Raw genomic sequence first — 114,615 nt, 5'->3', positions numbered from 1 at the left:
AGACCACGACGGTGGAGATCCTGGAGGGCTTCCGCGCCCGTGGCGGAGGCTCCGTCCGCGTGCTCGGCGAGGACCCGGGCCGTGCGGGCCGGTCCTGGCGCTCGCGGATCGGGATCGTGTGGCAGAAGGAGACCATGATCCCCAAGCTGCCGGTGCGCGAGGTCGTCCGGCACTTCGCGGGCTACTACCCCAGCGCCGTGGGCGCCGACGAACTCCTGGAGAGGGTCGGTCTCGCGGAGAAGGCGAGGGCCCTGCCGGACTCGCTTTCGGGGGGCCAACGCCGCCGTCTCGACGTCGCGCTGGGCATCGTGGGCCGTCCTGAGCTGCTCTTCCTCGACGAGCCCACCACCGGGTTCGACCCCCGGGCGCGCCGCGAGTTCTGGGACCTCATCCTCGACCTGGCCCGGCAGGGCACCACCATCGTGCTCACCACGCACTACCTGGAGGAGGCCGAGTTCCTGGCCGACCGGGTGTGCGTGATCGCGGGCGGCCGCGTCCGCGCCCTGGACGCCCCCGCCCGGTTGGGCGGCCGCGCCACCGCCCAGGCCACCGTCTCCTGGCTGGAGGACGGGCACCGCCGCGAGAAGCGCACCACAGCGCCCACCCGCCTGGTGTCGGAGCTGGCCGCGCGCTTCTCCGGGGAGGTCCCCGAGCTGAGCGTGCACCGTCCCACGCTGGAGGACGTCTACCTCGACATGATCAGGGACGACCAGGCCGCCGAGGAGGTCACCGCATGAGCACCGACACCCTGGGAACGACGACCACTCCCTCTCCCGGCGAGTCTTCGCGGCGCCCGCCGGGCGCCCTGCGCGTGGGCCTGTCGCGGGGGTGGCTGGAGATCCGCACCTTCTCCCGGGAGTGGGAGAGCCTGGTCTTCACGTTCACGCTTCCCGCGCTCATCCTCACCATGTTCGCGTCGATCTTCGACGGCATGTTCGACATGGAGATGGCGGCGGTCGACTACTACCTGCCGGGGCTCATCGCGATGGGTCTGATGTCGGTGAGCTTCCAGACCCTGGGCATCGCGATCGCCGTCGAACGCGACCACGGAACGCTGCGCCGACTGCGGGGCACGCCCATGCCGCCCAGCGCCTACTTCGTCGGCAAGACGATCCTCGTGCTCTTCCTCGCGGTGGGCCAGGTGGCGCTCCTGCTCGGTGTGGCGGGACTGTTCTTCGGCGGGACCATGCCCTCCACCCTGGCAGCGTGGTCCACCATCGCCTGGGTGTTCGTGCTGGGGACGGTCGGCTGCTCGCTACTGGGTATCGCGATGAGCTCGCTGGCCCGCACCGCGCAGACCGCGTCAGCGGTGGTCGTCGTCCCGTTCCTGCTGCTCCAGTTCACCTCCGGGATCTTCGTCCCGGTGCACTTCATGCCGGACTGGATTCTGGCCGGCGCCTCCCTCTTCCCCCTGCTGTGGATGGCGCAGGGCATGCGGGCCGCGTTCTTCCCCGACGAGATGGCCGTCATGGAGGCGACCGGGGCGTGGGACCTGCCCATGGTGGCCCTGGTCCTGGGCGGCTGGTGTGTGGTGGGCTTGGTGCTGACCCTCGTGACGTTCCGCTGGAAGACCCGCAAGGACGGATGACCATGACGACGGACCGGGCCCCGGGGCCGGACTCGACGGCGCCCGGGGCCGCCGACCCCGGCCGCCCCGCCGATCCCGGCGACCCCGGCGACCCCGGCGGTCCGACGACGTCGACGGCCTCCCCCGAACGGGACGAGCGGCACGCGTGGAGCATGGGCTCCCGGTGGCACGTGGCCTTCTCGGTCGCCATGGCGGCGATGGTCGCGCTGGCGCTGGTCACCGGCCCCGAGGAGTGGCGCTGGCTCACCGCCGCGTTGATGTGCGCGGTGGTGGCCGTGTACCTGTTCGGCGCCCGGCCGTTGATCAGCCCGGAGAAGGGCTTCCTCGACACCACCCGGGCGCTCGTCCTGATGGCCCTGTTCCTGCTGCCCACGGTGCCCGCCGTCATCCTCAACCCGGTTCTCGTGTTCGCGCTGATCGCGATCGCCCCGGTCTGCTTCATGACCGTCGGCAGCGTGCTGGCCGTGTCCACGGTGGGTGTGATCCTGGTCGTGCCCACGCTGTGGGGCGGCCTGGTCGGCGAGCAGGACTGGCCGTCGGTCGGCGTGCACCTGCTCGTCAACGGAGCCGTCCTGGGCTACGCCCTGTGGTTCGGGACCTGGGTCGAACGGATCGTGGTGCAGAGCGCGGAACGCTACCAGCTCATCGAGGCGCTGCGGCGCAGCCGCGAGGAGGTGGCCCTGCTGTCCGAGGAGGCCGGAGCGCTGGCCGAGCGCGAACACCTGGCCCGCGAGATGCACGACACGCTCGCCCAGGGGTTCACCAGCATCATCACCCTGACCCAGGCGGTGGAGTCGGAGCTGGACAGCGACCCGGTGACCGCCCGCCGTCACCTGGCGCTCATGCGGGAGACGGCGGCGGAGAACCTGGCGGAGACCCGTGCCATGGTGGCCGCCCGGCAGTCGTTCCGGCTGGACGACGAGGGCCTGGACTCCTCCGTCCGGCGGATCGGCGAGCGGCTCGGCCGCGAACTGGGCATCAGCGTGGACGCCGAGGTGACCGGGGTACCGGAGGACCTCCCCAACGACCTCCAGATCTGTCTGCTGCGCACCGCCCAGGAGGCGCTGGCCAACGTCCGCAAGCACGCCGGAGCCCGCAACGCCAGGGTCGTCCTCGCCTACACCGACGTCGGCGTGCGCCTGACCGTGGCCGACGACGGGCTCGGCTTCGACCCCGCGCGGCCCGCCCACGGCAACGGACTGGCCAACATGCGCCACCGGGCCGCGTCGGTGGGCGGGCTGCTGGACATGGAGAGCTCCCCGGGCGGGGGCACCACCGTCCGCCTGTTCATCCCGCACGACGACGCGGACGAGTGAACCGTCCCGGAGAGGAAGACCGCCCCATGATCCGTGTCCTGCTGGTCGACGACCACCCCGTGGTCCGCGAGGGCATCCGCGGCATGCTCAGCGCCGAGCACGACCTGGACATCGTCGGAGACGCAGGCTCGGGTCCGGAGGCGGTGGCCAGGGTCGCGGCCCTGCTCCCCGACGTGGTCCTGATGGACCTGCGCATGCCCGGCGGCGACGGGGCCGAGGCGACCGAGCGCATCCGCGCCGACCACCCGGGCGTGCACGTCCTGGTGCTCACCACCTACGACACCGACACCGACATTCTGCGCGCGGTCGAGGCGGGCGCCACCGGCTACCTGCTCAAGGACACGCCGCGCTCCGAGCTGGCCGAGGCCGTGCGCTCGGCGGCCCGGGGCGAGACGGTACTCAGCGGCCGCCTGGTGGGCAAGCTGCTCACCGGGGTGCGGCAGCGGACCGAACCGGAGGGGCCCGCGCTCTCCCCGCGCGAGGTGGAGGTGCTGCGGCTCGCGTCGGACGGGCTCACCAACGCCGCCATCGGCCGGGCCCTGCACATCAGCGCCACGACGGTGAAGACCCACCTGATGCGGGTCTACGAGAAGCTGGGCGTGGGCGACCGCACCTCGGCGGTCTCCCAGGCGATGCGCAGGGGTCTGCTTCCCGAGCGGTAGGCACCTCGCAGCCCCGATCTCAGGGTCGTCTCCGGGGCCTCCCCCGATACGCGGGGACTCCGTGTCGGACAGAATCGGCATATGGTGGAACAGATGAGCCAACTCACCCCCCGCGAGGACGGCGACGGTCGTATGCGCGCCTCCGACGCCGACCGCGACGCCGTCGCGCACCTGCTCCGGGAGGCCCTCGCGGAGGGCCGTCTGGACCCCGACGAACACAGCGACCGGCTGGACGCGGTGTACCGCGCCAAGACCGTCGGAGAACTCGTCCCCCTCACCGAGGACCTGCCGGCCACCGGCGCCTCGGCCCGGCTCCCCGCACCGTCGGACTTTCGCTCCCCGCGCCCGGTGTACGGCGCGACGCGGGTCGTCGACCAGCCCGCCACCAGCCACAGCGCGATCGCCCTGCTGGGCGGCGCGGACCGTTCGGGCAACTGGGTGGTCCCGCGCCGTTTCGTGACCGTCGCGGCCATGGGCGGCGTCGAGCTCGACCTGCGCGAGGCCCGGTTCACGCACCGCGAGACCACCGTGTGGATCGGCACGGTCATGGGCGGTGTCGGCATCATCGTGCCCGACGACATCCAGGTGCGCGTGCACGGGCTGCCGATCATGGGCGGGTTCGGGGTCGAGGGCGACACACCCAGCGTGGTGGAGCCCGACGCCCCGATCGTGCACATCCGGGGCATCGCCCTGATGGGCGGGGTCGGGGTCAGCTACCGGGCGCGCAAGCACCAGGAGGACGAGGACTGACCGCGGCGCGCCCGCGCCCTCCGCCCCCGGCCTCTGCCCGGGCCGCCGTGCGTCCAGGACGGTCCGGACGTCGCGGACCGTCCATCCAACCACAGGGCACACCCGCTCGTAAGGTCTGTGGCTGATTGTGGCAATGTCTCGCGCCATGTCTTGCCGTGACCGGAACCTCCTGCGAGGCTTCTTCGGTACCTCGTCCACCCCAGGCGTCCATCCCCCACCCCGAGGCACGATGGACCCCCGTGAACCGGAGGAAATCCGTGCATCCGACCACCCCCGGGAAGCCGCGCGGCAGAGCGTCCGCGCCCTCCGCCCCCGGACGGCGCACCGCCACCACCGCCGGACTGGCCGCCCTCGTGATGACCGCGGGCGCCCTGGCGGGCACACCGGCCCACGCCGACCAGGCCGCGCTCCCCGACCTCGTGACCACCGAGGCGATCGAGGCCCACCTGAACAACCTCGACACCATCGCCCGCTACAACGGCGGTAACCGCGCCAGCGGCACCCCGGGCTACGACGTGGCCGCGCTGTACGTCGAGGACCAGCTGAAGCGGGCCGGGTACCAGCCCTACCGCCACGAGTACGAGTACGAGGCCTGGCGCGAGAACTCGCCCGCCGTACTGGCGCAGACGGCGCCGAAGCACCACCCGTACGAGCTCGACCAGGACTTCGTCACCATGAGCTACTCCGGCCCGGGTGACGTCACCGCCCCGGCCGTCGCGGTCGCCCCCGACAGCGCGGCCAGTGGCTGCTCGGCGGACGACTTCGCCGACTTCCCGGAAGGCGCCGTCGCCATCACCGTGCGCGGCAGCTGCTCGTTCGAGGAGAAGGTGACCAACTCCGCCGAAGCGGGGGCCTCGGCCGCACTGGTGGTCAACAACGAGGACGAGGTCTTCCTCGGCACCGTGGGCGAGCAGTCCGCCATCCCCGCCGTCGGCGTGTCCGGCCTGGCCGGGGCCGACCTGCTGTCGATCCCCGACCTGGAACTCCAGGTCGCGGTGGACTCCGAGGTCTCACAGGAGCGGTCCTTCAGCGTGCTCGCCGAGACCTCCGGCGGCCGTGACGACAACGTGGTGGTCGTGGGCGCGCACCTGGACGGTGTCGAGGAGGGTCCGGCCGTCAACGACAACGGCAGCGGGGTGGCCTTCCTGCTGGAGACCGCCATCCGGTTGGCCGAGCAGCCCGACCCGAACAACCAGGTGCGCTTCGCGTTCTGGGGCACCGAGGAGTCCGGCCTGGTCGGCTCCAACGAGTACGTGGCGGGCCTGGACGAGCAGGAGCTCGACGACGTCGCGCTGTACCTGAACTTCGACATGATCGGCTCGCACAACTACGGCCGGTTCGTGCTCGACGGCCGGATGGAGCTGCCGGAGTCCGGCGGCGCCCCCTCCGGCTCGGGCGCGATCGCCAAGGTCTTCGAGGACTACTTCGAGGAGCAGGGCCAGGTCAGTGAGCCGGGCGTGCTCAGCGGCCGCAGCGACTACCTCGCGTTCATGCAGGCGGGCGTGCCCTCCGGCGGGCTGTTCAGCGGCGCGGACGGCGTGAAGTCGCCGGAGCAGGCCGAATGGTACGGAGGCACCGCGGGCGACACGTTCGACCCGTACTACCACACGGCCGACGACACCCTGGAGAACATCAACTGGGACTCGGTGGCCGAGCTGTCGGCCGCGGGGGCGCACGGTGTGGAGTTCTTCGCGGAGAGCACCCTGCCGGTCAACGGTGTGCTGTCGATGTCCGCGGTGACCGTCGACCTGCCCCGCGTGGGCGACGCCTGGGTTCGCTAGGGCCCTGAGTCCCGTCGGTGACGTCGGTGAGGGCGGGTGGCGTGAACCCCCCGGTTCCACGCCGCCCGCCCCTCGCGATGCCTCCCCCTCGCGCGGCGGTCCGGGCGACCCCCCTCAGTCCCGCCCGGGTGTCCGCGCGCGGACATCGCCGGAAACTACGGTGAGTAGCTCCCTCGTGCCTCAAGGTATCAGTGAGCCAGGTCACCTTCACCCCCCGAGACTGAACAGTTATCCTCAGTGACCCTGCCGTGCCCGGCTGCCTCGACCCCGCGTGCCGCACCGCCCTCCCCTAGGCTGAGGGCCATGAGCACAAGGGACACGGACACACCGGTCGTACTGTCGAAGATCTACACGCGTACCGGCGACACCGGCACGACGGCCCTCGGCGACATGAGCAGGACCTCCAAGAACGACACCCGCCTGGTCGGCTACGCCGACACCGAGGAGGCCAACGCCGCCATCGGCGTGGCCCTGGCCCTGGGAGAGCTCCCCGACGACGTGCGCACCCTGCTGATGCGCGTCCAGAACGAGCTCTTCGACCTCGGAGCGGACCTGGCCACCCCGATCGTGCCCGACCCCGAGTACCCGCCCCTGCGCGTGCTCCCGGAGTACGTCACCCGGCTGGAGGAGGCCTGCGACACCTACAACGCGGACCTGCCGACCCTGCGGAGCTTCATCCTGCCCGGCGGCTCCCCCACCGTCGCACTGGTCCACACCGCACGCATCGTCGTGCGGCGCGCCGAGCGCTCCGTGTGGGCCGCCATCGACGAACACGGTGACAGCGTCAACCCGCTCACCGCGCGGTACCTGAACCGTCTCTCGGACCTGTTGTTCATCCTGGGCCGCCACGTCGCCGGGGACGGCGACGAGGTCCTGTGGAAGCCCGGCGGCGAACGCTAGGGACCGGCCCCGGCGCCCGCCGACGAGCGCACCGAGTTCAGGCGGGGTCGCCGAGTTCGCGCTCGACGGCCTCCACCTTGCTGTGCAGGCCGTCGGTCACACCCTCGCGGATGTCCGCCTTCAGGGTCAGGCTCACCCGCCCGGCCCCCTCGCCGGCCGCCGCGACAGCGCGCTTGACGACGTCCATGACCTCGTCCCACTCCCCCTCCACGGAGGTGAACATGGCCGAGGTCTCGTTGGGCAACCCGCTCTCGCGCACGACCCTGACCGCACGGGCCACGGCCGGGGCGACGGACTCGCCCTCACCGAGCGGGGACACTGAGAAAGCCACGATGGTACTCATGGGCCCATGCAAACACACGGGCACCGCCCCTGTGAACCACGAGGCGGCACCGGGAGGGGCGTGGCGTCAGGCCTGCCACTGCGTCCCGGGCGGCATCGACTCGATCCACGACAGGAACCCGGTGAGCGCGCTCTCCCCCATCGCGACCTCCAGGGTCGCCTCGCTCGGGTCGCCGCCGTCCGGACCCGCCCAACCGATCTCCAGGACCGTCACGTCGGCGGGCAGCGGCGCGTCGCCCTCTCCGGGGGCACGACGCCCCACAACGACGAGACCGCGGCGCGACAGTCGCACTGTCGGCCGCGGTCTGAGGGAGAGGACGGGGAACCACCCGAGGTCGCCCGAGCCGTACCGGCCGAAGCCGATCCGCCAGGAACCCCGGCGCCCCTTCTCCCCGCGCGCGCGCAGGTAACACTCGACGGCCCCGCCGCTGCGCAGCAGCACGAACCGTCGCATCCAGCCGGTGCCGAGCACCAGCGCGACCACCAGGACGACGGCGAGGGCCGCCCACCCCAAGGACTCCAACCACGGTGTTCCCTGAAGCGGTGCCACACCCACGTCTCGTCGCCTCCCGGCTTCGCTAGGCGACTTCCTCGCCAGCAGCGCGCAGACGGCTGCGGGCACGGGCGGCGGCCAGGTTGTCACCCGACTCGCCCGCGTCCTTCAGCGCCTGGCGCGCACGGTCCACATCGATGTCCTCGGCGAGCTCGGCGGTCTCGGCGAGGATCGAGATACGGCCCTCACCCGAAACCGAGACGAACCCACCGTGCGCGGCGGCCCGGATCTCACCGGTCTCACGCGCGCCCAGAACGCGAACGACCGCGTCCTCGGCCAGAAGCGACAGCACCGGGACGTGCCCGGGCTGGACGCCGATCTCGCCCTCGACGGTCTTCGCGATGACCATGTCGCCCTCGCCCGCCCAGACCTCGCGGTCCGGAGAGACGATCTCGACGAAAAGCTTCTTCGACACTGCCACAAACTCCTCGGCTAGCGGGTGGGTTCGGCGGGGCCGAGTTCGCATCGATACTCGGCCCCGCCTCGGGTCTAGCCCCGCCCGTCGCCCTCCGCCACGAAGGCGGGGGGACACTGACGCGCAGTACTAGCCTTCCTGCAGCTTCTTCGCCTTCTCCACGACCATGTCGATGTTGCCGACGTCGAGGAAGGCCTGCTCGGGAAGGTGGTCGTACTCGCCGTCACACAGACCCTTGAAGGACGCGATGGTCTCCTCAAGCGGCACGAACACACCCGGGGTGCCGGTGAACTTCTCCGCCACGAACATGTTCTGCGACAGGAAGCGCTCCAGGCGACGGGCCCGGTTCACGATGATCTTGTCCTCTTCGGACAGCTCGTCCATACCGAGGATGGCGATCTGGTCCTGGAGGTCGTTGTTGCGCTGGAGGATCTCCTTGACGCGCTGGGCCACCTGGTAGTGCTCCTCGCCCACGTACTGCGGGTCCAGGATGCGGGAGGTGGAGGCCAGCGGGTCGACCGCCGGGTAGATGCCCTTCTGCGAGATCGGGCGGGAGAGCTCGGTCGTCGCGTCCAGGTGGGCGAAGGTGGTCGCCGGCGCCGGGTCGGTGTAGTCGTCCGCGGGGACGTAGATCGCCTGCATCGAGGTGATCGAGTGACCGCGCGTCGAGGTGATCCGCTCCTGGAGCTGACCCATCTCGTCCGCCAGGTTGGGCTGGTAACCCACGGCCGAGGGCATACGGCCCAGCAGCGTGGAGACCTCCATACCCGCCTGGGTGAAACGGAAGATGTTGTCGATGAAGAGCAGCACGTCCTGGTTCTGGACGTCACGGAAGTACTCCGCCATCGTCAGAGCCGAGAGCGCCACGCGCAGACGGGTGCCCGGGGGCTCGTCCATCTGGCCGAAGACGAGCGCGGTGTCCGGGAGGACGCCCATCTCGTCCATCTCCAGGAAGAGGTCCGTACCCTCACGGGTGCGCTCACCGACACCGGCGAACACGGACACACCACCGAAGTTACGGGCGATACGGGTGATCATCTCCTGGATGAGCACCGTCTTGCCCACACCCGCGCCACCGAAGAGGCCGATCTTCCCACCGCGCACGTACGGGGTGAGGAGGTCGATCACCTTGATGCCCGTGACCATCATCTCGGTCTTGGACTCGAGCTGGTCGAACGAGGGGGCCTTGCGGTGGATCGGCCAGCGCTCGGTCACGCCGAGCTCGGCGGTGGGCACGTCCATGGACTCGCCCAGGGTGTTGAACACGTGGCCCTTGACGACGTCGCCGACGGGCACGCTGATGGGCGCGCCGGTGTCGCGCACCTCGGCGCCACGGACCATGCCGTCCTGCGGGGCGAGGGAGATCGCGCGGACCAGGTTGTCACCCAGGTGCTGGGCGACCTCCAGGGTGACGACCTTCTCCTTGCCACCGATGCTCACATCGGTGTGCAGGGCGTTGTAGATGCCGGGCAGGGAGCCGACGGGGAACTCCACGTCGACGACCGGGCCGGTGACCCGGGCGATGCGGCCGGTGGCGGTGCCAGCGCCGGCCGTACCTTCAACTGTCGCAGTCACTTCTGTTACTCACTTCCCGCGCTGGACCCAGAGAGCGCATCGGCACCGCCGACAATCTCACTGATCTCATTGGTGATCTCGGCCTGACGAGCCTGGTTGGCCAGGCTGGTCAGGTTCTTGACGAGTTCTTCCGCGTTGTCGGTCGCGGCCTTCATGGCCGCCCGACGGGACGCCTGCTGGGAGGCGGCCGACTCCAGGAGGGACGCGTAGATCCGGTTGACCACGTACTGCGGAAGCAGCTGGTCCAGGACCTCCTCCGCGGAGGGCTCGAACTCGTAGAGCGGCAGCGCCTGGCCACCGATGCTCTCCTCGAGCTCCTCGGCCTCGACCTCTTCCACCTCCAGCGGAAGGGCGCGGACCGCCCCGGCCCGCTGGGTCAGCATCGACACGAACTCCGTGGAGACCACGTGGATCTCGTCGACACCACCCTCGGCGGTGTCCTGGGAGAACCTCTCCATGAGAGTGGAGCCGATCTCCTGGGCGTGCGCGTAGGTCACCCGCTCGGTGAAGCCTTCCCAGGACTCCTCGACCTCACGGCCGCGGAACTTGTAGAAGGCGGCACCCTTGCGGCCCACCATGTACGTGAGGACCTCCTTGCCCTGCTCCTTGAGGAGCTGGGTGAGGGACTCGGCCTCCTTGATGACGTTGCTCGAGAAGGCGCCGGCCAGACCCTTGTCGCTGGTGACGACCAGGACGGCAGCACGGGTGGGGTTCTCGGCCTCGGTCAGCAGCGGGTGATCCGTCACCCGGCTGGCGAGAGCCGACACCGCCCGCGTGATCTCCCGTGCGTAGGGTCCGGCAGCCTCGGCCGCGCGCTGCGCCTTGGTGATGCGCGTGGCGGCGATGAGCTCCATCGCGCGGGTGATCTTCGCCATCGACTTCGTCGAGCGAATCCTCCGGCGATAGACGCGAAGCTGTGCACCCATGGGTTACTTCCCGCCCTTGGCGACCTTGATGGTCTCCTGGCCGACCTTCTCCTCGGCGAGCGCCTCGGCCTCGGCCTCGGTGCCCAGGAGGGTACCGGCGGAGGTCTGGAAGCTCTGCTTGAACTTCTCGATCGCGGCCTGGAGGGTCTTCTGGCTGTCGTCCTCGAACTTGCCGGTGTCCCGGATGGTGTCCAGGACGTCCTTGTGCTCGCGGTCCAGGAAGGACAGCAGGTCCTCCTCGAAGCGGCGCACGTCCTCGACCGGAACCTCGTCGATCAGGCCGGTGTTACCCATCCAGATCGAGACGACCGTCTTCTCCATGGAGAAGGGCGAGTACTGCCCCTGCTTGAGGAGCTCCATCATCCGGGCACCGCGCGCGAGCTGCTGCTTGGAGACGGCGTCCAGGTCGGAACCGAAGGCGGAGAACGCCTCGAGCTCGCGGTACTGGGCCAGGCCCAGACGCAGCGTGCCGGAGACCTTCTTGGTGGCCTTGGTCTGGGCGGCGCCACCGACTCGGGAGACGGAGACACCGACGTCGATCGCCGGACGCTGGCCCTGGTTGAACAGGTCCGAGTCCAGGAACACCTGACCGTCGGTGATCGAGATGACGTTGGTGGGGATGTACGCCGAGACGTCGCCCGCCTTGGTCTCGATGATCGGCAGGGCCGTCATCGAACCGGCGCCCAGCTCGTCGGAGAGCTTGGCGCAGCGCTCCAGGAGACGGGAGTGGAGGTAGAAGACGTCACCCGGGTAGGCCTCACGGCCCGGCGGGCGGCGCAGCAGGAGGGACACGGCGCGGTAGGCCTCGGCCTGCTTCGTCAGGTCGTCGAAGACGATCAGGACGTGCTTGCCCTCGTACATCCAGTGCTGGCCCAGGGCCGAACCGGTGTACGGGGAGAGGTACTTGAAGCCGGCCGGGTCGGACGCCGGGGAGGCCACGATGGTGGTGTACTCCATCGCGCCGGCCTCTTCGAGGGCGCCGCGCACGCTGGCGATGGTCGAGCCCTTCTGACCCACCGCGACGTAGATGCAGCGCACCTGCTTCGTGGGGTCGCCGGTCTCCCAGTTCGCCTTCTGGTTGATGATCGCGTCGATACCGATCGCGGTCTTACCGGTCTGCCGGTCGCCGATGACCAGCTGGCGCTGGCCGCGACCGACGGGGGTCATGGTGTCGATCGACTTGATGCCGGTCTGCAGCGGCTCGCCGACCGGCTGGCGCTCCATGACCGTCGCGGCCTGGAGCTCCAGCTCGCGCGTCTCGCTCGACTCGATCTCACCCTTGCCGTCGATGGGGTTACCCAGGGGGTCCACCACGCGGCCGAGGAAGTCGTCACCCACCGGGACCGAGAGGAGCTTGCCGGTGCGACGCACCCTCTGCCCCTCCTCGATGCCGGTGAAGTCACCCAGCACCACGACACCGATCTCGCCGATCTCAAGGTTCTGGGCCATGCCCAGTGTGCCGTCCTCGAACTCCAGCAGCTCGTTCGCCATCGCCGAGGGAAGGCCACCGACGCGGGCGATGCCGTCACCGGAGTAGGTGACGGTACCGACCTCTTCAGCGCGGGTGGCGTCAGGCTCGTACGACTGGACGAAGCGCTGTAGCGCGTCCCGGATCTCATCCGGCCGGATCGTCAGCTCCGCCATCTCTACGTTGTCCTTGCTCTCAAATGGCGCCGGGCCGGCGCCGTGCGTGCTTGCTTGTCTTCGCGTCAGCCGGCCAGGCGGCGCTGGACCTCAGCGATGCGCCCGGCGATCGTGCCGTCGATGACCTCGTCGCCCACCTGGATGGAGAGTCCACCCAGGATGTCCGGGGCGACCTCGATGTTCAGGTGGATCTCGCGGCCGTGCTTGCGGCTCAGCAGGGTGCGCAGGCGCGTCTGCTGGGTCTCGCTCAGCGCGTGGGCGGTACGGACCACGGCGATGTAGCGCTGCGCGCGCTCGGCCACCAGTTGTCCGAAGTTGTCGAGGGCCTGCTCCAGGGTACGACCCCGGGGGTGGGTGACCGCCTGGCCGACCAGGGCCAGCGTCGCGGAGCTCACCTTGCCCGAGAGCAGGTTCTCGACCAGCGCGCGCAGGTGCTCGTCGGCCACGCCCTCACGGGTGAGGGCCGAACGCAGTTCCGGCTCGGCGACGACGATCCGCTGGAAGCGGAACAGCTCGTCCTCGAGCTCGTCCAGGCGGGTGCCCTTGACGGAGGCGACGGTCGCGTAGACCGCCGTCCGCTCCAGGGCGTCCAGCATGTCGCGCCCGGTGGACCACGGCTGGGAGACCACGTCGCTGACCACGATGACCGTGGACGGCGAGACCTTGCCCTCGAGGATCTGACCGATCAGGGCGGTCTTCTTCTCGGGGTCGTTGGCCGGGTCCGCCAGCCAGCGGCGGAGCGAGTGCTCGCCGCTGATCAGGGCGACGACCTCGAAGAGCTCGCCACCCAGCGAGACCGCCTGCTCGGCGCTGGCCGACGCCAGGACGTTCTCGTCCAGGCGCCGGATCGCCTCAGCCAGGGAGCTACGGCTGATACCACGCATCAGCGCACCCCGGCTTGCTTCGCGCTCTCGTCCTGGTCCAGCTCCTCCAGGAACCGGTCCACCACACGGGTCTGAGCGGCGCTGTCACTGAGCGTCTCACCGACGATGCGGCTCGCGAGCTCCGTGGACAGGGTGCCGATCTCGCCGCGCAGCTGGACGAAGGCCTGCTGCCGGTCCGCCTCGATCTGCGCCTTGGCGGCGTCGATGATGCGCTGGGCCTCGACCTGGGCCTCCTCGCGAGCCTCGGCGATGATCGCCGCACGCTGCTCCTTGGCCTTCTCGAGCTCCTGCGCGTACTCGCGGTGCGACTCTTCGAGCTTCTCGCGGTACTGCTGACGGATCTCCTCGGCCTCGGCCTCGGCTCGCTTGGCGCGCTCGATGCCGCCCTCGATGGCGTCGTGACGCTCATCGAGGACCTTCATCACCTTCGGGACCGACTTGCGGACCACAAAGATGTAGACCACGGCGAGCGCGATCGCGCCGAAGGTGAACTTCACCCAGTCGATCCGCAGAATGTTTGGTTCGGCTGCCAACTCCAACAGCATGGTCAGCCCTCCTTCGCGTCAGTTGCCATCAGGAAACGGTTGACGGTTCCGACTTACGGGGCCGCGAAGGCGAGGACGAAGCCGAGGATGGCCAGGGCCTCGATGAGGGCGAAGCCGAGGTAGATGTTGGTCTGGAGCGGGCCGCGGGCCTCGGGCTGGCGGGCGATGGCCTGCATGCCGAGACCGAAGACGATACCGACACCGATACCGGCGCCGATGACGCTGATGCCGTAACCGATGGTGTTGATGTTGCCGGTGATCGCAGCGATGTCCATGGTGTTTCCCTTTACTCGACGTCCGGCGTCGCGTTCCGCGATTGGTCAGTTCGCCGGTGTGGACGGGTCAGAAGCTCTCCGCGCCCTGGTCCGATCACGGGATCGGGGGAACGTGGAGGGGGTCTTTTAGTGAGCCGCTTCGAGCGACTGGTTGAGGTACAGGCTCGCGAGCAGCGTGAACACGAAGGCCTGGATCAGCATGATCGCGATCTCGAAGACGAAGAAGGCGACGTAGCCGATCAGGGCGGCTCCGGAGTAGAGCACGGAGACCGCGGCGAGCATCGGCTCGGCCGTCAGGTTGAGCATGTACCAGCCGCCGTAGGCGAACACGGCCAGCAGCAGGCTGCCCGCGAACATGGTCGCGAACAGACGCAGGGCGTGCGTTACCGGGCGGATGAGGAAGACCGAGAGGATCTCGATCGGGGTGACCAGGACGTAGATCCACTTGGGCATGCCCGGGGGGAAGATCTGGTTCCGGAAGTAACCCCAGCCACCCTGGTGCCTGATGCCGATCACGATCGTCATCACGTAGATGGTGAGCGCGAACATCACCGTGAAGGCGAGGTTGCTGTTGACCGGGAGCATGCCGGGGATGAGTCCGGTGAAGTTCATCGCCAGGATGAGGGTGAAGACACCCGTCATGAACGGGATGAACTTGTCACCCTTCTCACCCATGGTCGGCCGGGTGATGTTGTCCCGGATGAACAGGATGAGCATTTCGCCGACGCTCTGCCTGCGGCCGGGGACGAGGCTCAGCTTCTTGCTGAACCACGACCACAGGAGCAGGACCGCGCCGAGCGCGACGAGCAACAGAACCAGGTACAGGTCGATGCCCGCGCTGCCGGGGATGTTGGCGACCCACGGCTCCGGGAAGAACATCTTGATGGTGGGAGCCTCGAACGCGCAACCGCTGTCGCCGAGATGGCAACCCGGGTCGGCCGCGAGAATGCGCACGTCAGCACTCACGGCGAATCCTTTCGTCGTGACGCAAGAAAGCCTCGTTGATGGTTGTGACTGCTAGCGTCGTCGCGAGATGGGCGACGCGGAACTGCGGGGAGCTCAGAGGTGGCGTGTCTTGGCGACGATCAGATAGATCGCACCGACCATGCCGAGAACGGCCCCGATGGGCAGGAAGAGAGCCTGGAATCCCAGGAGCCTGTCCGCTCCCCAGCCGATCGCGCTCCACACGAGCACACCCGCGAGCAGAGTGGAGAAGAGCGCCCAGCCGTCGGACTCGCGTGGCGCCGGGGGCGCGCTGGGGTCCTTCTTCCTGGCTGGTTCGCTGCTCATCTCGCTCCGGAATATAGCATGTGGGGCTTGACTGGACCGTGGCCGTCCGCCCGCCGTGGAACAGGGTATTACGCCCGTTTCGACGGCTCGCGGCGGGGCACCCCATCACGTGTTCTCCGAGCTCTCGCTCGGGTCCACGTGAAGGATCTTCGCCCGGGAGGTGGCCCAGGTCTGCCCGCCCAGCCAGGCCAGTACGACGGCCAGCGCGCTGTAGACGAAGGCGTTGCTACTGAGGTCCGTGACGAGGGGGCTCCGGCCCAGGGTCACCAACAGAATGCCCAGCAGCGCCATCTTGACGACGAAACCGAGCAGGTTCGCGGCGAGGAACAGGTCCTTGTTCCTCCGGGTGACCATCATGACCGCCCACTGCCCCAGGCCGAAACAGGCGAGGATGATACCGACCGCCAAGGCCGAACTGAGAGCTCCGGCCGTTCCCGCGAGAAGGGCCGAGACCGCGATGGCCAGGACCCCGCACGCGGCGCTCGGAAGCGCGGCGCCGCGGAGAATCCGGGCGTCGTGTTCCTGCATGACGAAGCTCCGTGGGGTTCAGTGAGTACCTGCTCGTGAAAGCTATCACAAGGTTTTTGGTGCCAAATCCAGGGTGCCCTTAACGCGGCCTTAACGCCTCGCGAAAGCCCCGATCCACGGCCACTTCGGGCCTTGTGTCACCTTGACCACACTCGCCGCGAGCTTCACACCAGCGCACATTCGGCACACCCTGTGGGACCTCCGTCCCGAACGTGACGCGGCGTTTATCCATCGGTTGAACGATGGTGATCTGCCTTCTCCGCGACCCGGTTTCCCCGGTTCCACGGCAGCAGCCCACGCCGCCGCAGCCGGGGCAGGGCGATGAGACCGACCGCACAGGTGGCCACCAGCACCGTGACCGTCAGGACGATGAGGGCGGAGTCGAAGATGGACAGCGACACGGCGGCGAAGGCGACGATCCCCGCCCACAGGTACATGAGCAGTACCGCCCGGGTGTGCGTGTGCCCCATGTCGAGGAGCCGGTGGTGCAGGTGACCTCGGTCCGGGGCGAACGGCGACTTGCCCGCGAGGGTCCGGCGCAGCACCGCCAGCACCAGGTCCGCCAGGGGCAGCGCGATGACCAGCAGCGGCAGCGCGATCGGCAGGAAGACGACCAGTCCGGAGGAGTTGAACTCCTCCCGGGCGGTGTTGGCGTCGAACTGCCCGGTGACCGTGATCGTGATGGAGGTCAACAGCAGACCCAGCAGCATCGAACCGGTGTCGCCCATGAACACCCGCGCCGGGTGGAAGTTGTGGAAGAGGAAGCCCACACAGGTTCCGGCCAGGATGATCGCGATCATCGCCGGATAGGACTGGCGGACGAACCCCTGCTCCACCGCGACCACGTAGTAGTACGCGAAGAACGCCAACGACGAGATACCGACGATGCCCGCCGCGAGGCCGTCCAGGCCGTCGGCGAAGTTGACCGCGTTGATGGTCACCACGATGAGCAGGATGGAGATCATCGCCCCCAGCCAGGGCCCCAGTGACAGTTGGGTCCCGGGCAGCGGCAGCCACAGCAGCTGCACGCCCTGCCACACGAGGATGCCCGCGGCCGCCACCTGACCGGCCAGCTTGCTGAGCGCGTCCATCCCCCAGCGGTCGTCGACGACGCCGATGACCGTGATGAGTCCGCCCGCCAGCAACAGGCCGATCCACGTCTTGGCGACGAACACGTTCTGGAGGTGCGGCAGCTGCGCCGAGATGAGCAGCGCCGCCGCGAACCCCCCGTAGATCGCCAGCCCGCCCAGGCGCGGGATGGGCTCGGTGTGCACGTCGCGGTCGCGGACCGGCGGAGCCGCCCCGAAGGCGATCGCCAACCGGCGCACCAGCGGGACGAGCAGGTAGGTCACCGCGGCGGCGATGACGAAGGTGAGCGCGTACTCCCGCACTGCCTGATCCCTCTAGCTCTCGGAGCGGTCGGTGTCCCGGGACCCGTCGGTCTCCGGCCCCGCGGCCCCGGGCGCGGACGCCTCCGGTGTCCCGGGCTCCCCGGAGGCCGTCCCGGTGTCGGGTTCGTCCTCCTCCTGCGCCTTCTTCGGCTTGGTCCGGCCCTTGCGCAGCTCGCCGATCACCGTGCCGCACACCGAGCGCAACTGCTCGATGGAGATCGCCCCGGAACGCAGCACCCGGGGCACCGCGTACGTGAGGTCCACGATGGTGGAGGCGACCGGGCTCTCGGCCGTACCGCCGTCCAGGTAGACCGCGACGTCGTCACCGAGCTGTTCGATGGCCTCCCCCGCGGTGGTCGCGGCGGGCTGACCGGACTTGTTGGCACTGCTCACCGCCATCGGACCGGTCTCCTTGAGCAGTTCCAGGGCGACCGGGTCCATCGGCATGCGCACGGCCACGGTGCCCTTGGTGTCGCCCAGGTCCCAGGACAGGCTGGGGGTGGCGGTGCACACCAGGGTGAGCGGTCCGGGCCAGAACTCCTCCATGAGGTCCCGGCCGTGGTTGCCCAGGTCCTCGATGAGCGCGGTCGCGGCACGCATGGAACCCACCAGCACCGGCGGCGGCATGTCCCGGCCACGGCCCTTGGCCTCCAGAAGGCTGGCCACCGCCTTCGGGCTGAAGGCGTCGGTGCCGATGCCGTACACGGTGTCCGTGGGCAGCACCACGAGGTCACCTCGGCGTACCGCCGACGCGGCGTCGGCGACGCCGTCCCTGCGGGCGCTCTCGTCCGCGCAGTCGTAGATGCGGCTCACCTGCGTTCACCTCAATCTCGGTCGACCGGGCTCGGTTGCCGGTCCTGCGGTGGGGATGGGGGTGCGGCTCGGCGGGCACGGGCCCCTAACCGTCGCCGTCGGCGCGGCGCATGACCACGAAACGGTCGCGCCGGGCCATGTCCTTGCGGTTGAGGACGTCGCGCCAACCCCGGTCCTCGGGGAACAACCGGGGGATGTCGATGCCCTGGCCGTCGTGGTGTTCGATCGCCATGGCCCCGCCGGGGCGGAGCAGCCTGCGGCCGACCGCCTCCAGCGCGCGGATCATGTCCAGCCCGTCCTCACCGGACCACAGGGCGGGCGCGGGGTCGTAGTCGCGCACCTCGGGCGGGATGACCGCGGCCTCCCGGGTCGGCACGTAGGGGGGGTTGCTGATCAGCAGGTCGACGCGGCCGTTGAGCTCGGGCAGGGCGGTACGCATGTCGCCCTCGTGGGAGGTGACGCGGTCGGCGTGTCCGGTGAACGCGATGTTGCGGCGGGTCCACTCCAGCGCTCCGGGGTCGACCTCGACCGTGTGCACCCGGGAGCGGGGGACCTCCTGGGCGATGGAGATCGCGATGGCTCCGGAGCCGGAACCCAGGTCGACCACGAGCGGGTCGGCCACGTCCATGGCGCGCAGGGTCTCGATCGCCCAGTCCACCATGATCTCGGTCTCCGGCCGGGGCACGAAGACGCCCGGCCCGACCTGGAGTTCCAGATACCGGAAGTAGGCGCGGCCGGTGATGTGCTGGAGCGGTTCGCGTGCCTCACGGCGGGAGACGCACTCCCAGTAGCGTGCGTCGAAGTCGGCGTCGGCGACGGCGTGGAGTTCCCCTCGACGGACACCGTGCACGAACGCCGCGAGCTCCTCGGCGTCCGTACGGGGTGAGGCCACGCCCGCCTCAGCGAGCCTGAGTGTGGCGCGGGCGACCTCGTCGAGCAGGAAGTTCATGACTGGGCGGCTTCGAGCCTCTCCTTGGTGTCCGCGTCCACGAGGGCCTTGACGACGCCGTCCAGCTCCCCGTCGAGGACCTGGTCCAGGTTGTAGGCCTTGTAGCCGACCCGGTGGTCGGAGATGCGGTTCTCCGGGAAATTGTAGGTGCGCACGCGCTCGGAGCGGTCCACGGTGCGGACCTGGCTCTTGCGCTCCGCGGAGGCCTCGGCGTCGGCGCTCGCCTGGGCCTCGGCGTAGATGCGGGCACGCAGGATGCGCATGGCCTGCTCCTTGTTCTGGAGCTGGCTCTTCTCGTTCTGGCAGGAGGCCACGATGCCGGTGGGCAGGTGGGTGATCCGGACGGCGGAGTCGGTCGTGTTGACGCTCTGCCCGCCGGGCCCGGAGGAGCGGTAGACGTCGACGCGCAGATCCTTCTCGTGGATCTCGATCTCGATCTCCTCGGCCTCGGGGACCACGAGGACACCGGCGGCGGAGGTGTGGATGCGCCCCTGCGACTCGGTGACCGGGACGCGCTGGACCCGGTGGACACCGCCCTCGAACTTGAGCATGGGCCACACGCCGGAACCGGGCTCGGGGGTGCCCCGGTTCTTGAAGGCGATGGTGATGTCCTTGTACCCGCCGAGGTCGGAGTGGGTGGCGTCGATGACCTCGGTCTTCCAGCCCTGGCGCTCCGCGTAGCGCAGGTACATGCGGACCAGGTCGCCCGCGAACAGTGCGGACTCCTCGCCGCCCTCGCCGGCCTTGACCTCCATGATGAGGTTCTTGTCGTCGGCGGGGTCGCGCGGGACGAGCAGGACGCGCAGGCGCTCGGTGAGCTGCTCCGCCTCCTCGGTCAGGCGGTCGGCCTCCTCGGCGAAGGAGGCGTCCTCGGCGGCCAGCTCACGGGCGGCGTCGATGTCGTTCTCGACCTCCTTGAGCTGACGGTAGGCCTCGATGATCGGGGTGAGCTGTGAGTAGCGCTTGCCCAGCGTGCGCGCCTTGGTCTGGTTGGCGTGCACCTCGGGGTCGGCGAGCTGCTGTTCCAGCTCGTAGTACTCCCCAAGAAGGTCGTCCAGCTTCACTTTCCCACGTTCCCGTCTTGTCGCTCGCCCTGTCCGTCTCCCCCGTGCGGGGGACCGCCTGGATGCCCGGTGGTGCCGCCCGCTCTCGCGGGGGGCGGCGCCACCGGACGACGGGCAGCGCTACTTGCGCTTGCCGAAGCGCTTCTCGAAGCGGGCGACCCGGCCACCGGTGTCCAGGATCTTCTGCTTGCCGGTGTAGAAGGGGTGGCACGCGGAGCACACGTCGGCGCGGATCTTGCCCTCGGGCACCGTGCTGCGCGTCACGAACTGCGCCCCGCAGGTGCAGGTCACCTCGGTCGGGACGTACTCGGGGTGGATGTCGGCCTGCATGTGTGTCTCCTTGCTAGTGCGCGACCGCCGGACGCATGACGACCGCACCACCGTGGGAGGTGGGGCGGTGTTCGTTGACCATGCGCGAACCGGTGTCGCGGCGATCCAGGTAAGAGGGCGGCGTGCTCTCCCCCGGGGAGGAGGGCCGTTCCCTGATACCAGTTTGCCAGACCATCAACCATGCCGGGACCAGTACCTATTCCCCGCCTCCCCTCGGCCCTCCCGGGCGGTGCGCCGTCGCGGCCGGGGACGTGCGCCGGTCCCGGTGCCGCAGCCACGCCAGGGTGGCGGCGGCGGCCCCGAGGGTGAGGCAGAGCATGAGGAGCCCGGCGTTGGCGCCCGGACCGTGGATGAACAGGTACGCCAGCGAACCGGCCGTGAGCAGGTAGTAGGTCAGCGGGAAGACCGTCTGGCGGAGGATGTCGCCCTCCCGGCCCGCGAGGCCGACCACGGCGGAGGCCGCGACCACGTTGTGCACGGTGATCATGTTGCCCGCAGCGCCACCGGCGGCCTGGGCCGCCACGACCTTCTCGGGCGGGACCCCGATGCGTTCGGCGGTGGAGTGCTGGAACAGGGAGAACATCAGGTTGGAGACGGTGTTGGACCCGGCCACGAAAGCGCCGAGCGCCCCGATCCAGGGCGCCAGCAGGGGCCACTGGTGGCCACCGAGTTCGGCGGCCCCGGTGGCCAGGGTGAGCGGCATGCTCTCCAGGGAGGTCGCCCCGAACTCCCCGCCGGTGTTGATGAAGACCCGCACCAGCGGGACGGCGAAGAGCAGGGCCACGGCGGCCCCGGCCAGCTGGGACCCGGCCATCCGCCAGGAGTCGAGGATCTCCCTGGGCCGCATGCGGTGCAGCCCGTAGGTGACGAGGCAGATCAGGATGAAGGTGGCCCCGGGCGAGTAGAGCGGGGCCACGGAGTCCCCGATCGACGTGCCGAGGATGTCGGTGGCGCCCACGGTGACACCGGAGAGCCAGTCCTTGACCGGCTCGGCGGTACGGGTGGCCACGAGCAGGGCGGCGACCAGGAGGTAGGGGGCCCACGCGTTGAGGAAGCCGACGCGGCGGCCGGTGTCGGCCGTCTGGTCCGCGCTGCCGGACTCGATCCGGCCGGTCCAGCGGGACAGCCAGTCCTCGCGCGGGGGGAAGTCCCAGACCCGCTTCGGCATGAGGAAGCCCCGTCTGGCGGCGAGGACGACGATGACCAGACCGGTGAGTCCGCCGAGGAGGCTGGTGAACTCGACGCCGAGGAAGTAGTTGTACAGGAGCGAGGGAACCGTCAGTGCCAGCCCGCTGAAGAGCGCGAACCGCCACACTTCGAGGCCCTCGGAGAAGCGCCTTCGCCCACCGTAGAAGCCGCAGAGCAGGCAGCAGATCAGCAGGGGGACGAGCGTCCCGGTGATCGAGTGCAGCAGGACGGTCTGGAAGCCGATCTCGGTGACGTACTCGGGGAAGCTCATCCCGAGTTCGGAGGCGCGCGCCGCCACCCCTCCCCCGCCGTCCAGTCCGCCGCCGACGCCGACGAGGATCGGGGTGCCGACCGCGCCGAAGCTGACCGAGGTGCTCTGGATGACCATCCCGACCATGACGGCGGCCATGGCGGGGAAGCCGAGGGCGAGCATGAGGGGCGCGACGACGGCGGCGGGGGTGCCGAACCCCGAGGCGCCCTCGATGAAGCTGCCGAACAACCAACCGATGATGATCGCCTGGACGCGGCGGTCCGGGCTGATATCGGTGAACGTGCGGCGGATGGTGGCGACGGCCCCGCTCCTGGTGAGGGTGGAGAGCAGGAGCAGCGCGCCGAAGATGATGTAGAGCAGGCCCGCGGCGAGGATCAGGCCCTGGAGGGTGGAGGCGACGACGGTCGTCGGGTCGGTCCCCCAGACGAGGACGGCGATCGTGACCACGACCACGTAGCCGGCGGGCATCGCGTACATGGCGGGGAGGCGGAATCCGACGAGCAGGACTCCGACGACCAGGATCGGGGTGAGCGCGAGAAGACTGAGCAGGGCGAGGTTGTCCATCCAGGTGGCTCCCTGGTAGGGGGGTGTGCACTCCGGCCCGCGTGACCCTACGTTCACGGGCGACCACCCACCAGCCCCCCTGTGTGATCCGAGACACATCAGTGATCATCGGCTTCCACGTTCCGGAAACCGCCTCCACTGACCCCACCCCGCACACGCGAGGCCCCCTCCCCGAACCCGGGAAGGGGGCCTCGCGAGACGGAGCGCGGAGCGGTCTAGGAGCGCTCGGGGCCCACCGTGGTCTTCTGGATCTGCATGAGGAACTCGGCGTTGCTCTTGGACTCCTTCATCTTGTCCAGGAGCAGCTCGATCGCCTGCTGCGTGTCCAGGGCGTGCAGCACCCGGCGGAGCTTCCAGACGACGTTCAGCTCCTCCGGCGACATCAGGATCTCCTCCTTACGGGTGCTGGAGGCGTCCACGTCCACGGCCGGGAAGATCCGCTTGTCCGCCAGGGACCGGTTGAGCTTGAGCTCCATGTTGCCGGTGCCCTTGAACTCCTCGAAGATCACCTCGTCGGCGCGCGAACCGGTCTCGACCAGCGCGGTCGCCAGGATGGTCAGCGAGCCGCCGCCCTCGATGTTGCGGGCCGCGCCGAAGAACCGCTTCGGCGGGTAGAGGGCGGTGGAGTCCACACCACCGGACATGATGCGTCCGCTGGCGGGGGCCGCCAGGTTGTAGGCACGGCCCAGGCGGGTGATGGAGTCGAGCAGGACGACCACGTCCATGCCCATCTCGACGAGTCGCTTGGCCCGCTCGATCGCCAGGTCGGCGACGACCGTGTGGTCCTCGGCCGGGCGGTCGAAGGTCGAGTGGATGACCTCGCCCTTGACCGTGCGCTGCATGTCGGTGACTTCCTCGGGACGCTCGTCCACGAGGATGACCATCAGGTAGCACTCGGGGTTGTTCTCGGTGATCGCGTTGGCGATCGACTGCATCACCATCGTCTTACCGGCCTTGGGCGGCGAGACGATCAGGCCGCGCTGGCCCTTGCCGATGGGCGCGACCAGGTCGATGATGCGCGTGGTCAGGATGTTGGGCTCGGTCTCCAGGCGCAGACGCTCCTGGGGGTAGAGCGGAACGAGCTTGGAGAACTCCTGACGGCCTCGGGCCTGGTCCGGCGACATGCCGTTGACCGAGTCCAGGCGCACCAGGGCGTTGAACTTCTCCCGGCGCTCGCCGTCCTTGGGCTGGCGGACCGCACCGATGATGTGGTCGCCCTTGCGCAGACCGTGCTTGCGCACCTGGGCCAGGGAGACGTAGACGTCGCTCTGCCCGGGCAGGTAGCCGGTGGTGCGGACGAAGGCGTAGTTGTCCAGGATGTCCAGGATGCCCGCGACCGGCAGGAGGACGTCGTCCTCGCCGATGACCGGCTCCGGCTCCTGGCCGCCCCCGCGCCCGCCTCGGCGGTCCCTGCGGTCGCGGCGGCGCCCGCGGCGGCGGCCACCGCCGAAGTCGTCGTCGTCGTTGTTACCGCCGCCGCCACGGCCCTGGTTCTGGCCGCCACCGCCGCCGCCCTGCTGGCGGTCGGCGCCGTTGTTGGCGTTCTGGTCGTCACCGCCGCGGTTGCGGTTGCGACGGTTGCGCTGGCGCTCGCGACCCTGCCCGGACCTGGTGTCACGGTCCTCGGAGTCGGGGCCGTTCTTCTGGGGGGTGCTGGATGTCTTGGTCACGCTGCTCGCGGAGGTAGAGGAGTCGGTGCCGTCCACCGAGCGGGCCTGGTCACCGGACTCGTCACCGCGCCTGCGGGACGACCGGCGGTTACGGGAGGGCTTGTCGCCCCGCCCGCCCTGGGTCTCGGTCACGGCCTGGTCGGACGACCGCTCACCGGCGCTCTTGCGCGGTGCCTCGTCCGTGCCCGACTTGGCGGGAGACTGGGCTTCGGCCGGGCCGTCAGTAGCCTCGACCTTACCCGCCTTGGCGGTGGTGTCGGCTTTCTTTGCGGATTTGGCCGTCGTGGGACCGCCGACCGGGCCGCCCTGCTTGGCCTCGATCGCGGCGATGACGTCGCTCTTACGCATGCGCCCCGTGCCGGTGATGCCCATGCTCGACGCGAGCTTCTGGAGCTCGGGGAGCTTCTGGGCGGCGAGCCCGGTGCCGCGCGAGGCGGTGCGAGACCGCGTGGTCGTGGCCTCTCCGGCCTCCGAGGAGGCGTCGGTGCTCTTCTTGCTGTCGACCGCCGCGTCCGTTCGGAGTTCGGTGGTGTCGCTCACTAAGGGTCCTTCCCAAGGAGCGGGCTTCGGCCGTCAGCGGAGTGCTTGAGCGGCCGGCCCGGTGGTGCGAACCGGCAGGGGCCGGGTAGGGCGTGCCCCACGTGGATGTCGGAACCGGCGAAGACGGTCCCCTACCCAATCGCGGCGGGCTCTGGGTACAGCCAGACGTCGGGGCGGGTGGCTCGGAGGTGTTGCCTGTCTGCCCCGAGGGCACACCCGACCATGACGGAGGAGCGTACTCGGGAGACGTGGGCACAGCGGGAAATCCGCTGGATCGACACTTGGGCCACCGCTTCCAACAGGTCGAGAGATCGGACCGCCGGAGTATGGGACGCGGAAGCCGTTGTGGCGGATGAGCACACGCCCCGCAACGGGGCATCTGGTGCTTCACCAAGCCTAACATCACCAGAGGCCACGGCTATTCCTCGACACAGATGCTACGGATGGGGAGATGGGGTCCGCACCCCCACCGGCTCGATGTGCAGGGGGCGTATGACCCAATCATTACCCGCCCTCAGACGAATCGAATCAACCTGCCGGGTGATTTCCGGCGAATCCTCCCGCGCCCGGCCCTCCGTCACGGAACACAGAACGAGCACCGTCGGACCGGCGCCCGAGACCACCGCCGGGAGGTTCTCGCGTCCCCGCAGGTCACGGACGAGTTCGAGCGTACGCGGCATGGCCGGGGCCCGGTACGCCTCGTGTAGCCGATCCTCCGTGGCCGCGTACAGGGATTCGGTCTGGCCACAAACGGCCGCCGTCATCAGCGCGGCGCGCCCCGCGTTGAAGGCCGCGTCCGCGTGCGGGACCGACTCCGGCAACAGGCCCCGAGCGCGCTCCGTCGACAACCGCCACCCCGGCACACACAGCACCGGCAGCAGCCGCTCGTCCGGAGACAACCGCGCCGCCCCCCAGGACGAACCGTCGCGGAAGGCCACCGTGTAACCGCCGAAGACACACGGCGCCACGTTGTCCGGGTGCCCCTCGATGTCCGCCGCGACCTGGTACACCCACTCCCGGTCCGGGCCGCCGCCGGGAGCCGACCGGCCCAGGAGGGCCGCGGCCGCCGCCACCCCGCCGACGATCGCCGACGAGGAGGACCCCAGCCCCCGCGCGTGCGGAATCCCGTTCACACAGTGCAGATCCAGCCCGGGGAGCTTCTCCCCCGACCGCTCGAAGGCCTCCCTCATCGCACGGACCACCAGGTGGCGCCCGTCGAGCGGGACCTCGCCCGCGCCCTCCCCCTCCACACGCACACGGAGCTCACCGTCCGCACGCACGGCCACGTGGAATTCGTTGAACAACTGGACGGCCAGGCCCAGGGCGTCGAATCCCGGCCCCAGGTTGGCGCTCGTGGCCGGGGCACGGACCAGGACACGGTCGGGGCGTGGTGGGGTCATTCCTGCTCGTTTCTCGTTCTCTGGGGCCGGGCGCACGCGGGCGCGGCACGGGGCCGGACTCCGTGGCCGGAGTCGGCCACCCTTGTCCCCTTCCGGCCCGGCGGGGCGGAAGGGGAGGCGGCGACGTCCGGGCGTGTCGTGGTCAGGCGAGGCCGAGGGCGCGGGCGGCGGCCTGCGCGTCCACCGGCACGGTGGTGGCGGAGGAGGCTCCGGCCAGCGCCCAGTCCGGGTCCTTGAGGCCGTTGCCGGTCACCGTGCACACGACGCGGCTGCCCTTGGGGACCAGTCCGGCCCGGGAGGCCTGGAGGAGTCCGGCCACGCTGGCGGCCGAGGCGAGCTCGACGAACACGCCCTCCTCCGCGGCCAGGAGCTTGTAGGCGGCCATGATCTGGCGGTCGGTGACCTTGTCGATGAGGCCCCCCGACTCGTCACGGGCCTGCTCGGCGAGCTTCCAGGAGGCCGGGTTGCCGATCCGGATGGCGGTGGCGATGGTGCTCGGGCTGGTCACCGGCGCACCGTCGACGATGGGAGCCGAACCACTGGCCTGGAAACCGAACATGCGCGGTGCCCGGGTGGAGACGCCGTCCTTGGCGTACTCGGTGTACCCCATCCAGTAGGCGGTGATGTTGCCCGCGTTGCCGACCGGGATGCAGTGGATGTCCGGGGCGTCGCCCAGGGCGTCCACGATCTCGAAGGCGGCGGTCTTCTGCCCCTGGAGGCGGTAGGGGTTGACCGAGTTCACCAGGGCGACCGGGTAGTCGACGCTGAGTTTGCGGGCCAGTTCCAGGCAGTCGTCGAAGTTGCCGTCGACCTGGAGCAGGCGGGCGCCGTGCACGAGGGCCTGGGCGAGCTTGCCCATGGCGATCTTGCCCTGGGGCACCAGGACCGCGCAGGTCATCCCCGCGCGGATGGCGTAGGCGGCGGCGCTGGCGCTGGTGTTACCGGTGGAGGCGCAGATGACGGCCTTGGCGCCGTCCTCGGCGGCCTTGGTGATGGCCATGGTCATACCCCGGTCCTTGAAGGAACCGGTGGGGTTGAGGCCCTCGACCTTGAGGAGGACCTCGCATCCGGTGAGCTCGGATACGCGCGTGGCGGGCAGCAGCGGAGTGCCGCCCTCCTGGAGGGTGACGACGGGGGTGTTCTCGTTGACGGGAAGGCGGTCGCGGTACTCCTCGACGACGCCTCGCCACGCCCGTGCCATGCTCACGACGGTGTCCCTTTCGGGTGGGTGCGGTTGCGCTGGACGCGCGGCCGGACTCGGCGCGCGTGGGAAAGCGGGTGGGTGTCGCGGAGAGATCCTCCCCCACCAGCCACGAGTCTATGACCCCGCCCGAGTCGTCTTGCATCCCGGGCAGGTTTCTCACGATGTGGACGCATTGGGTGGTGTCCGGGGCCGCGAGCGGCGACCCCGGCCCCCTACTCCTGGAAGGTCTCCACACGCATCACGCTGGCCACGTCGCGGACCATGGGGTGCGCGCTGAGGCGTTCCACGGTGCTGCTCAGCGCCGCGTCGGGGGCGGGGTGGCTGACCAACACCAGCTGGGCGTCGTCCCCGGTCCCCTCCTGGCGCACGTTCTTGATGGACACCCCGTGGTCGGCGAAGATCTCCGCGACCTTCGAGAGCACACCCGGGCGGTCGGCCACGTCCAGCGCCACGTGGTAGCTGGTGATGGTCTGGCCCATGTCGTGCACCGGCAGGCCCGTGTCGTGCGCGCCCTCGGACACCGAGGTGTCGGCGAGGCGGTTGCGCACCACCGCCACCAGGTCGCCCAGGACGGCGCTGGCGGTGGGGGTCCCACCCGCGCCCGCGCCGTAGAACATGAGCCGCCCGGCCGACTCGGCCTCCACGAACACCGCGTTGTAGGCCTCCTTGACGCTGGCCAGGGGGTGCTCCACCGGCAGCATCACCGGGTGGACGCGCACGCCCACGGAACCACCTTCCTCGGAGCGCTGGCAGATCGCCAGGAGTTTGACCACGCAACCCATCGCGCGGGCGCTGGCGATGTCGGCCGCCGACACCCCGGTGATGCCCTCACGGTGGACGTCGGCGGCGGTCACGCGCTGGGTGTGGAACGCCAGCCGGGCCAGGATCGCGGCCTTGGCGGCGGCGTCGAACCCCTCGACATCGGCGGTCGGGTCGGCCTCGGCGTAACCGAGGGTCTGGGCCTCCTCCAGGGACTCGTTGAACCCCGATCCCAGGGAGTCCATCCGGTCCAGGACGTAGTTGGTGGTCCCGTTGACGATGCCCAGGACCCGGTTGACCCGATCCCCGGCCAGGGAGTCGCGCAGCGGCCGCAGCAGGGGGATGGCCCCCGCCACGGACGCCTCGTAGTAGAGGTCGACCCCGGCCTCGCGGGCCGCCGCGTGCAGCGTCTGACCGTCCTCGGCGAGCAGGGCCTTGTTGGCCGTCACCACGGACTTGCCCGACTTGATCGCGGCGAGCATCAACGACCGGGCCGGTTCGATCCCGCCGATGACCTCCACCACCACGTCGATGTCCGGGCGGGTGACCAGCGCCGTGGCGTCGGTGGTCAGCAGCGCCGGGTCGACGCCACGGTCGCGGTCCAGTCGGCGGACCGCGATGCCGCCGATCTCGATCGGCGTGCCGATCCGCGCGGCCAGTTCCTCGGACTGCTCGTTGACCAGGCGGACGACTTCCGAACCCACAACGCCGCATCCGAGCAGCGCCACCTTCATCGCCATTTGGGCGTGACTCCCACTTCTCTCGTGTCCGGACCTGCCGGGCGCCCGTGCGGCGCCCGCGGGGCGGACGGTTCAGCCTACGTCGAGGCGGAGGAGGTCCTCCTCGGTCTCCCTGCGCACGATCACCCGCGCGTTCGCGTCCCGGACCGCCACCATGGCGGGTCGGGGCAGGTGGTTGTAGTTGCTCGCCATGGAGTAGCAGTAGGCACCGGTGGCCGCGACCGCCACCAGGTCGCCCGGCCGCAGGTCGGCGGGCAGGTGGAGGTCGTGCACGATGATGTCGCCGCTCTCGCAGTGCTTGCCGACCAAGCGGGAGAGCATCGGCTCGGCGTCGCTCTCCCGGGACACCAGCTGGCTGGTGTACTCGGAGCCGTAGAGGGCCGTGCGGATGTTGTCGCTCATGCCGCCGTCGACGCTCACGTAGGTGCGGATGCCCTCGACGTCCTTGACGGTGCCCACCTCGTACACGGTGATCCCGGCCGGACCGGCCACGGCGCGCCCCGGCTCCACGGCGATGCGCGGCACGGGCAGACCGGCGTCCTGGCACTCACGGCGCACGATGGCGGTGAGGCTGGTGGCGATCGTCTTGGGGTCCAGCGGGTCGTCACCGGCGGTGTAGGCGATGCCCAGCCCGCCGCCGAGGTCGAGCTCGGCCAGGGTGACGTCGAGCTCCTCGTGGATCTGGGTGAGGAACCGGGTGACGCGGCGGGCGGCGACCTCGAAGCCCGAGGTGTCGAAGATCTGCGAGCCGATGTGCGAGTGCAGTCCGACCAGTTCCAGGTGGTCGGCGGCCAGGACGCGACGGACCGCCTCGGCGGCGGCGCCGGTGCTCAGCGCGAAACCGAACTTCTGGTCGTCGTGGGCGGTCGCGACGAACTCGTGGGTGTGGGCCTCCACACCGGTGGTGACGCGGATGAGCACCCTGGGGCGCGCGCCGGACTCCGCGGCCACCGCCTCCAGGCGGTCGATCTCGTCGAGGGAGTCGAGGATGATCCGGCCCACCCCGGCCTCCACGGCGCGGCGGAGTTCGGACACCGACTTGTTGTTGCCGTGCATGGCGACCCTGTCGGTGGGGACCCCGGCCGCCAGGGCCACGGCCAGTTCCCCACCGGAGCACACGTCGAGCTTGAGCCCCTCCTCGACCACCCAGCGGGCGACGGCCTTGGTCAGCAGGGCCTTGCCCGCGTAGTAGACGTCGGCGTCGGCGAAGGCCGTGGAGTAGTCGCGGGCGCGGGCGCGGAAGTCCTGCTCGTCCATGACGAAGAGCGGTGTCCCGTACTCGGCGGCGAGTGCGCGCACACCGACCCCGCCGACGGTGAGCTCACCGTCGGAGCGGCGCGCGGTGGCGGGCCAGATCCGGGGGTCGAGGGCGTTGAGGTCCTCGGGCGGCAGCGGCGGGTTGTCCTCCGGCAGGATCTCCGCGTGGCGTGATCCTGCGGGGTGGGCGTAGCGGCTCATGACGGTCTTTCGGCTGGGACTGCGGTGCGTCTGGGCTGGCTGGTCTCGGTGCGGCGAGGAGGCTGCCGGGCGGGCCGGGACGGTGACCCCGCCCCATTGTCCACCAAGCCGATCGGAACACAGGGGTTGGGCTGGCCCCACCGGGTTCGCGGCCGTCGGGTGTCTACAGCCTTGTGGGCGCCGACACTCCGAGCAGGAAGAGACCGGTGCCGACCACACCGGCGACGGCTGCGGGCAGCGCCGGGTCGGGCGCGGCCCGGACCGGTTCCGGGCCCGTGGCCGGTTCGGCCGCGACGGCGGGACCGGTCCGCCACTCATCGTAGGCACTGGTCAGCGCTTCCAGGTATCTCACCAGGATATGGGGTTCCTCTCGGCGCGCGGCGGTGTCCAGGACGCTGGGACCGTCGAAGAGGAGTCCGCGCACCCTCGCGCCGTGGGCGTGGTGGCAGCGGGCGCGGGCCGAGCCGCGCCCCTCGTCCCGCTGCCCGGCGGCCCAGCGCGTACTGCTGAGCGCGTGCGCGTGGGCGTAGCGCAGCCGGAAGGCGGGGTTGGCTTCGGTGAGCCGGGACCAGGCCCCGGGGTGGTCCGCCGAGGGCAGCACCGGCAGGTCGCGGCCCGTGGTCTCGTTCTCGCGGGGGCGTTCGGGGACCGAGCGGCAGAAGGCGATGCGGGCGCTGGCCTCGCCGATGCGGCCGAGTGCGCGCCCGGAGGGGGTGAACAGGGCGGACTGGTCGGTGTCGAGGTAGCGGTCGCGCCAGGAGACCTCTCCCCCGGGGCCGGGCGGCGGCGGGTGCGCGCCCACCGCCATGGCGATCCGGGCGCGTGCGTCGGCGCGGGCGTAACGGCGGGCCTGGGCGAGGGGTCCGGCCTCGTGCAGGTCGGTGCGGGGCCACTCCCCCGCCCCGGTCCAGGGGCGGCCGGTGAGGTAGCGGGGGCCGTCGGCGGCGGCGCGCAGGAGGTCCTCGCGCTGTTCGCGGGTGAAGGTGAAGTTGGCGAAACCCCGGTGGTCGGCGTGCACGCCCGCGAACGCGGTGTCGGGTTCGCCTCCGTCGGCCATGGCCTCGATCCGGGCGACGATCCGCCCGGACACCGCGCGTCGGTGGGCGTCGTCGCGCCCCCGGGGCAGCGCGTCGCGGACCCGGCCGACCAGGCGCGGTGCCAGGGCGACGGCGGCGTCGGCCCCCTCGACGGCGTGGTCGGCCCGCGGCCACACGAACGGCACGTCGGCGTCGTCGAGGCCGAACGCGTCCGCGGCGGCGCGGCGGACGAGGGCCTCCAGCCGGAACGGGGTCACGCCGCTCCCCCGATCCCGCCGTCGCCCTCCCCGAGGAGCGCCCTGATGAGGTCGACCAGCTCGTCGGGGTCGAAGGGCTTGGTCAGGTAGTCGTCCACGCCGATGCGCTCCCCGCGTCGGCGGTCGTCGGCCTGGGCGCGGGCGGTCACCATGACGATGCGGCGGGCGAAACCGTCCGACCGCAGCCTTTCGACGGTGGCCCAGCCGTCGAGTCGGGGCATCATCACGTCCATGGTGATGACGTCGGGGTCGACGTGGCCGACCCGGTCCAGACAGTCCTGGCCGTCCATGGCGGTGAACACCTCGAACCCCTCCAGTTCGAGGTTGAGGCGGATGAGCTCGCGGATGACCTCGTCGTCCTCGACGACGAGAACCCGTACGGGAAGGGCGTTCACGCCCGTGACACTACCGCCGCCGAGCGTGGCGGCACCACTGGAATCCAGTATCCGGCGGCGGTGGGGACCGGGTGGGCCGCTCGGGTGGTCAACCCTCCCGGAACCCCTGCTACAGTTGTTCTCGCAGCGCGCCCCCTTAGCTCAGGGGATAGAGCACCGGCCTCCGGAGCCGGGTGCGGAGGTTCGAATCCTCCAGGGGGCACAGCGAAGCAGGAAGACCGGCGGAGACCTCGTCCCGCCGGTCTTTCGCGTGGTCCGGGCACTTCGGCGGCCGCAAGTGGTCAGTCCCTCCTTCCGGGAAGCCGGGCCCTCCACCGACGCGCGGCGGGCGGCTCCGCCCCGACCGGTCCGGGACCTTTTCTGGTGCTCGTCCTGCGACCAGGGGCCTGGAGGACTCCCCGCACCCCCAGGACCTCGGGAGATCACCCACGGCCCGCAGACCGGCCCCGCGCTCAGGCGGGCGCCGCGATCATCGGCCAGGAGCCGTCGACCACGGCGTCGGGGTCGCGGCGGCGCAGGTACTCCTGGAAGCTGGCGGACTGCTCGGCCTTCCAGGCGACCTGGGCGGCGTGCAGCTCCTCGGCGGTCATCTCCGCGATCTCCGGGTGAGCCGTGGCGATCCGCCAGGCGAGCCGTGCGGCGGCCAGGGCGTCGGCGGCCGCGCCGTGCGCCTCCTCCTGGGCGAGCGGCACACGGTAGTGGGCGCAGACGTCGACCAGTTTGCGCGAGCCGCGCCGGAAGGTGTCCACCCGCTTGTCGAGGACCAGCGGGTCCACCACCAGGGGTTGGACCTTCAGCGGACGGCCGGGGCGGTGGAGCGCGAGTTCGCGGTCGAGCAGGGTGAGGTCGTAGGGGGCGTTGTAGACCACCACGGGCAACCCCTCGGAGACGACCGCCTCCAGGGCCGCGGCGATCTCGGGGACCACGTCGGCGGCCGGGCGGCCCTCGGCGCGCGCCTGTTCGGTGGTGACGCCGTGGATCTCGGTGGCCTCCGCCGGGATCTCGATGCCGGGGTCGGCGAACCAGGTGGTGACCTCCTTGGACCGGTGCGCGGGGTCGATGCGCCACAGGGCCGCGGTGACGATCCGGTCGCCCTCCACGTCGAGTCCGGTGGTCTCGACGTCGAAGGCGGCCATGGGTCGGGTGTGCCAGGCAGTGTTCACGGGGTTCCTCACGTGCTCGGTTCGGTGGCGGGGTCGGGGGTGTCGGAGTGCCCGGCCGCGTGGGCGGCCGAGTGTCGGGTCAGGGCGGTGACGCAGGCGCGGATCGCCGGTGTCTCGGCGTCGGCCCTCCACACCGCCCTGATGGACCGATGCAGGGGCGGGTCGGTGGGCAGGAACCGGACCCCCTCGGGCGCGGTGCGTCGTCCGAGGTCGGGGACGAGCGCCATCGCGAGTCCGGCGGCCACCAGTTCCAGTTGGGAGGGGATCTCCGCGAGCGTGTACCGCAGGTCCGGTTCGACGCCCTGTGCGCGCAGGGCCTGGAGGATCGCCTCGTAGGGCTCGGTCCCCGCCGGGCAGCTGGCCCAGGGCAGGCCACCGGGTGTGTCCAGCGCGGCGAGGGCGACGGGGGCGGGTCCGACCAGGGGGTGGCCCTCGGGGAGGGCGAGGCGGACACGCTCCTCCAGGAGTTCCACCGACCGGACCCCGGCGGGCAGCGCCACCGGACGACTGGACCAGCTCTCGGCGAGGACGAGGTCGAGCTCACCGCGCAGGAGCGGGGGGACCAGCGACACGACCTCGCCGTCACGGACGGTGGGGACCAGCCGGGGGTGTTCGCGGAGCAGGGCGGACAGGGCGTCGGGGAGCAGGTTGCGCACGGCACTGCCCACCCCGCCCAGGCGCAGGGGTCCGAGGATCTGCCGGTCGAGCGCCGCGAGTTCGGCCTGCGCCTCACTGACCTGGGAGAGCACCCGGTCCGCGTGCCCGGCCAGTACCCGGCCCGCGTGCGTGAGCCGGACCGTCCGACCGTCGGGTTCGAGGAGGCGCTGACCGGCCTCCCGCTCCAGTTTGGCGAGCTGCTGGGACAGGCCCGAAGGGGTCACGTGCAGGACCCTAGCGGCGCGCGCGATCGAACCGTGGGTCCGTACGGCGGCCAGCGCCCTGAGTCGTTCCAAGCCGAACACGTAAGCAACACTACTGACTACCTGCGACAAAACAGCGCTTTTGTTTCTGGGTTGGAGGCGTCACCCTGGATCTGCTGCCCGCGCGGGCAGCGGACGGGAAGGGGAGCGGAGCCGGTGACGGGTACGGACACGAGGCGCAAGCCGGGGCGCGGGTCGTTGCTGGACCGGGTCGACCCCGTCCTCCTGGCGGTCGTGGGGTCGGGCACCACCTCCGCGACGGGGGTGTTCGTGAAGCTGTCCGGGGCCAACACCGGCACGGCGGCCTTCCTCCGGTGCGCCCTCGCCCTGTTCGTCCTAGTTCCGATGGCCCTGCTGGAGCTGCGCCGGGTGGGCCCGAGGGCGCTGCGGCTGGTGGGGACCGACCTGGCGGCCGGACTCCTGCTGGGCGTGGACTACGTGTTCTGGGTGGCGAGCATCCAGCACGTGGGCGCGGGTATGGCCACCGTGCTGCTGAACATCCAGGTGGTGGTCTTCCCCCTGCTGGCGTGGGTGTTCCTGGGCGACCGGGCCCCGCTGCGGTTTCTGCTGGCGGTCCCGGTGATGCTGGCGGGGGTGGCCCTCACGGCCGGGGTGGTCGGCCCCGGCCCGGGCGCCGCGTCCGAGGGGAACCCGTGGCTGGGCCTGCTCTACGGGTGCGCCGCCGGAGTGACCTACGCGGGCTACCTCTTCCTGTCCCGGCTCGGTGGCGGGCAGGGGCACACGGTGACGCCGGTGTGCGTGTCCACGGCCTCCGCGGCGCTGGCCGCCGGGGTGCTGGGCGCGCTGTGGAGCGGGATCGACCTGGTCTCGCTGGACGCGAGGGCCTGGGTGTGGCTGGCCCTGCTGGCGCTGACCGGGCAGGTGCTGACCTGGCTGCTGGTGGGTTCGGCGCTGCCCCGGCTGTCCGCGAGCACCGGGGCGGCGATCCTCGTGCTCCCGCCGGTGCTCGCGGTGGCGATGGGCGCGGTGTTCCTGGGCGAGCGGGTGACCCCCGTCCAGCTGGGCGGGTGCGTTCTGGTGGTCCTGGCGATCTGGCTTTCACAGCGCGGAAGGTCCGCGTAGCGGGCGGACCGCGCTGGTGGGCGTCCCCCGGTTCCGTTAGCGTCGGGGCATGAGGTTTCTGGTACGTGAACGCGTGTTCGACATCGGCGACGACTTCTGGGTGACCGACGAGAAGGGCGCCAAGGCGTTCTGGGTCGACGGCAAGGCCCTGCGGCTGCGCACCACCTTCGAGCTGAAGGACCCCGGCGGCGAGGTCCTCATGGTGATCCGCAAGAAGCTCTTCAAGGTCCGCGACCAGATGACCGTCGAGCACGACGGCTCGACCGTCGCCACCGTCCGCAAGAGGCTCTTCAACCCGGTGCGGGACAAGCTCGCCGTCGAGGTCTCCGGAGCCCCCGACTGGGAGGTCGTCGGAAGCTTCTTCGACAAGGAGTACTCGATCAGCGACCGGGAGGGCACCGTGGCGGTCGTCTCCCGCAAGTGGTTCCGGGTACGCGACACCTACGCGGTGGACGTCAACACGCACCGCCACGACCTCGCTGGCAATCCCGCCCTGGTCATCGCGGTCGCCGTCGCCGTGGACGCCCTCACGTCCGACGACGGTGACGACGACTGACCGGGCCCCGCTTCCGGTAGCCAGCTGTAGTGTCGCCCTCCTTCCGGTGCCCCAGACTGGTGCGGGACGGCGGAGGCCGCCGTCGTGGACACTCGGCTGAGGAGCGCGGGATGTGGAAGGTGTGGGGTCGCCCGGTCAGGGCGTGCGGCCGCCTGGTGGCGGCACTGGGCCTCGGGATGGCCGCCCTCGTGGCGATGCCGCTCACCGCGGTGGTGGCGCTGGCCCTGCCCCTCAGCGGGATCGGCCCGTTCCTGATGTCACGGTGGGTCCGGTCGCTGACCGCCTGGGCCGACTGGCACCGGCGCGGCTCCGCGCGCTGGCTGGGGATCGACGTACCGGACCTGCCCCGGCCCCCTGACGGGCGGTTCCGCACGCTGGTGCGGTCCCCCGCCACCTGGCGGGTGCTCGCGTGGCTGCCGCTGTTCTCCGTGGTGAGCGTCGTCCTGGGGTGTCTGGCCGTGATCGGCCCCGGCATGGTGGTCAACGCCGTGACGTCGCTCCTGTGGTGGACCTTCCCCGTCGACGACCGCCCGGCCCAGCTGGGGGTCACCGTCGACGGTTGGGGGATCGCCCTGGTGGCCGCCGCGCTCCAGCTCGCCGTGGGGCTCGCGTTCCTCCGGTGGGCGACGGTCCCCCTGGCCGACGTCCACGCACGGATGTGCGTCCGTGCGCTGGCCCCCTCCGAACAGGAGATCCTCGCACGGCGCGTGGACGAGCTCCAACGCACACGGGCCGGTGTGGTCGACGCGCACGGCGCGGAGCTGCGGAGGATCGAACGCGACCTGCACGACGGAACCCAGGCGCGGCTGGTGGCGATCGCCATGCAGTTGGGGGTGGCCAAGGAGGCCGCGTCCGACCCGGCCGTGGCCGCCCTCCTCGAACGGGCGCACACCGGCACGGAGGAGGCGATGACCGAGCTGCGCGACGTCATCAGGGGCATCTACCCGCCCATCCTCGCCGACCGGGGCCTGCCCGGCGCGCTCACCGCGCTCGCCGGGCGGACCACCCTGCCGGTACGACTGGACGTCACCGACCCGGGCGCCCTCCCGGTGGCGGTGGAGACCGCCGCCTACTACGCCGTCACCGAGTCCGTCACCAACGCGGTCCGCCACAGCGGCGCGGAGACGATCAGCGTCCGCCTGGCCCGCGAGGCCGACCTGCTGTGGGTGGAGGTGTCCGACGACGGGCACGGAGGTGTGGACGAGGCCGCCGGAAGCGGCGTCCAGGGGCTGCGCCGCAGGGCGTCGGCGCTGGACGGCCACGTGACCGTGCGCAGCCCCGCGGGGGGACCGACGACGATCAGAGTGGAACTGCCGTGCGGATCGTGATCGCCGAGGACAACGTCCTGTTGTCCGAGGGCCTCAAACTCCTGTTGTCCACCCGCGGACACGAGGTGGCCGCCGTCGCCCCGGACGTGCCCTCCTTCGCGGCCGCCGTGGACGAGCACCGTCCCGACCTCGCCCTGGTGGACGTACGCCTGCCGCCGGACTTTCGCGACGAGGGCATCCACGCGGCGATCGCCGCCCGCCGGGCCCACCCGGGCCTGCCCGTCCTCGTGCTCTCGCAGTACGTCGAGCGCGACTACGCGGGTGAACTGCTCTCCGACGGCCAGGGCGGGGTGGGGTACCTGCTCAAGGACCGTGTGGGCCGGGTGAGCGAGTTCACCGAGGCGCTGGACCGGGTGGCCGGGGGCGGCACGGTGATGGACCCGGCGGTCGTGCAGCAGCTGCTCACGTCGCGGCGGCGGGACCCCCTGGAGACCCTGACCGGGCGGGAGCGGGAGGTCCTCGCCCTCATGGCCGAGGGACACGACAACGCGGAGATCGCGGCACGGCTCGTGGTCACGACCAACGCCGTGCACAAGCACATCGGCAACATCTTCCACAAGCTCGACCTGGCACCCACCGACAGCGGCCACCGGCGGGTACGGGCGGTCCTGGCCTACCTGAGCCACCGGGCCTGAGCGTCCGCGCCCGCCCGGGGTCCGGGACCGCGCTCCGGGCGGGGGTCGGGGCGGGGGGTGGGGGCGGTCCGCCCGTCACACGGCCCCGGCGGCGGCCCGGTCCTCCCGGACCCCGCGCCGGTTGAGCAGGGCGCCCGCCGCCGCGGCCGTGAAGAACATCAGCACGCCGTACACCGCCGAGGGGATGGCGATCTCGGTGCTGTTGAGGACGGTCACGGCGATGGTCAGCGACAACGTGGTGTTGTGCAGGCCGATCTCCATGCACGAGGCGACGGCCTCGGGCCGCTCGGTGCCGACCAGGCGTGGCGCCCAGTAGCCGATCACGAGGCTGACCACGTTGAAGACCAGCACCATCAGGCCCACGGAGACGATGTACTCCGGCAGGTGGGCCCACTCGGCGGCGATCGCGCCCACGATGACGGCGACCAGCACCAGGATCGAGCCGAGCTTGACCGGCCGTTCCATGCGCTCGGCGAAGGAGGTCAGCCTCGCGCGGACGACCATGCCGATCACGACGGGGACGAGGATGACCGCGAAGACCTGGATCATCTTGTCCGTCTGGAGCCCGATGGAACCGCCCTCGGTGAAGTAGCCGAGCGAGAACCCGGTGACCAGCGGCAGCGTCACCATCGCCGTGAGGGAGTTGACGGCGGTCAGCGAGATGTTGAGCGCGACGTTGCCCTTGAACAGGTAGCTGTACAGGCTCGCGGTGGTGCCGCCCGGGGACGCGGCCACCATCATCATGCCCACCGCCAGCAGGGGTGAGAGGTCGAAGCGGGTGACGAACACCAGGACCAGACCGAAGCAGAACAGGGGCAGCAGGACGATCTGGCACCCCAGGACGAGGACGATGGTCCAGGGCATGGAGAGCAGGCGGGTGAAGTCCCTGACGGTCAGGGAGAGTCCCAGGCCGAGCATGATGATGCCGAGCGCGACCGGGAGGCCGATCGTCGTGAGGGCGGAGTCCATGGGGGGCACCTTGGGGGAAGCGCCGCAGGGGGCGGCGGGCGGGGGATGGTCGGGGCGGCCACGTGACCGAGGGTGCCGGACCGGCCCCCTCACGTGACCCGCGTCACAACTGCCTTCAGGTAGGAGATCGTGGCACGCGTCACGCGCACTGGCAAGGGGCCGCCCCCGCCCCGGTCAGGCGGCGGGCCAGGAGCTCCCGGTCATGTCGTAGGCCAGGTGGAACCACACCTTGCGGATGCTGGGGTGCCCGTTGTCCCCCCACGTGGTGGCGAAGCTGTCGATCAGCGCCAGCCCCCGCCCGTCCTCGGCGGTCAGGCGCTCCTCCGGCAGGGAGGCGAACAGTTGTCCCCCCTCGTCTCTCAGCGCGTTGACGGGGGTCCCGTTGTCCCTGCAGGTGACCGTCAGACCGTTCGGCCCCCGGTCCACCCGCACCACGAAGCTCTGCCCGGGCTCCCCCGAGCGGCTGTGCCGGATCGCGTTGGTGGCCAGCTCGGCACCGAGCAGGGTCAACAGGTAGCGGTACTCCGCGTCGCGCCCGGCCGCGCAGGTGTCGAGGAACGCGCGGACCATCGGCACGCTGACCGGCTCGCCCGCGAACTCCCAGCGGCGCTTGGTGAACGGGACCGGGACCCTGCCGTTGAAGTAGTGCCGGTACTCGTCCGGAACCCTCCCGAGGACCCCGTCCTCGTTCTTGGAGAGGGAGGGCACGGCAACGAGCGTGGGCATGGTTGACTCCTTCGGCGAGGCGGCTCAGTAGGACGGGCGCGCCGGAACGGGGGCGGCTGCGGGAGTGTCCGAGGGGGGAGGTGAGGGCTCGAACCGGTATGACCTTACGCGATCACATCGTGGCGGAACAGGGGCTCCTGGTGTGGCGAGTTCCCGAATTCACCGCATACGCCCTCCTTGCCGCACTACATCCGGGTCAGGGCCTCCCTCGCGGCGTCCTCGGCGAGCTCCCGCTCCGTGTCGACCAGAGCCAGCCTGGTCCGGCGTTCCAGCAGGTCGGCAACGTTCATGGCCCCCTCGTGCCGCACACCGAAACGGAGTTCGGCGGGGGTGACGCCCCGGGAGACGGGTGTCAGGGCGGCGGGGTCGTCCCCGGCCTCGGCGACGACGTCGAGGGCCTCGGTCCCGTACCTGGCCACCAGGTGGCGCGGGACGTCCAGGGAGTCGAGCTCCTCGTGGGAGGCCGCGCCCACGAGCGGGAGCGTGCGGGTGCGGCACGGCCCCGCGGGCAGGCCGTGCGCGGCCACGAGCGCGTCGACGGTCTCCTCCGCCATCGCCCGGTAGGTGGTGAGCTTGCCGCCGACCACGGTCGTCGTCCCGTTCGGCGCCACCGACACCGAGTGTTCGCGCGAGAGGTCGGCGCTGGAGCCGTCCCCCTGGAGCAGCGGACGTAGGCCGGCGAAGGAGCCGATGACGTCGTCCCGGGTGAGACCGGTGCTCAGCGCCCGGTTGAACTGGGCGAGCAGGAAGTCCACGTCCTCCTCCGGCACCCGCGGGACCCGCTCGGCGGGGCCGTCCACCGGTTCGTCCGTGAGCCCGGCGTAGACCCGGCCGTCGGGCTGGGGCAGCGCGAACACGAACCGGCTCACGCTCCCCTCCAGCGGAACGGTGAGCGCGGCCGAGGGACTCCCGAGGGCGGCGCCGTCCAGGACCAGGTGGGTGCCCCGACTGGGGTTCAACCGGATGCTCGGGTCCAGCACGTCCGCGTGCACGCCGGTGGCGTTGACCACCGCGCGGGCCCGGACCGGGAACGTCCGGCCGGTGGTCCCGTCGCGCAGGACCACTCCGTCCGCACCGACGCTCTCGGCCGGGCACCGGGTGAGGATGCGGGCGCCCTCGCGGGCGGCGGTCCGGGCGATCCCCACCACCAGGCGGGCGTCGTCGACCAGTTGGCCGTCGAAGGACAGGATGCCGCCGATCAGCCCCTCGGTCCGCACACCCGGTAGGAGGCGGACGGTCTGGCGGGCGTTGAGCAGGCGGGGGGCGGGCAGCACCGAAGAGGGGGTCCGGGAGAGCACGCGCAGGAGGTCCCCCAGCCCCATGCCGGTGCGGACGAACAGCGACCTCGCCCACCCCGAACCCCTGAAGACGGGCACGACCATGGGCAGCGGCCGGACCAGGTGGGGGGCGGTGACCCGCATGAGGACGTCGCGCTCGCGGGCGCTCTCGTAGGCGATGCCGAACTGCGCCTTGGCGAGGTAGCGCAGCCCACCGTGGACCAGCTTGGAGCTCCAGCGGCTGGTGCCGAACGCCAGGTCCTCCCGTTCGACCAGCACCGTGGACAGGCCGCGTGAGGCGGCGTCCAGGGCCACCCCCGCCCCGGTGACGCCCCCGCCGACCACCAGGACGTCCACGGAGGGACGGGCCTCCAGGTCGGCGAGGTCGACGGCGCGCCGGGCGGCGTTCAGGGAGGCGGACCGGGTGTGCTGACGCATCGGGGCGTCCTTTCCGTGGAAGGTGGGCCGGGGCGGGGGCGCGGGTCGCGGTGCCGTGACGGGCGGTCGGCGGTCAGGGCCTCAGGTAGCCGTCCAGCAGTGCGGTCAGTTCGTCGACGAGGCCGTCGTGGTCGAGGACGTCGGCGAACAAGTGGTGGGAGGTCACCGTGTTCTGCACGGTGACCATGAGCAGGTGGGCCAGGACGGCGGGGTCCCCGGCGCGCACCGAGCCGTCCGCCTGGCCCTCGGCGACGGCCGGTTCGAGGAGGTCGAGCGCGGCGCGGTGGCTGCTGCCGAGACGGTGGAAGGTGTAGGTGGCCAGGAGTTCGGGCTCGGTGTCGACGATGCGGGTGACCAGCGGGTGGGCGAGCATCGCGCGGGCGACCCCGGCGGCGTGCCGGACCAGCTGCGCTCGGATGCTCCCGGCGCCCTGGGCGGAGGACCCCCCTCCCGCGATGGTCGGGACCGCCCCTGCCGCGAGGAGGATGTGGCGGAGCTCGCGGGTGAGCAGGTCGGCGACCAGCGCGGTCACGTCGGGCCAGCGCCGGTACACGGTGGGGCGGCTGACACCGGCGCGCCGGGCCACGTCGGTCAGCGTGGTGCGGCGGACGCCGAAGGCCTCGACGCAGGCGCGGGCCGCGTCGAGGATCTGGTCCTCTACGTTACGTTTTGACGCCATGTGTAAAACTGTAGAGCATGACCCACGATGCTCGCACTGCGCCCGACTCCGTCAGTCCGGCCGACACCGCCGCGACCGCCCCGGACATGAGCTGGTACGCCTGGGGCGACCCCGCCAGGGCCAAGGAACTCGACCCCGGACTGCGTGAACTCGTCTCCCAGGTGCTGCGCACCCGAACCACGGACATGCCCCCGGTGCCCGAGTCGGACGTGGAGCTGTCCGCCTCCCGCCTGGACGAACGGCTGCGAGACGCCTTCACCGAGGCACTGGGGTCCGACAACGTGCGCGTGGACGACGCCACTCGGCTCCTCCACGCGGGCGGCAAGAGCACACCCGACCTCCTCGCCCGCCGGGCCGGGCGGGCCCCGGCCCCCGACGCCGTGCTGTACCCCGCCGACCACGACGAGGTGGAGCGGGTCCTGGCGCTGTGCTCGTCCGAACGCGTGGCCGTGGTCCCCTTCGGCGGGGGCACGAGCGTGGTGGGCGGCGTCTCCCCCCTCGACGGCGGCTTCCGCGCGGTCGTCACCCTCGACCTGCGCCGCCTGAACCGGCTGCTCACCCTGGACGCCACGTCCCTGACCGCCGTCCTCGGCGCGGGTGTGCGCACCCCTCACGCCGAGGCCCTGCTGGCCGAGCACGGGCTCACCCTCGGGCACACGCCGCAGAGCTACGAGTACGCGACCATCGGCGGGTACGCCGCCACCCGTTCCAGCGGCCAGGCCTCCGCCGGGTACGGGCGGTTCGAGGACATGGTGGTGGGCCTGAGGGTCGCCACCCCGCGCGGCACCCTGGAGGCGGGCGGCCCGCCCGCCTCCGCCGCCGGACCCGACCTGCGCCGCCTGCTCGTGGGCTCGGAGGGCACGCTCGGGGTGATCACCGAGGTGGCCGTGCGGGTGCGGCCCAGGCCGGAGCGGGTCCTGGACGAGGCCTGGTCCTTCCCCGACTACGCCACCGGGGTGGACGCGCTGCGCGCCCTGGCCCAGTCGGATACCCGGCCCACCATGGCGCGCCTGTCCGACGAGACCGAGACCTTCGTGAACGCCGCCCTCGGCGGCCGCGAGGCCGTCCCCGGCTGTCAGGCCGTGCTCGGGTTCGAGGGCACCGACGCGGAGGTCGGGGCGCGGGCGGCCGTGGTCCGGGAGGCCATGGAGGCGGCGGGCGGAACGCCGCTCGGCCCGGACCCGGTGGCGCACTGGCGCGAGACCCGGTTCCAGGCCCCCTACCTGCGGGACACCCTGCTGTCGGCGGGCGTGCTCGCCGAGACCCTGGAGACCGCCGCGTCCTGGAGCGACCTGCTGCCGCTCTACAGGGCCGTGGTGAGCGCCCTGACCGGCGCCCTGGAGGACGACGAGAGCGGCGCCGTGGTGCAGTGCCACGTCTCGCACACCTACGCCACCGGCGCCTCGCTGTACTTCACCGTGGCCACCGGGGCGGGCGAGGACCCGGCCGCGCGCTGGGACCGCGCCAAGCGGGCGGCCTCGGACGCGATCGTGGCCCACCGCGGCACCATCACGCACCACCACGCCGTGGGTACCGACCACCGCCCCTGGATGGCCGCCGAGCTCGGTCCGCTCGGTGCCGACGTGCTGCGCGCGGTCAAGTCGGCGCTGGACCCGGAGGGCGTACTCAACCCGGGCAAGCTCATCCCCGGGGAGTGAGCCCGCGCCGGGCGCGGGCCCGAGGTCCGCGCCCGGCCGGAAGGGTCAGCCGGCCGGTTCGGCCTCACGGGCGATCCGCCGGTCCAACCGCTGGGCGAAGCGCTCGGCGTACCGGTAGGACTCGGCCTCGTCCTGGGGGTCCTCGGTGCGGTAAAGGGTCCGCACCCAGAGGTTGTCGGTGACGTACTCCACGACCACCACCTGGGAGGACGAGCCGCGGTCGGTGTCGTCGAGCAAGCCGACGAACCCGAACTCCCCGACCCCGATCTCGCGCCAACCGCCGACCGGCCGGTCCAGCAACTGGTCGAACGCCTCCTCCTCCCAGATCTCGGTACGCTCTCGCGACCGATCGGCCAGGAACCCGGTGAGCTCATCGGCCGCCTCGGGGTCGTCGGCATGGGGCTCGAAGATCGAGACCGTGACCAGAAGAGCGTCGGCACCGTCGCGGATATCGGCACCGCAGGAGAGACGCCCCAGGGGGCCGTTCTCCAACGGACGGGACGCGTCGTCCAGGTCGTCCGGCCCCCGGTACTCGCCCTCGGCCCTCTCCCCGTCGGTCCCGGGGATCGCGTCGAGGACCTCGCGGGGCAGCAGGGTGTCGCAGTCCGGCAGGGACGCGTAGGGGCCGTTGTTCCCGCTGAGGGACACCACGACCACGACGGTGGAGACGAGGGTCAGGAGCCCGACGCCGATCCCGCCCAGGAACAGCCCCCGGCGCCGTCGGTGGGGCCCGGGAGGCGGGGGCGGACCGATTCCACCCGGCCCCGGCGGCGGCGCGCCAGGAGGTCCGGGGGGCGCCCCCTGGCCCGGCGGACCGGGAAACGGGTGGGGTGTTCCGTGCGGGGGCGGGGATGGGGGCTGTCCCATGACGGTGCCTCGTGGTCGGTGTCGCCAGGGCTGGCGACGTGGAGGGCGACGGGGGCCGAACACCCACCGCCGAGGGGGCGGCGGGGACGAACCGGTGCCGGTTCGCCCCGCACCCTCAGGGCCGCGGAGCGGACCGGGGATCTACTTCTCGGCCGACCGCCTGAGCTGGCGCGCCAAATCCTTGGAGACGGACTCCGTGACGCTGAACAGCTCCTCGACAGGGTATTCGTTCGCGCCGTCGCTGACGACCACGAGGCCCGCGATGTTGTCCGTGACGAACAGGCTCGTGGAGGTCCCGTGCGTCAGGGGACCGGCCTCCGTGGTGACGGCCACCACGACGCTGTCGTCCCCGAACGAGGTGAAGTCCCACAGGATCTCCCCCGTGGCGCCGTAGCCGGAGTCGTACTCCTCGACCACGCCGGGCTCGGCGGCCTCGCTCATGAACCTGTCGGCGACCTCGTCCTCCCGGAAGGTGTCCGCCATCTCCCGCACGGCCTGGATGTCCTCGGGGTCGAACAGCTCGGCGGTGACCGCGACGTTCACGTCGTCGACCTCACCCGAGCACACCAGGATGCCGAACGACGACTCCGCGACGCTGTACTCGTCCCGGTCGAACTCACCGGACATCGTGGGGAGGGACCCCGAGAAGAGGGGGCTCAGGGTCTCGGCGTGGAAGGCGTCCTCGCAGTTGTCGGGCAGCGAGGTGTACACCGCGCTGGAGTTGACCGCGATCAGGACCCCGCCGAGGGCCGCGACGAGTACCACGGCCCCGGCCGCCGCGCCGACGATCAGCCCGGTCTTCTTCTTGGGAGCGCCCTGCGGGCCCGGTCCGGGCGGAAACTGACCGGGAGGGAACTGGCCCGGCGGGAACTGGCCGGGGGGTCCCTGCGGTGGCTGCTGACCGAAACCCGGAGGCTGACCGAACCCGGGCGGCGGACCCTGCGGAGGCGGCCCCTGGGGCGGGAACTGGCCAGGCGGACCCTGCGGCGGCTGCTGACCGTACCCGGGCGGCGGACCCTGGGGCGGCTGACCGGGGTAGGGGCCCTGCGGGCCGTTCGGGGGCGGGGGCTGTCCCATGGGGGTTACCTCGTGGTCTGATCTGTCGTAAAGGACCCTTCAAGTTCTACCGGACACCAGACGTGAAGAATCTCCCGTCGTCCTCTTCCGGTCACCTTCCGTCTCCGGTTTCCCACCCGAACGTCGGCGTGCGCGGCGTCGCGCACCCACAATGGGAGACGTGAGAGGAACACTCCGTATCCACCTGGGTTCGGCCCCCGGGGTCGGGAGCACGCACCACGCGCTGGCCGAGGCGCGGCGCCGCGCCGAACGCGGGACCGACGTGGTGGTCGGCGCGGTCCACACCCACCGCCGGGCCCAGACCTCCGCGCTGCTGGAGGGCCTGGAGACCGTCCCGCCCCTGGCGACGGGGGCGGTGGACACCGCGGCCGTGATCACCCGGGCGCCCCGACTCGTCCTGGTGGACGACCTCGCCCGGCCCAACGAGCCCGGCTCCCCCAACGCGACCCGCTGGCAGGACGTGGAGGAGCTCCTGGCGGCCGGGATCGACGTCCTGTCCACGGTGGGCGTCCACCACCTGGACTCCCTGTACGACGTCGTCCACCAGATCACCGGGGTCCGGCCCGAGTACACCGTTCCGGACCGGGTAGTGCGCGCCGCCGCCGAGATCGAGCTGGTCGACGCCACCCCCCAGGAGCTGCGGCGCCGGATGGCCCACGGCGACCTGCACCCCGCCGAGCGGGTCGACGCCGCGCTGGCCGACTACTACCGCGAGGGCAACCTGGCGGCGCTGCGCGAACTCGCCCTGCTCTGGACCGCCGACCGGGTCGAGGAGGGGCTCAGCCACTATCTCGGCGAACACGAGATCCGCGACACCTGGGAGGTACGGGAACGGGTGGTCGTGGCGCTGACCGGGGGGCCCGAGGGCGAGACCCTGATCCGCCGCGCCGCCCGTGTCGCGGCCCGCTCGCGCGGCGGGCGCCCCCAGCCCAGCCACCTGCTGGCGGTGCACGTGGTACCGCCGAGCGGGATCGGGGAACGCCCCAACGGGGAACTGCTGCGGCAGCGGCACCTGCTGGCGGAGCTGGGCGGCACCTACCACCAGGTGGTCGGCGCGGACGTGCCCTCCGCGCTGCTGGAGTTCGCGCGCGGCGCCCACGCCACCCAGATCGTCCTGGGCTCGTCGCGCAGACGACCCTGGCAGTACGTGTTCGGCCCCGGGGTGGGAACGATCGTGGCCCGCGAGTCCGGCGACATCGACGTGCACATCGTCACGCACGAGGAGGTGGGCCGGGGCCGCTGGCCGCTGCCCGCCCCGGGGCGGGGGCTGAACGAGCACCGGCGGCTGTGGGGGTGGACGCTGGCACTCCTGGCCCCGCCCTTCGTCACCCTGGTCCTGGCCCTGCCGGTCTTCTCCGAGGTGGGCCCGGCCGCCGACCCGCTGCTGCTGTTGCTGATCACCGTGGCCACGGCGGCCGTGGGCGGCCTGCGCCCCGCCCTGGCCTCCGCCCTGTGGAGCGCGGTCCTGCTCACCGTGCTGCTCTCGCCGCTGCACGGGCGGCCGTCGGTGTCCCTGGACAACGTCCTGTCCATGACGGCGTTCGTACTGGTGGGAGGGTTGGTGGCGGCGATGGTGGAGATGGCCGCCCGGCGCTCGGCCCAGGCCCTGCGCGCCCGGGCCGAGGCGGACGCCGTCGCCCTGCTGGCGGCCAGCGTGCTGTCCGGGAACGAACCCCTCCAGGCGTTGTTGCGGCGCATCAGGGAGACCTTCGGGCAGCGGTCGGCGACGCTGTTGGAGCGGTTGGACGACGACCGCTGGTACCCGGTGCACAGTGTCGGCGCGCCGGCGTGCGAGGCCCCGGAGGAGGCGGACGCGCTGGTGTCGGTCTCCGACACGGTGGCGCTAGGGCTGCGCGGCAGGGTGCTGCCCGCCGCCGACCGCGGTGTGCTGGAGGCCTTCGCCACGCAGGTGGGGATCGCGCTGGAGCACCAGAGGCTGGCCTGGGACGCGGCCGAGGCGCGCGGCCAGGTGGCCGGAAACCGCATACGAACGGCTCTGCTGGCGGCGGTCTCGCACGACCTGCGCACGCCGCTGACCTCCATCAAGGCGAGCGTGTCCAGTCTGCGGGCCACGGACATCCTCCTCTCGGAGGATGACCGCGCGGAGCTGCTGGAGACCGTCGAGGAGTCGGCCGACCGGCTCGACCGGCTCATCGGCAACCTCCTGGACATGAGCCGGGTGCAGACCGACAGCGTGCGGCCGCAGCTGCGGCCGGTGGCGTTGGAGGAGGTCCTCCCGGCGACCCTGCTGGGGGTGCCGGGGGACGCGGTGGTGGTGGACGTCCCCGAGGGCCTGCCCCGGGTGCGGGCGGACGCGGGCCTGCTGGACCGGGCCGTGGCCAACGTGGTCACCAACGCGGTGCGCTACAACCCCGACCCCCGCACCCCGGTGCTGGTGTCCGCCAGCGCGCACGGAGACAGCGTGCAGCTGCGCGTGGCGGACCGGGGGCCCGGGGTCTCCGACGAGGCCAAGCAGAGGATGTTCGAGGCGTTCCAGCGCCTGGGCGACACCCCGCAGGGCACCGGGGTGGGTCTCGGGCTGGCGGTGGCGCGTGGTTTCGTTGAGGCGATGCACGGCACCCTGGCCCCGGAGGACACCCCGGGCGGCGGACTGACCATGGTGTTCACCCTGCGCGCGGTGGACGAGGGCGACATATGAGGAGCGGCATGCGGGTGCTGGTCGTCGACGACGACGTGCAGATCATCCGGGCGATGCGGATCAACCTGAGGGCCCGTGGCTACGACGTGGACACCGCACCGGACGGCGAGAGCGCGCTGCGCCTGGCCTCGGAGCGCCTCCCCCACGTGGTGCTCCTGGATCTCGGGCTCCCGGACATGGAGGGGGTCGAGGTCATCCAGCGGCTGCGCGGTTGGTCGCAGGTGCCCATCATCGTGCTCTCCGCCCGGCACTCCGCCGGTGAGAAGGTGCGCTGCCTGGACCTGGGCGCGGACGACTACGTCACGAAGCCGTTCGGGATGGACGAGCTACTGGCCCGGATGCGCGCCGCCGAACGCCGGTCGGCGCCGGTGGAGGAGGCCCCCGTGGTGCGCACCGCGTCCTTCGAGGTGGATCTGGGCGCCAAGCGGGTGACCCGGGACGGCGGGGAGGTGCGGCTCACCCCCACCGAGTGGCATGTCCTGGAGCTGCTGGCCCGCAACGCCGGCCAGCTGGTGAGCCAGCGTCGGCTCCTGCACGACGTGTGGGGTCCCAACTACCAGAACGAGACCAACTACCTGCGGGTCTACCTGGCACAGCTGCGCCGCAAGCTGGAACCCGACCCCTCCCGACCGCGCTACCTCATCACGGAGGCGGGCCGGGGCTACCGGTTCGAGAAGGACGGCTGACGTGCCCGAGGACGGCGTGTACGCGGGTGGTGCGGGCCGGGCCGCGGTGCGGACCGGGGACGGCTGACCGGCCGCTCCGCACCTGGAGGTGGTGCGCCGAGGCGAGCGTCACGAGGTGGTGGCTCCGCACAGGTCCATCATCAGGTCGAACTCGACCGAGTCGGTCTGCCCGCGGTTGGCCTTGGCCACGGCGAAGCAGGGCGCGAAGGCCCGCACCCACTCCATCATGCGGCCGGGGTCCACGCTCATGACACGGGAGAGCGTCTCCACCCGGCCCTCCACCTCGGCGACGCCGGACGCCTTCCACACCGCCCAGTCGACCGCGTCGGCGGCGCCGTCGCCCAGACAGGCGCGCGGATCGAGGACGACCAGGCCGCGGGACCCGCCGTCGATGACGTTGCCGGGGTGCAGGTCGCCGTGGAGCGGGACGACGTCCTGGTCGCCGTGGGCGAGGTCGCGGGCCTTGGCGGCACCCCGGTGCATGACGGGCGCCGGGACGATGTCCGCGGCCGCGCCCGCCTCGCGTTCGCGGCCCCACATCTCGAACACGAACTGCACCCGGGCGCTGAGCGGGCGCAGCTCCCGAAGCTCGACCGGGTCCACCTGGACCGCGTGCAGTTCCGCGATGAGCCCGCCGATGGTCTCCATGGCCGGGACCACGCCGGAGGCCGCGACCGTGGAGCCCTCGACCCGCTCCATGAGGAACGCCCCGCGATCGGGGTCCACCCCCCACACGTCGGGCACCCGCCGAGACGGCGCCCACATGCGCAACAGTTCGGCCTCGGAGACGGAGAGGCCGCTGTCGGGCGAGATCTTGAGGACACCCTCGGCCCCGTCCGCGCGGCGGACGTAGAGGACGACGGAGGTACGGCCGTGCGGGGCCGGCCCCTCGACCGTCAGTCGCCACTCGGTGGCCAGCTTCTCGACGGTTCCGGGCAGTTCCGCCAACCACTCGGTGACGTGGTGCCCGAAGCGCCGTTCCAGGCGGCGGCGCTGCCGGTCCTCGACGAACTGCGCTGTGCCGTCGTTCATACATCCACCTTCGGTTCGCTCACGTCCGTGCCCGCCGGGAGGGGCTCGCTCACCGGGGCGACGTACGGGTACCGCGTCGGAGCCGTGGCCGCACCGCCGCCGACCGGTGGCCGGTGCGGCGGGCACCGCGTCGCGGGTGCGGGATTTCCCGCCCCTGGGCCCCATACCCATCCTCGCCCCGGCGGTAACGGCGTCGTCGCCGATCGCGACGCGACCGCCACCGGGCCCCGACCCCGGAACGTCAGGTGAGGCGGCCCCGGGCCGCCCGGTGCTGGGCCAGGAGCGTGTCCACGACCAGTTCGGAGGGCCACAGCGGAGCGGTGATGGCGGTGGTGTCCAGTCGGCGGAGCAGGTCGAAGTCGGGCCCGTCGACCAGTCTCCAGGCGGCCACGGCGACCCGTTCGCGCCCGTCGCGGCGCAATCGGGCGACGGCGTCCAGGACGGTCGGCGCCCAGGTGCGCAGGTACCCCACCTGGACGGGGGAGGAGAGACGGCGGCTCAGCATCCGTGCCACGTCCATCACCACCTGGCGCTCCTCGGTTCCCGTGGTGCCGTCTGCGGCCAGGACCACGCCGTCGTCGGGCCTGCGGCCCGAGTCGGAGAGCCGTGCGGCGAGGTCGGCGACGATGGACGGGACCGCTCCCAGCGGGGACGTCCGGCACGCGTCCTCCACCCGCCCGAGGTCGAGGCGGGTGAGCAGGTGGGCGCTGGCGACGTCGCCGCCCGCGACGAAGGCGGGGACCACCACCTTGGGCCCCCGGACGGCGCGGATCGCGGCGCCGACCTCGTCGGGGCCACCGAAGGCCGCAGTGACGGGCACCTCACCGCGCCGGGCCACCGCCTCGGCCAACCCGTGCAGGGCGTCGCGTCGGTGGGCGTCTCGGGAGTCGTCGGCTACGAGGATCATCGTGGGGACCATGATCGGCTCCTTGGGATCGCTGAGGCGTCTGCCACGGCCCACCGAGCGTAGGGGTGCGGGATTTCGGGAAATCGCCCCGGTGTTACGCGGAGGAAAAAAGCGGACAATGGCTGAGTTGGTTATCACCAGGGGAAGACTTGGCAAATCATAACAATCCACCACCGACCGGAGAGTGTCCACTCATCGGGAGGGTGGCGTGCGTCTCCCCGCACCTGCGGGGCGAATGCCCCACGGGATCAAGGATTGTCACAACACCACCACTGACCTCGTGGGACACGGAATTCCTCTGCGACTCCGAGGCAACCGGCGCACCCCATGGAACCGGGTTCCGATTTCCACCGCCCCACCCGGCACCGGCGCGCGGCATTCACCCCGACCTCTCCGGAGAAATCCGCCACGCACAGAATCCGGACCTTCTGCACGCGCCGTTTGCACGTGCCACGGAATGCGCACGCCGCCGGGGACGGCGGAAGCGACCGATCGGCACCCGGCCCACCGCCTCCTGCCACACGAGTGCGACCCCTGTCAAGGGTGCGAACTCCCCCTCCACCGCAGAACCACACACCACTTGACGTGGGGAGACAGGGTGCGATTCCGGCGTGATCACTTGCGATACCCCAGAACCGGCAGCACACTGGAACGCGACGGTAGGGACCCGCGGTCCCACCAGCGTCCCGCTGTCCCACCCGGCCCATCAACCGGTGGCCTCCCCACAGCCCGACCACCGTCCACCCACCACCACCGCCCGCCGAGCCGTCCCAGACTGGAGTTGAGCATGGCCGTCCACCCTCGGGTGCAGACGCTGACCCAGGCTTTCCTCGCCAACGCCGACCGGGAGGCCCCCGGCCTGGTCCAAGGCCTCTACCTGACCGGTTCGGTCGCCCTCGGCGACTTCCGCCCGCACACCAGCGACGTCGACTTCGTCATCGTCACCGACCGCCCCGCCGAGCGGGAGGACCTGGACGCCCTGCGGCGCGCGCACGCCCGCACCCGGAACGAGGTCCCCCGCCCCCAGTTCAACGGCATCCACGTCACCTGGGACGAGCTGAACCGCGACCCCGCCGCCTGCGGCCCCGTGCCCTCCGTCACCAACGGCCGGTTCCGGGACCGCGCCGCGGTCGACGTCAATCCCGTGACCTGGCACGTCCTGGCCGACCGAGGGGTCACCGTGCGCGGCCCGCACCCCTGCGAACTCGACGTGTGGGACGAGCCGGAGAGCCTGCGCACCTGGTCGCTCGGCTCCCTCGACGAGCACTGGCGGCGCTGGCGGGAGAAGGCCGGTCGCCTGGTCACCCCGCGCGGCCTGGCCGTCCTCGGATCACTCGCCCCCTCGTGGAGCGTGCTGAGCGTCAGCCGCCTGCACTTCACCCTGGCCACCGGTGAGATCACCTCCAAGTCCGGCGCCGGGACCTACGCCCTGCACGCCTTCCCCGAACGCTGGCAGCGCATCGTCAACGAGTGCCTCCGGGTCAGGCGCGGCGCCCAGGCCCCCTCCCTGTACGAGAGCGCCCTGGCCCGTCGCCGCGCCGCCCTCGACTACATCGAGATGGTCCTCGACGAGTCCCTGCGCCCCGGCCTGGCCACCTGAGCGCACCGGCGGCCCCATCGTGCCGGGCGACTAATCTGGGGGTATGACCATGCGCCCCATCGTCCGCTTCGGCGACCCCGTCCTCGTGACCCGGACCTCCCCCGTGACCACCTTCGACCAGCGCACGGAGAAGTTGGTCCGCGACCTCCTCGACACCGTCGACGCCCCCGGCCGCGCCGGTGTGGCCGCCACCCAGATCGGGGTGGGCTCGCGCGTGTTCAGCTACGACGTCGAGGGCCGCACGGGCTACGTGATCAACCCCGAGATCGTGGAGCTCTCCGAGGAGCTCCAGGACTGCGACGAGGGCTGCCTGTCCATCCCCCGGCTCTGGTACAGGAGCCGACGCGCCCAGCGCGCCGTGGTCCGGGGCGTGGACCTGCGCAACGAGCCCGTCACCGTCGAGGGGAACGGGCTGATGGCGCAGTGCCTCCAGCACGAGACCGATCACCTGGACGGCATGCTCTACATCGACCGGCTGGACGCCGACACCCGTAAGCGGGCCCTGCGTGACATCCGTCGCTCCGACTGGTTCCTGCCGGCGGACCAGCCCGCGCCCTCGACGTCCGTGCGCCTTCCCAGTGCCTTCGGCGGCAACGGCTGACCCCCTCCCCGAACCCGGCGTTCGGTACGGTCACCCGGTCCGGGTATCTTCTGGACAGAACTCCGCTCAACCCCCACAGCAACGCGAGTCGACTCACTGTGCACGTACCACCGAGATCTCGTATGGTCCACTGAGCACCTCCCGCCCGTGGCGGCGCAGCCGTCCCCCCGGCGCAGCGGATGCTCTCGTACCATCCACGGAGCAGAAATGACATCCACTCCTCGTACCGCCCCACGTCGCGGCCGGACCGCGGCGGCGATCGCCGCCTCCGCCGTGCTCGTCCTCGTCGGCCTGCCCGGCGCGGCCCATGCCGACCCGGACGAGGACGTCGACATCGACGAGCTGAACCAGCGGGCCGAGGAGCTGGAGGAGACCTACGACGGCGAACTGCTCCAGTACACCGAGATCAAGGACCGCGTGGAGGCCGCCGAGGCCGAGCTGGACGACCTCGACGAACGCCTGGAGAAGTCCCGGGGCGGAGTGTCGGCCATCGCGGCCGCCCGGTACAAGGGCGACGGTTTCGACCCGACGCTCCAGATCGTCTTCTCCAGCCAGCCGGAGGACATGTTCACCGACGCCGCGACCGTCGACTACCTGGGCCAGAACCAGGCCGAGCAGATCTCCGAGCTCATCGCCCTGCGCGACGAGCAGGCCGAGCTCACCGCCGAGCTCCAGGACGAGCTGTCCGAGGCCTCCGACCTGATCGACGATCTCGAGGAACAGCGCGAGGACGTCGCCAAGCGCATCGAGGAGTACGAGGCCGAGCAGGTCCCCGACGGGCCGGGGGACACCGGCGGTTCCAACCCCGGCAACGGCACGATCCCCGACAGCGCACGCGGCGGCGGCTGGGAGCAGACCACTCCCCGCATGGCGGCCATCCGCGACGAGATCATCATGCAGTTCGGCGCGCCCTACCCGGTGGGCTGCTGGCGCCCGAGCAACGACGACCACGGCACCGGAACCGCGTGCGACTTCATGATGAGCGCCAACGGTGCCGCGCCCTCGGCGGCGAACCAGGCCCTCGGCCAGCAGATCGCCGACTACGGCATCGCCAACGCCGATCGGCTGGGCATCAAGTACATCATCTGGGAACAGCAGATCTGGCAGTCGACCTCACGCCAGTGGACCTGGATGAACGACCGCGGCGACCTCACCCAGAACCACTACGACCACGTGCACATCAGCTCGTACTGATTCCGGACCTGGGCGCCCGGGCCCGCGCGAGCGGAAGTACCGCGACCAGGACCACCGCGACCGCCGCGAAGGCCGGACCGTAGCCGGTGAGCTGGATGAGCAGGCCGAGGCCGACCGCTCCGACCCCGGTGCCCGCGTCGAACCCGATGTTCCAGGCCGCGCTGGCCCGGCCGTACCCGGTCGGCCCGGCGCGGCCCAGCATCACGGTGACGGTCTCGTTCTGCACGGCTCCGAACCCGAGTCCGAAGACCGCCGACCCGGAGAGCACCAGCAGGGCCGTGCCCGCGCCCGGCGCGCCGTCGCCGTTGGCCCACAGACCCGCGGTGACCAGTGCCGCTCCGGCGGCCGCCGCGAGCGTCCCGGGCATCAGCAGGACGGTGCGGCGGTGGCGGTCGAAGACGACCCCGGCGGTCCACCGACCCGCCACGACGCCGAGCGCGTAGACGGCGAGTACCGTCCCCACCAGCCAGGCGGACCTTTCGAGCGGTATCGCCAGGAAGGTGACGACCCCGCTGGCCGCCGACGACACCGCCAGCATGATCACCAGCGGCGCCGCCAGGACGAGCAGGAGCGACAGCCCCCGGGGCGAGGGGTCCGCGTCGTCGGTGCCGGGACCGGACGTCGAACGCCCCGCTCCGCGCAGCAGCACGCGGTTGCGACCGCCGTCGGCGAACCAGATTCCCGAGGCGAGCACCGCCGCCACGACGCCGCAGGCTCCGGTGAGCCAGAAGGCGGTGTCGAACCCGAGACCGAGCGCGAGCGCCACCCCTCCCGGCAGGATCACGATCTGCGGCAGACCGACCGCCAGCCCGTAGTAGCCGGTGGCCCGACCGACCTGTCGCCGGGGGACCAGGCGCGCGGCGAGCGCGGTCCCGGCCACGGTCACCATCCCGAAACCGACGCCGCGCACCGCGGAGACGGCGACGAGTGGTCCGAGGTCGGTGGTGAGGGCGAACAGCGGCATGGGCAGGCCCATGATGAGCGAGCCCACGGGAAACGCCCACCGGTAGCCGCCCGCGCGGTCCAGCAGCCAGGGCATGGCCAGCTGGGTGAGGACGGTGGTGAGCATGAACGCGGCGGTGGTGGCGCCCGCCCCGAACTCGCCCGCTCCGCCCCGGCTGGCCCACAGCGGCACCAACGGGAGGACGGCGGCGAACCCGCACAGGCTGACGGCGGTCGCCATGATCAGGAGGGCGAAACCGCGCCCCCGGAGACCGGGCGGACCATCAGTGGACGCCGTGGCGCCGTCACCGGCGGAGGGGGAGCCAGATCGGATCATCCGTCCTTTCTAACGGAGCTGACGCGGGCTGTCGACCGGCGCCGCCCCGCCCACCCCTGGGGCACCTACACGGGCTGGTCGCGCTGGGGCAGCCGCTCCCCCAGCCAGGTGCGCAGACGGGTGACGAGTTCGGGCGTGACCGCGCGCTCCGCGTGTCCCATCCCGGGCACGATCCACAGGTCCTTGGGCTGGCGGGCGGCGTCGTGGATCGCGGTGGCGTGCGAGACCGGGAAGTAGCTGTCCGCGTCGCCGTGCACGACCAGCAGGGAGGCGGGGGCGACCTCCCCGGCGACCTCTCTGGGTTCGGCCGGGGTGGGGTTCCAGCGCTGGTCGGTGACGCGGACCTTGCGGAAGCTCCGCAGGAACGCGCGGCCGAAGCTCCGGCCGACCCCGAAAGTGAGCAACCGCATGGACCGGGTTCCCCGGTAGTACCAGCGGCTGGGGCCACTCACGGACACCACCGCGCCGACCCCGCCGAAGATGGCGGCGTGCCGGATGGCGACGGCGGCGCCCATGGAGAATCCGAGGGTGGCCACGTGGGTGTAGCCGAGTTCGCGGAGGCGGCGCACGACCGCCTCGAGGTCGTGGATCTCGGCGTTGCCCACGGTGCTGCGGCCTCCGGAGCCGTGGTGTCCCCGGAAGTCGAAGGTCATCACGTCGCCGACGGGCAGCAGCCCCTCGGCGACAGCACGCGTGTGCGGGCTCCGGTAGGTCCCCGTGAAGCCGTTGGCGATGACGACCGCGCTGGTGCGGGGCGCGGCGCGGCGCAACAGCACGGCGTCGATCCCCACCCCGTCGGAGGTGGTCAGCCAGAAGCGGTTCTCCTGGGGCTGGTCGATGGAGTGGTCAATGGCGTCGGACACCACTCCATCGTGCCCGATCAGTCCCGGTAGGGGGAGTGCGGCCCCCGTGTGTCGTCACCGGTGCCGTGCCCTGGGTGAGGTCCCGAGTACCCCTGGGGCGGGTGGGGCGGAGGGGAGTGCGGCGGGCGCTGTCCGTAGCCGGGCGGCGGTCCCTGCGGCGGCGGGGTGTCGAAGGCCGGGGTTCCGAAGGCGGGCGTACCGGTGCCGTGGGGGCCCGGCGCGGGCGAACCCCGGTACCCGGGGCCGGGCGGCGGGTCGTGGGAGACGGGCCCGCCCTCCCCGAAGCCGGGCGACGGCCGCCCCCGGTAGCGCTGTTCCTCGGACGAACCGTGGGACGGAAGGTCAGGGGAGGGCGAGCCGTACGCGTGAGCGGCGTCGGCGTACGCCGTCTCCGCCGGCGCGGTCTCCCCCGCGTCGACCGCCTCGAACTCTCCGGTGCGGCCGTAGCCGTCGTCCGCGTACCGGTCCTCGCCCTCGTCGTCGTAGTACTCCTCGTCCGGGTACTCGTCGTCACCGTCCTCGGCCCGCAGCGACTCCTCGGCCGCCGCACGCTCCGCGGCCGGGGGGAACACCACCGAACGCAGGTTGAGCGCCACGTGCACCGCGATCGGGACGACCAGGCTGCCCGTGCCCAGGTACAGCACGGTGAACAGGGTCCCGGAGAAACCCGCGCTGAGCAGGCCCCACCAGCCCTGGTAGAGGTGGGCCAGGGAGAAGAGCACCACCGACATCACCGCGGCGATCCACAGCGGCACGTCCATGCTGGCGATCAGGGTGATGAACAGGCCCCGGTAGAGGAGTTCGCCGAACACACCGCCGGTGACCGCCATCCCTCCGGCCAGGGCCCGTTCGCGACCGGTCCGCGGCAGCAGCAGGTACTGCTGGCTGCCGGGTTCCGGAAGCCGCATGGGCCTGCTCGCGCCCCTGCGCCCCCGGTGGCCCTTGCGGCCACGGCCCCCGCTCTCGGCGTCGCCGTCACCGGTACCGCGCCGGGGGCGTCGGGCCGGACGGGCGGGCAGACCGTTGACCAGCACCCAGAAGGCCGCCAGCGCGATCGTCCCGCCGATCGCCGCGCCCACGACGGGGCCGACGGCGTCCGGGACGCGCAGCCCGAGGTCGACCGCGTTCAGGTCGGGGGACAGCAGCAGCACCGCGAGGACCAGCAGCCCCCACAGCACGTGGATCGCCATCGTGACCGCGTACAGCAGCCCGAGGGCGCGCTCGTCACCGTTTCCTCGGCGCGACAGCCACGCGAACGCGCGCCGTCCGAGCAGGGGTTCGCCGAACGCCGCGAAGAACAGCAGCAGGACCGTAAGAAGGGTCCCGGCGAGACTGAATTGAGGGAGACTCTCCGACCATGGCACGGGCACAGCCTAGAAGAACGACCCGGGTCATAGAGCCACGAACGAGCGGATTGCCGGAGATCGTCCGAGCTACCCCTTGTGGTCGGGGCCGTGAAGAGCGACCGTGGTAGGTGTCGCAGGTCACACAGGCGGTGGCGCGATCCGGCCGCCGTCCGGACCCCGAAGGGCTGGTAGACGAGGATGGCTGATCGAACCGGTACCGCGCCCGTGGCCGACCGGCCCGGGGACATCCGCAACGTCGCGCTGGTGGGCCCCTCCGGCGCGGGCAAGACCACCCTGGTCGAGGCCCTGCTGCACGCCGCCGGTGCGATCCGGCGGCCCGGCACCGTCGAACGGGGCACGACCGTCAGCGACCACGACGGGGTCGAGGTCCGCCAGGGCCGGTCGGTACACCTCACCGTCAACCCGGTCGTGGTCGGCGACGTGAAGGTCAACCTGCTGGACACCCCGGGCTACGCCGACTTCGTCGGGGCGCTGCGCGCCGGTCTGCGCGGTGCCGACGCCGCCCTGTTCGTGCTCTCCGCCCTGGACGACGTGGACGGGCGCACCCGCCTGCTGTGGGAGGAGTGCGCGGCGGCGGGCCTGCCGCGCGCGGTCGCCGTCACCGGCATCGACCACCCCCGCGCCGACTTCGACGAGGTGGTGGCGCGCTGCCAGGTGGCGTTCGGCCCCGGAGTGCACCCGGCGTACGTGCCCGCCGTGCGGGGTTCGGGAGACCAGCGGACGCTGGTGGGGCTGTGGGGGCTCGTCTCGGAGCGGTACCACGAGGGGGCGGGCGGTGACGGTGCGGGCCCCGTTCCCGACTGGCTGCGCGACCAGGCGGGCCACCTGCGGCGCACGCTCATCGAGGAGGTCATCACCGAGAGCGAGGACGAGGCGCTCATGGAGCGCTACGCGGAGGGTCGCGCGATCGACCCGGACCTCCTCGCGGCCGACCTCAAGAAGGCGGTGGCGGCGGGCGGGTTCCACCCGGTGCTGGCGGTCAGCCCGACGCACGGTGTGGGTGTCCGGGAGCTCCTTCGCGAGCTCCCCCTGTCGTGCCCGGACCCGACCCGGCGCGCGCTCCCCCCGGTCACGCGCCCGGACGGTCGGCCCGTGGAGGGCCTGACCTGTGATCCGGACGGGCCGCTGGTCGCGGAGGTGCTGGGTACCACCGGTGACCCGTACGTGGGGCGGGTGAGCCTCGTGCGGGTGTTCTCCGGGACGCTGCGACCCGACACGGTGGCGCACGTGCACGGCGCCGGTGAGCTGGACCGGGGTGACGACGAGCGCCTCGGGGCGCTCTCCGTCCCGCTCGGCTCCCGGACCCGGCACGTGGGCGAGGTGGTCGCCGGTGATCTGTGCCTGGTGTCGAAGCTGCCGGGCGCGCGGACCGGGGACACCCTGTCCGCGCCGGAGCTGCCGCTGCGGATGACGCCCTGGCCCTTCCCCGTGCCCACGCTGCCGGTCGCGATCCGCGCCGCCTCCGCCGCGGACGAGGACAGGCTGTCGTCCGCGGTGTCGCGGCTGCTCGCCGAGGACCCGTCCCTGCGGGTGCGGGTCGACCCGGAGACGCACCAGATGGTGCTGTGGTGCCTGGGCGAGGCCCACCTGGACGCGTCTTTGGAGCGGCTCGAGGAGCGCTACGGGGTGCGGGTGGAGACGGAGGACGTCCGGGTTCCGCTGCGGGAGACCTTCGCCGTTCCGGGGCAGGGCACCGGCCGCAACGTCAAGCAGAGCGGCGGGCACGGCGAGTACGGGGTGTGCCTGATCAAGGTGGAGCCGTTGGAGTCCGGCGCGGGGCTGGAGTTCGTCGACCACGTCGTGGGCGGCGCGGTCCCCCGCCAGTACGTGCCCTCGGTCGAGCGGGGCGTCCGCGCGCAGATGGCGGACGGTGTGCGCGCCGGGCACCCGTTGGTGGACCTGCGCGTGACGCTGTATGACGGGAGGGCCCATTCGGTGGACTCCTCCGACTCGGCCTTCCAGAAGGCGGGCAGGCTCGCTCTGAGGGACGCCGCCGCGTCCTCGGAGCTGACCGTCCTGGAGCCGGTGGACGCGGTGACGGTGGAGGTCGACGACGCGCACCTGGGCCCGGTGCTGAACGACCTGTCCGCCCGCCGGGGCCGCGTGGTGGGAACGGAGGCCGCCGCGGGCGGCCGGGTGGTGGTCCGCGCCGAGGTGCCGGAGCTGGAGATCCGGCGCTACGCGGTGGAGCTGCGAGCGGTCGCGCACGGCACCGGGGTGTTCAGCCGCGCCTACCTGCGCCACGAGCCCCTGCCCGTCCACCTGGCCCGCGCGAAGGGCACGGGTTGATCCGGGCCGCCAGCCCCGGGTGAACATCCGACGGCCCCCGAAGCACAGCGGAGGCCCCAAGAAGAACAGCTCTCACAGCACCCGTCCCGGTGTGCTCCGGTCGGCGAGCGCGGCGAAGCGGAACGTGTTGACGGGGTGGCTGGACAGGAGGTTGACCAGCATCACGAAGAATCCGGTGTCGGTGCTGGCGCGCGCGACGATGTCGTCGAAGTCCACGGCCGGGTACAGGTACTTGCCCGCCGCGAGGACGCGGATTCCCTGGACTCCTTCGGGGCAGAACTCGTAGGCGTGGTTGTCGGCGGTGTACTCCTGGGCGCGGCCGAGGGTGCTGCCCACCCCCGGGATCACCTGTGCGATCGAGACCGCGAACTGGCGCCAGAACGAGGTGTGCCCGGCGGCGATGTGTCCGACCTCGTGGCCGATCACGAACCGTAGGGCGTCGGGGTCGCCGAGACGCCCGCCGACCTCGAACAGGTCGCTGTTGACGGCGACGTAGCGGCGGAATCCGTGTCCCGAGGCGAAGGCGTTGATCGCGCCGTTGCCGAGCACGATGTAGGCCTCCGGAACCTGGCGCATGCCGAAGTACCGTGCCGCGTCGACGACCATCCGGTGGGCTTCGGGGAACTGTGCCTCCGTGATGCGCACCCCGTTGACCCGCTGGCGGGCGTAGAGCTGGCCGCGGACGAAGAACACGAGCACGGGGATGCTCAGGAGCAGCAGCGGTTCGTTGGGGTCGCCGGACAGGGCCCGGCTGACGGCGCCGCCGACGGCGAGCAGGGTCACGGCGATACAGCCCAGCAGGAGCGGGGTCTCCCGGTGGTGTCTCAGGGATCGGCGGACGCGGGGGTCACCCCATCGCCAGAGGAGGGCCCCCACGCGCGGTCAGAGGCGGTACTGGGCGTCGGGCAGGTCGTCGTCCGGTCCGGGGGGCGGCGGTGCGGCGTGGGCGCTGCCCATCGGCGGCGGTCCCCCGAAGGCCGGTCCGGCGGGCGGTCCGGGCGGTCCGGGCGGTGGTGCGGGCGCCTCGTCCTCGTCCATGATCGCGGCCATGTCGGCGGACAGGGTCGACTCCTCGGCCTTCTCGCTGTGCCACTCGTCGCGGATCTCCTGGTCCTGACGGCCCATCACCGATCGCATGTCGGTGTCGTGGGTGGCCTTGCCCGGCTCTTCGGGCCAGGCGGAGGAGGTGGCCAGGAAGGCGCTGTCGTAGGCGTCGTTGGCCTCGTCGGAGAAGCCGGGCTCCTGCGGGCGGGGAGCGGCCAGCGGGTCGGAGAGGGGGCCGAAGGGGGCGTGGGCGCCCGGTGCGGTCCCGGTGGGGGGCGCCTGGCCCGGGTAGGGGGCGTGGTCTCCCCCGGGGTCGGTGTGCACGCGCGCGTCCGCCGGTTCGGCGGGGGCCGGGCCGGGGAAGGACGCGCCCACCGGTGAGGCGGAGGGCTCGGGTGCCAGGGCCGACGGGTTGGGGTTGTCGCTGCCCACGTAGGACAGGGCGGCGATCGTGAGGGCGGCGAGACCGGCCCGCAGGGTGGGTTCGCGGTCGGGCGCGAAGAACGGCGAGTGGTTGCTCGGGACGTTGCCCATCTTCTCGTACGGGGTGTCGCCGGGGGCGTTGTCCCACACGTCGTGGGGTGTGGCGCCGACGAACCAGAGCACGTAGGGGATGGGCTGGGGGTCCTCGGGCAGTCCGAATCGGCAGAAGTCCTCGGTGGCGGGCGAGGGGTCGGGCAGGTGGATGACGTAGTCGCCGCCGAAGTAGGCGTGGTGGGCGGCGGCGACGTCGGCGGTGCTGGCGGGGTCGTTGTGGGTGACACCGCTGCTCTGGAAGCGTTCGACCTCGGGTTCGCGGCTGGCCCCGGAGGCGGCGGCCTCGGCGCGCACGATGCGCTCGATGGCCTGTTCGAGCTGGACCGAGACGTTCTCGTTGAGCGCCCGGGTGCTGATCTCCAGGTAGGCCTCGTCGGGGATGATGTTGGCCTTGGTGCCCGCCTGGACGCGGCCGACGGTGAGCACCGCCATCTCGCTGGGGCTGATCTCGCGGGAGACCACGCCCTGGAGGCGGGTGACGATGTTGGCGGCGATCAGGACGGGGTCCACGGTGGTGTGCGGCTGGGAGGCGTGGCCGCCCTCGCCGAAGATCCGCACCTTGTAGGCGCTGGCGGCACCGAGGATGATCCCGGCGCGGTGCGAGATGAGACCGGCGGGCTGGGGGCCCAGGTGCTGACCGAGGATGACGTCCGGACGGCCGAAGCGGTCGAACAGGCCGTCGTCGATCATGCCCTGCGCGCCGTCGAGGGTCTCCTCACCGGGCTGCGCGACGATCATGATGGTCCCGGCCCACTCCTCACGGGTCTCGGAGAGCAGGTCCGCGACGCCGATCAGGCAGGCGGTGTGCGCGTCGTGGCCGCAGGCGTGCATGACGGGGACCTCGGCGCCGTCGGGGTCCTGCGCCCTGGCCGTGCTGGCGTAGGGCAGGCCGGTCTTCTCCTCCAGGGGGAGGGCGTCCATGTCGGCGCGGAGCATCACCGTGGGACCCGGTCCGTTGCGGAGGATGCCGACCACGCCGGTGCCGCCGACTCCCCGGTGGACCTCGTATCCGGTCCGGTTGAGCCACTCCGCGACGACGCTGGCGGTGCGCTGTTCGGCGTGGGAGAGCTCCGGGTTCTTGTGCAGGTCGACGTAGACGCCCTCCACGAGCGGGAAGAGCTCGTCGAGGAGTCGCATGACCACGCTTCCGTGCTGGGCTGCACGGTTGGGGTCCACCGCGTGCGGCACGGTATCCACCGCCTTCTTCGTTCTCGTCTGGCGGGCGTTGACAGGTTGACAGGGGGACCTGCCGCCCGGGGGCAGCCTATCGGCGCGTCCGCCGAGGGTTCACACCGACACGTTCGTGCCGCGGTGCGCCTCGGTGCCGCCCATCGGTTAGGGTCTGCACACGGTAAGCCATCCCACACCCGCTGCCACGGGTGTGCGCGTCCCCCGGGTCCCCGTTCTCCGGTCCGGGATGTGTTCGGGAACTTTTACCTGATTTGTGCGAACTACTGGCATACCGCAATATGTCTCAGTAGGGTAACGGAACCATGTTCGCGCAACGTCTTCGCCGGTGCCCCCTCGCGCGCCACGCGGCACCAGCCCCAAGGCCCCGTGACCCTGCCCGACGGCCGCCCCCCATCCCGCACGGAGGGTAGCGGGACCGACACAACACGCCCCAGAAATCAGTGATCTCGGAGTCCCTAGTGGCCTCATCCACGACCAGTCCGGCACCCCAGTCCACGGAGAAGGGGCGCGGCGCGACCGCCCTCGCCTCCGGTACCAGCGCCACGGCGGCAGCGCGGCCGCCGGACCGCGACGCCCGACTCGACAACGCCAAGTTCATCCTCATCGCGCTGGTCGTCCTCGGCCACGCGATCGAGCCGATCTCCGACTACCGGCCCGCCAGTGCCCTCTACTACTGGATTTACTTCTTCCACATGCCCGCGTTCATCATGATCAGCGGCTATCTCTCCCGGTCCTTCGACTCCTCGTCGACGCGGGTCGAGAAGCTGGTCCTGACGCTGGCCGTCCCCTACCTCGTCTTCTGGACGATCCACCAGTCCATCTACTCGGTCGAACGCGGCGGCCTCCCGGACTCCCTGTCCGTGCTCAAGCCCACCTGGACCCTGTGGTTCCTGGTCGCCCTCTTCCTGTGGCGCCTCACCGTGCCGGTCTGGCAGCGGCTGCGCTGGCCGGTGGCGATCGCGGTGGTCATCTCCCTGTTCGCCACCACGGCCGACCTCGGCAGCACCCTCTCGATCGGCCGTGTGGTCAGCTTCCTGCCCTTCTTCGTGCTGGGCCTGAGTCTGCGCCGCGAGCACTTCGCCCACCTGGACCGGCTCTGGGTGCGGATCGCGTCCGTGCTGGTGCTCGGCGTCACCGCCCTCCTGGCCGTGCCGGTCTCCGACCGCATGAGCAGGGACTGGCTCTTCTGGAAGGAGAGCCTGACCGACCGCGCCATCGACCCGCTGATGCCGAGCATCGGTATCCGGCTGGCCTTCATGGGCATCGCCCTGGTCATGACCGTCGCGGTGCTGGCACTCACCCCGAAGCGGCGGACCTGGTACACGGCGCTGGGCGCCTACACGCTCTACGTGTACCTCGGCCACTCCGTCTTCCTGATCCTGCTCAAGGCCAGCCCCTGGTACGACCTGATGTCCGGCCCGGTCGCCCTGGCCGCCACCCTGGTGCTGGGTGTCGGGGTCACCCTGCTGCTGTGCTCCCCGTGGGTGCGCGCGAGCATGCGGTGGGCGGTCGAACCCCAGCCCACGTGGTTCCTGCGCCAGGACGGGAAGGGCCTGGCCCGCGGCGGGGCCGCGGAAAAGGGCGCGAACGCGCGGGAGGGCGCCTCCGCCTAGCCGCGCCCACCGGTCGGCCGCGGCCAGGACCTACCCGTACAAGGAAAAGGGGGCGTTCCGCACCACGCGGAACGCCCCCTCCTCCGTTCACCGGTCGGCCCGGTCGCGGTTCAGCTACCGCCGCCCCCGGTGACCGGGGCCGCGGCGGCCAGCTCGCGGCGACGCGCCTCGAAACGGCGGGACTCCTTCCACAGGCGGGCCACCAGCACCACCTCGAAGAAGCCCAGGGCCAGGCACGAGAACACCGCCACCGGGATGATCAGGCTGTTCAGCGGCGTGACGAAGGCCACCAGGACGGTCGCGGGCGCCAGCACGCACAGGAACATCTCGAACTCGATACCGCTGAACAGGTGCGGACGAACACGGTGCCGCAGCAGGAGGTTGCGCACCCGGGGGTAGAGTCCGCGCGGCGCCGCGGCCCCGGCCTGCCCGGGGGCGTCCGACATCTCGTCGTCCTCGGGGTCGGAGACGTCGGGGCGGGTGGCCTCCGCCCGCAACCGCTCGGTGTCGCCCGAGGCCACGGCGAGCGTCTGCTTCATGCTCTTACGGGTCTTGGCCACCTGCGAGCCGTTGAGGTAGCGCAGCAGGTCGAAGAAGACCACCACCGGCGCGACGATCAGATAGGCGGCCTGACCGGTGACGATCCACTGGCCGACCAGCAGCGCCATCACGCAGCCGAAGAAGCGGATGCGGTCGAACACGAAGTCGACCCAGCTCCCGAAGACCGAACCCGTCCCCTTCAGGCGGGCGATCTTGCCGTCCATGCAGTCGAGGACGAAGCTGAGGTGGAACAGCAGGGCACCGGCCAGCAGCCAGGCCCAGCCCAGGTCCGCGGCCCACACGGGCGCCGCGAAGCAGATCGCCGACAGCAGGCCCAGCACCCCGGCGCCGAGAGTGAGCTGGTTCGGTGTGATGTTGGTCCGGTTCGCCGTCCAGACCACCATCCGGCCCGCGAGCGGATCGACCAGGAAGACCGTCCACCAGGCGTCCTTCGCCTTGTAGGTCTCTTCCTTGACTTGCGCGAGCGTGAAACGCGACATGCGGGGTTCTCCTGGAAAGCCCTACGGACCCGTGAACGCCCGTGGTGCGGGGGAATCGGGCACCGTTCGAGGGCAGGGGCGAGGGCCGGGTTGAGGCGGGAATCGAGTCATCATGCCAGACGGGGGTACCCCCAACCTAATCGGTGACGGCATACTTGACAGGTAAGAGGGGGATCAACAGGGTGCCGCGCGGGTGATGCCGGGCGGAGTGGTCCACCCCCTTCGGTCTTGACCGAGGTAGAGGCATTGCGTTTTCTCAACGACCAGGTTCCCAGCCAGGACCTGACCTACAGCGACGTGTTCATGGTCCCGGGCCGCAGCGCGGTGGGGTCCCGGCTCAGCGTCGACCTGTCGTCCCCGGACGGCACCGGCACGACCGTGCCGCTGGTCGTCGCGAACATGACCGCCGTGGCGGGCCGCAGGATGGCCGAGACGGTCGCCCGCAGGGGCGGCGTCGCCGTCATCCCGCAGGACATCCCCTTCGAGGTGGTCTCCGACGTCATCTCCTGGACCAAGCAGCGCGACCTGGTCTACGACACCGCCATCACCCTGAACCCCACCAGCACCGTCGGTGAGGCGCTCAACCTGCTGCCCAAGCGGGCGCACAACGCCGTCATCGTGGTCGACGAGGCACGCCGCCCGGTCGGCGTGGTCACCGAGGCGGACTGTTCGGGCGTCGACCGCTTCGCCCAGCTGCGCGACGTGATGTCCGTCGAGCTGCTGACCCTGCCCGAGGGCACCGAGCCGCAGACGGCCTTCGGGGTCCTGCACGAGAACCGGCACCGGTTGGCCCCGGTCGTGGACGGCGACGGCGCCCTGGTGGGCGTGCTCAGCCGCACCGGGGCGCTGCGCTCCACCCTGTACCGCCCCGCCGTGGACGACCGCGGCCGCCTGCGCGTCGCGGCCGCCGTCGGCATCAACGGCGACGTGGCCGGCAAGGCTGCCGAGCTGCTCGAAGCCGGGGTGGACACCCTGGTGATCGACACCGCGCACGGGCACCAGGAGAAGATGATCTCCGCGATCCGCACGGTCCGCGCCCTGTCGCCGAGCGTGCCGATCGTCGCGGGCAACATCGTGACCGCCCAGGGCACCCGGGACCTCATCGAGGCCGGAGCCGACATCGTCAAGGTCGGCGTGGGCCCCGGCGCGATGTGCACCACCCGGATGATGACCGCCGTGGGGCGTCCGCAGTTCTCCGCCGTACTGGAGTGCGCGACCGCCGCCCGCGACATGGGCGGGCACGTGTGGGCGGACGGCGGCGTGCGCCACCCGCGCGACGTGGCCCTGGCCCTGGCCGCCGGCGCCTCCAACGTAATGGTGGGCTCCTGGTTCGCCGGCACCTACGAGTCGCCCGGCGACGTCATGCGCGACGCGCAGGGCCGCCAGTACAAGGAGAGCTTCGGCATGGCGTCGGCGCGCGCGGTGCGCCTGCGCACCTCCGAGGACTCGCCGTTCGAGCGGGCCCGCAAGGCGCTGTTCGAGGAGGGCATCTCGACGGGCCGGATGTACCTGGACGCCGAGCGTCCCGGTGTGGAGGACCTGATCGACCAGATCATCGCCGGTGTGCGCAGCTCCATGACGTACGCGGGCGCCACCTCCCTCGCGGAGTTCCACGAGCGCGCCGTGGTCGGCGTGCAGAGCGCCGCCGGGTACAACGAGGGGCGCCCCGTGGAGAACGGCTGGTAGGCGCGCCGTTCCACGGGTGACGCACGGAGAGGGGGGAGGCGACCACGACGGTCCCTCCCCCCTCTCCGTGTGTGCGGCGGTCTTCCGGGTCCGGCGGTTCGGCGGTCCGGCGGTCCGGCGGTTCGGCGGTTCGGCTCCTAGGGCGTGTTCTGTGGATGCTTTCGCCTTCTGGCGGCGGAGCCGCCAGCACCGCGAGCGGCCGCCAGGCCATCTCTCGCAAGACGATGAGCGACGGTCAGCCCGGGTTTGGCTGTCCGAGCTCCATCGGCGCAGCGAGAGGCAGCCTGGCCACGCGAGCGCGGAATGATCCACAGAACACGCCCTAGGGTCGGACCTCGTGTTCCTTGCGGTACTGGCCGCAGAGCCGGTCCGCGTGCCGGATGGGCTCGGGCACCCGGTACTTGGGCGACACCCTCAGGACGAGGTCGGCGGCGCCCTCCAGGTCCACCCGGTGGCCCACGGAGACGTAGACCGGTTTGGTACGGGCGCGGGTGCGCAGGACCCGCCCGATGACCTCGGCGCCCTCCGCCGCCAGGGTCGCGGTGTCCTCGACCACCTCGGATCGCCCGGCGACCATGGGGGTCCACGAGCCGCGCTCCTCCCCCGGCGGCGAGTTGCGGCCGTAGAGCACGGACTTGGCCGAGCCGACCACCGGCGCGTCGATCAGGACCCCCAGGTGGCTGGCGATGCCGAAGCGGCGGGGGTGGGCCAGGCCGAAACCGTCGCAGACGAACACGTCCGGGGTGACGGACAGTCCCTCGATGGCCCGGAGTACCGGGGGCAGCTCACGGAAGGCGAACAGCCCGGAGATGTAGGGGAAGGACGGGGTGTCGGCGACCAGGGATGTCTCCACGACCTCCAGGGTCCGGGCGTCCAGGACGACGGCCGCGGCCGCGAGTTCCCTGTCGCCCACGCCGTAGCTCACGTCGAGGCCGGCCACGAGGCGCACGGAGTCGGCGTCGAGCGGTTCGGTGCGGACCCGGTCGGCGAGCAGCCGCTGGCGGGCCACGGCCTCCTTGGGGTCGCTCGGCCAGTTCTCCGGGTCGTCCAGGGCCTGGGCCGCTCGCTCCGCGACATCGTTCACGTGTGTCCCCCGGTTCCTCGTGCGCTCCCCGACCCCTCGTGTCCGGGCTGTCAGGCGCAGTCTAGGCCGGTGAAGGCCTGTCGGGCGGCCGGGACCCCGATCCCCGTCCAGCGGAAGGGGACGCCCGCGGCCCGGCCCGGGTTCGGGTGGTCCATCAGCTGGAAGTGCAGGTGCGGCTCGCTGGAGTTGCCGGAGTTGCCGCACCTGCCGATCGGTTGACCGGTGGTGACACGGTCGCCCACCCGGACCTCGGCCGACCCCTTCCGCAGGTGGGCGTAGGCGGCGTACACGCCGTCGCCCAGGTCGAGGACGACGTGGTTACCCACCACGCGGCGCGCCCCGCCGACACTGCGGACGATGCTCTCGGCGAACAGGTAGAGCAGCCCCGGCCAGGTGTCACGGCTGCGATGGTCGCGCTGGCGGTCGTCGACGCGCGCGACGGTGGCGTCGGCGACGGCGAACAGCGGCTGGTCGAAGGCGGGGTAGCCGTCGTCCGGACGGCGGGAGAGCGGCCACCAGGAGCCGCGGCCAGGCGGGCGGCCCTCGTCGACGTACACGTCGATCGCGTAGGTCTGCCCGTACTGGTGGGTGCCGTGGCTGGGCACCCGGTCCGCCGGACTGTTGAGCGCCACCCAGCGGCCGGCGACCGGCGGGGCGACCTCGACGGTCGCGGCGTCCAGCGCGTCGCCGGAGGGCGTGCGGACCAGGAAACGCGGTCCGATCAGGAAGAGGAGCGCGGCCGCGAGCAGGGGGAGCAGCGGTTCGAGTGGAAGGCCGAGCGCGATGGCCGCGACGGCGTAGGCGAAGTAGACCATCAGCAGTGGTCCGCCGAGGTTCATGAGGATGCCGCGCATGCCGTACTCCCTGGGCTCGATCCTTTTTATACGTAATTACGTACTAACGTACACGATGCGCGCAAGGGCAAGCGTCACCCAATTTCGGCCGCCGATCCCCCGGGCCCGTGGAGCGTCGCGTTGTGCCGGAGGCCACAGACCCGAACGCTCGGGAGCACCGCCCCGGAGCAGTACCGTGGAGGCCGTGAATTTGTACTGACCGGTCAGTTCAAAAAGGGGGAGGCCGCAAGAATGCGTCGGGCCACCGGAGCTCGTGTGCACGCCGAGGGCGTCACACTCACCACCCGCGAGGGCCCCGTCTACACGGGGGTCGACTTCACCGCCCGGCCGGGAACGCTCACCGTCTTCCAAGCCGACTCCGGAGGGGGGCGCAGCGCGTTGCTGCTCACCCTGTCCGGCCGTATGAAGCCGACCGGCGGAACCCTGCACGTCGACGGGTACACGCTGCCCCGACAGGCACGGAAGGTACGCCGGATCAGCTCACTCGGGCTGATGGACGACGTCAACGCCCTCGACGACCGCCTGCGCGTGGGCGAACACCTCTCCGAGGCCCGCCTGCTGCGTATGCGCCCCGCCACCCGGTCGGTGACCGACCAGGCGATGGAGGCCGCCGGTCTGGCCGACCTCGACCGCCGCACCATGACCAAGGAACTGTCCATGCTGGAGCGGCGGCGCCTCGGCGTGGCCCTCGCCCTGGTCTACGAGCCCCGCCTCCTCGTGGTGGACAACGTGGACGGCGGGCTCGGCCGCGACCACCAGGCCGCCATGTGGCGATCCCTGAAGAACCTCACCGACGAGGGCCTGACCGTCATCGCCACCTGCGCCGACGCCCAGGAACTCGGTTCCGTGAACGGCCCCGACACCCAGGGGCCGCTGCGGATTCGGCAGGGCGACGACGCTTCCACCCCCGCCGACGGAACCGCGGCCGCACCGACCGAGGAAGTGATCGGCATCGACCAACTGCTGGACCGCGAGGAGGACCCGGCGGACCCGCCGCCGGAGCGCGAGCACGAGCGGAAGGGGGGTCGGCACCGTGGGCGTTCGTGACAGATGGAGGAAGGCACGCGCGGACCGCGGCGACGCCCCCGTCTACCGGTTCATGTCCGTTCCCCGCCTCGGGCTGCTCACCATGCGGTCCTTCCTGCGATCCCCGCTGCCCACCGCGGCACTGGCCGCCCTCATGCTCATCCCCCTGCTCTACTCCGGCATGTACCTGTGGTCGTTCTGGGACCCGTTCGACCGGATGGAGCACCTGCCCGTCGCCCTGGTCAACGAGGACGGGGGCGCCGTGGTCGACGACGAGGAGGTCAACGCGGGCGACGAGCTCACCGACACCCTCCTGGAGCGCGGTGACCTCGACTGGCACCTGGTGGACGCCTCCGAGGCCGCCCAGGGGCTGGAGGACGGCACGTACTACGTCACCCTCACCATCCCCACCTACTTCAGCGAGGCCCTCACCTCTCCCTCCCGGAACCGCGAGGACCCCGTCCCCGCCCTCCTGGTCGCCAACTACAACGACTCCAACAGCTACGTCGTGCGCCAGCTCGCGGGCAGCGCCTTCAAGGAGATCCGCGCGGCGGCCGCGTCCTCCGCGATCAGCGACTACCTCGACCAGATCTTCCTGGGGTTCAACGAGATCCACGGCAAGACCGAGGAGGCCGCCGAGGGCGCCGGACAGATCGCCACCGGCGCGGGGGACGCCGAGAGCGGCTCCGGCGAACTCTCCGAGGGCATCGACGGAGCACACGAGGGGGCCGGTGAGCTCAGCGGCGGCATCGGAGAGCTCTACACGGGCTCCAAGACGCTCGCCACGGGCGCCGACACGGCCTCCACCCAGGTCTCCGAACAGGTCGACAAGCTCGACGACCTCGCCGACGAGTGGCTTCCCCAGCTGGAGGAGGACATCCCGGACATCCAGGAGCGCGCCAGCGAGGCCGCGAAGGCGTCCGCGGCCGTGTCCGAGGCACTCCAGGAGCTACCCCAGGAGATCGACGTCACCGGCCTGAACGAGGTGGACGGCCGCCTCTCCGCCTACCTCCGGGACCACCCCGAGCTCGAACAGGAACAACCCGACCTGCACACGCTCCTCACGGACCTCCAGGAGGCCATGGACACCGCGCTGTCGGTGGCCGGGTACGTCAACGACAACCGCGAGGACATCAACGCGACCGCGGCCGAGGCCGCCGCGCTCAGCGAGAAGGCCGAGAGCCTCTCCGAGGACCTGCCCGACATGGTCGAGGACGCCAAGGACGCGCGGGCCAAGGCGGACGAGCTCGCCGAGGGGCTGGCGGCCCTGGCCGAGGGTTCCCGCTCACTCCGCGACGGCCTCTCCGAGGCCTCCAGCGGCGCCGGTGAGCTCGACTCCGGCCTGGGCCAGCTCAGTACCGGCGCCGGGACCCTTCACGAGGGGTTGGGCGAACTCTCCTCGGGAACCGACGAGCTCGCCGAGGGCCTGACCGACGGTGTGGACGAGATCCCCACCTACTCCGAGGACGGGCGGGTCAGCGCCGCCGACATGATGAGCGAACCGGTCCGGCTCGACAGCGAGGTGGACAACGAGGCGCCCAACTACGGGACGGGGTTCGCTCCGTTCTTCGTGCCGCTGTCGCTCTGGGTGGGGGCCATGGTGGTGTTCATGGTGCTGCCCGCGCTGTCCACGCGGGCGCTGGCCTCCTCCGCTCCGTCCTGGCGGGTGGCGCTCTCCGGTCGTGTGGTGCCGCTGCTGCTCGGCTGGGCGCAGGTGGCGGTGATGATGACCGTGCTGCACCTGGCTCTCGGGTTGCAGTCGCAGAACTGGGCCCTGATGCTCGCCTTCCTGACGCTCACCTCGGCGGCGTTCACCACGACGGTCCAGTACCTGAACGTGAGGTTCAACGCGGCGGGCCGGGTGGTCGCCCTGGCGCTGCTGGTGCTCCAGCTGACGTCGGCGGGCGGCACCTACCCGATCGAGACGAGCCCGGCGTTCTTCCAGGCGATCGGCCCCTACCTGCCCCTGCACTGGGCGGTGACGGCCATGCGCCACCTGATCGGCGGCGGCGACATGACGCTGGTAGCGCAGGCGTTCGGCGTGATGGGCCTGTGGCTCGTGGTGCCGCTCCTGCTCACCTGGCGGGCGGTGAACAGCAAGCGGGTGTGGACGATGTCCACCCTCTACCCCGCGCTGAAGATCTGACCGACGGGCGCCCGCGCATCCGCGAGAATGTGTGGGCGCCCGGCCACGACCGTGAGCCCCACCCGTGTACCCCAGCCGGAGAGTCCGGGTTTCGGCAACACTGCGCAGGAGGAGTCAAGCCGCCAGCGAGGAACGAGCGTCAGGCGTAGACAACGATGCCGTGCCCACCTCAACCCGAATCCCTCCGCACAGGCGACGAACCCGGGGCCGAAGCGAAGCGGAGGCCCAAAAAGACAGGTACTCATGACTGACACACCCCGCGGCGGGCGCCGGGAGGCCACCCGGCGGAAACTGTTCGAGGCCGCCGTGACGTTGATCTCGGAGCAGGGCTACGGTGCCACGACGGTCGACGAGATCGCGGAGCGCGCCGGTGTCGCCAAGGGCACCGTGTACTACAACTTCGGCGGCAAGAACGAGTTGTACGCGGCGTTGATGGAGTGGGGTGTCACGCGGCTGGCCGACACGTTGCGGGACTCCGTTCCGGCCCCGGACGAGCGGGTCGAACCCCGGGAGGTCCTGGCCACGGTGCTGCGCGCGGGTGTGGTGTTCATCAGTACGCACGAGGCGTTGGCCCGGTTGCTGATGGCCGAGGCGTGGCGGACGAACCGGGCGTGGTACACGACCGTCCGGCAGATCCGCACGGAGGCGATTGGGGTGATCACCGGTCAGCTCGACGCGATGGTGGAGCGCGGTCTGACGCGGCCGGACCTGGACACGGCCCTTGCGGGTTCGGCACTGTTCGGCATGGTGGTGACCGTGGCCCTCGATTGGCGTACGCTCCAGCCGGAGCGTCCGGTGGAGGAGATCCACACCACCCTGGCGCATCTGGCCGACGGTCTCATCGGCTCCCCCGCCTCCCCGCGCTGATCGTTGACGTAGAACCCCGGAGAGGAATCCCCCGCCATGGCCGACCTGTATCCTCTGCTGCCCGTGATCGTCGGTGCCGTCCTGCTGTGGATGGTCACCCGCGACACCCGGACCGAGTTGCTCCTGGTGCGCAACGGTGTGCGCGCCAAGGGCAGGGTGATCGGATACCACGAGACGTCGGTGGCGTCCCGGATGATCGTGCAGTTCCAGACGGAGGACGGCCGGGAGGTGCACGCCGAGCACGAGAACTCGGGGTGGATGGCCTCGCGTGCCGGGGAGATCGTCACGGTGTCCTACGACCCCGAGGTGCCTGAGCGGGCCCGCATCGTCTCGGCTCCGTGGTTGAGCCACTGGGTGCGCGCCATGTTCGGCGGGCTGGGGTTGCTGCTGGTGCTCATCGGCCTGTTCCTGGGCTATCTGCACTGGTGGGAGGGGTAGGCGGTTCACACCGGGGCGGGGGCCTCCTCCCTCGGCGGGGAGTAGCGGACCAGGCGCCGGGGAAGATCGCCGTCGATCGCGGAGCGGGTGCGCACCCGCACACCGCAGAGGAGGTCGGCCAGGCCCGCTCCGTCGGGTCGGACGACGGCGGTGCTCGCGTGCAGGACGACGACAGCGAGGGCGAACCAGGGCAGGCCGAGGGAGACGAGCAGGGCCACGGGCGTGTACAGCAGTGCCGTGCGGACCAGGGTCCGCACCCGGGAGGCGGGGCACGGTAGCCGCTGTTCGGTGAGCGCCAGCCGCAGTGCGGCCGCACCGGGGGTGCAGCGGTCGCGGCGCAGCAGCGGCACGACCAGCCCGAAGATCCCGGCGAGCCCGAGGAGGGCTCCGGTGAGCAGCGGCTCCCGTAGCGCGGGCGGGGCGGCGCCGTAGGCACCGGCCAGGGCGACGAGCGTGGCCGCCCCGAACCACCACAGGCCCACGTCGACCATGGCTCCCATCATGCGTCGGCCGAGGTCGGGGGCGATCCGGTCGGGGACGGCGGCGGGCCAGGAGCGGTGCGGGCCGAACGGCCAGACCACCGGCACCCACCGGGCGAGCAGCCAGCCGAGGAGGGTCGCGGCGACGCCGACCCCCGCCGCCGCGAGGGCGACGTCGTTGGGGGCGCAGGGGTACAGGCCGAGGAGTCCGGTGGCCCGGACGGCGGTCACCGCGAGGGCGAGGGCAGCGCCGAGGGCGACGGTGGCGAGCACGCCCCGGCGGAACCTGGCGCGGGCCAGCAGGCCCACCGGAAGGAACGCCGCTGTGAACAGCGCGGCGTCACGGGTGGTCAGTGGCGGCGGGGTCGCGGGGCCGAGCGAGCACAGTCCGTCAGTGGCGGCGGGCAGGGGCCAGACGGCGAGGGCGGCCAGGCCGAGCCCGGTGAGCAGCGCGGCGAGGGTGAGCTGCCCGGGCCACCCGGCCAGCCGCCCGTACCTCTGGTGCTGCCAGCGCAGGTAGAGGGCGGACGCGACGACCATCGACAGCGGTATGGCGGCGGACGCCACGTCGATGGCGGCCTGTCCCGCGCCGAACGGTTGCCCCATGTCGTGTGCGTTCCCCCTGCTCGTTCCCGGGGCGCCAGGCTAGTACGACCCGGCCGCGCGTGGGGAGGGAACGGGGAATTCGCCGTCGAGGTGTGCCCCCGGGGCGGCCCGTGGACGCCCGTGAACACCCGGGTTTCGGTCCCTCCGTGATCCCTGTGACCGATGTCCCACGACGCTCCGCCCGCTCCCTCTCCCACCGAAAGCCCCACGTCATACCTGGCCTTGTGTGAACAAGGCACTACTTCATGGCAGACTGCGTGCACCACCCGGATAATCCGCCGTTTCTCGGGCGAGATACGATCCCCATCGCCGAAAACCCCCGCACGTGGTGCCTCTCCGGCAAGCCCACCCCCCTCTGGAGGGACGAGCGCGGACCACACGGCGGGAGGTCCGCGCGCACACCGGCCCGCCGGACGCGGACGGACGACCGCTCGGCTCCGACAGCGCCTGAGAAGACTTTGACGCGGATCGACAGGAGAACCGTGCAGGCAGTACCGAAGAAACGTGGGCGGACCATCGCCGCCCGTATCCGCGCCATGGTCATGATCCCCACCACCGCGCTGTTCGCACTGTGGTTGATCCTCACCATCGTCCTCGGCGGCGACGCCGCCTACCAACTGCTCCGTTCCAAGGCCACCGACGACCTCGTCACACCGGCCGCGGTCGGCCTCGTGTCGGCGATGGCGGAGCGCTCGGCCACGATCGCCTACATCGAGAACCCCGACGACGCCGAGCTCACCCAGCAGTTGGAGCAGAGCCGTCAGCGGACCGACGAGACCCTGGGGACGGTCGTCGACGACCTCATGGCCTTCGCCGACCTCGCCCCCGGTGACGGCGGCATGCACATCGAGATGCTGTACGACATGTTCCAGGACGTCGGCGGCGTTCGCGAGGCCGTGGACGCCGGGGACGCCAGCCGGGCCGACGTCCTGGACTTCTACAACGAGCTCGTCCTACACGGCGCCGACAGCTTCGACAGCCAGAGCCGTGAGGGGAACGCGGGGGACGCCACCAGCCCGGGGTTCACCTCCGTGTACCTGTTCCGCAGCGTGGACCTGGGCGCGCAGGCCGACGCGCAGATCGCCCGCGCCTTCGCCACCGGCGACCTCACTGTTGAGGACCAGCACGAGTTCACCCGGATGATGGGCGCCTTCGAGGAGCTGCTGGCCGCCAACGCCCCCTACCTGGCGGGCGACGGCCTCCTGGAGCGGTACGAGGCCGTGCTGGCGGGTCCCGAGTACGCCACCCTCACCGAGCTCTCGGAGCGGATCACCCACCGCGAGGTGGAGTCCACCACCGTCACCGACCCCGTCACGCTGCTCCCGGAGACGGTGGACGACCTCACCATGCCGGTCGCGCGTTCCGAGTGGGAGGCCGCCTACACCCACGTCATGACCGAACTCACGGACCTGGGCGCCGAGGAGGCCCGGTACTCGGCGGCGATGACCCGAGAGGACGCCCACGACGCGGTGCTCCTGGCGGTCGGCGGCAGTCTCGGCGTGGCCGCGATCATCCTGGTGGCGTTCGTCCTGGCCCGCCGCTCCTCCCGTGAACTCACGTCGCGTCTGCTCACGCTGCGCGAGGAGTCACAGGACCTGGCCGAGCGGAAGCTGCCCGAGATCATGGACCGCCTGCACCGGGGCGATCGCGTGGACACCGCCTCGTCACTGCCCGAGCTGCACGCGGAGGACGACGAGATCGGCGACGTCGCCAAGGCGTTCAACTCCGCCCAGCGCGCCGCCGTGGAGGAGGCGGTCCAGCAGACCGAGCTGCGCCACGGCGTCAACCGCGTCTTCCTCAACATCGCCCACCGCAGCCAGACACTGGTCCACCGTCAGCTCCGGCTGCTGGACAAGATGGAGCGCGAGCAGGAGGACCCGGACCAGCTCTCCCAGCTGTTCAAACTGGACCACCTGGCCACGCGTTCGCGCCGCAACGCGGAGAACCTGCTGATCCTGGGCGGCGAGGCCCCGGGCCGTACCTGGCACCGGCCGATGCCGCTGATCGACGTCCTGCGCGGCGCCATCTCGGAGTCCGGCGACTACACACGGGTCAAGCGCGAGCGCATCGCCCGGGTGAACCTGAACGGCCCGGCCGTCGCGGACGTCATCCACCTGGTCGCCGAGCTGGTCGACAACGCGGCCATGTTCTCGCCGCCACACACGCAGGTGCGGTTGAGCAGCGACGACGTGCCCAACGGCGTGACGATCGAGATCGAGGACCGCGGTCTGGGCATGACGGAGGCCGAGTTCACCTCGACCAACGCCCTGCTGGCGAACCCGCCCGAGTTCGACGTGATGCGCCTCAACGAGAAGATGCGCCTCGGCCTGTTCGTGGTCTCCCACCTGGCGCACCGGCACGGCATCAAGGTGCACCTGCGCCCGTCGCCGTACGGCGGCGTGCAGGCGATCGTGCTGCTCCCGCAGGACCTGATCAGCGGGGACCGCTCCCCGCTGCCCGCCACGGAGGAGGCCGGGGACATCTGGGAGGTGCGCGAGATCGTCGACCGCACTCCGGAGACCGCGCTGGAGTCGAACCGTGTCGCCCGTCCCGGCAAGCCCGTGCTGACCTCGGTGTCCGCTCCCGCGTCCACCGAGGGGCCGGAGCCGGTCGGCGCCCCGGAGGACTCCGAGAGCGACCTGCTCAGCGCTCCGGTGCGCAAGGACGACTCCCGTCCCGTCCTGCCCACCCGCGGCTCGCGGATCAGCGCGGTCCCGGACGTCGTCGAGGAGGCCCCGGAGAGGGCGTCCGCGAACACCGAGGTCGCCGAGGAGCCCGAGACCCCCGTGACGGCTGGGGCGCCCGAGACGGTCGAGGCGGGCGGCGGGCGGCCCGCGCTGCCCAAGCGGCGCCCGCAGGAGAACCTGGCCCCGCAGCTGGCGGCCGACCCCGCCGAGTCGGGGACGTTCGGGTCCCCGTCCGACGGCGCCTCCGCCGAGTCCCCCCTGGAGGGCGCCGAGCGGCTGGCGCGCCTTCGGCGGAACATGTCCGCGTTCCAGCAGGGGACGGACCGTGGACGGCGCGAGAGCAAGAAGAACACCCACGACACCGACAAGGACGCGTAACCGTGACGAGTACCGAAAGCGCTGAGCGCGGCAGCGGAAGCGCCGCGGGCAAGAAGGACATCGACTGGCTGCTGGACGAGTTGCTCGACCGCGCCGTGGGTTCGCGCCACGCGATCGTCCTCTCCGCTGACGGCCTGCTGATCGGCCGGTCCAAGGAACTGCTCAAGGAGGACGCCGAGCACCTGTCCGCGGTGGCCTCCGCGTTCCAGAGCCTGGCGCGGGGCACCGGTCGCCACTTCGGCGGCGGCGAGGTCCTCCAGACCGTCGTGGAGATGGAGAGCGCCTACCTCTTCGTCACCGGTGCGGGCCGCGGCGCCTGCCTGGCCGTGCTGGCCGAGGAGAGCGCGGACGTCGGCCTGATCGCCTACGAGATGAACGTCCTGGTCGACCAGGTGGGCCGGTACCTCGACACGGCGCCCCGCCACGCGGGAGCCGCCGAGGCGTCCGGGGAAGCCACACGATAGGGGGCTTGATGCAAGCGCACGACGATTTCGATCCGGGTGGTCCTCCTGACGGGCTCCCGCACCGGGGCCCCCTCTCGGGGGCCGTCGAGGGCCCCGCTGAGGGCGCCGTCGAGGGCTCCCTCGGCGGCGAGGAGGCGGGGCCCCTGGTCCGGCCGTACGTGATCGCCCAGGGACGCGACCACGCCGACGCCGTCCAGCTGGACATGATCAGCGTGGTGATCGCGGCCAAGCGGGCCCAGGTCGACGAGATGGCGCTGGAGCCGGAGCAGCTCCGCATCCTGGAGCTGTGCCGTCGTCCCCTGTCGGTCGCCGAGGTGTCCGCGCATCTGGACATCCCGGTGGCCGTCGTCAAGGTCCTGCTCAGCGACCTGCTCAACCGCGGGCTGGCCCTGGCCCGCGCCCCCTACACAGCGAAGAGCCCGGTGAGCCGGGACGTACTCCAGGCGGTTCTCGATGGCATCCAGAGACTCTGACTCGGGCCCCGAGGCCCCCGTTCCCTCCGCACTGAAGATCCTGGTCGCCGGTGGTTTCGGCGCGGGGAAGACCACCCTGGTGGGCGCGGTGAGCGAGATCGCACCGCTGAGCACCGAGGAGATGATGACCGAGGCCAGCTACGGCGTCGACGACCTCTCCGGGGTGGAGTCCAAGACCACCACCACGGTGGCGCTGGACTTCGGCCGCATCACGGTGAGCCCCGCGCTGGTGCTGTACCTGTTCGGGACTCCCGGCCAGGAACGGTTCTGGTTCATGTGGGAGGAGCTGTCCGAGGGCGCTCTGGGCGCGGTCGTCATCGCGGACACCCGCCGTCTGGAGACCTGCTTCGCGGCGGTGGACTTCTTCGAGCGGCGCGAGGTGCCGTTCGTGGTGGCGGTGAACTGTTTCGACGGGGCGCACCGGTACGAGCCGGGTGTGGTGCGTGAGGCGTTGAGCCTGAACCCCGACATCCCGGTGGTGCTGTGCGACGCCCGCGAGCGGGAGTCGGCGAAGGAGGTACTGGTGACCCTGGTGAACCGGGTGTCGGAGCAGGTCGCGGCCTGACCGGGGCCGGAGGCGACCGACACGGGCGGTACCGGTGGGGCGGGTGGAGGGGTTCCCGGAGCTCTCTTCCACCCGCCCCGCCGTGTCCGGGGACCGCCATCGCCCTTGTACACGTGTAGGTTCCAGGTAAAGTGCGGGGCGGCGCGGGGCCCTCGGGTCCGTGCGCGGAGGAGACCGGGGCACACGCCCCGGGCGGTCCAGGACGAAGGTGGAGTTCCATGCAGCGTTTCCATTGGCGCGACGAGATCCGCGGCCTGGACGCCGAGGCCGACTGTGAACGCATCGTGCGCATCCTGGGCACGCTGGAGTTCCCGTGGGACCTGGAACAGTCCCTGGGGCTGGCCCTGTACCGCACCTACGCGGTCCCGTCCATCGGCGAACTGCTGGGCGGCACCCGCGAGTTCACGGAACGCACCCAGCACCGCTACGACGACACCGCGCTGATCCTCAACGACATCATGGAGCACGGCTTCGGCCCGGGCCGCGGACGCGACGCGCTGCGCCGCATGAACCAGATGCACCGCTCCTACGACATCAGCAACGACGACTACCGGTACGTGCTGAGCACCTTCGTCGTGATGCCGGTGCGCTGGCTCAACGACTACGGCTACGGCTGGCGTCCGCTGAGCGACCACGAGATCGCGGCCAGCACGAACTACTATCGCAAGCTCGGCGCGCACATGGGGATCAAGGACATCCCCGAGACCTACGCCGAGTTCCGCGAGCTGATGGACTCCTACGAGGCGGAGCACTTCGCCTTCACCGAGGGCGGCCGCGCCGTCTCGGACGCCACGCTCGCCCTCATGGTGGACTTCTACCCGGCGTGGCAGCGCCCCGTGGTGCGCCCCTTCACCCGGGCCCTGCTGGACCCGTCGCTGATCCGCGCCTTCGGCTACGAGGAGCCCTCCGCGTTCTGGCGCAGGGCGGGCGACCTCGCGCTACGGACGCGGGCGCGGGTCGTACGGAGGATGCGGCCGCGCCGGGAACCGCGCTGGGCCCGGATGAGCGCCAACATCCGCAGCTACCCGGACGGCTACGAGCCGGACCGCATCGGCACCTTCCCGAAGGGCTGCCCGGTCCCCCACGGCATGGCGACCCGCGACGTGCCCGAGACGGGCGCGCGGGTTCCCGCCCCCGGTCAGGCGCTCGCCCCGGAGCCCCGCGCGTCCGAGGACGCCCCCGCTCCTCCCGCCGGGGGCACCGACGCGGGCGGCGCCTCCGAGGCCGCTGCTCCCGAAACGGGTGCCGAGCGGGCCGTCGCCGAGCCGACCGAGCGCTGACCCCACCGGTCCGGGTCGTGCCCTAGCGGCCCCGCCCCGGACCGTGGAGGCGCAGGAAGGCGTCCACCCCGGAGCGGACCACGGCGATCCGTTCCTCGTCCGAGAGCGGCAGCGCGCCGAAGAACGACCGGCTGTTGGCGGGGCCGCGCACCAGGGCCAGGTAGTGTTCCGCGGCCCCGCCCTCCCCGCCCTCGGCGATCTCCAGCAACCCCCGGTCCGCCAGGGTCCGCAGGTGCGCGGCGAGCGCGCCCACCACCAGTTCGGAGCCGCTGTCCGACCAGGCCCTCGCGGCCTCGGGGAAGTGCGTGGCCTCACCGATCAGCAGCCGGACCAGGGCCGTGTGTCCGGCGCGGCGGCCCCGTGGGGACAGCCACTCGTCCTCGAAGGCCACCAGTGCCGCCCGGGCGTCGGTCGCCGGACCCAGGTGGCGGCCGGTGGCTTCGGCGTGGTCGGCGGCCAGCGTGGCACTGCTCTGCGTGACGATGGTCAGGAACAACCGCTGCTTGTCCGCGAAGTGGTTGTAGATGGTGCGTTTGGAGACCCCGGCGTCGGCGGCGATGGCGTCGACGCTGGCCCGCGCGTAGCCCTCCCTCAGGAAGACGCGCAGGGCGGCCTCCGTGATGGCCTCGCGTTTGGCGGGGGACCGGCGGTCGCGCCCGTCCCCGCAGGTCTCGGTCATTCCTCGTCCTCCGCTCTCGGGTCCGCGCCGATCGGGCAAGCCCCGTTCCGTCGCGAAACTGCACCGTGTAGTTTACCTTCTATGGCGAAGCACGACCCCCACCCCGAGTCCGCTGTGTCCGCCGACCCCGCCGTGCCCGTTCCCGCGAACACCCCGGTCACCGGGTCGGCACCGGCGCCGACAACCCCCGAGACGGCACCGCACCGACTCGACGGTCCGCTGGTCAAGCTGGCCGCCGTCCTGTTGGTCGGGTCGATGGCCGCCCTGCTCGACACCACGATCGTCAACGTGGCCGTGGACCACCTCTCCCGGGCCCTGGACGCACCGGTGTCCACGGCGCAGTGGGTGGCCAGCGCCTACCTGTTCTCCACCGCCGCCGTCATCCCGGTCACCGGCTGGGCGATCGACCGCTACGGGCAGCGGGCCAGCTGGATCACCGCGCTCGCGCTCTTCGGCGCGGGGTCGCTGCTCTGCTCCGCCGCCTGGTCCATCGAGAGCCTGATCCTCTTCCGCGTCCTCACCGGTCTGGGCAGCGGCATGGTCCTGCCCCTGGTCATGACGATCCTCGTGCAGGCCGCCGGGCCGCAGCGCCTCGGCCGGGCGATCGGCCTGATCAGCGTGCCGATCCAGCTGGCGCCCGCGCTGGGCCCGGTGCTGGGCGGGATCGTCCTGGACACCCTGGGGTGGCGGTGGATCTTCGTGATCTCGGTGCCGTTCGTCCTGCTCGCGATCGCCCTCGCCGTGCGCGGTGTGCCCAAGGGCAGCCCTCGGGCCACCGAACGGCTCGACCTGGTCGGCCTGCTCCTGCTCTCACCCGGGATCGCGACCCTGCTCTACGGGTTGTCCGTCCTGGGGAGCACGCCGCTGGCCCCGGTGTTCGCCGGTGCGGGGCTGCTGCTCATCGTCGGGTTCGTGGCGCACGCGCTGCGCGCTCGGCCCGGCGGCCCGCCGCCCGTGATCGACCTGCGCCTGTTCCGGGACCTGCTGTTCCGGTTGGGCGCGCTGCTGATGTTCGTGTTCGGGATCTGCGTGTGGGCGGGGATGTTCCTGCTCCCGCTGTTCTTCCAGCAGGTCCAGGGCACCTCGGCGATGACCGCCGGTCTGCTGATGGCGCCGATGGCCGCCGGGGTGGCCGTGGTGAACCTGTTCATGGGATCGGTGGCCGACCGGGTGGGCCCGCGTTACCTGGTGGTGGGCGGCCTCCTCGTGGGCGCCGCCGCGACCGCGCCGTTCGTCGTCGCGGGGCCCGACACCTCCCCGACCCTGTTGGCCACGGCGATGTTCGTGCGCGGGCTGGGACTGGGCGCCGCGATGGTGCCGATGCTGGCCACCGCCTACCGGGGACTGCCCTCGGACAAGGTGCCCCGGGCCAGTAGCGCCCTGAACGTCACCCAGCGGTTGGGGGCCGCGATCGGCACCGCCGTCCTGGCCCTGCTGCTGGCCTCACTGCTGGCCGACGCCGCGCGGCCCGAGACCGCCTTCCAGGTCACCTTCGGCTGGATGACCGGGCTGACGGCGGTGGCGATCGTGCCCGCGCTGTTCCTGCCCAGCTCCCGACCCGACCTCACCGGGCGGTCCGGCTCCGGGGGCTAGGGTTCGTCCGTCGGCGGTGCCGTAGGTGGCGCGGCGCACCAGGGTCTCGAACGGCCCCCGGTACCCGGACCGGCGCATGAGCTCCGACAGCACGACGGTGGCCAGCCAGACGCCGGTGGCCAGCAGGGCGGTGGTCGTCACGGTGAGTGTTCCGGACAGATCCAGGAGGAACGGTGTGAACACCACCGCCCACACCGGCGACTGGGCGAGGTAGCAGGTCATGGAGCGCTGACCGGTCGCCGCCAGGGCGGTCACCACCGGTCCGGGCCGGGGACGGGACTCGATCCGCATCGCGACCAGGGCGATCAGCGCGGCGTAGCCGAGTCCGCCCGCGACGCCGCTCGTCGCGTGCAGTGCGCCCAGGACCGCCTGGTCCGCCGCCGGGGGCACCGGAACCACGCCCGCGACGGCCAGCGCCAGGGGTTGGGCGCCCAGGACGGCCGCCACCGGACCCAGGACGGCCGTCGCGACGAGGAGACCCCTGTGCGTCCCCTCCCGTTCCAGGAGGCGGCGGCGTCCGGCCCAGAGGCCGAGCAGGAACGGCGCGGCGAACCCGAGGGGGCCCGCCAGGGCGACGAGCACCACCGCGAACGCGCGGTCGGTGAGCATCGGCACCGGGCCGGCCGGCAGGAGCACCGGGTCCGGGCCCTCGGACGTGAACGGCCCCGCGTCCGGCAGGGCGGTCAGGGTGAGGAGCGCGGCGGCCGCGACCAGCAGCCAGCGGTCCCTCCAGAACACGGCGAAGGAGCCGAGCAGCAACAGCACGCCGTACATCGCGAGGATGTCCCCCGCGTAGAACAGGAATCCGTCCACCACACCGACGGCGACGAGCACGGCGGCGCGCCGCCACAGCAGAGCGCGGGTGGCGGTCCGGCCCCCGTTGGGGTTACGGGCGACCAGGAGGGCGACCCCGTACCCGAAGAGCAGGCCGAACATGGGGAAGGCGCGGCCGTCGACAAAGGTGGCGATCCCCCAGGCGACCGCCCGGTCCGGGGTTGCGCCGTCGAGCGGGAACCCGCCGAGGTGGGAGTCGCCGCGCAGGAAGTAGTGCGAGTTGGCCAGGGCGATGCACAACAGCATCACCCCGCGCGCCAGGTCGGGGCCAAGGGCCCGACTCCGGGCGGCCACCGGCCCCCGGGGAGTGTTCATGCCGTCAGCCTACGCCATTAATAGAGTAGGCACTACAATAATGAGGCGCTTAACTGATCCCAGGAACAGCAGGCCCCGACGAACGGAGTAACCGCGCATGCGGACGGTCAATCCCGAGAAGCACGCCGCGCGCAGGGCCGCGATCCTCGGCGCGGCGGCGGGGGTGTTCGCCGAACGGGGGTACGACGGCGCCACCACGGCGGCGATCTGCAAGAGGGCGGGGGTGGGCTCGGGCACCCTGTTCCACTACTTCCCCGACAAGCGCGCCGTGTTCCTGGCGATCGTGGCCGACGACCTCGCCGAGGCCACCGCGGCCCTGGAGCGGATCGACCGCTCCGACCCCGCCGGAGCGCTGGACGCGGTCCTCGACCTGCTCACGGCGGATCTGGGCGACCCGACCGCCCCCGGTCTGGCCGCCGCCATGATTCAGCTGGCCCAGCGCGACCCGGAGTTCGCCGCCACCGTCACCGCAAGGGACGAGAGCACACGGGCCGTCCTCACCGATCTGGTCGCCGCGGGCCGGGAGTCGGGAGTGCTCACCGCGGACGTCGAGCCCCGCCGTGCCGCGCGGTGGATCGTCGCGCTCACCGACGCCGGGTACCTGATCAGTGACGACGATGGGTTCGATGCGGAACGGGACGGCGCCGAGCTGCGCCGGATCGTGGCCTCCTACCTCGGCCGCCGGGGGGACGGGGCGCGTTAGCGTCCGAGGCGGCGCCACACCGGCCGAACCGCCGGATGGAGTGTCACTCCCCGAAGGCGTCGTACCGGTACTCCTGGTGGCCCATGAAGAAGGCGTCGGGCACCAGGGTGCGCAACCCGTCCTCGCCGGTCACCTCGCTGGACCGTTGGACCGTCGGGGCGCCCCCGTTCGCACGCCAGGTCAGGTGGACCCGTGCCGGTTCGGAGCGCTCGCGCACCGGGTTCCGCTCCAGGTGCGCGTGGACCCGGTCCCAGGGGAAGGCGTCGGCGAGGTCGGCCAGCAGCCGGGCCACGGCCACGGCCGTCTTCCCGTCGATCGCCTCGAGCGCGGGCACCATCGCGATCAGGTACCTTCCGTCCACGTACCAGGCGGGGAAGTCGGCGTCCACGGTGGAGCGGTGGACCTTCGGGACGGACATCAGCAGGGCGGCGAACTCCTCGTCCTCGTGACTCAGGGTCGGCGGACCGGGGAACAGGTCCGCCTGCCGCCACGTCAGCGCGGACAGGGTCAGGGGGAGCGCGACGGGCAGGGTCAACCGCCACACCGTGAGCCCGCCTTCGGGGCCGGACACATTCCTGATCTCGGGGACGTCGAAGAGCGCGAACCGGTACCGGTCGGCCCAGCCCTCCAGAACCCCCGACACCTCGTGCTGGGCGGCGAGCGTGGCCGCCGTCCACGACGCGTTGGGCCACCCCGCCGGAACCGTCTGTTCGATCCGGCCGAACCCGAGGGCGAGTTCGGCCGAGGATTCCGTGTAGGAGAGTCCCTGCTGGGCCGCGACGGCACGCCGGTCCTCCCGAGCTCTGCGCCGTATCCGAGCCTTCCGAGCCTGGATCACGAGACCGAGCACCACGCACACCACGACGAACGCTCCGACACCGGTGAGCAGGCTCCATCCCAGGCCCCAGCCCAGGGCGACCCTGGCGGCGGCGAAGGCCGCCCCCACCAGCGCGAGACCGCCGATCCCGCATGCGGGGACGACCAGCCACGGCACCCAGTAGGACGCCACGAGTAGCGGCACCGCGACGATCACCGCGGCCAGCACGAAGGACGCGTACAGGGGGGCGCCCGGTTCGTACAGGGCAAGACCCAGGGCGATGACGGAGATGACGGCGATCGCGGTCGAGAGACGCTGGATCAGAGGCCACATCGGATGCATGTCGGGTTCTCCCTCCGCGGAACTCCCAGGAGGGATTGCATCAGACGGAGGTCTCCCCCGTCCGCCGCTGGCCGCATCCGGCCACCGCGCACCTCAGCGCCCGAGGCGGCGCCACACCGGCCGGGGCAGCAGGCGCATCCCGGCGAACAGGGGTCCGAGCACACGCGGAGCCCACACGGTGGTGGCACCGCCCCGCAGCCCCCGGGAGACCGCGTCGGCCACCTGGCCGGGGGTAGCGGGGAAGGGCGCCGGGTCCACGTGCCGCGACATCCGTGTCGCCACGTACCCCGGCCGCACCACCAGCACCCGCGCCCCGGAACCGTGCAGGGAGTCGGCCAGTCCCTGGGCGAAACCGTCCAGCCCGGCCTTGGCCGAGCCGTACACGAAGTTGGCGCGTCGCACCCGCACCCCGGCCGCGGACGACAGCACCACCAGGGCCCCGTGGCCCTGCTCGCGCAGGCGGGAGGCGACGGCGAGCCCCACGGACACGTGTCCGGTGTAGTTCACGGCGGCCGCTCGGGCGGCGGCGACGGGGTCCGCGTCGAACTCGGCCTGCGCCCCCAGCACGCCGAAGGCGTCCACGACCACGTCCAGGTCGCCCACCAGCGCCACGGCCGCCGCCACGGTGGCGGCGTGGGTGTCGGGTGCCTCGGCGTCGAACTCCAGCGAGTGCGCGGTGGCGCCCAGCGCGCCGAGGGCCTCCGGTGGCTCCGCCACCCCGCCCCGGGCCGCCAGCACCACCTCGCGGGCGCCCTCACGGACCAGCCGTTCGACGACGGCCAGACCGATCTCGCTGCGTCCGCCGAGCAGCAGGACGGTGCGTACGCCTCCCAGCGAGTCACGCATGGTCGGGTCCTCCCGAGTGGGTGTGTGAGCGGTTCAGACCAGGCGCAGGCGCCGGGCCAGGTCGGAGACGAGGACACCGTCCGGATCGGCCCTGGACCGGGCGGCCCGCCAGGCGGGGAGCTCCGGATACATGGCGTGCACGGTCTCGGCCCGGGCCCGGCTGTCCTTGGCCAGGTACACGCGGCCGCCCGCCGCCAGGACGCGCTGGTCGAACCCGTCCAGCAGGCGGGCCAGGCCGGGTGTCCCCGCGGGCAGGTCGAGGGCCAGCGTCCAGCCGGGGCGCGGGAACGACAGCGGCCCGGGGGTGGGGGCGCCCATCCGCTTCAGGACGGCCAGGAAGGACGGGGCCCCCGCGCGGGCCAGACCCTCCGCCACGGCACGCAGGGTGTCCTCCTCACCGAAGGGGACGACGAACTGGTACTGGACGAACCCGCGCGGCCCGTACATCCGGTTCCAGCCCCGCACCGCGTCCAACGGGTGGAAGAACCCGCCGAGCGGCTGGGCACGGCCCCGTTCCCGCCTGGGCGCCGCACGGTGGCGGGCGGCGTTGAAGGCGGCTGCCGACCACCGGTTGAGCAACCCCGGCGGAGCCCAGGGGGGCGCGGCCAGTGCGGCCGGAGGACGGTGCCGGAGGGGGTCGCGGCGCAGGGGCGCGGGAAGGTCGGCCGCCCGCGCGTGGCGGGCCCGGGTGAGCACTCCGCGGCCCAGGGAACCGCCCCGGGCCAGGAGGTCGACCCAGCAGACCGCGTACGGGCGGGTGTGGTCGGTGCGCTCCATCAGCGCGAGGGTGGCGTCGAGGTCGGCGGTGCGGTCGGTGTCCACCAGGGCGTGGGCGGTCTCCACCGGGAACACGCCGAGGGTGGCCTCGGTGACCACCCCGGTCAGGCCCACCCCCCCGACGGTCGCCCAGAAGAGCTCCGGGTCCGGACCGTCGGGCCCGAGCCTTCGCAGGTCGCCGGTCGGGGTGAGCAGTGTGAGCGAGCGCACGTGCGCGCCGAGGGAGGAGTCCGCGTGGTGGTTCTTGCCGTGGACGTCGGCGGCGATCGCGCCGCCGAGGGTGACGTGCCCGGTCCCGGGGACGGCGGGAACGACGTACCCGTGGCGCAGCAGGTGCGTGAGGATCGCCCCCATGCTGGTCCCGGCGGGAGCGGTGAACTCTCCGCGCCGGACGTTCAGGCGGGGCGGGCCCGCGAGCCCCGTGCAGTCGAGCACGGTTCCGCCCGCGGCCTGTGCGGCGTCCCCGTAGGAGCGGCCCAGTCCGCGAGGGAGCGCGCCGCGCGGCCCGGCGTCGGCCAGCGCTCGTGCGGCCTCCTGGACGGTACGCGGTCGCACCACACGGGCGGCGGTGGGGGCGGTGCGGCCCCAGCCGGTCAGAAGGGTCGGGCGGCTCACAGGTAGATCCCCAGTCCGACCAGGAGGGCGAGGGCCGCGAGGGTCAGCTGGAGCGGGCGGTCCCGCAGCGCGATCTCCTCGGGTTCCTCGCCCGCGCCCCGGTCCACGAGAAGGTTGTAGCGCAGCACGAACATGATGAACGGAACGATACTGACGGCGTGGAACACGGAGCGCGGACCGCCGTCCTGTTCCAGTGCCCAGAGGCAGTAGGTGACGATCATGGCTCCGGAGGCCATGATCCGCACGTGCGCCAGGTAGCCGGAGGTGTACCCCCGCAGCGCCGTCCGGGTGGGGCGGTCGGCGGCGCCCGCCTCCGTGGTGACGCGCAGTTCGGCCTCGCGTTTTCCGACCACCACCAGGAGTGCGGCCAGCGCCACCACGATGACGAACCACGACGTCAGCGGGACGCCGACCACGACCCCGCCCGCCATGGCGCGCAGCATGTGGCAGGAGGCGACCGCCACCAGGTCGCAGACGACGATGTCCTTGAGCAGGTGTGTGTAGGCCAGGGTGAGCACCGCGTACCCGGTGAGCACCAGTGTGAACCCGGGCCTGCCCAGGGCCAGGGAGGCCAGCGGCGCGGCGGTGACGAACAGCGCCCCCGCCACCCGGGCGATCGGGACGGGGAGCTCCCCCGAGGCGACCGGGCGGTGGCGCTTGCGCGGGTGTGCGCGGTCCAGGTCGGCGTCGCGTACGTCGTTGAGGAGGTAGGTGCCGCTGGCGGCCAGGCAGAAGAGGGCGAAGGCGGCGGCGCAGAGCAGCAGGGAACGGGGGTCGGCCAGCGCACCGGCGGTGGCCGGGGCGGCGAACACCAGGAGGTTCTTCGGCCACTGGCGCGGGCGGCTGGCCCGGACGAGGGCCCTGCCCCGGGTCAGGGCGCCGGTGCGGTGCATGCGCCCCTCCCGGTGGACGTGGAGAACGTGGCGGCCGGACCGCCCGTGGGGGGCGGGCGGTCCGGCCGGTGCTGCCAGCGGCGCGGTCACGGGTGCGACCGGCGGGTGGGGCCTCGCGGGCGCCAGGGTCAGGCGGCGCGGGGGGCGGCCCCGGTGCGGGGGCGGGGTACGGGGGTGTCAGCCGTGGTTCTGGGTGCGGCGGCCGGTGACCAGCAGGACCACCGCGATGCCGAGGAAGCCGGCGCCGAGCACCAGCGCGCCGATGGGAAGCGTGGTGTGCAGCAGGGGCAGGACGGTGCGGCCCTGCTCCGAGTTCTCGAGGGCGGCGGCGCGGGTGACGTCGTCGAACCGGAGTTCGCCGCTGAGCAGGGTGAGGACCTCCTCGCCGTCGACCACGACGACGCGGTGGTGCTGCTCACTCATGTCGATGGGGGTACCGGTGACCGGCTCGATCCAGTAGGTGCGGACGATGGAGAAGGTCTCGTCTCCGACGACGTCGCCGTCACCGTCCAATCCGGCGACCGAACGCGGGATCTCGCGCTCGTCGATGACGGTCGGCTCGACGGTCTGGACGAACTTGTAGGCCTCGACGCCGTCGACCTCCTCGACGCCCTCGAACTCCATGGGGACGACTTCCTGGACGGTGGTCTCGAAGAAGTCGTAGTCGCGCTGCTCGGTGAAGAAGGGGAACTTCCACCCCTGTCCGGTCTGCTTGACGGCCTCGTCGTTGATCATGGCGTCGCAGCAGTCGACGAGCTCACCCGTGACGCGGTCGTGCCCGGCGCGGCGGTTCGTGGAGCTGATGCCGAAGTCGGTGTCGGCGTCCTTGATCCACGTGAACTGGTCCCACACCACCACGTCGTCGCTGCTGGAGGCCACGTCGGCGCGGATGGTCGAGTGCGCCTCCACGTTGGCGTCCTCGACGGGCTCGACGTCCTCGATGTTGAAGTAGGAGACCTCTCCGACGTTGACGGTGGGGTTGTAGTAGTCCAGCGGAGTCTTCATCAGGGAACTGGCCATCCACGTACGCATCATGGGTGCCAAGGCGAGACAGAAGACCCCCAGCGCGATGAGAACAACCGCAACGGTACGGCGCATGTGCCCTCCTGGGCGGATGAGAGTCAGGATCTGGAACTAGGTTCAGTTCCGGGTAGAGTACTGCCCAGTAGTGAACGACGTCACCTGGGCGTGTCTGAATTTTTATAACACGTTCTAGTAGAACGCGTTTCGGCTCCCTCCCGTTCTGGAAGGCCCCATGGCGCCCACCTCCTCCGCGCCCGAGGACCCCACCTCCGGCAGCGCCCGAACCACCACCGCCGACCCCTCGCTCCTGCTGCCGCAGGTGAGCGGGCGGCACCACGCGCTCGACGGAGTCCGGGGCCTGGCCTGCCTCATGGTCCTGGTGGTCCACGTGTCCACGGAGACCGGCGACTCCCTGGCCCCCGGACCGGTGGGCGCTCTGCTCAGTGCCGCCGCCCTGGCGGTACCGCTGTTCTTCGCCCTCTCCGGCGTGCTGCTGTACCGCCCCTGGGCACGGGCCGCGCTCGACGGGACCCGGGGCCCCGACACCCGCTCCTACCTGTGGCGGCGCGTCATGCGCGTCTTCCCCGCCTACTGGGTGGTGGCCGTCGCCGCCCTGCTGCTCTACGCGGGCGACCACCTCACCTCCGTCCGCCACTGGGCCGAGGTGCTCACGCTGACCTTCCCCTTCAACACCAGCCCCCACTGGACGGGCCCCGGCCCCGAGGGACTCGGGCAGATGTGGAGCCTGTCCGTGGAGGTGGCCTTCTACCTCTCCCTCCCGCTCTTCGCGGTCTTCCTCGGCCTGTGGGCCAAGGGCGGGGCGACCGTGGACGCGCGCGGCCGCAGGCTCATCGGCGGGCTGGTCGTCATCACGGTGCTCTCCTACCTCGCGCTGGTCCCGCAGTACTATCCCGAGCCCCGCGAGATCATGCACTCGTGGCTGCCGCGCTGCATGGGGATGTTCGCGGTCGGGATGGCGCTGGCCACCCTCTCCGAGTGGGCCTGGCGGGAGAGCGGCCCCGACGGGCCGGTCCGCCGGTTCTGCCGCACCATCGGCACCTCCCCGGGGCTGTGCTGGGCGGTGGCCGCCGCCTTCTACGTCCTGGAGGCCACCCCCGCTGCCGGAGGGCGGTTCTTCGAACCGGGCAACCTGTGGGTGTCCGTCATCGAGTCGACCACCAGCCTCGGGTTCGCGTTCTTCGTGGTGGCCCCGGTAGCCCTGGCCCCGCCCGCTCCGGAGGGACCGCGCCGCCGACTGCGCTCCCCGTCCACCTGGACCGAGGGAGCCTGGCTCGACGGCGTGATGCGCCACCCCGTCATGGTGTTCTTCGCGCCGATCAGCTACGGCGTGTTCCTGTGGCAGTTCGTCGTCCTGTACCTGTGGCGCGACTTCACCGGCCAGGAGATCTTCACCGGGTCCTTCTGGCTGGACGTCATCCCGGTGCTGATCGGCAGTGTGGTGATGGGCAAGCTCACCTACCACCTGGTGGAGGAGCCCAGTCGGCGCTGGTCGCGACGGTTTCTCCCCGCCCGGAGGCACTGACCGGGCCCGCCCTCAGCCCCGGCCGCCACCGGTCCGCGACCCCTGGCCGCCCGAGGCCGCCGCCCCCGCGTCCTCGGCCTCCTCCCCCTCCTCAGCCTCGGCGTCCTCCTCCGCCACCTGGCTGGCGGGGAACAGCTGCCCCAGAGAGGCCCAGGTGACACAGGTGCCGCCAGCGTCGGTGAACAGGGTGAACGTCGTGTCCCGCTCGCTCACCGGCACGTGCCAGAGCCCGCCCTCCGGGGCCGCGGGGAGCTCGGTCCGCACCTCCTCCTCACCCACGACGACCACCAGGGCCGCGTCCTCCTCCGAGGTGTAGCCGATGGTCGCCACCTGCTCGATCCCGCCGACCTCCCACACGCTCCAGGACATCAGCCCGTCCCAGCTCGGCATGCACTCCTCGCCCTCCGGGGGCCGGAACGCGTTCGCCCGCGCCGTGGGAGCGGCCTCCACCAGGCGGCCCTCGTCGTCGAAGACGTAGGCGCTGTCGGACTCCTCCGGGGCGTACATCCGCGCGGCCACCTCACGGTCGGCCAGCGGGGACAGCACGTAGGAGCTGAGCCTGCGCGGCCCGTTCCACTCCAGCACGATGTCGTCGGGGACGGCCCGGCTGTACAGGCCGGCGTCCCGGGGCACGTCGTCCAGCGAGGCCCGCACGTTGGCCAGGTACGCGCGCTGACGGTCGCCGCTGAGCGTCCCCGCGTAGGTGTGGGTGGAGTAGGCGGCCGAACCCGCGTACACGAGCGTGACCGCCGTCGCCGCCACCCACACCGCGCGGGAGGGGTACACGAGCTGGACCGGACGGCCGCTCCCCTGACCCCCCACCCACGCACGGGCGCGCTCCTCCTTCGTCGCGAGGAAGGCCAGCGCCAGGACCAGGGCGAACACCAGCGCCGCGTCCGCGACGTACCGGGGGTCCGAGCCCACCTCGCCGTACACGCCGCCCCGGGCGATCACCGTGGGGACCGCGTCCACGAACACCAGGTAGCCCGCCAGGATCACCCAGGCGCGCCAGGACGCCCGCCGCACCCACAGGCTCACCAGGACGATCACCGCGAAGACCACCCAGGCACCCACCAGGACCGGGCCGAGCGGATCGACCAGGCCGCCCGCCGGGGTGACCGGCCCCCACTCGAACGGTCCGCCCAGGGCCCCGGTCGGGAACACCTCCCCCAACATCCTGCGCACGAGGTGCGCGACCACCTCGGCGTCGGGTACCGAGGCGCCCTCGCCGCTCGTGGAAGCCCGCTGCCGGGACAGGTACAGCACCAGGTAACCCGCGCTGACACCCGCCATCGTCCACCAGTGCGCCCCGTGAGCGCGCAAGGCCCGCCCCAGGGCCGTGAGGGGGCCGCCCGGGTACAGGAACGCCACCGCGACGACCAGCAGAAGCGGGGGCAGGAAGAGCGCCTTCACCGAGAACAGCATCCCGAACACCACGGCACCCACGGCCCACCAGGAGAACAGGGGGTTGCCGGTGCGCAGGAACCGCACGGTCCACAGCAGGGAGAGCACGATGGCCAGCTGGAACGGCACCGCGTTCAGCGCCGCCGACCACCAGCCCAGGACGGGGACGGTCAACGGGGCCAGGGCGTACACCGTCAACGGGACCAGCAGCGCCCACCGGCGGCCGAACAGCTCCCACACCAAACGGAAGAAGACCAGCAGGGCGGCCGCCTGGAGGAGCAGCATCGTGCCCGCAGCCGACGCCCAGTGGTAGGGGCCGAACGCGGTCTGCGCGTACACCAGGAACAGGGCTCCCGGCATGAAGTGGCCCTTGTGCAGCTCCAGCAGGTACTCCGGGGACAGGTCCTGGGCGTGCGCGGCGGCGAAGAACAGGAAGTCGTCCTCCACGAAGTAGGACGCGCTGAGCACGTACACCTTCAGTGCCAACGCCGCCAGGACGACCAGCAGTCCGGCCCGGACGATCCGGTCGCGTCCCAGTCCCCGCAGCCCGGCCAGTGTCTCCCCCAGGACGTCGCCGTAGGCGGGGTACCCGTCCGGCCGCTCCACCGCCCTGCGTACGCTGGGCTCCGCCCCGCTGCGCCCCATGGGGGAATCAGGCGACATGGGTACTCTCCCCGCCGTAGGTTGGCCAACCCGGAAAATGGGTGCCAGAATACAACACGTTCCACTTTCTTCCCTGACCGTTCTCGCAGGTCCTGATGGCCCGCGAACCCACAACAGGAACAGGCTCCAGTTCGCCGGTTCCGTGGGTGGTCACCCGTGCCGTGGAGGTGATGCCGGTGGGGCTCGAACAGGTCCGCCGTGACTGGACCCGACTGGGTTCCACCGAACCGCTGTGGGCGGTGTGCGTCGACCCGGACAAGCGGGACGGAGGGTGGGACGACGACGAGTTCCTCGCCTCCGGCCGTGCCGAGATCGACCCGTCCGTGCGCCGCCTGGACGAGCTCGGGCTGCTGCCCGGGCGCGGACGCGTCCTCGACTTCGGGTGCGGCGCCGGGCGGCTCTCCAACGCCCTGGCAGCGCACTTCCCCGAGGTCGTCGGGGTCGACATCTCCGCGCCCATGCTCGACGAGGCCCGCCGCCTGGACCGCTCCGGGGGCCGGATCGACTTCGTGCTGAACGACCGGCCCGACCTCTCCCGGTTCGAGGACGACTCCTTCGACCTGGTCTACACCGACCTCGTGCTCCAGCACCTGCCGACCGACCTGGCCGAGGGGTACCTCCGCGAGTTCGCCCGTGTGGTGCGGCCCGGCGGAGCCCTGGTCGTGGGCGTCCCCGAGTCCGAACGGCGCACCTTCAAGGGGCTGGTGTTCCGGTACGCGCCCTGGCCCCTCGTGGCCCTGGCCCAGCGGGTGATCCTGCGCTATCCGGCACCCATGCGGATGCACACGCTGCGCACCGAACGTGTCCGCGAGCTCCTCCCCCACTGCCGGATCGCCGCTTCGGACGAGTACTGGGGCGGGGACCACTGGCGGCACCTGCGGCACTACGTCGAGGTGGGCCCGTGACCGACACCGTGCCCTTCCGGGCGACCCTGGCCCGATCGGTGAGCCTGTTCGCCGCGTTCCGCAAGGAGCAGACCGACCCGGCGTTCTTCTACGGCAAGCTGGCCCGCGACACCGTGGACCAGCTGCGCTCCTACACACCCCTGCGCGACCGGCTCGTGGTCGACGTGGGCGGTGGTCCCGGCTACTTCGCGGACGCCCTGCGCTCCGAGGGGGCGCGGTGCCTGTGCGTGGACTCGGACGCGCACGAGATGACCCTGCACGGGCGGGAGGCCGACACGCACGCCGTCCAGGGCAGCGCGCTCGACCTCCCCCTGCGCACGGGAAGCGTGGACGTGTGCTTCTCCTCGAACGTGCTGGAGCACGTGCCCGACCGCACGAGGATGGCCGACGAGATGGTGCGCGTCACCCGGCCGGGCGGACTCGTGTACCTGTCGTACACGCTCTGGCTGTCACCGTGGGGCGGGCACGAGACCTCCCCATGGCACTACCTCGGCGGGTCCTACGCCGCCGAGCGGTTCGCCCGCCGGAACGGGCGCAGGCCCAAGAACGACTTCGGCCACACGATGTACGCCGCGCACGCCAAGGAGATGATCCGCTGGGTGCGGCGGCGCCCCGACGTGGACGTGGTGGACCTGCGGCCCCGCTACCTGCCCACGTGGACGAAACCGGTCGTCCACGTGCCGGTGCTGCGCGAGTTCGTCACCTGGAACCTGCTGATCGTCCTGCGTCGGCGCTGACCGCCCCGGCTCTGGCTCCCCGTACCCCTCCCAGCAGGGCGACCCACTCCGAGTGGCGGAAGGCCAGGGCGCAGAGCCCCGGGTTCCTCGTGTCCCGGACCACCACGCCGAAGCGCAGGTCGGCCACTTCGACGCACTCCTTGCCGGTGGTGCTGTAGGACGACGTGCGGAACACGGGCTCTGCGAGGGCAAGGCGCATGTCAGGGCCTTTCGCTGGGGGATGGTACGCGGTACACACGCGTACTCCTGCCCATCATCACCCTCCGAAATCAGAGGCTAACGTCCTGAATACACACCCGGCTCCGGCCAGGTCAGAGCGGGTCCAACCGACAGGAATCCACCGGACGAGCCTCGGGCAGGCCGGTCAGCCCGCCCAGGGGTCGGGCTTCGGCACGTCATGGGCGCCGCAGGCACGCCGAAAGTGCGCCTCGCTCACGCCGAGCTCCTCGAGTTGGTGTCGGCACAACGCGATGTTCGTCTTCGCACTCCGACACGCCGTCCTGCTTTTTTCGCCGACCACGTAGCCCTTTTTGGACAGGTATTCCCGGCATTCCATCTCTGCCTTGGTCACCGCACCAACCATGGAGGGTGAGGCTGAAACCAGCGAGAACGCCAGGGGTAAGGAGATGAGCGCCGCGATGATCCTCTTCATACAACCCGCTTTCCTAGAGTGCGACGATCCTAGGACAACGGGGGCACGAAAAGAACGGATTGGCCCTTTCCGGCCATTGTGCATTCAGCCGCATCCAGCTTTTTCCCCACGAATGCGACAGGAGCGGACTCCTGCCCCGCTCCGCTACCCTCGCCCCTGCCCGGCGCGGGGCCGGGGGACCGACCGACCCTCGTCCCGCTCCAACCTGGCCAGCGCGCGCTTGGGCGACCTGGCGTGCCTGCGTATCCCGGCGAAGGGGCACTCGTCGCGTTCCAGGTCGATGGTGAGGTCCCGCGACGTCCTGAGCTGGTCCAGTTCCTCCCAGGTCACCGGAGCCGCAACCGGGGCCCCGGGCCTGGCCCGGACCGCGTAGGGCACCACCGCGAGCTGGGAGGGGCCGTTGCGCAGGTAGTCCACGAACATCCGCCCGTGCCGGGCGGCCTTGCGCACCCGGGTGGTCCACTGGTCGGGCGCCCGTGCCGCCACCCGGTCGGCCACGGCCTTGGCCAGTCTGCGGACCTCCTGGTCGTCCACCTCCGGCCGCAGCGGCGAGTGGACGTGCAGCCCCCGGGAACCGGTCGTCATCACGTACGCGGCGAGGCCGAGCTCGGACAGCACCTCGCGCACGTTCCACGCGGCGTCACGGCACGCGTCGAAGGCGGCCTCGTCGCCGTCCGCCGGGTCGAGGTCGACGACCATCCGGTCGGGCAGTCCCAGCCGGGGCGTGCGCGAGGACCACGAGTGCAGGGTGATGGCGTCCTGGTCGGCGCACCACACGAGTGTGGCGGCCTCGTGGCACTCCATCATGCGCCCGGAGGAGGTCCACAGGGTGCGGACCCACCTGGGGTGCGCCGGGTGCTGGACGAGGAACCCCGGGGACTCGATCCCCTCCACGTACCGCTCCAGGGCCACCGGCCGCCCCCTGACCAGCGGCAGCATGAGCGGTGCGATCCGCGCGTAGTAGTCGGCCAGGTCGGCCTTGGTCGCCCCGTCGGGCCCGAAGAGCGGCTTGTCGGCGTGGCGGACCTCCACCTTGCGCCGTCCCGCCCGCACCGTCGTCCGCATGAAGGCCTCTTCTCAGGTCAGGGGTGTCGTGCGCGGGATCTACCCGCACAAAACCCCTGAAAACCACACCAAACCTTTCACATAGCGCAAACCACCTGCGGATTTCCCGGGAAACACCGACGCCCGACCGGAGGGGTCTCCGGTCGGGCGTCGGCGGGGATCGGCGCGGCGAAGCTACTTGCGCTTGTTGATCTCCTCGGTCAGCTGCGGAGCGACCGTGTGCAGGTCACCCACGACACCGAAGTCGGCGAGCTCGAAGATCGGCGCTTCGGGGTCCTTGTTGACCGCGACGATGTTCTTCGAGGTCTGCATACCCGCCCGGTGCTGGATCGCGCCGGAGATGCCGAGCGCGACGTACAGGTTCGGGCTGACCGTCTTACCGGTCTGACCGACCTGGAACTGGTTCGGGTACCAGCCGGAGTCGACGACGGCGCGCGAAGCACCGACGGCGGCGCCGAGGGAGTCGGCCAGGTTCTCGACGACGCTGAAGTCGTCCGAACCCACGCCGCGTCCGCCGGAGACCACGATGGCGGCCTCGGTGAGCTCGGGGCGAGCGCCCTTCTCCTGGACGACGCGCTCGACGACCTTGGCGGTCTTGGCGGCGTCGGAGATCTCGACCGCCACGGCCTCCTCGGCGGCGGCGCCCGCGGCGGCCTCCGGCACGACGGAGTTCGGGCGGACCGCGACGACCGGGACACCGGTGGTGACGCGGGCGTGGGTGACGGTGGCGCCACCGAAGACGCTGTGCTCGGTGACGACCTCGGCGGTGACGTCGACGACGTCGGTGAGCACACCGGAGCCGAGCTTCACGGCGGTGCGACCGGCGATCTCCTTGTTCTCGGCGGTGGCCGAGACGAGGATGGCGGCGGCGCCCTTCTCCTGCGCGAGCTTGGCGAGCAGCTCGGCCTTGGGCGCGACGACGTAGTCGTTCACCTCGGCCGGGGCCACGTAGACCTTCTCGGCGCCGAACTCGGCCAGCGCGGCCCGGCCCGACTCCACACCTTCGCCGACCCACACCGCGGCGGGCTCGCCGATGCGGCGCGCAGCGGTCAGCAGCTCGGTGGTGACCTTCTTGACCTGTCCGTCGACGTGGTCGACGAGGACGAGGACCTCAGCCATAATCCTTGAACCTTCCTGAGTCTCTCGCCTGACCTACACGAACTTCTTCTCGGCGAGGAAGTCGGCGGCCTTGGTGCCGCCGTCGCCCTCGTCCTTGACGATCGTGCCCGCGGCGCGCGGCGGCGCGGCGGCGAAGTCGACGGTCTCGGTGGTGGCGTTGGCCAGGCCGACCTTGCCGGTGTCGATGCCCGCGTCAGCCGCGGACTTCTTGTCGACCGGCTTCTTCTTCGCCTGCATGATCAGCTTGAAGGACGGGTAGCGGGGCTCGTTGATCTTCTCCACGACGGAGACGACCGCCGGGAGCTGAGCTTCGACGACGTCGTAGCCGTAGTCGGTCTGACGCTGGATCTTGATCGCGCCGCCGTCGACGTCGACCTTGCCGGCCAGCGTGAGCTGGGGCAGGCCGAGGTACTCGGCGAGCGCGGCGCCGACGACACCGGTGCGGGCGTCGGTGGACTCCGAACCGAGGACGACCAGGTCGAACTCCAGGGTGCCCAGGGCCTGCGCGAGCGCGTAGGCGGTCTGGATGGAGTCGGAGCCGTGCAGCGCGTCGTCGTTGACGAAGACGGCCTTGTCGGCGCCCATGGACAGGGCCTTGCGGATCGAGTCCGTGGCCTGGTCCGGGCCCATCGTGAGGATGGTGACCTCGCCGCCGTGCTTCTCCTTGAGGAGGAGCGCCTCTTCGATGGCGTATTCGTCGAGCTCGTTGATGACGCCGTCGGACGCTGCGCGGTCGAGCGTCCTGTCGTCGGCGTTGAGCTTCCGTTCGGTCGCCGTGTCCGGGACCTGCTTGACCAAAACGACAATATTCATGGCCGGTGGCCGACCTCCCTGCACTCCCATATCCGCCGTCAGGCGGGTGGGCGCTGGCGCGCCCCGATACTGCCAACAATGCCGAATGCCGTTCGGTCATTCGACGGCGGGTCCGGTGTACACGTCTACATCCGACCCGCGTGTGCTCATAACAGAGATGTTACTCGCTAGTAGCTTGAAGGCCAACCCGCCCCCCGCACACAACTGAGGCAACCCTCACCTGGATGCGCCCGACCACCGTCGCCGGGCCCGTCAGAGGCAGTCGGCCAGTGCCGACCGGGCGGGGCACGGAACCCCCGCACCCACCTTAGTGACCGGTCCCCGGCCCTCGGCGGGCACACCACCGCGAAACGGCGAACGCTCCCCCTCCCGCAGGGGAGGGAGAGCGTCCACGACGGGCCGCGTCCTAGCTGAACCAGTCCGACGGACCGCTGAGCGGACCCGTGGTCCAGATCGGTGCCGCGCTCAGCCCGATGGACAGGATGAGCATGGTGAGCAGCACGACCGCGACCACCACGCCCACGTACACGTACAGGTTCGAGAACCGGGCCCGCTCCACCAGCCAGACCGCCTGGTGACGAGCCTCACGACCGCTGGGCATGATGTAGCTCAGCAGGATCATGACGAAGACGGCGAAGGCGCCCGTGTAGTTGGCCCCCTCCCCCGGCACGTCCATGATCCGCGCGTAGACCATCCCGACCAGGATGCCGCCCAGCAGGTAGATCAGGCCGAACCCGACCGTGCGCAACGCCATCCGCCCGAAGGCCCACGGGAAGCTGAGCGCCACCACCATGCTGTCGGAGCTGCGCGGGCCACGCGTCTGGAGGCGCCGGGCGTGCTCGGCCTTGACCACGTCCAACGCACCCAGGCCGGCGATGACCACGATGCCCAGGAAGATGCCGATCCACGGGAACCACAGGGCCACACCGGCCAGCGACACCATGATCGGCACGAGCACGAGCGGGTGCATCCGCCAGTGGTCGTCGTAGTACTCGTCGTCCTCGTCCTCGTCGTGGTACTCGTCGCCCTGGCCGTCGCCGCGGAAGTAGTCGCCGACCCGGTCGCCCCGGCCGCGCCGGAACCGGCCGAGCAGACCGCCCCGCCCCTCGTCGAAATCGTCCTCGTCGAACTCCTGCGTGCTCTTGGCGCGCCCCTCCTGGCCGACCGGGGTGAGGATGTCCTGGAAGGCGTTCGGGTCCAGCGGCGAGTTGAAGAACTGGGTGTGCGGGGAGTCCTCGGCCACCTGCGGGCGGCGGTCGGCCTCCTCCTGGTGGCGGGCGATCTCGGCCTGGCCCATCATCATGGTTCCGGCCGGGTCGTCGCTGCGGGCCAGCTCACCCGGGTCGAAGCGCTGGGTACCGAGCACGTCGTCCTGGCCGGGACGGATGCGCTCGGTGCCCTGCGGGTCGTTGAACTCGTTGGACGAGACCGGCGTGATGCGCTGGGTGCCGGGCAGGTGGGACAGGTCGTCGGTGGCCTCGTCCGGCTCGCCCCACGAGGTGGCGGCGGCCCTGCCGCCGCTGAGGTCGTCCGTGGCCTCCGCGTCCTCACCCCAACCGGAGGAACGAGCGCCGCCGAGGTCGTTGGTCGCCTCGTCGTCGGCGTTCCAGCCCGAGCCGGTGGAGGCGGGCCGACCGCCGCCGAGGTCGTTGGTCGCCTCGTCGTCGGAGCCCCAGCCGCCGGAGCCCGCGTGGTGGGTCTTCGGAGCGGAGGGGCTGGCCCACGCGCTCGCGGTGTTGGTGGGGTTGCCGCCCCGGGTGTGCGCGGGGCCCCAGCCGTCGGTGGCCCGGCTCGCGAGGTACCCGGCCGCTCCTCCGGCCACGGCACCGGCGGCACCGGCGGCGGCCGCGCCCCCGACACCGCCGCCCGCGCCCGAACCGCCGGCGTGGCCGCCCGAGGCGGCGGGGCCGGTCCCGGGGTGGGGAGCGTGCAGGGTGTGGCTGCCGGTCTGGCCGGTGGGCGGCAGGCCTCCGGAGGGCTCGGTCCAGGGAAGGTCCAGGTTGAGGCGCCCGGTCTCCTCGACCAGTTCGGCGGCCGTCGGGCGCGCCGACATGTCGCGGGAGACCGCGCGGTTGACGAGCGGGCGCAGCGCCTCGTGCATCCCGTCCATGTCGATCTCGCCGTTGAGGATGCGGAAGAAGATGACCTCGAACGACCCGGCGCCGTAGGGCGGACGGCCGGTCGAGGCGAAGGCGACGGTGCCGCCCCATGCGTGCACGTCGGTGGCGGGGCCCAGGTCGGTCCCCTCGATGACCTCCGGGGACAGGTAGCTGGGGGTGCCGACGAACGTACCGGTCTGGGTCAGCTTGGCGCCGTCCACGGCGTGCGCGATGCCGAAGTCGATGACGATCGGCTCGCCGTTGGAGATGATCACGTTGCCGGGCTTGAGGTCGCGGTGGATCACGTCCACCGCGTGGATGTCCTTGATCGCCCGGGCCATACCGGTGACGAAGCGGGTCAGAGCGCGGCCGCGCAGGGGGCCGTGGTCGGTGACCGTGGCGTCCAGGGTCGGCCCGGGGATGTACTCGGTGACCACCCAGGGCAGTTCGGCCTGGGTGTCCGCGTCGATGACCTCGGCCACGTTGGGGCTCTGCACGCGGCGCATCGTCTCGACCTCACGGGCGAGCCGGGCGCGCGCGATGTGGTCACCGGCGACCTCGGGCTTGAGGACCTTCACCGCGACGAACTGGTCGGTCCGGGGGTCCTCGGCCTGGTACACCACGCCCATGCCGCCGGCGCCGATGCGGCGACGGATGACGTAGTGGCCGATGCGCTCCGGCAGCTCCTCACCCGTGGGGAAACCTGCCGACATTGCCATCGAGAACTCATCCCCTCAAAAGACCACATACCACCACGTCCAGCTTATCGGCCGGGGGGATGGGTCACCATTGGCTTGTGCGGCCCCTCCGAGGGACCCTGCGGTCGGTTCGGTCCCGCTGGAGGTGCGGGCGCCACAGGCGCCACCGGGGACTCCGAGCGGACCGCCCGTCTTCGGACGACCATTGACGAGTATGACGGAAAAACCACGCGAGCGGTTCCGCGCCCACCGTCCGGGCTGGCCGGTTCCGGACGTCTTCCCAGGGTCCCGTATCGCCACATAACGTGGCAAAAAGTCGAAGCAACGACAAAGTTATGCAAAGCCTGACGCGAGTCCGGGGCGGGCACCGGGAGGGACGCCCTGACACTACCCGCCCCGAACTGCGCGAACGACCCCCGGCCGGTTCAGCGGCCGACGAAGGTGGCCTTGCCCGGCCCCTGCTCGACGAAGCTCCGCATCCCGGCCTTCTGGTCCTCGGTGGAGAACAGACCCGAGAAGTGCAGGCGCTCGATCTCCAGACCGGTGTCCAGGTCCGTCTCCAACCCCCGGTCGATCGACTCCTTCGCGGCGGCCAGCGCCACCGCGGGACCGTCCACGTACCTCGCGACCAGGGCGACCGCGGCGGCGTAGACCTCCTCGTCGGGCACGACCTCGTCCACCAGGCCGATCTCCCGGGCCTCGTCGGCACGCACGTGACGGCCGCTGAACACGAGGTCCTTGGCCCTGGCCGGGCCGATCAGACGGGGCAGCCGCTGCGTACCACCCGCGCCGGGGATGACACCCAGCTGGATCTCGGGCTGACCCAGTTTCGCCTTGGTGCCCGCGACCCGGAAGTCGGCGCACAGCGCCAGCTCGCAGCCGCCGCCCAGCGCGTAGCCGCTGATCGCCGCGACCACCGGCTTGGGAATGCGCGCCACGGCCGTCAACGCGTTCTGGAGGGCCCGCGAGTACTCCAACATGCCCGCGTGGGTGAGGTCGGCCATCTCCTTGATGTCGGCCCCGGCCACGAACGCCCGCTCACCGCCGTAGAGCACCACCGCACGCACGGAGGTGTCCGCGGACACGGCGGCCGCCGCCTCCGCGATCTCCCGGGTCACCGTGCCGTTCAACGCGTTCAGCGCCTTGGGACGGTCGATCCGGATGACGGCCACGCCGGGGTTCTCCGGGTCGGCCTCGACGCGCACGAACTCGCCCACGTTCTCCACCTTCTTCGCTTCGACGTCAGTGTCCGCTGCATACCTAACCACCCGCGTCAGCGGAACAGGAGCACCAGGGTCCCCAGGCGGGCCGACAGGGCGTAGGCGCAGACCAACAGCAGGACGGTCCCGGCCAACAGCAGGGTGTCGGCCGTCCGCCAACGGCTGTGCCTGGCGCGGGTGCGCGCCCCGGTACCGAAGGCGCGCGCGTCCATCGCGGTGGCCAGCAGGGTCCCGGTACGGATCGACCGCACCAGGAGCGCGAAGAGCCGCCCGAAGAAGAGCGACACGATGCGCAGGGGGTTGCGCCCGGCCTCCAGCCCGCGCGCCCTGCGCGCCAGCGTGATGGTCCGCCACTGGTCGGCGAGGAGCGGGATGAGCCGCAGCGCCGCGAGTACTCCCATGGCGGGGCGTTCGGGGACCCGGAGCCGCTGGACGAGACCGTCCGCCATCTCCGTGGGATCGCTGCTGACCGCCGCGAGCAGACCGGGCAGGGCGATGGCGAGCAGGCGCACCGCCGCGCCCGCCGCGCCCTCCAGCCCCTGTTCTCCGTAGAGGTAGTTGACCGCCCCGCTGCTGAGCCCCATGAGCACGAAGGGGCCGCCCAGAACCAGGAGGGTGCGCCGGTCCACGCCGCTGAACGGGACGGTGAGGAGCACGGCGAGCAGCACGACGCCGCCGGTGACGGCGTCCACGGCGGGAATCAGCCCGATCCCGATGATCAGGGCGGCCAGCAGTTTGGCGGCCGGGTTGAGGCCGGTCAGCCAGTAGCGGGCGCCGCCCCCCTCGGGGACGTCCAGGGTCAGGGTGTCCCCGCCCGCCCCGTTCGGCGCGGTGTCGTCGCGGGCGCTCACGCGTCCCCCTCTCGTGCCGTGGTGGACGCGACCGTCCCGACGCGGGTCGCGCGCCCTCCGGCCACCCGTACCTCCACGTCCGTCAGGTGCCGCAGGAGGAGCGTGTCGTGGGTGGCCATGGCCACGGCCCGCCCCTCGGCGCGCAGGACGCCGAGCAGCTCCACCAGTTCCGTCCAGGTGCGGGTGTCCTGCCCGAAGGTGGGTTCGTCCAGCACCAGCACGTCCGGGGCGTGCGAGGGGCCGGAACTCAGGGCGGTCGCCACCGACAACCGGCGCTTCTCTCCCCCCGAGAGCGTGTACGGGTGCACCTCGGCCAGACGGGTCAGACGCAGCCGTTCCATCAGCTCGCCCACCCAGGCGTCCGTCTCCGCCTCGCCCATCCCCGCGCGCAGGGGCGCGAACCGGAGTTCGTCGCGGACCGTGGCCGTGACGAACTGGTCCTCGGCGTGCTGGAACACCGTGCCCACGTGGCGGGCCAGGCGCCGGGCGGGCCAGCGTACGAGCGGACGGCGGTCGGCGGCGGCCAGCGGGCCGCGCGGCAGGACCTGTCCCCGGTGCGGGCGCGAGAGCCCGGCCAGCATGGTGAGGAGCGTGGACTTGCCCGCGCCGTTGGGTCCGGTCAGAGCGGTGGCGGTCCCGGCGGCCAGGGCGACGTTCACGTGGTCGAGTACCGTGCGCCGGGGGGCCGCGCGCACTCCCACCTGGAAGGGCGTGCGCGCGGCGACGTCGACGGTCTCCAGCAGGGGTGCTCCCCCGGGGCCGGGGGTGAGCTCGGGCACGGGCTCGTTCCCCGGAATCCACACCCCCTGGTCGGCCAACGACCGGCCGTGTTCGGCGAACACGAGGTGCGGGGCGCCGTCGGCGATCACGCCGCCGCCGGGTTCGACCACCACGACCCGGTCCACCAGGTCGACGACGTCGGCCACCCGGTGTTCGACCAGGACGAGGGTGGCCTCGGTCTCGGCGAGCAGGCGCGACAGCAGGTCGCGGACGAGCGCGGCCCCGGCCGGGTCGAGGTTGGCGGTGGGTTCGTCCAGCAGCAGCAGGCGCGGCCGCATGGCCAGCGCGCCCGCGATCACGAGACGCTGTTTCTCGCCTCCGGACAGGGCGCCGGTGGAGTGGCGGAGTCCGTAGGGGAAACCGACCTCCCCCAGGGCGCGCTCGACCCTCGGCCAGATGAGGTCCCGTTCCACCCCGAGGTTCTCCAGGCCGAAGGCGACGTCGTCCCCGGCCCGGGCCATCACCAGCTGGGTCTCGGGGTCCTGGCTGACCAGCCCGGTGCCGCCGCGACCACGGTCGGCCGGAACGCCGTCCACCAGTAGCGAGCCCTCCCGCTCCCCGCTGATGGCACCGTCCTCGCCGGTGAGTCCGGCCAGGGAGTGCAGCAGGGTGGACTTGCCCGCGCCGGAGGCGCCGAGCAGCAGGACCCGCTCCCCCGGTTCGATGATCAGGTCCACCCCGCGCAGGGCGTGGGTGCCGCGGCCGGAGTGCCTCCAGCCCCAGCCGGACAGTTCGACGCGGGCCCCGCGCGTGTCGGGTCGGGTCACGGGGTCAGCCCCGGGCCGAGGGGAAGGGGGCGAGCGCGCCCGCCCTGGCCAGCGCGGTGGTGAGCAGGCGCGCGCCCACCCCCGCGATGACGGCCGAACTCAGCACGACGATCACGCCGTAGGTGATCTGGTACTCGATCGGCCAGGTCACGTTGTAGGCGATGTTGTCGCGCACGGCCGGGGAGATCCCGGCGACCGCGGCGGCCAGCACGGCCACACCCGTGTTCCAGCGCCGGTAGGCGAAGGCGAGGAAGACCAGTTCGGGCAGCAGCCCCTGGAGGGTTCCGTCGAGGATCACCATGACCCCCCACTGGGTGCCCAGCACCGCCGAGACCGAGGCCGCGGCGATCGAGGTGAGCAGGGCCGCGCCGGGCTTCCTGATGATGAGGCCGCCGAGCACGCCGGAGATCATCCACATGCCGTAGACGACGGCCTGCCCGGGCGGAAAGGCGACGAACAGCGGCGTGGTGACCGACCAGACGATGTTCCACAGCCAGAAGACGACGCCGACCGCCACGCCGATGACGGAGGCCACGACGATGTCGACGGTGCGCCAGCTCCTGAGCCCGGCCAGGACCCCCTGGACGAAGCCGCCCGGCTCGTCGGCGGTGCCGGGCCCGGTCTCGCGGTCGCTTGCTGTACTCATAGGTGGTTGACGTCCCTTCGTCGGTGTGACGAGGGGCCGTGTGGCCAAGAGCGCCGACCGGGCGCGCGCGGAAGGCGCACGCGCGGTGACGGTTTCCTACGACTTCCTTCGCTGGCATGACCCAGATCAGGTGTGTAAGGGTCTGCGGCCTGGTGCCGCACTCTCAGCGCTCACGCGCTCCCCTGTCGGATTGCCTCCATTATGGGGCAAACAGGACGAACAATGAAGTCCTTCCCGGCACACCAGCGGGGGCGCGTGCGACGGTGACCGCCGACCGCGCCCCCGACGAGGGCCTCCTCGGGCGCCGGGGGCGCCCCGAGGTCAGCAGCTCAGGTTCGACCCCGTGGTGGTCCCGAGGATCTGGGTGAAGTGCGTGAACGTGTTGATGCGGCTCTGGACCTGTTCGGGGTTGCCGCCGTTGCACTCGATGGAGCCGTTGATGGAGCGGATCGACTCACCGAAGCCGTGACCGTCGACGATGGCGGTGTGCCCCGACATCGTCCCGGCGCCGGACTGGGTGTTCCAGAACCAGAGGCCGGTCCGCCACGCGATGGCCGCGTCCTGCTCCACCAGGTACGGGTTGTTCAGCAGGTCGATGCCGAGGGCGTCACCGGCGGCCTTGTAGTTGTAGTTCCAACTCAGCTGGATCGGACCCTTGCCGTAGTAGGCGTCCTGTCCGGCCGGGCAGCCGAAGGGCTGGTTCCAGTCACAGTAGTGCGGGTAGTTGTCCTCGTTGATCTCCTTGATGTACACCAGCCCGCCGGTCTCGTGGCTGACGTTGGCCAGGAAGGCGGCGGCCTCGCGCCGCTGCACCTCGACGCTGCCGGTGTTGGTGAAGCCCGGGTAGGAGCTCAGGGCGTCGGTGAGCCCGGCGTAGGTGTAGAAGGGGTTCCGGTTCGGGAACATCTGGTTGAACTGGGCCTCGCTGACGACGAAGTCACTGGGGGCGGGCTGCTCGCCGCCCCCGCCGTCGCCGCAGGGCCCCTGGTCGGCCCAGACGTCCGACGTTCCGGGTCGCTCGTTCTGTGTCCACCACTTGGCGGTGTAGTTGCGGCCCTCGTAGGAGACCTGGCCGCCGCCGTTGTAGACGGCGGACGGGCTCCAGCCGGTCGCGCAGACGGCCGCGGCCTGCGCGACGGTGGCGGGAAGGACGACGAGCACAGCCGCGAGCGCGCCGAGCGCGGCCAACTGGCTCAGGAGACGTCGGATCACGTGATCACACTCCTAGGGTGCGGCGCGGCGTCCGACCGCGCGCCGCGGGGGGTGACGTCACCTAAGCAAGAGTGGTCTAGACCTGTCAAGGCCTTCCGCCACGGAATGTGAGAACCGGGTGACGGTACGGACAGGGACGGCGGCCCGCCCGCGCTCTCCCGCGCGGACCCCGGCGGGGATGCCCGCCCCGGGACAGCCGTGCGGGACAGCCGTCCGGAGCCGCGGCGGCACGGGGGCACCTCCGCGAGCGGCCACCGGACGCCCTCTCGTCAGCGGGCCGCCCCACCGGCGCCCGTCAGGCGAACTCCGCGCAGTGACGCGGTGTCCGGGGGCTGGCGGCCCGAGTCAGGCGGCCAGGAGGGCTCAGGGGGGAGCGGCCCCGCGAAGGCCCCGGATGCCTCGGAGGACACTGGACGACGGGCGGAGCGGAGCGCCTTCGTTTCAGGCCCTACGTACCGTCGTCACCTCCGGTACCGCTCATGTCCCCTTCGCCACCGGTACCGCTCGTGCCCCCGGTGCCGCTCGTGCCTCCGGTGCCGCTCGTGCCTCCGGTGCCGTCGGTACCGCCCGAGCCTTCCGTACCGCTCGTCGCGCCGGTGTCCCCCGTTCCACCCGTCTCGCCCGTACCACTTGTCTCTCCCGCCCCTTCAGTACCACTCGTCTCCCCGGTGCTACCCGTACCGCTGGTCCCACCCACACCGTCCGAACCGTCGGTCTCACCCGCGCCGTCGGTGCCCCCCATGTCACCCGTCGCGCCGGTTCCGTCCGTCTCACCGGCGCCGCCCTCGGTACCGCCCGTCCCTCCGGTGCCGCCCGTCTCGCCCGTGCCGCCACCGTCGTCGTCCTCGTCACCCCCGCCGCCCGGTCCGTCCCCGGCGTCGTCGCCGCCCCGCTGCTCCGGCGGCTCGGTCTTCGGGTCGCCAAAGGACTTGGGCGACCTCGCGAACGCGTCCTCGGGCAGGTGCGCGGTGGCGCCCCGCATACTCTCCTGCCAGATCGGCCCGGGCAGCGTGCCGCCGTAGACGATCCCGTAGTGGCGCCCGCCGATCGTCACGTTCTGGAGCGGGTTCTGCTCACCGCCCCGCACGTCGCCCACGACCACGGCGGAGGCGAGGTTCGGGGTGTACCCGGCGAACCAGGCGTAGGCGGCGCCGTCCGTCGTGCCGGTCTTGCCCGCCGCCGGCCGCCCCAGGTCCAGGCCGTTCGCGGTCCCCCCGTCGAAGGTCTGCTGGAGGAGGTGGTTGACCCCGTCGGCGGCGTCCCGCTCGACCCTGCGATCACACTCCGACGCGGTCTTGAGCTCCTCGTCGGTCCCGTCGACGGCCACCGAACGCACCGGCCGGGGCTCGCAGTACACACCCCGCGCGGCGAAGGTCGCGTAGGAGGCGGCCACGTTCAACGGCGACACCTCCTGGTCCCCGAGGGTGAAGGAGTTCCACACCCCGAGGTCGCCGCCGTCCGCGCGGTGCACTCCGGCCCGCTCCGCCATCTCCGAGGTCTCGCACAGCCCCACCCGCTTCTGGAGCTGGGCGAAGTAGGTGTTCACCGACCCCTTGGTCGCGCTGATCATGTTGTGGTCGCCGTCGTCGCTCTCCCCCGCGTTGCGCACGCTCCACGCGGCCTTGTCGTCCCCGTCGCAGTCGCTCATCCCGCTGACGGACATGTTCCTCGGCGAGGAGAAGCTGGTGCCGTACCCCATCCCCTTCTCCAGGGCCGCGGCCAGCGTGTACGTCTTGAAGGTGGACCCGGCCTGGTAGCCGGAGGTCCCGCCGTCCGCCTGGTCCACCGCGAGGTTGAGTGACGTGGTCCCGACCGCCTCGTCGTCGAGTCCGTACCGCAGGTTCTGCACGAGGCCGCGCACGCGCCCGGAACCCGGCTCGACCATGGCCTGGGCGGCGAACTTGGTGGAGTCCTCGCTCGGCACCCGCGCGTCGACGGCCTCCTGCGCGGCGTCCTGCGCGGCGGTGTCGAGCGTGGTGCGCACGGTCAGACCGCCCTGGACGATCCGCTGTTCGCGTTCCTCGGCGGTGTCCCCGATCAGTTCCGAACCGCGCAGCCAGCGCATCGTGTAGTCGCAGAAGAAGGGGTAGTCGCTCTCCGCGCAGCTGCCCCCGCGCGGGGTGGGGTCGATGCCCAGGTCCTTCGCCTTGTGGGCCTCGGCCTCCCGCGCGTCGAGCGCGTCGGTGTCGACCATGCGGTCGAGCACGAGGTCGCGGCGTTCCCGGGCGTCCTCGGGGTTGTTGAGCGGGTCGTAGAAGGAGGGGGCGCGCACCAGCCCGGCCAGCGTGGCCGACTGTCCGGGGTCGAGGTCGGCCGCGGGGACGCTGAAGTACCGCTGTGCGGCGACCTCGATGCCGTGCGCGCCCGCGCCGAAGTAGGACAGGTTGAGGTACCCCTCCAGGATCTCGTCCTTGGTGAGGCGGTCCTCGACGTCGATGGCGTAGCGCAGTTCCGAGAGTTTGCGGGTCAGGGTGCGCGCGCTGGCGCCGTCCACCTCGTCCTCGGTGTCCGCGGTCTCGATGAGGAGGTTCTTCACGTACTGCTGGGTGAGGGTCGATCCGCCCTGCATGTCGCCCTGGGCGGTGCGTGTGGCCGCGCGGAGGACACCGCGCAGGTCGAGGCCCTGGTGTTCGTAGAAACGGTCGTCCTCCACGGCGATGAGGGCCGCGCCGACCCACGGGCTGATCTGGTCGAGGCCGACCACCCGGCGTTCGCGTTCGGCGACCTCCGCGAAGGGGGTGCCGTCGTCGGCGGTGAGCAGTACCTGGGAGGACAGACTGGGGACCTCCAGGTCTCCGGGCAGGGACATGAAACCGGCCGCGGCGTCCCGGGCGACCAGCCCGACACCGCCCACCCAGGGCATGACCAGGGCCGCGGACAGGACCCCCGCGATGATCCCGAGCCCGGACAGCCTGAGCAGCGCCTCCCGCCGGTCCCTCGGCTGGTCGTGCTTGAGGAACCCCCGGAACGCCTCCAGGAACGCGTCTCCCCGGTTCGACTCCGCCACGTCGCCCCCCTCCGGCCGTGTGCTGCCCGTGCGTCACACGGCACGAACTCTGCGTGGCCCAGACTCTCAGCCGTCGCGCAAAGGGAAGTCCGCCAAAGCAGGAGAGTTAGCGAAAAACTTCTCAAATGCATGGCAAAGCTGACAGATGCCTCATTGTTCACAAACCATGACAGGGGATCACGACACCCGGACGACCGGAACACCGCCCCACGACTGGTCGGCGCATTCCAACATCCCTACCCGGGCCGAACACACCTCCAACATGAGCCCCGAATGCTACGAATTTTCGTGATGGGGAATACGAAAACAACCACAGAGACGCCGGAATCGCTTGCCATATTTTGTCCGCAATGCCGATATCCACGAGGGGAAACGCGGCAATTACCGGACCTTGCCCCCGGCGCGAGATGTGACGAGGATCACTGTTGGCCTGCGGCCCTGGCACTCAGACAAACCCCACGTGAGGACGGACGATGGACAGCGGCGGGCACCCAAGCCGCAATCCGGACAGTTCTCGATCCGGACCTTCGTTGATCCCGCCATTCCTTGAAACACACTCCTGCTTTCCTCTTTCCCGGCGCGGGCCCTTTCCGCGCTGTGCCACAACGCCCGAACCACGACAATTACGGTGTAGCCAGTGATCGGACGCCTGCCCATCCTCGACATCACTCCCGACAACGACCTCGGCCCGGTGAAAGCCGTTCCCGGAGAACGCTTCACCGTGGGAGCCACCGTGATCCGAGAGGGACACGACTCCCTCGCGGCCGGTGTCGTCGTCCACTCGCCCCGGGGCCGCCGCGAGGCGCTGGTCCCCATGCGGGAACGCGCCCCGGGAACCGACCGGTACGAGGCGCAGATCAGCCTCCCCGGCGAGGGCGACTGGTCGTTCTCGGTGGAGTCGTGGACCGACCCCTTCACCACATGGCTGCACGTCGCGCGCGTGAAGCTCCCCCTGGACACCGACACCGCCCTGGTCCTGGAGGAGGGCGCGCTCCTCCTCGCTCGGGCCGCGCGCCGCACCCCCCGTACACCCGCGCTGAACGCTGCCGCCAAGGTGCTGCGCGACACCTCCCTCCCTCCGATGGAACGCTTCGGGACGGCCGTCACCGACGAGGTCGTCGAGGAGATGGAACGCCGCCCCCTGCGCGAACTCGTCACCCGGTCCCCGCGCACCAGGGTGGTCGTCCACCGCGAGCGCGCGCTCTTCGGCTCCTGGTACGAGTTCTTCCCCCGCTCCGAGGGCGCGCAGGTCGACACCGCCCCCGGCCAGGAGGCCTCCGGCACGCTGGCCACCGCGGCCAAGCGGCTGCCCGCCATCGCCGACATGGGCTTCGACGTCGTCTACCTCCCGCCGATCCACCCGGTCGGGCACGCACACCGCAAGGGGCGCAACAACACCCTCCAGGCCGGGCCGGGCGACCCCGGCTCCGTGTGGGCGATCGGCTCCGCCGACGGCGGCCACGACGCCGTCCACCCCGACCTGGGCACCCTCGCCGACTTCGACGCCTTCGTCGCCGAGGCCGACGAGCACGGCCTGGAGATCGCCCTCGACCTCGCCCTCCAGTGCTCCCCCGACCACCCCTGGGTGACCGAGCACCCCGAGTGGTTCAGCACGCGCGCGGACGGGTCCATCGCCTACGCCGAGAACCCTCCCAAGAAGTACCAGGACATCTACCCGCTCTGCTTCGACCACGACTTCGAGGGCCTCTACAAGGAGTGCCTCCGGGTGGTCCGGCACTGGATCGGCCACGGCGTGCGGATCTTCCGTGTCGACAACCCGCACACCAAACCCGTCGCCTTCTGGGAGCGGCTGCTCGGCGACGTCGCCAAGAGCGACCCGGACGTGCTCTTCCTCGCCGAGGCGTTCACCCGCCCGGCCATGATGCGCACCCTCGCCAAGGTCGGCTTCCACCAGTCGTACACCTACTTCACCTGGCGCAACGGCAAGGACGAGCTCACCGAGTACCTGACCGAACTCAGCCAGGAGACCGCGCACTACCTGCGGCCCAACCTCTTCACCAACACCCCGGACATCCTCAACGCCTACCTCCAGGAGGGCGGCCGCCCCGCCTTCGAGGCGCGCGCGGTACTCGCCGCGCTGCTCTCGCCCACCTGGGGCGTCTACTCGGGCTTCGAGCTGTGCGAGAACACCCCCGCCGCGCCCGGGAGCGAGGAGTACCTCGACTCCGAGAAGTTCCAGTACCGCCCCCGCGACTGGGCCGCCGCCGACGCCGCCGGAACCACCATCGCCCCGCTGCTCACCCGGTTGAACGAGCTGCGCCGCGCCCACCCCGCCCTGCGAGAACTGCGCAACCTGCGGTTCCACCACGTGGACCGGCCCGAACTGGTGTGTTTCTCCAAGCGCCGACCGGGTGGCCCCGGTGAGCCCGACGACGTCGTCATCGCCGTCGTCAACCTCGACCCGCACCACGCCCGCGAAGCCACGGTGCACCTGGACCCGCCGTCGATCGGCCGCACACGAGAGGAGGAGTTCAGGGTGACCGACGAACTGACCGGACGCGCCTACACCTGGCGGGCGGACAACTACGTCCGCCTCGACCCGGCGACCGGACCCGCGCACGTCTTCACCGTCCACGGCAGATGACGGCCCCAGACGGGCGGGGCCGCCACCCGGGCCGGGTGGCCTCCCCTCCCACGTGCGCAACGCGTGTTGATCCGACGTCGAACTTTCTTGGTGGGGAGCAGTAGATGAGCAACGACGAGCCCGGACCCGTCGTCCACGAGCACACCGAACACGGTCCGCTCGCCCCGGCCACCGGGGCCGCCACCGGCCCGCTCATGTCCACGGGCGGCGCCAGTGATCCCCACTGGTTCAAGCACGCCGTCTTCTACGAGGTGCTCGCGCGCGGGTTCTTCGACTCCAACGGCGACGGCACCGGCGACCTCACGGGCCTCGTACGGAAGCTGGACTACCTCCAGTGGCTGGGCATCGACTGCATGTGGCTGCTGCCCATGTACGAGTCGCCCCTGCGCGACGGCGGCTACGACATCTCCGACTACTTCAAGATCCTCCCCGAGTTCGGTACCACCGCCGACTTCGTGGAGCTCCTGGACGAGGCCCACCGCCGGGGCATCCGGGTCATCACCGACCTGGTCATGAACCACACCAGCGACCAGCACCCCTGGTTCAAGGCCTCCCGTGAGGACCCCGACGGCCCCTTCGGCGACTTCTACGTGTGGTCGGACACCGACGAGCCCTACGACGAGGCGCGCGTCATCTTCGTCGACACCGAGACCTCCAACTGGACCTACGACGAGGCGCGCGGCCAGTACTACTGGCACCGCTTCTTCTCCCACCAGCCGGACCTCAACTTCGAGAACCCGGCGGTTCAGGAGGCGATCCTGGAGGTACTGCGCTACTGGTTGGACCTCGGCATCGACGGGTTCCGCCTGGACGCCGTGCCGTACCTGTACGAGCGCGAGGGCACCAACTGCGAGAACCTCAAGGAGACCCACGAGTTCCTCAAGCGGGTGCGCGCCGAGGTGGACCGCCTCTACCCGGACCGGGTGCTGCTGAGCGAGGCCAACCAGTGGCCGTCGGAGGTCGTCGACTACTTCGGGGACTTCGCGTCCGGCGGCGACGAGTGCCACATGAACTTCCACTTCCCGCTGATGCCGCGCATGTTCATGGCGGTGCGGCAGGAACAGCGGTTCCCGATCTCGGAGATCCTCGCCCAGACCCCGGAGATCCCCCGCAACTGCCAGTGGGCGATCTTCCTGCGCAACCACGACGAGCTGACCCTGGAGATGGTCACCGACGAGGAGCGCGACTACATGTACTCCGAGTACGCCAAGGAACCCCGCATGCGCGCGAACGTGGGGATCAGGCGGCGGCTCGCGCCCCTCCTGGACAACGACCGGAACCAGATCCAGCTCTTCACCGCGCTGTTGCTGTCCCTTCCCGGGTCGCCGGTCCTGTACTACGGCGACGAGATCGGGATGGGAGACAACATCTGGCTGGGCGACCGCGACGCGGTCCGCACCCCCATGCAGTGGAGCTCCGACCGCAACGCGGGCTTCTCCAAGGGTGACCCGGCCCGTCTGTACCTGCCCCTGATCATGGACCCGGTGTACGGGTACCAGGCGGTCAACGTGGAGTCCCAGCGCGAGAACCCGGGTTCGCTGCTGAACTGGACCCGCCGGATGATCCAGATCCGCAAGCGCCACCCGGTGTTCGGCACCGGCGCGTTCACCGAACTCGACGCCACCAACCCGAGCGTGCTGGCGTTCATCCGCGAGCACGGTGACGACCGCATGCTGTGCGTGAACAACCTGTCCCGCCACCCGCAGCCCGTGGAGCTCGACCTGTCCCGTTACGCGGGGGTCAGCCCGGTCGAGTGCGTGGGCGGGACGGCGTTCCCCGAGATCGGCGAACTGCCGTACCTGCTGACCCTGCCCGGGCACGGCTTCTACTGGTTCCAGCTCCCGGCCGCCGCGCGCACCGGCGCGCCCGAGGCGGACGACCACGGAGGCGCCCCCACCTACGGGCTGCCCTCGGCGGGGGTCCGTGCCCGGGACGCCCTCGACGCCGGCCGGCGTTCCGTGCCCGGCCCGGCGTCCGGTGCCCGGCAGGGGGACGGCGGCGGGAAGGGAGACGGGCGGTACTGAGATGTCACAGCTAGAAGAACTCCTGGCGGTCTGGCTCCCCCGGCAGCGGTGGT

At 71.5% G+C, this 114,615-nt stretch carries 100 protein-coding genes, 1 tRNA gene, 1 pseudogene and 1 riboswitch (2 of these 103 running past the window's edge); of the genes and pseudogenes, 38 read left to right on the top strand and 64 right to left on the bottom strand.

What is annotated here, in order from left to right; all coding sequences use genetic code 11:
• From ACFYL4_RS18995 to ACFYL4_RS18965, 7 genes are all read left to right on the top strand, one after another.
• Positions 1-737 carry the 3' portion of an ABC transporter ATP-binding protein gene (locus tag ACFYL4_RS18995; RefSeq protein WP_357758268.1) on the top strand. 130 nt of this gene lie to the left of the window's left edge, so 737 of the gene's 867 nt are visible here — the last part of the coding sequence; its start codon lies beyond the left edge, outside the window; its stop codon occupies positions 735-737.
• Complete coding sequence (locus ACFYL4_RS18990) at positions 734-1,588, top strand: ABC transporter permease (RefSeq protein ID WP_387519600.1); 855 nt, start codon at positions 734-736, stop codon at positions 1,586-1,588. Before ACFYL4_RS18995 ends, ACFYL4_RS18990 begins: the two co-directional genes overlap by 4 nt.
• The gene (locus tag ACFYL4_RS18985; protein WP_387519598.1) at positions 1,585-2,904 is read left to right on the top strand and encodes a sensor histidine kinase; all 1,320 of its coding nucleotides are present in this window, start codon (positions 1,585-1,587) and stop codon (positions 2,902-2,904) included. Before ACFYL4_RS18990 ends, ACFYL4_RS18985 begins: the two co-directional genes overlap by 4 nt.
• 26 nt (positions 2,905-2,930) lie before the next feature.
• Entirely contained in the window at positions 2,931-3,566 is a 636-nt protein-coding gene (locus ACFYL4_RS18980; RefSeq protein ID WP_387519596.1) for a response regulator, read from the top strand.
• An 81-nt stretch (positions 3,567-3,647) separates the two neighbouring features.
• Positions 3,648-4,316 carry a DUF1707 domain-containing protein gene (locus ACFYL4_RS18975; RefSeq protein ID WP_387519594.1) on the top strand — a complete coding sequence of 223 codons (669 nt, stop codon included), beginning with the start codon at positions 3,648-3,650 and terminating at the stop codon, positions 4,314-4,316.
• A 356-nt stretch (positions 4,317-4,672) separates the two neighbouring features.
• Complete coding sequence (locus ACFYL4_RS18970) at positions 4,673-6,097, top strand: M20/M25/M40 family metallo-hydrolase (protein WP_387519640.1); 1,425 nt, start codon at positions 4,673-4,675, stop codon at positions 6,095-6,097.
• Positions 6,098-6,400: 303 nt separating this feature from the next.
• Positions 6,401-6,997: a cob(I)yrinic acid a,c-diamide adenosyltransferase gene (locus tag ACFYL4_RS18965; RefSeq protein ID WP_387519592.1), complete on the top strand. Its 597-nt coding sequence runs from the start codon at positions 6,401-6,403 to the stop codon at positions 6,995-6,997.
• Positions 6,998-7,034: 37 nt separating this feature from the next.
• Here the strand turns inward: ACFYL4_RS18965 and ACFYL4_RS18960 are convergent, their stop codons facing one another.
• From ACFYL4_RS18960 to ACFYL4_RS18840, 25 genes are all read right to left on the bottom strand, one after another.
• Positions 7,035-7,340: an MTH1187 family thiamine-binding protein gene (locus ACFYL4_RS18960; RefSeq protein ID WP_357758250.1), complete on the bottom strand. Its 306-nt coding sequence runs from the start codon at positions 7,338-7,340 to the stop codon at positions 7,035-7,037.
• Between the two features lie 66 nt (positions 7,341-7,406).
• Positions 7,407-7,895, bottom strand: a complete 489-nt coding sequence (locus ACFYL4_RS18955; RefSeq protein WP_387519589.1) for a DUF2550 domain-containing protein — start codon at positions 7,893-7,895, stop codon at positions 7,407-7,409.
• 22 nt (positions 7,896-7,917) lie between these two features.
• The gene (locus ACFYL4_RS18950; RefSeq protein ID WP_357758244.1) at positions 7,918-8,307 is read right to left on the bottom strand and encodes a F0F1 ATP synthase subunit epsilon; all 390 of its coding nucleotides are present in this window, start codon (positions 8,305-8,307) and stop codon (positions 7,918-7,920) included.
• A gap of 129 nt (positions 8,308-8,436) precedes the next feature.
• Positions 8,437-9,882, bottom strand: a complete 1,446-nt coding sequence (gene atpD / locus ACFYL4_RS18945; RefSeq protein ID WP_357758241.1) for a F0F1 ATP synthase subunit beta — start codon at positions 9,880-9,882, stop codon at positions 8,437-8,439.
• 5 nt (positions 9,883-9,887) lie between these two features.
• Complete coding sequence (locus ACFYL4_RS18940; protein ID WP_357758239.1) at positions 9,888-10,808, bottom strand: F0F1 ATP synthase subunit gamma; 921 nt, start codon at positions 10,806-10,808, stop codon at positions 9,888-9,890.
• Between the two features lie 3 nt (positions 10,809-10,811).
• Positions 10,812-12,452 carry a F0F1 ATP synthase subunit alpha gene (atpA, locus tag ACFYL4_RS18935; RefSeq protein WP_357758236.1) on the bottom strand — a complete coding sequence of 547 codons (1,641 nt, stop codon included), beginning with the start codon at positions 12,450-12,452 and terminating at the stop codon, positions 10,812-10,814.
• A 65-nt stretch (positions 12,453-12,517) separates the two neighbouring features.
• Positions 12,518-13,336, bottom strand: coding sequence for a F0F1 ATP synthase subunit delta (locus ACFYL4_RS18930; protein ID WP_357758233.1), 819 nt, complete (start codon positions 13,334-13,336; stop codon positions 12,518-12,520).
• Positions 13,336-13,881 carry a F0F1 ATP synthase subunit B gene (atpF, locus tag ACFYL4_RS18925; protein WP_357758230.1) on the bottom strand — a complete coding sequence of 182 codons (546 nt, stop codon included), beginning with the start codon at positions 13,879-13,881 and terminating at the stop codon, positions 13,336-13,338. Before atpF ends, ACFYL4_RS18930 begins: the two co-directional genes overlap by 1 nt.
• 53 nt (positions 13,882-13,934) lie before the next feature.
• Positions 13,935-14,156 (bottom strand): ATP synthase F0 subunit C, encoded by a 222-nt coding sequence (atpE, locus tag ACFYL4_RS18920; protein WP_357758228.1) that lies wholly within the window; start codon positions 14,154-14,156, stop codon positions 13,935-13,937.
• A gap of 126 nt (positions 14,157-14,282) precedes the next feature.
• On the bottom strand, positions 14,283-15,110 hold the full coding sequence (gene atpB / locus ACFYL4_RS18915; protein ID WP_357758385.1) for a F0F1 ATP synthase subunit A: 828 nt from the start codon (positions 15,108-15,110) through the stop codon (positions 14,283-14,285).
• A 105-nt stretch (positions 15,111-15,215) separates the two neighbouring features.
• Positions 15,216-15,446 carry a hypothetical protein gene (locus ACFYL4_RS18910; protein ID WP_357758226.1) on the bottom strand — a complete coding sequence of 77 codons (231 nt, stop codon included), beginning with the start codon at positions 15,444-15,446 and terminating at the stop codon, positions 15,216-15,218.
• A gap of 105 nt (positions 15,447-15,551) precedes the next feature.
• On the bottom strand, positions 15,552-15,974 hold the full coding sequence (locus ACFYL4_RS18905; protein WP_357758223.1) for a hypothetical protein: 423 nt from the start codon (positions 15,972-15,974) through the stop codon (positions 15,552-15,554).
• Positions 15,975-16,198: 224 nt separating this feature from the next.
• Entirely contained in the window at positions 16,199-17,365 is a 1,167-nt protein-coding gene (locus ACFYL4_RS18900) for an MraY family glycosyltransferase (protein WP_357758220.1), read from the bottom strand.
• Between the two features lie 12 nt (positions 17,366-17,377).
• The gene (locus tag ACFYL4_RS18895; RefSeq protein WP_357758217.1) at positions 17,378-18,178 is read right to left on the bottom strand and encodes an L-threonylcarbamoyladenylate synthase; all 801 of its coding nucleotides are present in this window, start codon (positions 18,176-18,178) and stop codon (positions 17,378-17,380) included.
• 85 nt (positions 18,179-18,263) lie between these two features.
• Positions 18,264-19,127, bottom strand: coding sequence for a peptide chain release factor N(5)-glutamine methyltransferase (gene prmC, locus ACFYL4_RS18890; RefSeq protein WP_357758214.1), 864 nt, complete (start codon positions 19,125-19,127; stop codon positions 18,264-18,266).
• A complete protein-coding gene (prfA, locus tag ACFYL4_RS18885) occupies positions 19,124-20,191 on the bottom strand; it encodes a peptide chain release factor 1 (protein ID WP_357758211.1) in 1,068 nt (355 codons plus the stop codon). Before prfA ends, prmC begins: the two co-directional genes overlap by 4 nt.
• Positions 20,192-20,311: 120 nt before the next feature.
• On the bottom strand, positions 20,312-20,521 hold the full coding sequence (rpmE, locus tag ACFYL4_RS18880; RefSeq protein WP_357758209.1) for a 50S ribosomal protein L31: 210 nt from the start codon (positions 20,519-20,521) through the stop codon (positions 20,312-20,314).
• Between the two features lie 196 nt (positions 20,522-20,717).
• Positions 20,718-22,544 carry an L-lactate permease gene (locus ACFYL4_RS18875; protein ID WP_387519583.1) on the bottom strand — a complete coding sequence of 609 codons (1,827 nt, stop codon included), beginning with the start codon at positions 22,542-22,544 and terminating at the stop codon, positions 20,718-20,720.
• 215 nt (positions 22,545-22,759) lie between these two features.
• Positions 22,760-24,754: a transcription termination factor Rho gene (gene rho, locus ACFYL4_RS18870; RefSeq protein ID WP_357758203.1), complete on the bottom strand. Its 1,995-nt coding sequence runs from the start codon at positions 24,752-24,754 to the stop codon at positions 22,760-22,762.
• 437 nt (positions 24,755-25,191) lie between these two features.
• Positions 25,192-26,154 carry a homoserine kinase gene (gene thrB, locus ACFYL4_RS18865; protein WP_387519581.1) on the bottom strand — a complete coding sequence of 321 codons (963 nt, stop codon included), beginning with the start codon at positions 26,152-26,154 and terminating at the stop codon, positions 25,192-25,194.
• A 142-nt stretch (positions 26,155-26,296) separates the two neighbouring features.
• Positions 26,297-27,355, bottom strand: coding sequence for a threonine synthase (gene thrC, locus ACFYL4_RS18860; protein WP_387519579.1), 1,059 nt, complete (start codon positions 27,353-27,355; stop codon positions 26,297-26,299).
• A 215-nt stretch (positions 27,356-27,570) separates the two neighbouring features.
• Positions 27,571-28,857: a homoserine dehydrogenase gene (locus ACFYL4_RS18855; protein WP_357758197.1), complete on the bottom strand. Its 1,287-nt coding sequence runs from the start codon at positions 28,855-28,857 to the stop codon at positions 27,571-27,573.
• A 72-nt stretch (positions 28,858-28,929) separates the two neighbouring features.
• Positions 28,930-30,315 (bottom strand): diaminopimelate decarboxylase, encoded by a 1,386-nt coding sequence (gene lysA / locus ACFYL4_RS18850; protein WP_357758194.1) that lies wholly within the window; start codon positions 30,313-30,315, stop codon positions 28,930-28,932.
• Positions 30,316-30,478: 163 nt separating this feature from the next.
• Positions 30,479-31,609 carry a DALR anticodon-binding domain-containing protein gene (locus ACFYL4_RS18845; RefSeq protein ID WP_387519576.1) on the bottom strand — a complete coding sequence of 377 codons (1,131 nt, stop codon included), beginning with the start codon at positions 31,607-31,609 and terminating at the stop codon, positions 30,479-30,481.
• A complete protein-coding gene (locus ACFYL4_RS18840) occupies positions 31,606-32,004 on the bottom strand; it encodes a response regulator (protein ID WP_357758190.1) in 399 nt (132 codons plus the stop codon). Before ACFYL4_RS18840 ends, ACFYL4_RS18845 begins: the two co-directional genes overlap by 4 nt.
• Before the next feature lie 130 nt (positions 32,005-32,134).
• On the opposite strand from ACFYL4_RS18840, the gene ACFYL4_RS18835 reads away from it, so the two are divergent.
• A tRNA-Arg gene (locus tag ACFYL4_RS18835) sits at positions 32,135-32,206 on the top strand.
• A 250-nt stretch (positions 32,207-32,456) separates the two neighbouring features.
• On the opposite strand, the gene ACFYL4_RS18830 is transcribed toward ACFYL4_RS18835, so the two are convergent.
• A complete protein-coding gene (locus tag ACFYL4_RS18830) occupies positions 32,457-33,167 on the bottom strand; it encodes an exonuclease domain-containing protein (protein WP_357758188.1) in 711 nt (236 codons plus the stop codon).
• An 8-nt stretch (positions 33,168-33,175) separates the two neighbouring features.
• On the bottom strand, positions 33,176-34,129 hold the full coding sequence (locus ACFYL4_RS18825) for a LysR family transcriptional regulator (protein WP_387519573.1): 954 nt from the start codon (positions 34,127-34,129) through the stop codon (positions 33,176-33,178).
• 114 nt (positions 34,130-34,243) lie between these two features.
• Here ACFYL4_RS18825 and ACFYL4_RS18820 point away from each other — a divergent pair, with 114 nt between their 5' ends.
• The 4 genes from ACFYL4_RS18820 (at position 34,244) to ACFYL4_RS18805 (ending at position 37,689) form a co-directional block, all read left to right on the top strand.
• Positions 34,244-35,170 carry a DMT family transporter gene (locus ACFYL4_RS18820; RefSeq protein WP_387519571.1) on the top strand — a complete coding sequence of 309 codons (927 nt, stop codon included), beginning with the start codon at positions 34,244-34,246 and terminating at the stop codon, positions 35,168-35,170.
• Positions 35,171-35,219: 49 nt separating this feature from the next.
• Positions 35,220-35,726, top strand: a complete 507-nt coding sequence (locus ACFYL4_RS18815) for an LURP-one-related family protein (RefSeq protein ID WP_357758182.1) — start codon at positions 35,220-35,222, stop codon at positions 35,724-35,726.
• A gap of 110 nt (positions 35,727-35,836) precedes the next feature.
• A complete protein-coding gene (locus tag ACFYL4_RS18810) occupies positions 35,837-37,054 on the top strand; it encodes a sensor histidine kinase (protein WP_387519569.1) in 1,218 nt (405 codons plus the stop codon).
• Entirely contained in the window at positions 37,042-37,689 is a 648-nt protein-coding gene (locus ACFYL4_RS18805; protein ID WP_357758176.1) for a response regulator transcription factor, read from the top strand. The genes ACFYL4_RS18810 and ACFYL4_RS18805 overlap by 13 nt, the downstream gene beginning before the upstream one ends.
• A 75-nt stretch (positions 37,690-37,764) precedes the next feature.
• Here the strand turns inward: ACFYL4_RS18805 and ACFYL4_RS18800 are convergent, their stop codons facing one another.
• The 4 genes from ACFYL4_RS18800 to ACFYL4_RS18785 form a co-directional block, all read right to left on the bottom strand.
• The gene (locus tag ACFYL4_RS18800) at positions 37,765-38,658 is read right to left on the bottom strand and encodes a bile acid:sodium symporter family protein (protein ID WP_387519567.1); all 894 of its coding nucleotides are present in this window, start codon (positions 38,656-38,658) and stop codon (positions 37,765-37,767) included.
• 174 nt (positions 38,659-38,832) lie between these two features.
• A complete protein-coding gene (locus ACFYL4_RS18795) occupies positions 38,833-39,384 on the bottom strand; it encodes an ATP-binding protein (protein ID WP_387519565.1) in 552 nt (183 codons plus the stop codon).
• A 185-nt stretch (positions 39,385-39,569) separates the two neighbouring features.
• Positions 39,570-41,099, bottom strand: coding sequence for a glycerol-3-phosphate dehydrogenase/oxidase (locus ACFYL4_RS18790; protein WP_387519563.1), 1,530 nt, complete (start codon positions 41,097-41,099; stop codon positions 39,570-39,572).
• Positions 41,100-41,172: 73 nt separating this feature from the next.
• Complete coding sequence (locus ACFYL4_RS18785; protein ID WP_387519562.1) at positions 41,173-41,778, bottom strand: TetR/AcrR family transcriptional regulator; 606 nt, start codon at positions 41,776-41,778, stop codon at positions 41,173-41,175.
• A gap of 17 nt (positions 41,779-41,795) precedes the next feature.
• On the opposite strand from ACFYL4_RS18785, the gene ACFYL4_RS18780 reads away from it, so the two are divergent.
• Positions 41,796-43,436 (top strand): FAD-binding oxidoreductase, encoded by a 1,641-nt coding sequence (locus tag ACFYL4_RS18780; protein ID WP_387519560.1) that lies wholly within the window; start codon positions 41,796-41,798, stop codon positions 43,434-43,436.
• 45 nt (positions 43,437-43,481) lie between these two features.
• Here the strand turns inward: ACFYL4_RS18780 and ACFYL4_RS18775 are convergent, their stop codons facing one another.
• The gene (locus ACFYL4_RS18775; RefSeq protein WP_387519558.1) at positions 43,482-44,087 is read right to left on the bottom strand and encodes a hypothetical protein; all 606 of its coding nucleotides are present in this window, start codon (positions 44,085-44,087) and stop codon (positions 43,482-43,484) included.
• A 357-nt stretch (positions 44,088-44,444) separates the two neighbouring features.
• Positions 44,445-45,380 carry a hypothetical protein gene (locus tag ACFYL4_RS18770; protein ID WP_357758157.1) on the bottom strand — a complete coding sequence of 312 codons (936 nt, stop codon included), beginning with the start codon at positions 45,378-45,380 and terminating at the stop codon, positions 44,445-44,447.
• A gap of 151 nt (positions 45,381-45,531) precedes the next feature.
• On the opposite strand from ACFYL4_RS18770, the gene ACFYL4_RS18765 reads away from it, so the two are divergent.
• The gene (locus tag ACFYL4_RS18765; protein ID WP_387519556.1) at positions 45,532-48,039 is read left to right on the top strand and encodes an ATP-binding protein; all 2,508 of its coding nucleotides are present in this window, start codon (positions 45,532-45,534) and stop codon (positions 48,037-48,039) included.
• Between the two features lie 8 nt (positions 48,040-48,047).
• A complete protein-coding gene (locus ACFYL4_RS18760; RefSeq protein WP_357758151.1) occupies positions 48,048-48,725 on the top strand; it encodes a response regulator in 678 nt (225 codons plus the stop codon).
• 108 nt (positions 48,726-48,833) lie between these two features.
• Here the strand turns inward: ACFYL4_RS18760 and ACFYL4_RS18755 are convergent, their stop codons facing one another.
• Together ACFYL4_RS18755 and ACFYL4_RS18750 are read right to left on the bottom strand one after the other, a co-directional pair.
• Positions 48,834-49,757 (bottom strand): aminoglycoside phosphotransferase family protein, encoded by a 924-nt coding sequence (locus ACFYL4_RS18755; RefSeq protein ID WP_357758148.1) that lies wholly within the window; start codon positions 49,755-49,757, stop codon positions 48,834-48,836.
• A 241-nt stretch (positions 49,758-49,998) separates the two neighbouring features.
• Positions 49,999-50,676, bottom strand: a complete 678-nt coding sequence (locus ACFYL4_RS18750) for a cobalamin biosynthesis protein CbiX (RefSeq protein WP_357758145.1) — start codon at positions 50,674-50,676, stop codon at positions 49,999-50,001.
• 775 nt (positions 50,677-51,451) lie between these two features.
• Here ACFYL4_RS18750 and ACFYL4_RS18745 point away from each other — a divergent pair.
• The 3 genes from ACFYL4_RS18745 to ACFYL4_RS18735 all read left to right on the top strand — a co-directional run bounded on the left by ACFYL4_RS18745 (position 51,452) and on the right by ACFYL4_RS18735 (position 54,059).
• Complete coding sequence (locus ACFYL4_RS18745; protein WP_357758142.1) at positions 51,452-52,264, top strand: aminoglycoside adenylyltransferase domain-containing protein; 813 nt, start codon at positions 51,452-51,454, stop codon at positions 52,262-52,264.
• 43 nt (positions 52,265-52,307) lie between these two features.
• Positions 52,308-52,865, top strand: coding sequence for a peptide deformylase (def, locus tag ACFYL4_RS18740; protein ID WP_357758139.1), 558 nt, complete (start codon positions 52,308-52,310; stop codon positions 52,863-52,865).
• A 207-nt stretch (positions 52,866-53,072) separates the two neighbouring features.
• Positions 53,073-54,059 carry a coiled-coil domain-containing protein gene (locus tag ACFYL4_RS18735; protein WP_387519552.1) on the top strand — a complete coding sequence of 329 codons (987 nt, stop codon included), beginning with the start codon at positions 53,073-53,075 and terminating at the stop codon, positions 54,057-54,059.
• Here the strand turns inward: ACFYL4_RS18735 and ACFYL4_RS18730 are convergent.
• From ACFYL4_RS18730 to ACFYL4_RS18720, 3 genes are all read right to left on the bottom strand, one after another.
• On the bottom strand, positions 54,046-55,338 hold the full coding sequence (locus ACFYL4_RS18730; protein ID WP_357758133.1) for an MFS transporter: 1,293 nt from the start codon (positions 55,336-55,338) through the stop codon (positions 54,046-54,048). The genes ACFYL4_RS18735 and ACFYL4_RS18730 overlap by 14 nt on opposite strands.
• Before the next feature lie 65 nt (positions 55,339-55,403).
• Complete coding sequence (locus ACFYL4_RS18725) at positions 55,404-56,201, bottom strand: alpha/beta fold hydrolase (protein WP_357758128.1); 798 nt, start codon at positions 56,199-56,201, stop codon at positions 55,404-55,406.
• Positions 56,202-56,218: 17 nt separating this feature from the next.
• Entirely contained in the window at positions 56,219-57,565 is a 1,347-nt protein-coding gene (locus ACFYL4_RS18720) for a CPBP family intramembrane glutamic endopeptidase (protein ID WP_387519550.1), read from the bottom strand.
• A 180-nt stretch (positions 57,566-57,745) separates the two neighbouring features.
• Between ACFYL4_RS18720 and ACFYL4_RS18715 the strand changes: the two genes are divergently transcribed.
• On the top strand, positions 57,746-59,857 hold the full coding sequence (locus ACFYL4_RS18715) for an elongation factor G-like protein EF-G2 (protein WP_387519548.1): 2,112 nt from the start codon (positions 57,746-57,748) through the stop codon (positions 59,855-59,857).
• A gap of 72 nt (positions 59,858-59,929) precedes the next feature.
• On the opposite strand, the gene ACFYL4_RS18710 is transcribed toward ACFYL4_RS18715, so the two are convergent.
• A complete protein-coding gene (locus tag ACFYL4_RS18710) occupies positions 59,930-60,655 on the bottom strand; it encodes a M48 family metallopeptidase (RefSeq protein WP_387519637.1) in 726 nt (241 codons plus the stop codon).
• Positions 60,656-60,739: 84 nt separating this feature from the next.
• On the bottom strand, positions 60,740-62,635 hold the full coding sequence (locus ACFYL4_RS18705; RefSeq protein ID WP_387519546.1) for an amidohydrolase: 1,896 nt from the start codon (positions 62,633-62,635) through the stop codon (positions 60,740-60,742).
• A 452-nt stretch (positions 62,636-63,087) separates the two neighbouring features.
• Between ACFYL4_RS18705 and ACFYL4_RS18700 the strand changes: the two genes are divergently transcribed.
• The gene (locus ACFYL4_RS18700) at positions 63,088-64,242 is read left to right on the top strand and encodes an acyltransferase family protein (RefSeq protein ID WP_387519544.1); all 1,155 of its coding nucleotides are present in this window, start codon (positions 63,088-63,090) and stop codon (positions 64,240-64,242) included.
• Positions 64,243-64,352: 110 nt separating this feature from the next.
• On the opposite strand, the gene ACFYL4_RS18695 is transcribed toward ACFYL4_RS18700, so the two are convergent.
• Positions 64,353-65,282: a CDP-alcohol phosphatidyltransferase family protein gene (locus ACFYL4_RS18695; RefSeq protein ID WP_387519542.1), complete on the bottom strand. Its 930-nt coding sequence runs from the start codon at positions 65,280-65,282 to the stop codon at positions 64,353-64,355.
• A 246-nt stretch (positions 65,283-65,528) separates the two neighbouring features.
• Here ACFYL4_RS18695 and ACFYL4_RS18690 point away from each other — a divergent pair, with 246 nt between their 5' ends.
• Entirely contained in the window at positions 65,529-66,968 is a 1,440-nt protein-coding gene (locus ACFYL4_RS18690) for a GuaB1 family IMP dehydrogenase-related protein (protein ID WP_357758113.1), read from the top strand.
• Positions 66,969-67,290: 322 nt separating this feature from the next.
• Here the strand turns inward: ACFYL4_RS18690 and ACFYL4_RS18685 are convergent, their stop codons facing one another.
• Together ACFYL4_RS18685 and ACFYL4_RS18680 are read right to left on the bottom strand one after the other, a co-directional pair.
• Positions 67,291-68,052 carry an endonuclease V gene (locus tag ACFYL4_RS18685; protein WP_387519540.1) on the bottom strand — a complete coding sequence of 254 codons (762 nt, stop codon included), beginning with the start codon at positions 68,050-68,052 and terminating at the stop codon, positions 67,291-67,293.
• A gap of 50 nt (positions 68,053-68,102) precedes the next feature.
• Positions 68,103-68,906 carry a peptidoglycan DD-metalloendopeptidase family protein gene (locus ACFYL4_RS18680; RefSeq protein WP_387519538.1) on the bottom strand — a complete coding sequence of 268 codons (804 nt, stop codon included), beginning with the start codon at positions 68,904-68,906 and terminating at the stop codon, positions 68,103-68,105.
• Positions 68,907-69,137: 231 nt separating this feature from the next.
• Between ACFYL4_RS18680 and ACFYL4_RS18675 the strand changes: the two genes are divergently transcribed.
• From ACFYL4_RS18675 to ACFYL4_RS18660, 4 genes are all read left to right on the top strand, one after another.
• Entirely contained in the window at positions 69,138-69,953 is an 816-nt protein-coding gene (locus ACFYL4_RS18675; RefSeq protein WP_387519536.1) for an ATP-binding cassette domain-containing protein, read from the top strand.
• A gap of 52 nt (positions 69,954-70,005) precedes the next feature.
• Positions 70,006-72,078 carry a YhgE/Pip family protein gene (locus tag ACFYL4_RS18670; RefSeq protein ID WP_387519534.1) on the top strand — a complete coding sequence of 691 codons (2,073 nt, stop codon included), beginning with the start codon at positions 70,006-70,008 and terminating at the stop codon, positions 72,076-72,078.
• A gap of 243 nt (positions 72,079-72,321) precedes the next feature.
• Entirely contained in the window at positions 72,322-72,945 is a 624-nt protein-coding gene (locus ACFYL4_RS18665; protein WP_387519532.1) for a TetR/AcrR family transcriptional regulator, read from the top strand.
• A 36-nt stretch (positions 72,946-72,981) separates the two neighbouring features.
• Complete coding sequence (locus tag ACFYL4_RS18660; protein ID WP_357758099.1) at positions 72,982-73,383, top strand: DUF3592 domain-containing protein; 402 nt, start codon at positions 72,982-72,984, stop codon at positions 73,381-73,383.
• 5 nt (positions 73,384-73,388) lie between these two features.
• Here ACFYL4_RS18660 and ACFYL4_RS18655 read toward each other — a convergent pair whose 3' ends face one another.
• Positions 73,389-74,468 (bottom strand): antibiotic resistance protein VanZ, encoded by a 1,080-nt coding sequence (locus tag ACFYL4_RS18655; protein WP_387519530.1) that lies wholly within the window; start codon positions 74,466-74,468, stop codon positions 73,389-73,391.
• 482 nt (positions 74,469-74,950) lie between these two features.
• Between ACFYL4_RS18655 and ACFYL4_RS18650 the strand changes: the two genes are divergently transcribed.
• From ACFYL4_RS18650 to ACFYL4_RS18630, 5 genes are all read left to right on the top strand, one after another.
• The gene (locus ACFYL4_RS18650; protein WP_387519528.1) at positions 74,951-77,533 is read left to right on the top strand and encodes a nitrate- and nitrite sensing domain-containing protein; all 2,583 of its coding nucleotides are present in this window, start codon (positions 74,951-74,953) and stop codon (positions 77,531-77,533) included.
• A gap of 2 nt (positions 77,534-77,535) precedes the next feature.
• Complete coding sequence (locus tag ACFYL4_RS18645; protein WP_357758090.1) at positions 77,536-77,997, top strand: roadblock/LC7 domain-containing protein; 462 nt, start codon at positions 77,536-77,538, stop codon at positions 77,995-77,997.
• Between the two features lie 8 nt (positions 77,998-78,005).
• On the top strand, positions 78,006-78,470 hold the full coding sequence (locus ACFYL4_RS18640; RefSeq protein ID WP_357758087.1) for a DUF742 domain-containing protein: 465 nt from the start codon (positions 78,006-78,008) through the stop codon (positions 78,468-78,470).
• Positions 78,451-79,035: an ATP/GTP-binding protein gene (locus ACFYL4_RS18635; RefSeq protein ID WP_387519526.1), complete on the top strand. Its 585-nt coding sequence runs from the start codon at positions 78,451-78,453 to the stop codon at positions 79,033-79,035. Before ACFYL4_RS18640 ends, ACFYL4_RS18635 begins: the two co-directional genes overlap by 20 nt.
• A 218-nt stretch (positions 79,036-79,253) precedes the next feature.
• Positions 79,254-80,315, top strand: a complete 1,062-nt coding sequence (locus tag ACFYL4_RS18630; RefSeq protein ID WP_357758081.1) for an oxygenase MpaB family protein — start codon at positions 79,254-79,256, stop codon at positions 80,313-80,315.
• A 22-nt stretch (positions 80,316-80,337) separates the two neighbouring features.
• Here the strand turns inward: ACFYL4_RS18630 and ACFYL4_RS18625 are convergent, their stop codons facing one another.
• Positions 80,338-80,994 (bottom strand): TetR/AcrR family transcriptional regulator, encoded by a 657-nt coding sequence (locus tag ACFYL4_RS18625; protein ID WP_357758078.1) that lies wholly within the window; start codon positions 80,992-80,994, stop codon positions 80,338-80,340.
• An 81-nt stretch (positions 80,995-81,075) separates the two neighbouring features.
• On the opposite strand from ACFYL4_RS18625, the gene ACFYL4_RS18620 reads away from it, so the two are divergent.
• The gene (locus ACFYL4_RS18620; RefSeq protein WP_387519523.1) at positions 81,076-82,587 is read left to right on the top strand and encodes an MDR family MFS transporter; all 1,512 of its coding nucleotides are present in this window, start codon (positions 81,076-81,078) and stop codon (positions 82,585-82,587) included.
• A 78-nt stretch (positions 82,588-82,665) separates the two neighbouring features.
• On the opposite strand, the pseudogene ACFYL4_RS18615 reads toward ACFYL4_RS18620, so the two are convergent.
• Positions 82,666-83,196, bottom strand: a pseudogene (locus ACFYL4_RS18615) (DUF418 domain-containing protein); the annotation flags it as partial.
• Positions 83,197-83,833: 637 nt separating this feature from the next.
• Between ACFYL4_RS18615 and ACFYL4_RS18610 the strand changes: the two are divergent.
• Complete coding sequence (locus ACFYL4_RS18610; protein WP_387519521.1) at positions 83,834-84,439, top strand: TetR/AcrR family transcriptional regulator; 606 nt, start codon at positions 83,834-83,836, stop codon at positions 84,437-84,439.
• Between the two features lie 43 nt (positions 84,440-84,482).
• Here ACFYL4_RS18610 and ACFYL4_RS18605 read toward each other — a convergent pair whose 3' ends face one another.
• The 5 genes from ACFYL4_RS18605 to ACFYL4_RS18585 all read right to left on the bottom strand — a co-directional run bounded on the left by ACFYL4_RS18605 (position 84,483) and on the right by ACFYL4_RS18585 (position 89,827).
• Positions 84,483-85,598, bottom strand: a complete 1,116-nt coding sequence (locus tag ACFYL4_RS18605) for a hypothetical protein (protein ID WP_387519519.1) — start codon at positions 85,596-85,598, stop codon at positions 84,483-84,485.
• Positions 85,599-85,691: 93 nt separating this feature from the next.
• The gene (locus ACFYL4_RS18600) at positions 85,692-86,444 is read right to left on the bottom strand and encodes an SDR family NAD(P)-dependent oxidoreductase (protein WP_387519517.1); all 753 of its coding nucleotides are present in this window, start codon (positions 86,442-86,444) and stop codon (positions 85,692-85,694) included.
• Positions 86,445-86,477: 33 nt separating this feature from the next.
• Positions 86,478-87,836: an FAD-binding protein gene (locus ACFYL4_RS18595; RefSeq protein WP_387519515.1), complete on the bottom strand. Its 1,359-nt coding sequence runs from the start codon at positions 87,834-87,836 to the stop codon at positions 86,478-86,480.
• Complete coding sequence (locus tag ACFYL4_RS18590; protein ID WP_357758060.1) at positions 87,833-88,729, bottom strand: decaprenyl-phosphate phosphoribosyltransferase; 897 nt, start codon at positions 88,727-88,729, stop codon at positions 87,833-87,835. The genes ACFYL4_RS18595 and ACFYL4_RS18590 overlap by 4 nt, the downstream gene beginning before the upstream one ends.
• Positions 88,730-88,906: 177 nt before the next feature.
• A complete protein-coding gene (locus ACFYL4_RS18585) occupies positions 88,907-89,827 on the bottom strand; it encodes a DUF3068 domain-containing protein (RefSeq protein ID WP_357758057.1) in 921 nt (306 codons plus the stop codon).
• Between the two features lie 157 nt (positions 89,828-89,984).
• On the opposite strand from ACFYL4_RS18585, the gene ACFYL4_RS18580 reads away from it, so the two are divergent.
• Entirely contained in the window at positions 89,985-91,295 is a 1,311-nt protein-coding gene (locus ACFYL4_RS18580; protein ID WP_387519513.1) for an acyltransferase family protein, read from the top strand.
• A 12-nt stretch (positions 91,296-91,307) separates the two neighbouring features.
• Here ACFYL4_RS18580 and ACFYL4_RS18575 read toward each other — a convergent pair whose 3' ends face one another.
• Positions 91,308-93,362 (bottom strand): hypothetical protein, encoded by a 2,055-nt coding sequence (locus ACFYL4_RS18575; protein ID WP_387519511.1) that lies wholly within the window; start codon positions 93,360-93,362, stop codon positions 91,308-91,310.
• A 146-nt stretch (positions 93,363-93,508) separates the two neighbouring features.
• On the opposite strand from ACFYL4_RS18575, the gene ACFYL4_RS18570 reads away from it, so the two are divergent.
• Positions 93,509-94,267 (top strand): class I SAM-dependent methyltransferase, encoded by a 759-nt coding sequence (locus ACFYL4_RS18570; protein ID WP_387519509.1) that lies wholly within the window; start codon positions 93,509-93,511, stop codon positions 94,265-94,267.
• A complete protein-coding gene (locus ACFYL4_RS18565) occupies positions 94,264-95,004 on the top strand; it encodes a class I SAM-dependent methyltransferase (protein ID WP_387519507.1) in 741 nt (246 codons plus the stop codon). The genes ACFYL4_RS18570 and ACFYL4_RS18565 overlap by 4 nt, the downstream gene beginning before the upstream one ends.
• On the opposite strand, the gene ACFYL4_RS18560 is transcribed toward ACFYL4_RS18565, so the two are convergent.
• The 12 genes from ACFYL4_RS18560 to ACFYL4_RS18505 form a co-directional block, all read right to left on the bottom strand.
• On the bottom strand, positions 94,967-95,203 hold the full coding sequence (locus ACFYL4_RS18560; RefSeq protein WP_387519505.1) for a DUF397 domain-containing protein: 237 nt from the start codon (positions 95,201-95,203) through the stop codon (positions 94,967-94,969). The genes ACFYL4_RS18565 and ACFYL4_RS18560 overlap by 38 nt on opposite strands.
• A gap of 165 nt (positions 95,204-95,368) precedes the next feature.
• Positions 95,369-95,656 carry a hypothetical protein gene (locus ACFYL4_RS18555; protein WP_387519503.1) on the bottom strand — a complete coding sequence of 96 codons (288 nt, stop codon included), beginning with the start codon at positions 95,654-95,656 and terminating at the stop codon, positions 95,369-95,371.
• A gap of 144 nt (positions 95,657-95,800) precedes the next feature.
• Positions 95,801-96,721 (bottom strand): non-homologous end-joining DNA ligase, encoded by a 921-nt coding sequence (gene ligD, locus ACFYL4_RS18550; RefSeq protein WP_387519501.1) that lies wholly within the window; start codon positions 96,719-96,721, stop codon positions 95,801-95,803.
• A 174-nt stretch (positions 96,722-96,895) separates the two neighbouring features.
• Complete coding sequence (locus ACFYL4_RS18545) at positions 96,896-97,840, bottom strand: electron transfer flavoprotein subunit alpha/FixB family protein (protein ID WP_357758033.1); 945 nt, start codon at positions 97,838-97,840, stop codon at positions 96,896-96,898.
• A gap of 33 nt (positions 97,841-97,873) precedes the next feature.
• On the bottom strand, positions 97,874-98,653 hold the full coding sequence (locus ACFYL4_RS18540) for an electron transfer flavoprotein subunit beta/FixA family protein (protein WP_357758030.1): 780 nt from the start codon (positions 98,651-98,653) through the stop codon (positions 97,874-97,876).
• A 406-nt stretch (positions 98,654-99,059) separates the two neighbouring features.
• Complete coding sequence (locus tag ACFYL4_RS18535; RefSeq protein WP_387519498.1) at positions 99,060-101,471, bottom strand: protein kinase; 2,412 nt, start codon at positions 101,469-101,471, stop codon at positions 99,060-99,062.
• Between the two features lie 404 nt (positions 101,472-101,875).
• Complete coding sequence (locus tag ACFYL4_RS18530; protein ID WP_357758373.1) at positions 101,876-102,676, bottom strand: enoyl-CoA hydratase-related protein; 801 nt, start codon at positions 102,674-102,676, stop codon at positions 101,876-101,878.
• Positions 102,677-102,723: 47 nt separating this feature from the next.
• Positions 102,724-103,521: an energy-coupling factor transporter transmembrane component T family protein gene (locus ACFYL4_RS18525; RefSeq protein WP_387519496.1), complete on the bottom strand. Its 798-nt coding sequence runs from the start codon at positions 103,519-103,521 to the stop codon at positions 102,724-102,726.
• Positions 103,518-105,068, bottom strand: a complete 1,551-nt coding sequence (locus ACFYL4_RS18520) for an ABC transporter ATP-binding protein (protein ID WP_357758021.1) — start codon at positions 105,066-105,068, stop codon at positions 103,518-103,520. Before ACFYL4_RS18520 ends, ACFYL4_RS18525 begins: the two co-directional genes overlap by 4 nt.
• Positions 105,069-105,072: 4 nt before the next feature.
• Positions 105,073-105,714: an ECF transporter S component gene (locus ACFYL4_RS18515; RefSeq protein WP_357758018.1), complete on the bottom strand. Its 642-nt coding sequence runs from the start codon at positions 105,712-105,714 to the stop codon at positions 105,073-105,075.
• An 86-nt stretch (positions 105,715-105,800) separates the two neighbouring features.
• Positions 105,801-105,908: riboswitch (TPP riboswitch) on the bottom strand.
• Between the two features lie 127 nt (positions 105,909-106,035).
• Complete coding sequence (locus tag ACFYL4_RS18510; protein WP_387519493.1) at positions 106,036-106,926, bottom strand: glycoside hydrolase family 19 protein; 891 nt, start codon at positions 106,924-106,926, stop codon at positions 106,036-106,038.
• 448 nt (positions 106,927-107,374) lie between these two features.
• Complete coding sequence (locus ACFYL4_RS18505) at positions 107,375-109,933, bottom strand: transglycosylase domain-containing protein (RefSeq protein ID WP_387519491.1); 2,559 nt, start codon at positions 109,931-109,933, stop codon at positions 107,375-107,377.
• A gap of 637 nt (positions 109,934-110,570) precedes the next feature.
• Between ACFYL4_RS18505 and ACFYL4_RS18500 the strand changes: the two genes are divergently transcribed.
• From ACFYL4_RS18500 to ACFYL4_RS18490, 3 genes are all read left to right on the top strand, one after another.
• A complete protein-coding gene (locus ACFYL4_RS18500) occupies positions 110,571-112,538 on the top strand; it encodes an alpha-1,4-glucan--maltose-1-phosphate maltosyltransferase (RefSeq protein ID WP_357758012.1) in 1,968 nt (655 codons plus the stop codon).
• A 104-nt stretch (positions 112,539-112,642) separates the two neighbouring features.
• Positions 112,643-114,562, top strand: coding sequence for a maltose alpha-D-glucosyltransferase (gene treS, locus ACFYL4_RS18495; RefSeq protein ID WP_357758009.1), 1,920 nt, complete (start codon positions 112,643-112,645; stop codon positions 114,560-114,562).
• 1 nt (position 114,563) lies between these two features.
• Positions 114,564-114,615 carry the 5' portion of a phosphotransferase gene (locus tag ACFYL4_RS18490; protein ID WP_357758006.1) on the top strand. 1,328 nt of this gene lie beyond the right edge of the window, so the window shows 52 of its 1,380 coding nt (coding positions 1-52); its start codon is at positions 114,564-114,566; its stop codon lies off the right edge, out of view.

The organism is Nocardiopsis sp. NPDC006938 (genome assembly GCF_042869555.1).
Lineage (GTDB): Bacteria > Actinomycetota > Actinomycetes > Streptosporangiales > Streptosporangiaceae > Nocardiopsis.
Note: the sequence above shows the minus strand (reverse complement) of the source record. Positions and strands in the feature narration are given on the sequence as shown.

Bases quoted from the DNA above. Each gene is read 5' to 3' on its own strand.
- ACFYL4_RS18985 (WP_387519598.1), top strand. From the start codon at position 1,585: ATGACCATGACGACGGACCGGGCCCCGGGGCCGGACTCGACGGCGCCC.
- ACFYL4_RS18910 (WP_357758226.1), bottom strand. From the start codon at position 15,446: ATGAGCAGCGAACCAGCCAGGAAGAAGGACCCCAGCGCGCCCCCGGCG.
- ACFYL4_RS18905 (WP_357758223.1), bottom strand. From the start codon at position 15,974: ATGCAGGAACACGACGCCCGGATTCTCCGCGGCGCCGCGCTTCCGAGC.
- ACFYL4_RS18855 (WP_357758197.1), bottom strand. From the start codon at position 28,857: ATGGCGATGAAGGTGGCGCTGCTCGGATGCGGCGTTGTGGGTTCGGAA.
- ACFYL4_RS18640 (WP_357758087.1), top strand. From the start codon at position 78,006: ATGCAAGCGCACGACGATTTCGATCCGGGTGGTCCTCCTGACGGGCTC.
- ACFYL4_RS18635 (WP_387519526.1), top strand. From the start codon at position 78,451: ATGGCATCCAGAGACTCTGACTCGGGCCCCGAGGCCCCCGTTCCCTCC.
- ACFYL4_RS18665 (WP_387519532.1), top strand. From the start codon at position 72,322: ATGACTGACACACCCCGCGGCGGGCGCCGGGAGGCCACCCGGCGGAAA.
- ACFYL4_RS18790 (WP_387519563.1), bottom strand. From the start codon at position 41,099: ATGCGTCAGCACACCCGGTCCGCCTCCCTGAACGCCGCCCGGCGCGCC.
- ACFYL4_RS18975 (WP_387519594.1), top strand. From the start codon at position 3,648: ATGGTGGAACAGATGAGCCAACTCACCCCCCGCGAGGACGGCGACGGT.
- ligD (WP_387519501.1), bottom strand. From the start codon at position 96,721: ATGCGGACGACGGTGCGGGCGGGACGGCGCAAGGTGGAGGTCCGCCAC.
- treS (WP_357758009.1), top strand. From the start codon at position 112,643: ATGAGCAACGACGAGCCCGGACCCGTCGTCCACGAGCACACCGAACAC.
- ACFYL4_RS18695 (WP_387519542.1), bottom strand. From the start codon at position 65,282: ATGTCGCGTTTCACGCTCGCGCAAGTCAAGGAAGAGACCTACAAGGCG.
- ACFYL4_RS18785 (WP_387519562.1), bottom strand. From the start codon at position 41,778: ATGGCGTCAAAACGTAACGTAGAGGACCAGATCCTCGACGCGGCCCGC.
- ACFYL4_RS18815 (WP_357758182.1), top strand. From the start codon at position 35,220: ATGAGGTTTCTGGTACGTGAACGCGTGTTCGACATCGGCGACGACTTC.
- ACFYL4_RS18670 (WP_387519534.1), top strand. From the start codon at position 70,006: ATGTCCGTTCCCCGCCTCGGGCTGCTCACCATGCGGTCCTTCCTGCGA.
- ACFYL4_RS18930 (WP_357758233.1), bottom strand. From the start codon at position 13,336: ATGCGTGGTATCAGCCGTAGCTCCCTGGCTGAGGCGATCCGGCGCCTG.
- ACFYL4_RS18965 (WP_387519592.1), top strand. From the start codon at position 6,401: ATGAGCACAAGGGACACGGACACACCGGTCGTACTGTCGAAGATCTAC.
- ACFYL4_RS18755 (WP_357758148.1), bottom strand. From the start codon at position 49,757: ATGAACGACGGCACAGCGCAGTTCGTCGAGGACCGGCAGCGCCGCCGC.
- ACFYL4_RS18745 (WP_357758142.1), top strand. From the start codon at position 51,452: ATGGCCGTCCACCCTCGGGTGCAGACGCTGACCCAGGCTTTCCTCGCC.
- ACFYL4_RS18655 (WP_387519530.1), bottom strand. From the start codon at position 74,468: ATGGGGCAACCGTTCGGCGCGGGACAGGCCGCCATCGACGTGGCGTCC.
- ACFYL4_RS18730 (WP_357758133.1), bottom strand. From the start codon at position 55,338: ATGATCCGATCTGGCTCCCCCTCCGCCGGTGACGGCGCCACGGCGTCC.
- ACFYL4_RS18735 (WP_387519552.1), top strand. From the start codon at position 53,073: ATGACATCCACTCCTCGTACCGCCCCACGTCGCGGCCGGACCGCGGCG.
- ACFYL4_RS18560 (WP_387519505.1), bottom strand. From the start codon at position 95,203: ATGCGCCTTGCCCTCGCAGAGCCCGTGTTCCGCACGTCGTCCTACAGC.
- ACFYL4_RS18600 (WP_387519517.1), bottom strand. From the start codon at position 86,444: ATGCGTGACTCGCTGGGAGGCGTACGCACCGTCCTGCTGCTCGGCGGA.
- ACFYL4_RS18575 (WP_387519511.1), bottom strand. From the start codon at position 93,362: ATGTCGCCTGATTCCCCCATGGGGCGCAGCGGGGCGGAGCCCAGCGTA.
- ACFYL4_RS18970 (WP_387519640.1), top strand. From the start codon at position 4,673: ATGACCGCGGGCGCCCTGGCGGGCACACCGGCCCACGCCGACCAGGCC.
- atpF (WP_357758230.1), bottom strand. From the start codon at position 13,881: ATGCTGTTGGAGTTGGCAGCCGAACCAAACATTCTGCGGATCGACTGG.
- ACFYL4_RS18810 (WP_387519569.1), top strand. From the start codon at position 35,837: ATGTGGAAGGTGTGGGGTCGCCCGGTCAGGGCGTGCGGCCGCCTGGTG.
- ACFYL4_RS18630 (WP_357758081.1), top strand. From the start codon at position 79,254: ATGCAGCGTTTCCATTGGCGCGACGAGATCCGCGGCCTGGACGCCGAG.
- ACFYL4_RS18545 (WP_357758033.1), bottom strand. From the start codon at position 97,840: ATGGCTGAGGTCCTCGTCCTCGTCGACCACGTCGACGGACAGGTCAAG.
- ACFYL4_RS18610 (WP_387519521.1), top strand. From the start codon at position 83,834: ATGCGGACGGTCAATCCCGAGAAGCACGCCGCGCGCAGGGCCGCGATC.
- ACFYL4_RS18990 (WP_387519600.1), top strand. From the start codon at position 734: ATGAGCACCGACACCCTGGGAACGACGACCACTCCCTCTCCCGGCGAG.
- prmC (WP_357758214.1), bottom strand. From the start codon at position 19,127: ATGAACTTCCTGCTCGACGAGGTCGCCCGCGCCACACTCAGGCTCGCT.
- atpA (WP_357758236.1), bottom strand. From the start codon at position 12,452: ATGGCGGAGCTGACGATCCGGCCGGATGAGATCCGGGACGCGCTACAG.
- ACFYL4_RS18765 (WP_387519556.1), top strand. From the start codon at position 45,532: ATGGGAGACGTGAGAGGAACACTCCGTATCCACCTGGGTTCGGCCCCC.
- ACFYL4_RS18980 (WP_387519596.1), top strand. From the start codon at position 2,931: ATGATCCGTGTCCTGCTGGTCGACGACCACCCCGTGGTCCGCGAGGGC.
- thrC (WP_387519579.1), bottom strand. From the start codon at position 27,355: ATGGCACGGGCGTGGCGAGGCGTCGTCGAGGAGTACCGCGACCGCCTT.
- ACFYL4_RS18515 (WP_357758018.1), bottom strand. From the start codon at position 105,714: ATGAGTACAGCAAGCGACCGCGAGACCGGGCCCGGCACCGCCGACGAG.
- ACFYL4_RS18580 (WP_387519513.1), top strand. From the start codon at position 89,985: ATGGCGCCCACCTCCTCCGCGCCCGAGGACCCCACCTCCGGCAGCGCC.
- ACFYL4_RS18800 (WP_387519567.1), bottom strand. From the start codon at position 38,658: ATGGACTCCGCCCTCACGACGATCGGCCTCCCGGTCGCGCTCGGCATC.
- ACFYL4_RS18715 (WP_387519548.1), top strand. From the start codon at position 57,746: ATGGCTGATCGAACCGGTACCGCGCCCGTGGCCGACCGGCCCGGGGAC.
- ACFYL4_RS18960 (WP_357758250.1), bottom strand. From the start codon at position 7,340: ATGAGTACCATCGTGGCTTTCTCAGTGTCCCCGCTCGGTGAGGGCGAG.
- ACFYL4_RS18620 (WP_387519523.1), top strand. From the start codon at position 81,076: ATGGCGAAGCACGACCCCCACCCCGAGTCCGCTGTGTCCGCCGACCCC.
- thrB (WP_387519581.1), bottom strand. From the start codon at position 26,154: ATGACCCCACCACGCCCCGACCGTGTCCTGGTCCGTGCCCCGGCCACG.
- ACFYL4_RS18760 (WP_357758151.1), top strand. From the start codon at position 48,048: ATGCGGGTGCTGGTCGTCGACGACGACGTGCAGATCATCCGGGCGATG.
- ACFYL4_RS18660 (WP_357758099.1), top strand. From the start codon at position 72,982: ATGGCCGACCTGTATCCTCTGCTGCCCGTGATCGTCGGTGCCGTCCTG.
- atpE (WP_357758228.1), bottom strand. From the start codon at position 14,156: ATGGACATCGCTGCGATCACCGGCAACATCAACACCATCGGTTACGGC.
- ACFYL4_RS18625 (WP_357758078.1), bottom strand. From the start codon at position 80,994: ATGACCGAGACCTGCGGGGACGGGCGCGACCGCCGGTCCCCCGCCAAA.
- ACFYL4_RS18940 (WP_357758239.1), bottom strand. From the start codon at position 10,808: ATGGGTGCACAGCTTCGCGTCTATCGCCGGAGGATTCGCTCGACGAAG.
- ACFYL4_RS18540 (WP_357758030.1), bottom strand. From the start codon at position 98,653: ATGAATATTGTCGTTTTGGTCAAGCAGGTCCCGGACACGGCGACCGAA.
- ACFYL4_RS18605 (WP_387519519.1), bottom strand. From the start codon at position 85,598: ATGCATCCGATGTGGCCTCTGATCCAGCGTCTCTCGACCGCGATCGCC.
- ACFYL4_RS18555 (WP_387519503.1), bottom strand. From the start codon at position 95,656: ATGAAGAGGATCATCGCGGCGCTCATCTCCTTACCCCTGGCGTTCTCG.
- ACFYL4_RS18780 (WP_387519560.1), top strand. From the start codon at position 41,796: ATGACCCACGATGCTCGCACTGCGCCCGACTCCGTCAGTCCGGCCGAC.
- ACFYL4_RS18590 (WP_357758060.1), bottom strand. From the start codon at position 88,729: ATGCACCGCACCGGCGCCCTGACCCGGGGCAGGGCCCTCGTCCGGGCC.
- ACFYL4_RS18535 (WP_387519498.1), bottom strand. From the start codon at position 101,471: ATGGCAATGTCGGCAGGTTTCCCCACGGGTGAGGAGCTGCCGGAGCGC.
- ACFYL4_RS18795 (WP_387519565.1), bottom strand. From the start codon at position 39,384: ATGCCCACGCTCGTTGCCGTGCCCTCCCTCTCCAAGAACGAGGACGGG.
- ACFYL4_RS18675 (WP_387519536.1), top strand. From the start codon at position 69,138: ATGCGTCGGGCCACCGGAGCTCGTGTGCACGCCGAGGGCGTCACACTC.
- rpmE (WP_357758209.1), bottom strand. From the start codon at position 20,521: ATGCAGGCCGACATCCACCCCGAGTACGTCCCGACCGAGGTGACCTGC.
- ACFYL4_RS18770 (WP_357758157.1), bottom strand. From the start codon at position 45,380: ATGGGACAGCCCCCGCCCCCGAACGGCCCGCAGGGCCCCTACCCCGGT.
- ACFYL4_RS18750 (WP_357758145.1), bottom strand. From the start codon at position 50,676: ATGGTCCCCACGATGATCCTCGTAGCCGACGACTCCCGAGACGCCCAC.
- ACFYL4_RS18680 (WP_387519538.1), bottom strand. From the start codon at position 68,906: ATGCGCGGCATCCTCATGAACCTCGGCGGACCACTGCTGATGGTCTAC.
- ACFYL4_RS18585 (WP_357758057.1), bottom strand. From the start codon at position 89,827: ATGCGCCGTACCGTTGCGGTTGTTCTCATCGCGCTGGGGGTCTTCTGT.
- def (WP_357758139.1), top strand. From the start codon at position 52,308: ATGACCATGCGCCCCATCGTCCGCTTCGGCGACCCCGTCCTCGTGACC.
- lysA (WP_357758194.1), bottom strand. From the start codon at position 30,315: ATGAGCCGCTACGCCCACCCCGCAGGATCACGCCACGCGGAGATCCTG.
- ACFYL4_RS18875 (WP_387519583.1), bottom strand. From the start codon at position 22,544: ATGGACAACCTCGCCCTGCTCAGTCTTCTCGCGCTCACCCCGATCCTG.